At 53.0% G+C, this 113,872-nt stretch carries 117 protein-coding genes (2 of these 117 running past the window's edge); 91 read left to right on the forward strand and 26 right to left on the reverse strand.

Features of this window, described 5'->3' with window-relative positions; genetic code table 11:
* Together RJP21_RS20320 and RJP21_RS20325 are read left to right on the forward strand one after the other, a co-directional pair.
* A protein-coding gene (locus RJP21_RS20320; protein WP_310860932.1) for a M3 family oligoendopeptidase crosses the window boundary here: on the forward strand, positions 1–62 show its final stretch. The gene continues 1,738 nt to the left of window position 1, outside the view; the window shows 62 of its 1,800 coding nt (coding positions 1,739–1,800); its start codon lies beyond the left edge, outside the window; the stop codon is at positions 60–62.
* Positions 63–398: 336 nt separating this feature from the next.
* On the forward strand, positions 399–806 hold the full coding sequence (locus tag RJP21_RS20325; RefSeq protein ID WP_160044228.1) for an O-methyltransferase: 408 nt from the start codon (positions 399–401) through the stop codon (positions 804–806).
* Between the two features lie 153 nt (positions 807–959).
* Here the strand turns inward: RJP21_RS20325 and RJP21_RS20330 are convergent, their stop codons facing one another.
* Both RJP21_RS20330 and RJP21_RS20335 read right to left on the reverse strand, forming a co-directional pair.
* On the reverse strand, positions 960–1,199 hold the full coding sequence (locus tag RJP21_RS20330; protein ID WP_160044229.1) for an alpha/beta-type small acid-soluble spore protein: 240 nt from the start codon (positions 1,197–1,199) through the stop codon (positions 960–962).
* Between the two features lie 250 nt (positions 1,200–1,449).
* Entirely contained in the window at positions 1,450–2,427 is a 978-nt protein-coding gene (locus RJP21_RS20335; RefSeq protein ID WP_310860933.1) for an aldose 1-epimerase, read from the reverse strand.
* A 464-nt stretch (positions 2,428–2,891) separates the two neighbouring features.
* Here RJP21_RS20335 and trpS point away from each other — a divergent pair, with 464 nt between their 5' ends.
* Positions 2,892–3,881, forward strand: coding sequence for a tryptophan--tRNA ligase (gene trpS / locus RJP21_RS20340; RefSeq protein ID WP_310860934.1), 990 nt, complete (start codon positions 2,892–2,894; stop codon positions 3,879–3,881).
* A 9-nt stretch (positions 3,882–3,890) separates the two neighbouring features.
* Here the strand turns inward: trpS and RJP21_RS20345 are convergent, their stop codons facing one another.
* Entirely contained in the window at positions 3,891–4,067 is a 177-nt protein-coding gene (locus RJP21_RS20345; protein ID WP_201452215.1) for a hypothetical protein, read from the reverse strand.
* A gap of 177 nt (positions 4,068–4,244) precedes the next feature.
* Here RJP21_RS20345 and RJP21_RS20350 point away from each other — a divergent pair, with 177 nt between their 5' ends.
* On the forward strand, positions 4,245–4,457 hold the full coding sequence (locus RJP21_RS20350) for an alpha/beta-type small acid-soluble spore protein (protein WP_160044232.1): 213 nt from the start codon (positions 4,245–4,247) through the stop codon (positions 4,455–4,457).
* A 339-nt stretch (positions 4,458–4,796) separates the two neighbouring features.
* On the opposite strand, the gene RJP21_RS20355 is transcribed toward RJP21_RS20350, so the two are convergent.
* Positions 4,797–5,780 (reverse strand): metal-dependent hydrolase, encoded by a 984-nt coding sequence (locus RJP21_RS20355; RefSeq protein ID WP_310860935.1) that lies wholly within the window; start codon positions 5,778–5,780, stop codon positions 4,797–4,799.
* A gap of 305 nt (positions 5,781–6,085) precedes the next feature.
* Between RJP21_RS20355 and cyoE the strand changes: the two genes are divergently transcribed.
* Together cyoE and RJP21_RS20365 are read left to right on the forward strand one after the other, a co-directional pair.
* Positions 6,086–7,021: a heme o synthase gene (gene cyoE / locus RJP21_RS20360; protein ID WP_310860936.1), complete on the forward strand. Its 936-nt coding sequence runs from the start codon at positions 6,086–6,088 to the stop codon at positions 7,019–7,021.
* A 210-nt stretch (positions 7,022–7,231) separates the two neighbouring features.
* Positions 7,232–7,843 carry an SCO family protein gene (locus RJP21_RS20365; RefSeq protein WP_310860937.1) on the forward strand — a complete coding sequence of 204 codons (612 nt, stop codon included), beginning with the start codon at positions 7,232–7,234 and terminating at the stop codon, positions 7,841–7,843.
* 63 nt (positions 7,844–7,906) lie between these two features.
* On the opposite strand, the gene RJP21_RS20370 is transcribed toward RJP21_RS20365, so the two are convergent.
* The gene (locus RJP21_RS20370; protein WP_160044236.1) at positions 7,907–8,257 is read right to left on the reverse strand and encodes a toprim domain-containing protein; all 351 of its coding nucleotides are present in this window, start codon (positions 8,255–8,257) and stop codon (positions 7,907–7,909) included.
* Between the two features lie 461 nt (positions 8,258–8,718).
* Positions 8,719–9,885 carry an MFS transporter gene (locus tag RJP21_RS20375; RefSeq protein WP_310860938.1) on the reverse strand — a complete coding sequence of 389 codons (1,167 nt, stop codon included), beginning with the start codon at positions 9,883–9,885 and terminating at the stop codon, positions 8,719–8,721.
* A gap of 212 nt (positions 9,886–10,097) precedes the next feature.
* Between RJP21_RS20375 and RJP21_RS20380 the strand changes: the two genes are divergently transcribed.
* Together RJP21_RS20380 and RJP21_RS20385 are read left to right on the forward strand one after the other, a co-directional pair.
* Positions 10,098–10,550: a hypothetical protein gene (locus tag RJP21_RS20380; RefSeq protein ID WP_160044238.1), complete on the forward strand. Its 453-nt coding sequence runs from the start codon at positions 10,098–10,100 to the stop codon at positions 10,548–10,550.
* Positions 10,551–10,599: 49 nt separating this feature from the next.
* The gene (locus tag RJP21_RS20385) at positions 10,600–11,754 is read left to right on the forward strand and encodes a transglutaminase domain-containing protein (protein WP_310860939.1); all 1,155 of its coding nucleotides are present in this window, start codon (positions 10,600–10,602) and stop codon (positions 11,752–11,754) included.
* A gap of 121 nt (positions 11,755–11,875) precedes the next feature.
* Here the strand turns inward: RJP21_RS20385 and RJP21_RS20390 are convergent, their stop codons facing one another.
* Both RJP21_RS20390 and RJP21_RS20395 read right to left on the reverse strand, forming a co-directional pair.
* Entirely contained in the window at positions 11,876–12,304 is a 429-nt protein-coding gene (locus RJP21_RS20390; RefSeq protein WP_397386249.1) for an ImmA/IrrE family metallo-endopeptidase, read from the reverse strand.
* Positions 12,305–12,352: 48 nt separating this feature from the next.
* Positions 12,353–12,805, reverse strand: coding sequence for a helix-turn-helix domain-containing protein (locus RJP21_RS20395; RefSeq protein ID WP_310860940.1), 453 nt, complete (start codon positions 12,803–12,805; stop codon positions 12,353–12,355).
* 313 nt (positions 12,806–13,118) lie between these two features.
* On the opposite strand from RJP21_RS20395, the gene RJP21_RS20400 reads away from it, so the two are divergent.
* The 30 genes from RJP21_RS20400 to RJP21_RS20545 all read left to right on the forward strand — a co-directional run bounded on the left by RJP21_RS20400 (position 13,119) and on the right by RJP21_RS20545 (position 41,441).
* Positions 13,119–13,601: an ArpU family phage packaging/lysis transcriptional regulator gene (locus tag RJP21_RS20400; protein ID WP_160044242.1), complete on the forward strand. Its 483-nt coding sequence runs from the start codon at positions 13,119–13,121 to the stop codon at positions 13,599–13,601.
* A gap of 348 nt (positions 13,602–13,949) precedes the next feature.
* Positions 13,950–14,789: a hypothetical protein gene (locus RJP21_RS20405; protein ID WP_310860941.1), complete on the forward strand. Its 840-nt coding sequence runs from the start codon at positions 13,950–13,952 to the stop codon at positions 14,787–14,789.
* A 12-nt stretch (positions 14,790–14,801) separates the two neighbouring features.
* Positions 14,802–15,008 (forward strand): YqzN/YkzM domain-containing protein, encoded by a 207-nt coding sequence (locus RJP21_RS20410; RefSeq protein ID WP_160044244.1) that lies wholly within the window; start codon positions 14,802–14,804, stop codon positions 15,006–15,008.
* A 2-nt stretch (positions 15,009–15,010) separates the two neighbouring features.
* Positions 15,011–16,477 carry a phage tail sheath family protein gene (locus RJP21_RS20415; RefSeq protein WP_310860942.1) on the forward strand — a complete coding sequence of 489 codons (1,467 nt, stop codon included), beginning with the start codon at positions 15,011–15,013 and terminating at the stop codon, positions 16,475–16,477.
* Between the two features lie 86 nt (positions 16,478–16,563).
* Positions 16,564–16,971 carry a phage tail tube protein gene (locus RJP21_RS20420; RefSeq protein ID WP_310860943.1) on the forward strand — a complete coding sequence of 136 codons (408 nt, stop codon included), beginning with the start codon at positions 16,564–16,566 and terminating at the stop codon, positions 16,969–16,971.
* Positions 16,972–17,006: 35 nt separating this feature from the next.
* Entirely contained in the window at positions 17,007–17,441 is a 435-nt protein-coding gene (locus tag RJP21_RS20425; RefSeq protein WP_310860944.1) for a phage tail assembly chaperone, read from the forward strand.
* A 23-nt stretch (positions 17,442–17,464) separates the two neighbouring features.
* Positions 17,465–17,602, forward strand: a complete 138-nt coding sequence (locus tag RJP21_RS20430) for a hypothetical protein (protein ID WP_201452216.1) — start codon at positions 17,465–17,467, stop codon at positions 17,600–17,602.
* A gap of 15 nt (positions 17,603–17,617) precedes the next feature.
* Positions 17,618–19,366, forward strand: a complete 1,749-nt coding sequence (locus tag RJP21_RS20435) for a hypothetical protein (protein WP_310860945.1) — start codon at positions 17,618–17,620, stop codon at positions 19,364–19,366.
* Between the two features lie 60 nt (positions 19,367–19,426).
* Positions 19,427–20,077: a LysM peptidoglycan-binding domain-containing protein gene (locus RJP21_RS20440; protein ID WP_310860946.1), complete on the forward strand. Its 651-nt coding sequence runs from the start codon at positions 19,427–19,429 to the stop codon at positions 20,075–20,077.
* The gene (locus tag RJP21_RS20445) at positions 20,074–21,051 is read left to right on the forward strand and encodes an XkdQ/YqbQ family protein (RefSeq protein ID WP_310860947.1); all 978 of its coding nucleotides are present in this window, start codon (positions 20,074–20,076) and stop codon (positions 21,049–21,051) included. Before RJP21_RS20440 ends, RJP21_RS20445 begins: the two co-directional genes overlap by 4 nt.
* Positions 21,044–21,439 (forward strand): hypothetical protein, encoded by a 396-nt coding sequence (locus RJP21_RS20450; protein ID WP_310860948.1) that lies wholly within the window; start codon positions 21,044–21,046, stop codon positions 21,437–21,439. The genes RJP21_RS20445 and RJP21_RS20450 overlap by 8 nt, the downstream gene beginning before the upstream one ends.
* The gene (locus RJP21_RS20455; protein WP_310860949.1) at positions 21,432–21,887 is read left to right on the forward strand and encodes a DUF2634 domain-containing protein; all 456 of its coding nucleotides are present in this window, start codon (positions 21,432–21,434) and stop codon (positions 21,885–21,887) included. Before RJP21_RS20450 ends, RJP21_RS20455 begins: the two co-directional genes overlap by 8 nt.
* Positions 21,887–23,005, forward strand: a complete 1,119-nt coding sequence (locus RJP21_RS20460; protein WP_310860950.1) for a baseplate J/gp47 family protein — start codon at positions 21,887–21,889, stop codon at positions 23,003–23,005. Before RJP21_RS20455 ends, RJP21_RS20460 begins: the two co-directional genes overlap by 1 nt.
* A complete protein-coding gene (locus RJP21_RS20465) occupies positions 22,998–23,564 on the forward strand; it encodes a YmfQ family protein (RefSeq protein ID WP_310860951.1) in 567 nt (188 codons plus the stop codon). Before RJP21_RS20460 ends, RJP21_RS20465 begins: the two co-directional genes overlap by 8 nt.
* Before the next feature lies 1 nt (position 23,565).
* Complete coding sequence (locus RJP21_RS31480) at positions 23,566–24,942, forward strand: tail fiber protein (RefSeq protein WP_310860952.1); 1,377 nt, start codon at positions 23,566–23,568, stop codon at positions 24,940–24,942.
* A 160-nt stretch (positions 24,943–25,102) separates the two neighbouring features.
* Positions 25,103–25,381 carry a hypothetical protein gene (locus RJP21_RS20475; protein WP_310860953.1) on the forward strand — a complete coding sequence of 93 codons (279 nt, stop codon included), beginning with the start codon at positions 25,103–25,105 and terminating at the stop codon, positions 25,379–25,381.
* Between the two features lie 21 nt (positions 25,382–25,402).
* Positions 25,403–25,687, forward strand: a complete 285-nt coding sequence (locus RJP21_RS20480) for a phage holin family protein (RefSeq protein WP_310860954.1) — start codon at positions 25,403–25,405, stop codon at positions 25,685–25,687.
* 50 nt (positions 25,688–25,737) lie between these two features.
* Positions 25,738–26,454 (forward strand): glycoside hydrolase family 73 protein, encoded by a 717-nt coding sequence (locus RJP21_RS20485; RefSeq protein ID WP_310860955.1) that lies wholly within the window; start codon positions 25,738–25,740, stop codon positions 26,452–26,454.
* Positions 26,455–26,955: 501 nt separating this feature from the next.
* Positions 26,956–28,446: a glycerol kinase GlpK gene (glpK, locus tag RJP21_RS20490; RefSeq protein WP_310860956.1), complete on the forward strand. Its 1,491-nt coding sequence runs from the start codon at positions 26,956–26,958 to the stop codon at positions 28,444–28,446.
* 820 nt (positions 28,447–29,266) lie between these two features.
* Positions 29,267–30,256: an ABC transporter ATP-binding protein gene (locus tag RJP21_RS20495; protein ID WP_310860957.1), complete on the forward strand. Its 990-nt coding sequence runs from the start codon at positions 29,267–29,269 to the stop codon at positions 30,254–30,256.
* Positions 30,253–31,227 (forward strand): ABC transporter ATP-binding protein, encoded by a 975-nt coding sequence (locus RJP21_RS20500; RefSeq protein WP_310860958.1) that lies wholly within the window; start codon positions 30,253–30,255, stop codon positions 31,225–31,227. Before RJP21_RS20495 ends, RJP21_RS20500 begins: the two co-directional genes overlap by 4 nt.
* A 411-nt stretch (positions 31,228–31,638) precedes the next feature.
* A complete protein-coding gene (locus RJP21_RS20505; RefSeq protein ID WP_310860959.1) occupies positions 31,639–33,306 on the forward strand; it encodes an ABC transporter substrate-binding protein in 1,668 nt (555 codons plus the stop codon).
* Positions 33,307–33,323: 17 nt separating this feature from the next.
* On the forward strand, positions 33,324–34,328 hold the full coding sequence (locus RJP21_RS20510) for an ABC transporter permease (protein ID WP_310860960.1): 1,005 nt from the start codon (positions 33,324–33,326) through the stop codon (positions 34,326–34,328).
* A 13-nt stretch (positions 34,329–34,341) separates the two neighbouring features.
* On the forward strand, positions 34,342–35,235 hold the full coding sequence (nikC, locus tag RJP21_RS20515; protein ID WP_310860961.1) for a nickel transporter permease: 894 nt from the start codon (positions 34,342–34,344) through the stop codon (positions 35,233–35,235).
* A gap of 139 nt (positions 35,236–35,374) precedes the next feature.
* The gene (locus RJP21_RS20520) at positions 35,375–35,896 is read left to right on the forward strand and encodes a sigma-70 family RNA polymerase sigma factor (RefSeq protein ID WP_310860962.1); all 522 of its coding nucleotides are present in this window, start codon (positions 35,375–35,377) and stop codon (positions 35,894–35,896) included.
* On the forward strand, positions 35,880–37,061 hold the full coding sequence (locus tag RJP21_RS20525; protein ID WP_310860963.1) for an anti-sigma factor: 1,182 nt from the start codon (positions 35,880–35,882) through the stop codon (positions 37,059–37,061). Before RJP21_RS20520 ends, RJP21_RS20525 begins: the two co-directional genes overlap by 17 nt.
* Before the next feature lie 441 nt (positions 37,062–37,502).
* Complete coding sequence (locus RJP21_RS20530; RefSeq protein WP_310860964.1) at positions 37,503–38,912, forward strand: deoxyguanosinetriphosphate triphosphohydrolase family protein; 1,410 nt, start codon at positions 37,503–37,505, stop codon at positions 38,910–38,912.
* 51 nt (positions 38,913–38,963) lie between these two features.
* Positions 38,964–39,914: an MsnO8 family LLM class oxidoreductase gene (locus RJP21_RS20535; RefSeq protein ID WP_310860965.1), complete on the forward strand. Its 951-nt coding sequence runs from the start codon at positions 38,964–38,966 to the stop codon at positions 39,912–39,914.
* Positions 39,915–39,962: 48 nt separating this feature from the next.
* A complete protein-coding gene (locus tag RJP21_RS20540) occupies positions 39,963–40,958 on the forward strand; it encodes a THUMP domain-containing class I SAM-dependent methyltransferase (RefSeq protein WP_310860966.1) in 996 nt (331 codons plus the stop codon).
* Between the two features lie 63 nt (positions 40,959–41,021).
* Complete coding sequence (locus RJP21_RS20545; RefSeq protein WP_310860967.1) at positions 41,022–41,441, forward strand: GNAT family N-acetyltransferase; 420 nt, start codon at positions 41,022–41,024, stop codon at positions 41,439–41,441.
* 108 nt (positions 41,442–41,549) lie between these two features.
* Here RJP21_RS20545 and RJP21_RS20550 read toward each other — a convergent pair whose 3' ends face one another.
* Positions 41,550–42,521 (reverse strand): D-2-hydroxyacid dehydrogenase, encoded by a 972-nt coding sequence (locus RJP21_RS20550; protein ID WP_310860968.1) that lies wholly within the window; start codon positions 42,519–42,521, stop codon positions 41,550–41,552.
* Positions 42,522–42,751: 230 nt separating this feature from the next.
* Between RJP21_RS20550 and RJP21_RS20555 the strand changes: the two genes are divergently transcribed.
* From RJP21_RS20555 to RJP21_RS20575, 5 genes are all read left to right on the forward strand, one after another.
* Entirely contained in the window at positions 42,752–44,509 is a 1,758-nt protein-coding gene (locus tag RJP21_RS20555) for an ABC transporter ATP-binding protein (protein WP_310860969.1), read from the forward strand.
* Positions 44,510–44,645: 136 nt separating this feature from the next.
* Complete coding sequence (gene thpR / locus RJP21_RS20560) at positions 44,646–45,254, forward strand: RNA 2',3'-cyclic phosphodiesterase (RefSeq protein WP_310860970.1); 609 nt, start codon at positions 44,646–44,648, stop codon at positions 45,252–45,254.
* Between the two features lie 349 nt (positions 45,255–45,603).
* Positions 45,604–46,467, forward strand: coding sequence for a cell wall hydrolase (locus RJP21_RS20565; RefSeq protein ID WP_310860971.1), 864 nt, complete (start codon positions 45,604–45,606; stop codon positions 46,465–46,467).
* Between the two features lie 98 nt (positions 46,468–46,565).
* Positions 46,566–47,249, forward strand: a complete 684-nt coding sequence (locus RJP21_RS20570) for a metal-dependent hydrolase (protein WP_310860972.1) — start codon at positions 46,566–46,568, stop codon at positions 47,247–47,249.
* A 95-nt stretch (positions 47,250–47,344) separates the two neighbouring features.
* Complete coding sequence (locus RJP21_RS20575) at positions 47,345–47,821, forward strand: ferritin-like domain-containing protein (RefSeq protein WP_310860973.1); 477 nt, start codon at positions 47,345–47,347, stop codon at positions 47,819–47,821.
* 189 nt (positions 47,822–48,010) lie between these two features.
* Here RJP21_RS20575 and RJP21_RS20580 read toward each other — a convergent pair whose 3' ends face one another.
* The gene (locus RJP21_RS20580; RefSeq protein WP_310860974.1) at positions 48,011–49,141 is read right to left on the reverse strand and encodes an MGDG synthase family glycosyltransferase; all 1,131 of its coding nucleotides are present in this window, start codon (positions 49,139–49,141) and stop codon (positions 48,011–48,013) included.
* A 238-nt stretch (positions 49,142–49,379) separates the two neighbouring features.
* Between RJP21_RS20580 and RJP21_RS20585 the strand changes: the two genes are divergently transcribed.
* The 4 genes from RJP21_RS20585 (at position 49,380) to gltB (ending at position 58,340) form a co-directional block, all read left to right on the forward strand.
* Entirely contained in the window at positions 49,380–49,985 is a 606-nt protein-coding gene (locus RJP21_RS20585; protein WP_160044275.1) for a TetR/AcrR family transcriptional regulator, read from the forward strand.
* Positions 49,986–50,117: 132 nt separating this feature from the next.
* The gene (locus RJP21_RS20590; RefSeq protein WP_310860975.1) at positions 50,118–52,472 is read left to right on the forward strand and encodes a YhgE/Pip family protein; all 2,355 of its coding nucleotides are present in this window, start codon (positions 50,118–50,120) and stop codon (positions 52,470–52,472) included.
* A 221-nt stretch (positions 52,473–52,693) separates the two neighbouring features.
* Positions 52,694–53,272: a TMEM175 family protein gene (locus tag RJP21_RS20595; RefSeq protein WP_160044327.1), complete on the forward strand. Its 579-nt coding sequence runs from the start codon at positions 52,694–52,696 to the stop codon at positions 53,270–53,272.
* A gap of 469 nt (positions 53,273–53,741) precedes the next feature.
* Positions 53,742–58,340 (forward strand): glutamate synthase large subunit, encoded by a 4,599-nt coding sequence (gene gltB / locus RJP21_RS20600; RefSeq protein ID WP_310860976.1) that lies wholly within the window; start codon positions 53,742–53,744, stop codon positions 58,338–58,340.
* A gap of 643 nt (positions 58,341–58,983) precedes the next feature.
* Here gltB and RJP21_RS20605 read toward each other — a convergent pair.
* Positions 58,984–59,352 carry a helix-turn-helix domain-containing protein gene (locus RJP21_RS20605; RefSeq protein ID WP_160044279.1) on the reverse strand — a complete coding sequence of 123 codons (369 nt, stop codon included), beginning with the start codon at positions 59,350–59,352 and terminating at the stop codon, positions 58,984–58,986.
* 387 nt (positions 59,353–59,739) lie between these two features.
* On the opposite strand from RJP21_RS20605, the gene RJP21_RS20610 reads away from it, so the two are divergent.
* The 5 genes from RJP21_RS20610 to RJP21_RS20630 all read left to right on the forward strand — a co-directional run bounded on the left by RJP21_RS20610 (position 59,740) and on the right by RJP21_RS20630 (position 64,369).
* The gene (locus RJP21_RS20610; protein ID WP_310860977.1) at positions 59,740–60,168 is read left to right on the forward strand and encodes a hypothetical protein; all 429 of its coding nucleotides are present in this window, start codon (positions 59,740–59,742) and stop codon (positions 60,166–60,168) included.
* A 368-nt stretch (positions 60,169–60,536) separates the two neighbouring features.
* Positions 60,537–61,226, forward strand: coding sequence for a sugar transferase (locus RJP21_RS20615; protein ID WP_310860978.1), 690 nt, complete (start codon positions 60,537–60,539; stop codon positions 61,224–61,226).
* A gap of 48 nt (positions 61,227–61,274) precedes the next feature.
* Positions 61,275–62,255 carry an LCP family glycopolymer transferase gene (locus tag RJP21_RS20620; RefSeq protein ID WP_310860979.1) on the forward strand — a complete coding sequence of 327 codons (981 nt, stop codon included), beginning with the start codon at positions 61,275–61,277 and terminating at the stop codon, positions 62,253–62,255.
* A 427-nt stretch (positions 62,256–62,682) separates the two neighbouring features.
* Positions 62,683–63,594, forward strand: a complete 912-nt coding sequence (locus RJP21_RS20625; protein WP_310860980.1) for an ABC transporter ATP-binding protein — start codon at positions 62,683–62,685, stop codon at positions 63,592–63,594.
* Positions 63,587–64,369 carry an ABC transporter permease gene (locus tag RJP21_RS20630; protein ID WP_310860981.1) on the forward strand — a complete coding sequence of 261 codons (783 nt, stop codon included), beginning with the start codon at positions 63,587–63,589 and terminating at the stop codon, positions 64,367–64,369. Before RJP21_RS20625 ends, RJP21_RS20630 begins: the two co-directional genes overlap by 8 nt.
* 128 nt (positions 64,370–64,497) lie before the next feature.
* Here RJP21_RS20630 and RJP21_RS20635 read toward each other — a convergent pair whose 3' ends face one another.
* Positions 64,498–64,920 (reverse strand): bactofilin family protein, encoded by a 423-nt coding sequence (locus RJP21_RS20635; RefSeq protein WP_310860982.1) that lies wholly within the window; start codon positions 64,918–64,920, stop codon positions 64,498–64,500.
* 10 nt (positions 64,921–64,930) lie between these two features.
* Positions 64,931–65,941: a M23 family metallopeptidase gene (locus RJP21_RS20640; protein WP_310860983.1), complete on the reverse strand. Its 1,011-nt coding sequence runs from the start codon at positions 65,939–65,941 to the stop codon at positions 64,931–64,933.
* 204 nt (positions 65,942–66,145) lie between these two features.
* On the opposite strand from RJP21_RS20640, the gene cls reads away from it, so the two are divergent.
* Complete coding sequence (gene cls / locus RJP21_RS20645) at positions 66,146–67,576, forward strand: cardiolipin synthase (RefSeq protein ID WP_310860984.1); 1,431 nt, start codon at positions 66,146–66,148, stop codon at positions 67,574–67,576.
* Between the two features lie 15 nt (positions 67,577–67,591).
* On the opposite strand, the gene RJP21_RS20650 is transcribed toward cls, so the two are convergent.
* A complete protein-coding gene (locus RJP21_RS20650) occupies positions 67,592–67,915 on the reverse strand; it encodes a YnfA family protein (protein ID WP_310860985.1) in 324 nt (107 codons plus the stop codon).
* A gap of 142 nt (positions 67,916–68,057) precedes the next feature.
* On the opposite strand from RJP21_RS20650, the gene RJP21_RS20655 reads away from it, so the two are divergent.
* The gene (locus tag RJP21_RS20655) at positions 68,058–68,981 is read left to right on the forward strand and encodes a YitT family protein (protein WP_310860986.1); all 924 of its coding nucleotides are present in this window, start codon (positions 68,058–68,060) and stop codon (positions 68,979–68,981) included.
* Positions 68,982–69,003: 22 nt separating this feature from the next.
* Here RJP21_RS20655 and ligD read toward each other — a convergent pair whose 3' ends face one another.
* From ligD to ku, 3 genes are all read right to left on the reverse strand, one after another.
* Positions 69,004–69,906, reverse strand: a complete 903-nt coding sequence (gene ligD / locus RJP21_RS20660) for a non-homologous end-joining DNA ligase (protein ID WP_160044290.1) — start codon at positions 69,904–69,906, stop codon at positions 69,004–69,006.
* 232 nt (positions 69,907–70,138) lie between these two features.
* The gene (locus tag RJP21_RS20665; protein ID WP_310860987.1) at positions 70,139–71,080 is read right to left on the reverse strand and encodes an ATP-dependent DNA ligase; all 942 of its coding nucleotides are present in this window, start codon (positions 71,078–71,080) and stop codon (positions 70,139–70,141) included.
* Positions 71,081–71,104: 24 nt separating this feature from the next.
* Positions 71,105–72,022 carry a non-homologous end joining protein Ku gene (ku, locus tag RJP21_RS20670; RefSeq protein ID WP_310860988.1) on the reverse strand — a complete coding sequence of 306 codons (918 nt, stop codon included), beginning with the start codon at positions 72,020–72,022 and terminating at the stop codon, positions 71,105–71,107.
* A gap of 203 nt (positions 72,023–72,225) precedes the next feature.
* Between ku and RJP21_RS20675 the strand changes: the two genes are divergently transcribed.
* The 3 genes from RJP21_RS20675 (at position 72,226) to RJP21_RS20685 (ending at position 74,144) form a co-directional block, all read left to right on the forward strand.
* Positions 72,226–72,519, forward strand: a complete 294-nt coding sequence (locus RJP21_RS20675) for a hypothetical protein (RefSeq protein ID WP_310860989.1) — start codon at positions 72,226–72,228, stop codon at positions 72,517–72,519.
* 65 nt (positions 72,520–72,584) lie between these two features.
* A complete protein-coding gene (locus RJP21_RS20680) occupies positions 72,585–72,767 on the forward strand; it encodes an H-type small acid-soluble spore protein (RefSeq protein ID WP_310860990.1) in 183 nt (60 codons plus the stop codon).
* A 291-nt stretch (positions 72,768–73,058) separates the two neighbouring features.
* Entirely contained in the window at positions 73,059–74,144 is a 1,086-nt protein-coding gene (locus RJP21_RS20685) for an alpha/beta hydrolase family protein (protein ID WP_310860991.1), read from the forward strand.
* Between the two features lie 60 nt (positions 74,145–74,204).
* Here the strand turns inward: RJP21_RS20685 and RJP21_RS20690 are convergent, their stop codons facing one another.
* A complete protein-coding gene (locus RJP21_RS20690) occupies positions 74,205–74,747 on the reverse strand; it encodes a GNAT family N-acetyltransferase (protein ID WP_160044295.1) in 543 nt (180 codons plus the stop codon).
* 258 nt (positions 74,748–75,005) lie between these two features.
* Between RJP21_RS20690 and RJP21_RS20695 the strand changes: the two genes are divergently transcribed.
* The 11 genes from RJP21_RS20695 (at position 75,006) to ssuE (ending at position 85,169) form a co-directional block, all read left to right on the forward strand.
* Complete coding sequence (locus RJP21_RS20695; RefSeq protein WP_310860992.1) at positions 75,006–75,884, forward strand: LysR family transcriptional regulator; 879 nt, start codon at positions 75,006–75,008, stop codon at positions 75,882–75,884.
* 128 nt (positions 75,885–76,012) lie between these two features.
* Positions 76,013–76,855: a transporter substrate-binding domain-containing protein gene (locus tag RJP21_RS20700; RefSeq protein WP_310860993.1), complete on the forward strand. Its 843-nt coding sequence runs from the start codon at positions 76,013–76,015 to the stop codon at positions 76,853–76,855.
* 43 nt (positions 76,856–76,898) lie between these two features.
* On the forward strand, positions 76,899–77,684 hold the full coding sequence (locus RJP21_RS20705) for an amino acid ABC transporter permease (RefSeq protein WP_160044298.1): 786 nt from the start codon (positions 76,899–76,901) through the stop codon (positions 77,682–77,684).
* Entirely contained in the window at positions 77,681–78,391 is a 711-nt protein-coding gene (locus RJP21_RS20710; RefSeq protein ID WP_310860994.1) for an amino acid ABC transporter permease, read from the forward strand. Before RJP21_RS20705 ends, RJP21_RS20710 begins: the two co-directional genes overlap by 4 nt.
* Positions 78,388–79,140, forward strand: a complete 753-nt coding sequence (locus RJP21_RS20715; protein WP_310860995.1) for an amino acid ABC transporter ATP-binding protein — start codon at positions 78,388–78,390, stop codon at positions 79,138–79,140. Before RJP21_RS20710 ends, RJP21_RS20715 begins: the two co-directional genes overlap by 4 nt.
* A 12-nt stretch (positions 79,141–79,152) precedes the next feature.
* Positions 79,153–80,169, forward strand: coding sequence for an LLM class flavin-dependent oxidoreductase (locus tag RJP21_RS20720; RefSeq protein WP_310860996.1), 1,017 nt, complete (start codon positions 79,153–79,155; stop codon positions 80,167–80,169).
* Positions 80,170–80,245: 76 nt separating this feature from the next.
* The gene (locus tag RJP21_RS20725; protein WP_310860997.1) at positions 80,246–81,427 is read left to right on the forward strand and encodes a M20 peptidase aminoacylase family protein; all 1,182 of its coding nucleotides are present in this window, start codon (positions 80,246–80,248) and stop codon (positions 81,425–81,427) included.
* Positions 81,424–82,602, forward strand: a complete 1,179-nt coding sequence (gene solA, locus RJP21_RS20730; RefSeq protein ID WP_310861145.1) for an N-methyl-L-tryptophan oxidase — start codon at positions 81,424–81,426, stop codon at positions 82,600–82,602. Before RJP21_RS20725 ends, solA begins: the two co-directional genes overlap by 4 nt.
* Before the next feature lie 2 nt (positions 82,603–82,604).
* On the forward strand, positions 82,605–83,084 hold the full coding sequence (locus RJP21_RS20735) for a DinB family protein (RefSeq protein ID WP_310860998.1): 480 nt from the start codon (positions 82,605–82,607) through the stop codon (positions 83,082–83,084).
* Positions 83,085–83,140: 56 nt separating this feature from the next.
* Entirely contained in the window at positions 83,141–84,478 is a 1,338-nt protein-coding gene (locus RJP21_RS20740; RefSeq protein WP_310860999.1) for an LLM class flavin-dependent oxidoreductase, read from the forward strand.
* A gap of 118 nt (positions 84,479–84,596) precedes the next feature.
* Entirely contained in the window at positions 84,597–85,169 is a 573-nt protein-coding gene (ssuE, locus tag RJP21_RS20745) for an NADPH-dependent FMN reductase (RefSeq protein WP_310861000.1), read from the forward strand.
* 180 nt (positions 85,170–85,349) lie between these two features.
* Here the strand turns inward: ssuE and RJP21_RS20750 are convergent, their stop codons facing one another.
* A complete protein-coding gene (locus tag RJP21_RS20750) occupies positions 85,350–85,709 on the reverse strand; it encodes a winged helix-turn-helix transcriptional regulator (RefSeq protein WP_310861001.1) in 360 nt (119 codons plus the stop codon).
* Positions 85,710–85,843: 134 nt separating this feature from the next.
* Between RJP21_RS20750 and RJP21_RS20755 the strand changes: the two genes are divergently transcribed.
* The gene (locus RJP21_RS20755; protein ID WP_310861002.1) at positions 85,844–86,476 is read left to right on the forward strand and encodes an FMN-dependent NADH-azoreductase; all 633 of its coding nucleotides are present in this window, start codon (positions 85,844–85,846) and stop codon (positions 86,474–86,476) included.
* Positions 86,477–86,588: 112 nt separating this feature from the next.
* Here the strand turns inward: RJP21_RS20755 and RJP21_RS20760 are convergent, their stop codons facing one another.
* From RJP21_RS20760 to RJP21_RS20775, 4 genes are read right to left on the reverse strand one after another with little or no spacing between them, the layout of a single operon-like run.
* Positions 86,589–86,933 (reverse strand): EamA family transporter, encoded by a 345-nt coding sequence (locus RJP21_RS20760; protein WP_310861003.1) that lies wholly within the window; start codon positions 86,931–86,933, stop codon positions 86,589–86,591.
* Positions 86,917–87,270: a DUF2304 domain-containing protein gene (locus RJP21_RS20765; RefSeq protein WP_310861004.1), complete on the reverse strand. Its 354-nt coding sequence runs from the start codon at positions 87,268–87,270 to the stop codon at positions 86,917–86,919. Before RJP21_RS20765 ends, RJP21_RS20760 begins: the two co-directional genes overlap by 17 nt.
* Before the next feature lie 10 nt (positions 87,271–87,280).
* Entirely contained in the window at positions 87,281–87,973 is a 693-nt protein-coding gene (locus tag RJP21_RS20770; protein ID WP_310861005.1) for a glycosyltransferase family 2 protein, read from the reverse strand.
* Complete coding sequence (locus RJP21_RS20775) at positions 87,939–89,249, reverse strand: ArnT family glycosyltransferase (protein ID WP_310861006.1); 1,311 nt, start codon at positions 89,247–89,249, stop codon at positions 87,939–87,941. The genes RJP21_RS20770 and RJP21_RS20775 overlap by 35 nt, the downstream gene beginning before the upstream one ends.
* A 366-nt stretch (positions 89,250–89,615) precedes the next feature.
* Between RJP21_RS20775 and RJP21_RS20780 the strand changes: the two genes are divergently transcribed.
* A complete protein-coding gene (locus RJP21_RS20780; protein ID WP_310861007.1) occupies positions 89,616–90,449 on the forward strand; it encodes a DUF2785 domain-containing protein in 834 nt (277 codons plus the stop codon).
* Between the two features lie 89 nt (positions 90,450–90,538).
* On the opposite strand, the gene RJP21_RS20785 is transcribed toward RJP21_RS20780, so the two are convergent.
* Positions 90,539–91,276 (reverse strand): alpha/beta fold hydrolase, encoded by a 738-nt coding sequence (locus RJP21_RS20785; RefSeq protein WP_310861008.1) that lies wholly within the window; start codon positions 91,274–91,276, stop codon positions 90,539–90,541.
* A 274-nt stretch (positions 91,277–91,550) separates the two neighbouring features.
* On the opposite strand from RJP21_RS20785, the gene tsaE reads away from it, so the two are divergent.
* Genes tsaE through RJP21_RS20810 form a run of 5 tightly spaced genes read left to right on the forward strand, consistent with a single transcriptional unit; the run spans position 91,551 to position 94,660 of the window.
* Entirely contained in the window at positions 91,551–92,045 is a 495-nt protein-coding gene (gene tsaE / locus RJP21_RS20790) for a tRNA (adenosine(37)-N6)-threonylcarbamoyltransferase complex ATPase subunit type 1 TsaE (protein WP_397386250.1), read from the forward strand.
* Complete coding sequence (gene tsaB, locus RJP21_RS20795) at positions 92,042–92,812, forward strand: tRNA (adenosine(37)-N6)-threonylcarbamoyltransferase complex dimerization subunit type 1 TsaB (protein WP_310861009.1); 771 nt, start codon at positions 92,042–92,044, stop codon at positions 92,810–92,812. Before tsaE ends, tsaB begins: the two co-directional genes overlap by 4 nt.
* Before the next feature lie 20 nt (positions 92,813–92,832).
* Positions 92,833–93,345 carry a ribosomal protein S18-alanine N-acetyltransferase gene (gene rimI / locus RJP21_RS20800; protein WP_310861010.1) on the forward strand — a complete coding sequence of 171 codons (513 nt, stop codon included), beginning with the start codon at positions 92,833–92,835 and terminating at the stop codon, positions 93,343–93,345.
* Positions 93,345–94,391: a tRNA (adenosine(37)-N6)-threonylcarbamoyltransferase complex transferase subunit TsaD gene (gene tsaD, locus RJP21_RS20805; RefSeq protein ID WP_310861011.1), complete on the forward strand. Its 1,047-nt coding sequence runs from the start codon at positions 93,345–93,347 to the stop codon at positions 94,389–94,391. Before rimI ends, tsaD begins: the two co-directional genes overlap by 1 nt.
* Positions 94,373–94,660: a hypothetical protein gene (locus RJP21_RS20810; RefSeq protein WP_310861012.1), complete on the forward strand. Its 288-nt coding sequence runs from the start codon at positions 94,373–94,375 to the stop codon at positions 94,658–94,660. The genes tsaD and RJP21_RS20810 overlap by 19 nt, the downstream gene beginning before the upstream one ends.
* A 430-nt stretch (positions 94,661–95,090) precedes the next feature.
* Here the strand turns inward: RJP21_RS20810 and RJP21_RS20815 are convergent, their stop codons facing one another.
* Entirely contained in the window at positions 95,091–97,040 is a 1,950-nt protein-coding gene (locus RJP21_RS20815; protein WP_310861013.1) for an ABC-F family ATP-binding cassette domain-containing protein, read from the reverse strand.
* A gap of 395 nt (positions 97,041–97,435) precedes the next feature.
* On the opposite strand from RJP21_RS20815, the gene RJP21_RS20820 reads away from it, so the two are divergent.
* The 7 genes from RJP21_RS20820 to groL all read left to right on the forward strand — a co-directional run bounded on the left by RJP21_RS20820 (position 97,436) and on the right by groL (position 102,852).
* The gene (locus tag RJP21_RS20820) at positions 97,436–98,089 is read left to right on the forward strand and encodes a 5-formyltetrahydrofolate cyclo-ligase (protein ID WP_310861147.1); all 654 of its coding nucleotides are present in this window, start codon (positions 97,436–97,438) and stop codon (positions 98,087–98,089) included.
* On the forward strand, positions 98,070–98,543 hold the full coding sequence (gene moaC / locus RJP21_RS20825) for a cyclic pyranopterin monophosphate synthase MoaC (protein WP_310861014.1): 474 nt from the start codon (positions 98,070–98,072) through the stop codon (positions 98,541–98,543). Before RJP21_RS20820 ends, moaC begins: the two co-directional genes overlap by 20 nt.
* A gap of 194 nt (positions 98,544–98,737) precedes the next feature.
* The gene (locus tag RJP21_RS20830; RefSeq protein WP_036709137.1) at positions 98,738–99,223 is read left to right on the forward strand and encodes a MogA/MoaB family molybdenum cofactor biosynthesis protein; all 486 of its coding nucleotides are present in this window, start codon (positions 98,738–98,740) and stop codon (positions 99,221–99,223) included.
* 152 nt (positions 99,224–99,375) lie between these two features.
* Complete coding sequence (locus tag RJP21_RS20835; protein WP_160044330.1) at positions 99,376–99,645, forward strand: twin-arginine translocase TatA/TatE family subunit; 270 nt, start codon at positions 99,376–99,378, stop codon at positions 99,643–99,645.
* Between the two features lie 89 nt (positions 99,646–99,734).
* Positions 99,735–100,508, forward strand: a complete 774-nt coding sequence (gene tatC, locus RJP21_RS20840; protein WP_310861015.1) for a twin-arginine translocase subunit TatC — start codon at positions 99,735–99,737, stop codon at positions 100,506–100,508.
* Between the two features lie 374 nt (positions 100,509–100,882).
* On the forward strand, positions 100,883–101,164 hold the full coding sequence (gene groES, locus RJP21_RS20845; RefSeq protein WP_160044316.1) for a co-chaperone GroES: 282 nt from the start codon (positions 100,883–100,885) through the stop codon (positions 101,162–101,164).
* Between the two features lie 59 nt (positions 101,165–101,223).
* Positions 101,224–102,852: a chaperonin GroEL gene (gene groL / locus RJP21_RS20850; protein ID WP_310861016.1), complete on the forward strand. Its 1,629-nt coding sequence runs from the start codon at positions 101,224–101,226 to the stop codon at positions 102,850–102,852.
* A 176-nt stretch (positions 102,853–103,028) separates the two neighbouring features.
* Here groL and RJP21_RS20855 read toward each other — a convergent pair whose 3' ends face one another.
* Positions 103,029–103,424 (reverse strand): YkvA family protein, encoded by a 396-nt coding sequence (locus RJP21_RS20855; protein WP_310861017.1) that lies wholly within the window; start codon positions 103,422–103,424, stop codon positions 103,029–103,031.
* Between the two features lie 169 nt (positions 103,425–103,593).
* Here RJP21_RS20855 and RJP21_RS20860 point away from each other — a divergent pair, with 169 nt between their 5' ends.
* From RJP21_RS20860 to RJP21_RS20900, 9 genes are all read left to right on the forward strand, one after another.
* Positions 103,594–103,788 (forward strand): YwbE family protein, encoded by a 195-nt coding sequence (locus tag RJP21_RS20860; protein ID WP_310861148.1) that lies wholly within the window; start codon positions 103,594–103,596, stop codon positions 103,786–103,788.
* A 167-nt stretch (positions 103,789–103,955) separates the two neighbouring features.
* Positions 103,956–104,363: an exosporium protein C gene (locus RJP21_RS20865; RefSeq protein WP_310861018.1), complete on the forward strand. Its 408-nt coding sequence runs from the start codon at positions 103,956–103,958 to the stop codon at positions 104,361–104,363.
* 274 nt (positions 104,364–104,637) lie between these two features.
* Positions 104,638–107,889, forward strand: coding sequence for a family 10 glycosylhydrolase (locus RJP21_RS20870; RefSeq protein ID WP_310861019.1), 3,252 nt, complete (start codon positions 104,638–104,640; stop codon positions 107,887–107,889).
* 283 nt (positions 107,890–108,172) lie between these two features.
* A complete protein-coding gene (locus RJP21_RS20875; RefSeq protein WP_310861020.1) occupies positions 108,173–109,123 on the forward strand; it encodes a ring-cleaving dioxygenase in 951 nt (316 codons plus the stop codon).
* A complete protein-coding gene (locus RJP21_RS20880) occupies positions 109,123–109,734 on the forward strand; it encodes a flavin reductase family protein (RefSeq protein ID WP_310861149.1) in 612 nt (203 codons plus the stop codon). The genes RJP21_RS20875 and RJP21_RS20880 overlap by 1 nt, the downstream gene beginning before the upstream one ends.
* 202 nt (positions 109,735–109,936) lie before the next feature.
* Positions 109,937–110,362 carry a VOC family protein gene (locus RJP21_RS20885; protein ID WP_310861021.1) on the forward strand — a complete coding sequence of 142 codons (426 nt, stop codon included), beginning with the start codon at positions 109,937–109,939 and terminating at the stop codon, positions 110,360–110,362.
* 218 nt (positions 110,363–110,580) lie between these two features.
* Positions 110,581–110,856, forward strand: coding sequence for a hypothetical protein (locus RJP21_RS20890; RefSeq protein WP_310861022.1), 276 nt, complete (start codon positions 110,581–110,583; stop codon positions 110,854–110,856).
* A gap of 225 nt (positions 110,857–111,081) precedes the next feature.
* Positions 111,082–111,264 (forward strand): hypothetical protein, encoded by a 183-nt coding sequence (locus tag RJP21_RS20895; RefSeq protein WP_310861023.1) that lies wholly within the window; start codon positions 111,082–111,084, stop codon positions 111,262–111,264.
* A gap of 234 nt (positions 111,265–111,498) precedes the next feature.
* Positions 111,499–113,872, forward strand: the 5' portion of a protein-coding gene (locus RJP21_RS20900) for a discoidin domain-containing protein (RefSeq protein ID WP_310861024.1). 299 nt of this gene lie beyond the right edge of the window; only the first 2,374 of its 2,673 coding nucleotides appear in the window; the start codon lies at positions 111,499–111,501; its stop codon lies off the right edge, out of view.

Below are 113,872 nucleotides of genomic sequence, written 5' to 3' on the forward strand. Positions count from 1 at the left end.
CCTCCGATCTCCTCAAGAAAGACGTCGAAGAATTCATGAGCATGACCGAGTCGCTGGTTTAATTCAGCATGGCTCCGTCTCCGGTTCGCAGCCCTCGCGTCTTTGCCATCTATCCATTTCCCCAGGCATGACCGGATCGACAGGAAATGATAAAACAGGAAAAACCGCCATAAACGGCGGTTTTTCCTGTTTTTTTGCCTATTCGAAAGAACTTCAGGAATTTTGTCACATAAACCAGAAATATATCAGAATTTTGGCTTAAAATGCATCGAAAAAGCGAAAGTAATAGTAATAATTACCCATTTATGTTTGATATTGTTGTCTGTTCCGATAGGCTGCCTTATAATGAGTCATAAGCCCTAATTATTTTGGCGAAAGTTGAAGAGAGGAAGAAGGAAATGATGAAAACTGAGCAATTATCCCTAGCAAGACAACTTGATTTGGTCTTCAAGGAACTTGAGGAAGAGCTTTCGGGCCTATCCTCAGGTACAGTGTTTGTGCAAATACGCAATAACACCATCGGCAAATTCGGGATTCGTCATCATCCGCTGGAGGGAAGAAACGGGGAGCTTCGTTCCGAAGATTCCGGCTTGACTCCGGTCCAATATTCTTCATTCCGAATGATGGCCCTTGAAAGCCTGAAGTACAAACGCCACTGGACCCATGGGGAAATCAGCTACGAATTCGCGGTCCGGCAGGGCTCGATCATCGTCGACGCCATTCTGGAATCGAATTATAACATGGCGAATTTAATGATCCGCTATCCAAGACATACATATTCAGATTCATTGACCGAAGTGTATTAAAATATCGCGGCTGTGCTTACGCAAGCATGCAAAAAAGGCAACCTAATAAGGCTGCCTTTTCTTGCGGACATGCTGGCCGCAGGATCGGCAGGTATGGCTCACGCCTTGCCGCCGACCGACATGATATCACATTATACAAATGCCGAAAGCAGATTATTGACGACCGGAAAGCTGCTGTTCTGCCATTTGTACCAGACGTTTCGTGATGTAGCCTCCCAAAGAACCAGTCTCGCGGGAAGTCATGTTGCCATAATATCCGTCTTGAGGGATTTGAACGCCAAGCTCTTGAGCAGCTTCAAACTTCATTTGTTGAAGAGCTGCGTTTGCTTGAGGAACCACCAGGTTGTTGGAGCGGTTGTTGCGTCCTTGGTTTTGTTGTCCTGCTTGACCCATGTTTGTCACCTCCTTTGAACTTTATGCTGTTATTATGGTTTTAAAATTTGAAAACATGCAGCAAAAGAGAGTGAAAGAGGTGGGAATTTTTAGGGGATCGTTGTTTCGTGCCAAAATAACGCGGAGCGGCAGGACTTTTTGATGAATTTGGCGCATGGCTCCGCTTAAAGCGGGGCATTACGAACCAACCCGAAAAGGCGCCGATTCGACATATCGTCGAACGGCGCCTCTTTGGGTAAAAGTTCGTATGTTAATCCTCGGAAGGGTACACCATATCAAGGTGCAAATCCATCTGGACCGATTGTCCGGGTTCAAGCCGGATCAGTCCCGTCACGTCGGGGCCCGCGTTCAGGTTCGGAGCGTTTGGCAGCCACGTGTACGGCTCGATGCACAAAAATTCGTTCGCTTCGCCTTTGGTGTAAAGGACCCAATGTTTATAATATTGCGGATCGGCCGAATAGGTGAGCCCGTAACCGTCATTGCGCAGCAAGGTCGCAACGGCCGGCTGGCCTTTGCCGATTCTAAAGAGCGTGTCGAAGTTCGTTCCCTGCAGGCTTAAACCTTCATTAAGCTTCTCCAAAGGACCTAAAGGAAGCACTTCGCCGGTCGGCAGCAGATCCTGGTCCAAACCGTAGACGGCGTCCACCGGCAACTGCAGCGTCCATTCTCCGGGTTGTCCGTCCAGCAGGAACCATGTATGGTATCCGATGCCGAAAGGTACGGGGAGATCCCCTAAATGGGTAACCTTGAAATGCTTGGTTAACCGGGCCCCCTGCAAACGCATCGTGACTTCAAGCTTCAGCGGAGCCGGAAACTGCTCCATCCAGTGGGGATCGTCCGCGGTAAGAAATTCGGTGGTCACGGCGCACCCTTCCTCGTCTTCCTCGATATCGCTCACGCGCCAAGGCTGCGTGCGGTGCAGACCGTGGATATGGTTGTCGCCGGCGGTGTTGCGGTCGAATTGATATTCGCGGCCTTCGTATTCGAAATGACCTCCGCGGATTCTTCCCGGCGGAATGAGCATCGGCATACCGAAATGATAGGGTTTTTGCATATAAAATGCCAAATCGTTTTCATCGGGTTTTCTTAAAATCTGTCTGTTCTGGATGTTGTCCCAGATGGAAATCACATTGTTCCCCAGCCACGGCAGCAGCGTGACTTCAAGCTCACGACTGTGAAGGACGTAAGTATCGTAACCATTCCATTGCCCTTTGGTCACTTGTTTCATATCGATGCTCCTTTTCCCACTTTTAATTCGGTTCGCTAGCGATCACTTAAAGATATCATAACAGATTTTGCGACGTTTCGTAAAAAAGAGGTTTGACAATTTGACAAGTTCAGCGATATCATAGGCATTGCATAAAGGCTTTCAATGATTGCAACACGATGACAGGGACAAGTAAGCAAAGACGGCATCTCCTTCAGAAAGCCGGTGGTTGATGCGAACCGGTGGAGCCGATTTTGCCGAATGGACCCTTGAGTGCCGAGTTGAACGGAAGCAATGCTTCCCGCGTAGACCGGCCGGCTAATTCCACGTTAAGGAATCGAAAGGCTGTCAGGGCTACGGTACTTCAATGGTACGCAAAGCTGAAATCCGAGGCAGCAAATAAGGGTGGCACCACGGTCTCACGTCCCTTGCGGACGATGAGGCCTTTTTTTGCATACACATCAACACACTTGGAGGGATATTTCATGAAAAAGGTACTTTCCGGAATCCAGCCGAGCGGCAAGCTGACGCTGGGAAACTATATCGGCGCCATGAAAAACTTCGTGAAGCTGCAAAATGACTATGCCTGCAATTTCATGGTCGTCGACCTGCATGCGATCACCGTACTGCAGGATCCTGCGGCGCTCAGGGAGCAGTCGGAGGCGGTAGCCGCATTGTTCATTGCCGCGGGCATCGATCCGGACAAAGCCAACGTGTACATGCAGTCCCATGTGCCGCCGCACGCGGAGCTGGGATGGATACTGACGACGCTGACGTCCATGGGCGAGCTTGAACGGATGACCCAGTTTAAAGACAAATCGGCCGGAAAAGATTCGGTTGGCGCCGGATTGTTCGTGTACCCGTCGCTTATGGCCGCGGACATTTTGGTTTACAATGCCGATTTGGTGCCGGTTGGCGAAGACCAGAAGCAGCATTTGGAACTGACCCGCGATCTGGCGGGACGGTTTAACCACCGTTTCGGCGAATATTTCACGGTTCCCGAGCCGTACATTCCGGAAGTGGGTGCGCGGATCATGTCCCTGGACGACGCTTCCAAAAAAATGAGCAAAAGCAATCCGAATCCGGGGAGTTACATTGCGCTCCTGGACACGCCGGACGAAATCCGCAAAAAAATCAGCCGCGCCACGACGGATTCCGGCAGAGAAGTCCGCTTCGACCCTGCCGAAAAGCCTGAAATCAGCAATTTGATGAGCATTTACGCCGAATGTTCGGGCATGTCGATCGCCGAGATCCAGAATAAATACGAAGGTCAAATGTACGGCGGATTTAAAAAGGATTTGGCCGAGGCCGTCGTTTCCGTCCTGGAGCCGCTGCAAAAGAAATATTACGATATCCGGGAGTCCGGGGAACTGCACGATATCCTTAAAAAAGGAGCCGACAAAGCGACGGAAACCGCATCGCGCACGCTTTCGGACGTGAAAGAGCGGATGGGCTTCCTAATGCCGAGAAAATAAAGCGAAAGACTACGATTCGTTGGAACGGTTCTTTTTGGCCTTGATCACAAAACCCCAGCCGATGTTGCAGATGGCCAGCACGCCGAGCAAAAGCGCGATCCAGCCGTTATAACTGATCGCAATGGCACAAGCGCCCAAAAGCAGGATGGATGAACAAGCAAACCATAGGGACAAACCTTTACTCATTGTAAAAAACCTCCAGACAAGATATGAATTCTGTTCTGTATAACTCTTAAAGATGGTGACATACTAAGCTTGCAAGCTCGTTACTAACTTGAGGATATTGCAAAATCCACAAGAGCAAAGCTATGTCGGGTTTTGCAAATTCCGAACACATCTGCAGAATAGAAGGGAGATTTTATTATGGGTCAATCTCGTTCTAACAACCTTGTCGTTCCGCAAGCAAGAACAGCTTTGCAGCAAATGAAAATGGAAGCTGCGCGTGAGTTGGGGGTACAAATTCCAGAGGACGGTTACTACGGTAACATGACCTCCCGCGAAACAGGTTCCCTTGGAGGATATATTACCAAACGTCTGATCCAATTGGCCGAACAATCGTTATCCGGCCGTCAATAAACGAATGTGTCCCAAGCCCGAAGCGCTCCAAGCGTTTCGGGCTTTTTACATTAGGCCCCGCAAAGCGCCTGAATATAAGCATCGTCATAGCAGAGCGTCTTTGCAAGGGGGATTTTGCGCGAAACCTCTTACGGTGATTCTCTCGTACCGGACGGCTTTCGTCAAGCCGAACACGGAGGAACAAAAAAGCCGCTTCCATAAAGGGAAGCAGCTTCATTTTTCTACATGAGGAGTTTGCCAAAATCCAAGCAGCGGATATATGGAACGAAACGGTTTAATTATATACGGTACCCGGGAGCGGCCGAAATAGAATTTTGCAACATCCTGACATATTAAATGTTAGCCGGAGTTGATGGATAATCTTTTATCCATTTTTTTGGCGCTCAGCCACCCGACATAGGTGTTGATCGGCTGATATTGCTTATCCATGACCAGCACGGCGACAAAAGGATACTGTTTGCGGTGGCGGTAGCGTACATCCGCCCAGCGGACGACGTAACCCCATGGCAAATTTTCGACTTCGGCAACGGCAAACGAGGTAAAGTAGAGGAAGGCCTGCACGTCCGGATGCTGTCTGGAATGCTCGACTGCCGGATGCTGCTCGGTGCGGGCATGTTTCCGCCATTCGAGCTCCTGCCCGTTCAGTACCCCGATTTCGAAGCTGCCGTCCGATAAAGCCTTGACGACATGCCATTTATTGAAGGTTACGGTCGGGATGACATAATACCGGTCGCCCTCGCGGCGGGAAGGATCGAGGCGTTTCACTTCGGCCGTCTTTCTGAAATGAACGACGGTGCGCCATACATAATACAGAATGGTCAACATATACAGGCCCGTAAACAGCGGCGCCGGCTGCAGCGCTCCCGTGCTCCACAGCAGAACCGCGGCGGCATGGGTCGAAAAAATGAACGGATCGAAAATATGAATGATATTCCAAGAGATCCACCGTTCCGAAAACGGGCGGGCGGCTTGCGTTCCGTACGTATTGAACAAATCGCTGAACACGTGGACGCAAACGGCGATTCCGGTCCAAAGAATGATGTGCCCGGCGGGCACGCTCCTGAACAACATAGCCAAAATCCCGCTGATCAGCGCGGTCCAAATGACGAGAAAAGGAAGCGAATGCGTAATGCCCCTGTGGTTCTTTACGTAAACGGCATTGCCTTTTAAGCGCAAAACCCCGTCGAAATCGGGGGCCTGGGAACCGATGACCGTACCGAGAAGTACAGCGGTGGCAAGCGCGGGGCTTGCGGCTACTGCCGGGTCGACGTAGGCGAGTCCGGCCAAGCTGAGCCCCATCACGAAATGTGTAGCTGTATCCATCTCCATGTCTCCTTCTTGTTGTTCTTATTTACCATTGAAACAAATCCGGAAAATGCATTCCCGTTCAAACGGGCCGTTCCTGTGAGCATTTTGCGAATCCTGCTTCAATCTTCCTTATAATAGTTACTACCCACTTTTGGATGAATATATAAGGGTTTGACCATACTAAATTGTGTCACCGAATTGTCAAAAAGGTGAAAGAATTTGCAGAGGATTGTCAAACACTTTTCCCTTTTGATATGATAAACTTTATAGCGGAGGCATCGATTCCTCCAGAATGACAGAATAAGGAGGATTCTAAAGGCGTGGACAATCATTTAAGTTACCAGGCTCCTTCGGATTCCGCGACCCTTTCCATCAAGCAAACGCCGCCGAATTCATCGGCTACATGGAAAGATTTTATCACACTTACAAAACCCGGGATTATCCGGTCTAATTTAATTGCTGTTTTTGCAGGCTATTGGCTTGCTTCCCAGTGGAACATTCAATTCGGCAAACTGATCCTCACGTTGCTGGGAACCGTACTTGTTATGGCCTCCGCCTGTGTATATAACAATTATTTTGATCGCGAACTCGATATGAAGATGGAACGCACACGAAACCGTACGCTTCCAGCCGGTCGCCTGAAGCCCTCGATTGTACTTTGGTATGCATTTATCCTGGGCGCGCTTGGATTGGCGGATCTTTTTATTTTTTCGGGTGTTTTAGCCGGTATCTTCGGGCTTGTGGGCATGTTTGTGTATGCGATCGTTTATACGATGTGGCTGAAACGTTCTTCGACATGGAGCACGTCGGTGGGCGCCATTTCGGGTGCCATGCCCCCGGTCATCGGATACGTCGCCGTTACGCAAAGCGTCGATCTCGGAGCTTTTCTTCTGTTCGCATTGCTCTTTCTGTGGCAGCCGCCGCATTTCTGGGCGCTCGGAATCCGGCGCGTCGAAGAATACAGAGCTGCGGGTTATCCGCTGCTGCCGGTCGTCAAAGGCATCAAAAGAACGAAAATCCAGATCATTCCGTATCTGGCGCTGCTCGTTCCCATTCCAATCCTGATGTATGTGTTTGGTTATACCGGCATTTATTTCGCGATTATCGGAACGCTGCTTTCGCTTTTCTGGCTGTATCTGAGCCTCAAAGGCTTTTCGGCCAAAGACGACGTTGCGTGGGCCAAAAAATTGTTCATTTTTTCGATCAATTTCTTAACCTTGAGTTTGATCGTCATGATTTTGAATACCGTGCACTAACCAGTATATAGAAGGACAAATCCCATGAATGCATGGGATTTTTTCTGGGGAATCGTCGAACGGCGACAACGAAAAACACATACGCTCCGCCCCGGCGGGGAATGGGTCCGAGATCAGGTAGAAGCTTTCGCAGCCTCTACCTGATTTTACAATAACCGTTTGTTCAGGTTGCCTGCTTGTCGAACGGATCATGGGAGGAAATACTGGAACATGCTGAAACGTTATAAATGGACATGGGTTCTGCTCGCGATCATTGTGATTCTGGCGGGATACCTGATTTATGCCGGCACTGGCATTGGCAAATCCAAGCTGCCGGTGCTTGGGGAAGTGGAGGACTTTTCCTTTGAAAATGTAGACGGCAAGACGGTAACGCGCGACGATACGAAGGGAAAGGTACGGCTCTTTTATTTCTTTTATACCAGTTGTCCGGACGTATGCCCCGTCACCACCTTCCTCCTTTCCCAGACGCAGAAGCAGTTGATTAAAGACGGCAAGTTCGGCAAGGATGCGGAATTCGTTTCGATCTCCTTCGATCCGAAAGTGGATACGAGGGAGAAAATCAAAGAGTTCGGGGATAAGTTTTATGTCGATTATAACGGATGGTATTTCCTGAGGGGAGAAGACCAAAAGATCAGGGATGTCGCCGAAAAATCGTTTAAAATCGCCATCGTAGGCGATAACAAGGATAATTTTGCCCACTCCAACATCATCGCTTTGGTAGACCGCGACAATAAGGTTCGCAAGCTGTATAACGCCAACGATACCGATAACGTCACGGCGGAAGCTTTGGCCAAAGACGTGGAGGAACTGGCTAAGCAATAACATTGTCATAGGAAAGCGCCGATCATTCGCCCTCAAGGCTGAATCGACTGGCGCTTTTTTTCGTCAGGGAATTGGAGGCGGGGCGGGATAAACGATGAATTCCTCCAGTCCCGCTTTTTCGAGCTGGGCGACCAAATATTCGTCCGGCGTTCCCTCGACGCCCGGGTAGCCGCGCCTCGTGTAAATATGACCCGCATCGGGAAACGCGTCGCGGAGGACGCCGCGGATTTTTTTGCCCGAGCTGTCGTTATCCATAAAGAGATACACTTCTTCATCTTTGATTTCTTTGCGCAGCGCTTCGAGTTTGTTGGAATTGAGCGTACCGAAGGTGCATACGATCCGGACCTCCTCCTGAAGCAAGCGGCGCAGCTTGCTGCGGTCGTTTTTGCCTTCGACGATAATATAAATGGCCATGATTTCACCTCGGGTGCAGAGACGTTGGCGTCTCCTATCGAAATTCCCCGGGAAATGTTGAACAAAAGGAAGAATCCCGGTTTCCCTTAGTGTAGCTCTTTTCATTACCGTCATGCAAAAAATAAGACGACCCGGCCTTGGCAGGCAGATCGTCTATTTAAGTGTCGTTAAACTAGCACCAAAAGGCGCGCAAAATGATTACCAGCAAGATAAAGAGCACCAGAACCACGCCAACGTTGCTGCCTACACATGGCGACACGACTGGAGCAACCGCTACTGGAGCAACCGCCGCCGGTGCGACGGGGCCGCAGCCGCAGTGTCCCAAATGATGACCCATACCAAATCACCCCGCTCTCGTTTATGTCGCATGACACAATGTATCTTATGTGGGTATAAGGCATAAGTTTTGTGCGGTGGCCCATCCGCATTTGTTTTAGGTTTTTACCCAAACGGGCAGCCGTTCATGAAGCAGGCGTCTGGTTTGCGTTCGAATACAGCAGGGAACCGGGCTTGCGGCTAATCGGAAGCATCATGAGACCGACCATCAGCAGGATAAAGGCAATAAAATAAGGCGAAACGAAGTCGCGGAGCTGGCCGGCCGCAATCGGTCCGATAAAGGAGCCGATCGACATCGCGATGGACTGGAGCGAAAAGACCCGGCCCAGCTTGCTTCCGCCGCTTAGTTGAATAAACAGCGAGGCCATGGCGGGAAAAATGATCCCCTTGGCCGTTCCCAGGATAAACAAAGCGACATTGAGCGGGATTTTCTGAACGGCCGCGAGGCAGTAGAAGCAAACCGCGAGCAGAAAAAGGCCGCCCAGTACTCGTTTGTATGGAGAATAGCGGTTGAGGAAAAGCATGCTCAGCGTCACCAGCGCGCCGATGCTCATCACCGAAAAAAGAATGCCGGTGGACATGATGCCGTCCATGCCGGTCGCGCGCAGCGGGAGCTCGAAAAAGAGAATCCCCTGCGAGCATGAGATGACAAAAGGCAGAATATATATGCGCCAGGGGACCTGGAATTTCGGGACGGGTGCGGCCGTTCCGTCATCGGCTGGTCCGGAAGGGCGAACCGCTTTTTGCAGCGTACGCGGCAGGCTGAACACGGCCATGATGCCGGTTGCGATCAGCAGCCAGCCGAGGCTTTGAAAGGTAGCGGAATACCCGGCTTTGGCTACGATAAACGCACCCGCGGCAGGCGAAACGACGGAGGCGAGCGTATGCACGACACCGTGGCCGGACATGAACTTGCCCTGCGTCACGTTGTCCGAAGAGAGCGAGGCGAGCAGCGCCAGGCAGGCGGGGGAAAGAAAGGCAAGCACGAACCCGCTGATGGACCTGAGAACAAGCAGCTGCCAAGGGTAATGGACGAAGGATTGCAGCAGCAGCACGATTCCGGCCGACACGAGGCTGAAAATGATGTAGCGCCGGCTGCCATGCCGGTCGATCACAGTTCCCGCGATCAGGTTGCCCGGCAGATGCGTCAAGGCATAAAGGCCCATCATCCAGCCGATAAATACGGGCGCTGCCCCGAGAGATATGGCAAACGGCGTTAAAATGGGGTACTGGGCATGGAGATCGAAAAAAGCGAGAAACAAAAACATGTACAGCCAAATCGCGGTCTTCACCTCGAGCAGCTCCTTTCTTACGGAAGACAAGTCATAATATACCTTTACGCTTGTACGCCCCGTAATAGACCCTTATTTTTCAAGGGCGCGGAGGCCGGAACCAAAAGCGCGTACGGGCATAAGGTCGTGGGCTGACAGGCCATGTTCCGATCATGTATAATAAAAAAGTCTTTATTCTGATATCAAGCTTTAGCTGATGGGAGTGAATGTGAATGAATACGCAGGTATGGTCCGATTTCTTACAGCAAAACTGGCTGATTATCGTTATTGCTCTCATTGTGCTGTTTGTGGTCCTGAATCTGGTAAAGACCATGGTGAAATGGGCGATTGCCGTCATTATCGTCGTGGCGTTGGTGGTGTACAGCGGCGTTTCCCTTGATAAAATCAAGGACGTGGTGAATGACGTCAAGACGGAAACGGTCGACACGCTCAAAAGCGAAGCCACGAATCTCATGATGAAGGAAGCAAAAGAGGCGAAATATACATCGGATACGGCGGGGAACTTTACGATTACGACGCCGAACCTGGAGATGAAAGGCCGGAAGGGGAAGGACAAGGTGGAGGTATCGCTTCGCGGCGTTTCACTCGGGGAGTGGAAGGTCAGCGATACGGTGAAGTCGTTTATCGCCGAATCGAAGAACAACGGAAATGTCACTACGAAATAACAAGGCAGGCTTTTATGCGCCATGACATGCCGTGGAGGGAGGTTGTCTGATGCTGCAATCATGGATTCAAAGTCTGCGGGAATTTAATGCGATTTCGATCTTTTTGCTGGCGGTTATGCTGGTTTCGCTGCTTCAAGGCTGGAGCCGGGGAGCGTCCCGCTCGGCCGGAAGACTCCTCTCCCTGCTGCGGGAGGGAGTTTTTATTTTGGTGGCCTTGGTGCTCTCGGTGCCGTTTACGTTATGGGCATCACCCAAAGTGCAGGAGTGGCTGACGCAATATACGAGCGCGATTCCAAACCGCGATTTAAGCGTCTGGGAGCAGATATACTACACGTTTATGTCATCGATGGCCGATTTTCCGCTGCTGCGGTTTGCCGTACTGTTCATACTCAGCTACAGTATCATCCGCTTGCTGATGCGCTGGCTGACGGTGCTTGTTTTCGGCGGGAAAAACGCTTTGTTTGCCCCTGGCACGCGCCAGTCCGCATCGCTGTTAAGCCGGTTGGCGGGAGCCGTGATCGGCCTGCTGATCGGTGCGGGACGATGCATCGTCGTCGTGGCGCTGCTGTTCGTGTTCGCTTCGCTTTATCCCGACTCTTCTTTTACCCGTTACGTTGAGGCGTCGCCGATTTACCAGGAAGGCGCGAAACGGGTCATTGAGCCGTTATCCGGCAATTTGGTGAAGGACAAGCTGCCGGTATTTACGAAAGCGGTGGAAAAAGAACTCAACGGCATCTTGCAGCGCAAATACGAGGTTATCGACCATGCGATTCCGGACGACATCGATGCGACCGCCGCCGAAATCGTCAAAGGCGCCAAAACCGACGAAGAAAAGGCCAGACGGCTGTATGACTGGGTCGGCACCCGGGTGCAGTACGATTACGGCAAGGTCGACGATTACGAGCAAAAAGGCATTTGGCATGAGCAGACGCCGCAGGATACGTTCGATACGAAAAAAGGGGTGTGCATCGATTACGCCCGCCTCTATGCGATGATGGCCCGCTCGCAAGGACTTCAGGTCCGGGTGGTGACCGGGCAGGGGTATAACGGACAAGGCGGCTACGGCCCGCATGCATGGAACGAAGTGTATTTGAGCGGGCAAAAGAAATGGGTGCCGCTGGATCCGACATGGGCCAAAAGCGGCGACTGGTTTAATCCGCCGAATTTTGCGGCGACGCATATCCGGGACGGCGTATTCTCGTAAGCAGGGGAATCGCCCCAAAAATAAGGAGCTGTACCGTTCAGCCATGAGTGGCGCGGGCAGCTCCTTTTTATGTTTTTTTGCAGCGGTTTCGGCTCGAATCGGATCATGAAAGGGAACGCATTCACTTCAAAGTCATGCCCTCAAGCAGCGGATGCATTTCCGGCGGAATGCCGCTGCGCCTGCAAACATCCAGGGCGGTTTCCTCCTGCCGGACGGTAATCCCGGCGGTCAGCAGCAGGATGGCAAACCGGTTGGCCTGCCGCTCCAGCTTGCCCGGCGCGAAATAAGAGTGCTCCTCCAGGAAAAAGCGGTTAATCCCTTTATGCAGCCGATCATGTCCAAGCTCATGTGCGCAAACGAATCGCTGCCATTCGGGAGAAAGCTGGTTGTGTATGACGATAAACCGCCTTCGCAGCTTGCGGTAATACAGCCCTTTGGTCGATTTGCCAAGGTCGGTATAACGGATATGTATGCCAAGCGCGCGCGCAAGCTCGAAGGGACAGCTTGTTTTGTATTTGCGGGTTAATTTTCGAATGATCTCGTCCACCATGTTCACCTGCTTTGTCGTTTAGTCGAGGGCTGGCAGCGTGTGGAGGAGCTATTTTCCATCCGGCGAATCGCTTTGTTTTTTCTTTCTTTTGTTCATCTGCTTGGCTTCCCAGAACAGTCCGGTAAGAACGTCCTTGATCCGCCGCCGGTCCTCGTCATCCAGTGGAATCCCGTCAAACATCAGCTCGCCGTCCTCTTCCAGCATCTTTTTAAAATCGCGTTTGTCCTTGTACGTTGCCCAATCCGGCGTTGGCGCGGCTTCCTGCGCGAAGCTCCCGTTCGTTCCCTCCAAATATCCCGCCGCCGTCATCAGCTCTCCGTAGGAAGCGCCCATCGCATCGGCGAGCTTGCGGATGGTGGGGGCTTTCGGCACGCCGCGCACGCCGTTTTCCATCCTCGATATTTGCGAGTTGCTGATTCCCGCCGCTTCCGCCAGCTGGTTGATCGACATGCCTTTTTGTTCGCGAAGCTTCCTTAATAGCGTTCCAAATTCGTTTTCCACGGTTATGTCCACTCCTTTGCATCCTTCAGGACGCTGCAAACCTAAAATTGCCGCTTTCGTGCAATCTATTTTGCAGACCTTATCATCGGAACTTGCGTTCCCATCCATACTATAACGTGTTGTTGCCAAAAGGTAAAGAAAAAGGTGGAATTTATACCAAAAGGTATCGACGATAAAGAAATACCGTCCTTTTTCTTCGATTTTGCCGGTTTACGCCTTGTACCAAAAAGTGGTATGTTAACATCATTATACGAACAAAAATACGAACACGCCACAAATTTTTACTATTTTATTAATGAAGGAGTGCATACCTATGGAACAACTTTTGCCGGAACTGGACCGCCGCAAGACGCAAACCGCGATCGAGGCTTTATTTGAAAAATACCGCATTTATAAAACGATAACGTTCGAAGCAAGAGAAGCAAGCATGACGGCGTCATACACCGAACGGTTCCACGGCCCGACGAACGTTACGTCCGACCAGACGGCGCAAATCGCCGTTTACAACGTGGACGTGCCTGCGGCCCGCAGGGCGTATTGCGAAACGATCGAGTCGGTCGTCGACCGGCTTGGGGAACGGGAACGGTTAATCATCCGCGAGCGGTACATGAAGCAGGACGATGTGTTCGATTATAAAGTGTACAATTACATTTTGGATCCGCCGGTCAGCAAGGACACGTATACGAAAATCCGGACCCGGGCGTTTTACAAACTGGCGCTGGCTTTTGCCGATTTGGGACTGCTGAAGCTGGACGGGCTGCAAAAGCGCAAAGCGGTCGCATGCCATGAAAAATGATGTTTCGAAACCACTGGAGTTAACTCGCCGGTGGTTTTTTCATTCGAAAAAATAAGAACATACATTCGTACTTTTTTCATCCGACAGTGCGACTGAATCCGTCCGATTCCCCGTCAGCGCATCCGTTTGAAGGAGGTAAGATAGTATCATCGGAAATGAAATCAAGAGAACAACCGAAGACAAAAACTGTCGAAGTACGAACCGGCCCAAGCGGCCGGTTTTTTCATGGGCGGTTATCTTCTCTTGGATCATTTCCGGTGCGAATAGCTGGCAGAAAGGAGGAGCCGCAATGCAAAAGCAAGCTGAACTTGCAAGCATCGACAGCCTAACGGTGCGGCAGCCCCCGGTATGAGGGCGGCACTCAAGCAGGCGATTGGGGAGATTGTCCCGCTGCTGAAAGATCGGCTGTACGACGTGCAGCCTCCGGCGGACGGAGCCGCGGAGCCGTGCGGCGTGATCGCTTTTGGCGAAGAGATCTGGAAATCGGCCTGGGCGGGATACCGGCAGGTGGTTCGGCTGAAGCTCTATGCCGGCGCTGCCGGCCTGGATCAAGCGGATCAGTGGGCGGAGTCGCTTATCCATGGTCTGCACCGCAAACGCGTGGCGCATCCCGACGAAACGCCGTTTACGCTCTATTTTCTCGGGGCAAGGGAAGCCGAGAGGCTGGAGCCTGCGACAGGCAAAGCGGTACGAACGCTGCGTTTTGCCGTGTACGTTCCGGAAGAAGGATCGAGCGGTTCGGATCCCGGCACGGATGAATGGTTAAGCGCGTTGGCGGGATGGACCGGGAAGCTGTTGGGCGGACCTTGGACGGTATACCGGACGGCATGGCCGCCCGGCCCGGATGACCAAGCCGTGCTGTGGCGGATGGCCGGTTGCGAGACGAAAATGGCGGGAGCTTCGCTTTACGAGGTTCGCAAACATTTCGTAGGGCATATCACGGCGCCCAATCCGGACGATGAACAGCGCGCGGTCGTGTCGATCGTGGAAGGTCTGGGAACCCAGGTGCAGCTGCCCATTAGCACCGACCAGCGCAGGTACATGTCCGTGACGGAAGCATCGGCCGATTTGAACGCGGATGCTTTTTTGGACGGGCAGGTGAAGCTGACGCTGGTGCAGCGGCGGATGCGGCCGGCCGAGGAGGCGGCGCTCATCCGCAGGGTAGAAATTCATCCGATGTTGAAATGAGGTGTTTTGCAAATGGCTGTTAAAAAGACGGCACAAACCGGAAGCGCCGACGGCGCGCCGCGTTACAAGGTTTCGGAGCTGGCGGCCCGCGCCGAAGATTTGTTTGACGTGAAGGAAGAAGTTATGGCGGGCGCTTTTTACGGTGAAAAGGACAAAACGTTTACGGTAGCGGAAGCAAAAGCAAAAATCGAACAATTCATGAAAGCGAAGGTGGATTAATTATGGCAGGCGGAACATGGGAGAACACGAATAAACCGGTATTGCCGGGACTTTATATGAATTTCAAGGCGGCGGCCGCTTCGGCGATCCAAGGCGGCTCCCGCGGCACGGTGCTTGTGCCGGTAAAAGCGAACTGGGGACCGGTGCGCGAATTTGTGGAAATCGGAAGCGAAACGGCCATTGGGCAAGTGTATTCGACGGACGCCGTTGACGGCGCGACGGCTTATCCGGCGCTGTATCTTGCGCTGCTTGGCGGGCCGAAGAAGCTGGTTGCGTACCGTCTCGCCGACGATACGGCGGCGCAGGCAAGCCTGACGTTGCAAAACGCGGATGCGACGCCGCAGGACGTGCTGCAGCTGCAGGCCAAATATCCGGGAAGCCGCGGCAATGGTTTCACCGTAACGGTGCAGCCGGCGCTCGGCGAGCCTAACGCGAAGGAGCTTCGCCTGTACGAGGGCGCCAAACTGCTTGGCACCTATAAAGGAGCCGACGGCACGGCGGCTTCGATCGCCGAACAAATCAACAAGGACGGCGGCAACGTCTGGGTAACGGCCAAAGTGGTTGGACAAGGCGGAACGCCTGCCGACATCAGCGGCGCAGCTTTTACGGGAGGCGCAAGCGGCAACGGCAAGCTGACGAACGCCGATTACATCGCCGTGCAGGAAGCGGCGGAAGGCCAGGATTTCGACGTGCTGGCGCTCGACTACGCCGCCGATATGGCCCTCCTGCAAAGCTTCGCGGCCTGGATCAAACGGATGCGCCGCGAAGGCCGGGGTGTCGTGGCCGTATTCGGCGGATCGGCTGCGGATGATACGGCCAAAGATGCCGTCAAGCTGGCTGCGTCCCGTTCGCTGGCGCTCAATCACGAAGGCATCATCAATGTCGGCACTGGCGTGCGCCTCGCCGGCACCGACTACAGCTCCGCGCAAACGGCGGCTTACGTTGCGGGCCTCATTGCCGGACAGCGGCTGAACCAGTCCGCGACGTATGCGGTGACGCCGTTTGAAGACGTGACCCGCCGCTGGACCCGCTCCGAGCAGGAGGAAGCGGTGAAAAACGGCGTGTTCCTGCTCTTTTTCGACGGCCGTCAGGTCAAAGCGCTGCGCGGGATCAACAGCTTGGTAACCCCTGCGGAAGGCCAGAACAACGCCTGGAAAAAAATCCGCTCCATTCGCGTCATGGATGCGATTAACGCCGATCTTCAGCGCGCCGCGGAGCAATCGTATATCGGCAAAGTGAACAACACCGAGGAAGGCCGTCTGGCGCTGATCGGCGCCGTGAAGGAATATTTGGCCCAGTTGTCCTTAAGCAGCGTCATCGAGCCAAACGGCTACGACGTCATTTTGGACCCTGCATACTACGGCGACAGCGCCGTCAGCAAACCGGAGCCGGATCAGGTGTTCCTGCAGTGGAACGTAAAGCTGACCGACGTAATGGAGCAGCTGTTCGGAACATTTTACGTGCAGTAAGGATTTTTTCAAAAATGCCCGCTGAACGATTCAGCGGCTAAAACCATCATCTCATGAACATTTAAATATCAAGGAGGAAAAAAACTATGTTGGATGCTTCGAGAGTCATTATGGGGACGTATGGCCAGGCCTATATCGATGGGGTGTGGCAGACGCATATTAACAAGCTGGAAGCGAGCGTCGAGGTCGAGAAGAAGGAACTGAACCTGGTCGGCCGGGACTGGAAAGTGCATAAAAACGGCGCCAAAAAAGGCAGCGGCACGATGAGCGGCTATAAAGTCACGTCGGACATGATCCAGCGAGGCTTCTCCAAGTTCGACATCATTTCCAAGCTCGACGATCCGGAATCTTTCGGCCATGAGCGCGTGCGCCTGATTAACTGCATGCCGGACAAAATCCAGCTCGCCAACTGGTCAGCCGGCGAAGAGGTACAGGAAGAGACGCCATTTACGTTCGAAGGTTATGAGTTGGTAGACCCGATCGTCGGCAACTAAGGCAATTTACATTTTGGGATAAAGGAGAATGAAACATGAGCGTGCATGAACAGATGACGGAAGAGCAAATTTTGGACAGCCTGTTTGAGGCTGCGGAAAAATTGCCGGAAGCGACCGTCCGCATCAAACGTTTGGATATGAAAATCGTGCTGCACGGACTGACCTCCAGCAAAGTGGACAGCATCCGCGAGCGCTGCATGATCCGCCGCACCGTGAAAGGTTCGGTGGAAGAAAAGGTGGACAGCGAGACGTTTAACGCCTTGCTTATCGCGGAAGCGACCAGAAAGCTGGAAGTGAAAGGCTTGTCCTTGAGCGGCTGGGGCGATCCGCGGATTACGAGCCGGATGAAGCTGTCCGGCGGGGAGCAGGCGGTGCGCCGCATGCTGCTGGCAGGCGAACTGGACGCCGTCGGCGACAAAGTGCTGGAGCTGTCCGGCTTCGGGGTCGACATCGATGACTTAAAAAACTGATCCACTCCGGGGGAATGACGACGATGCTGTATCATCTGTGGGTACGGCATCACCTTCGTCCCGGAGATTTCTGGCGGCTGCCGCGCGGTGAACGCCTGCTTCTGATCGCTTTTGCCGAAGAAGAGATGGACCGCCTGGCAGCTCAAATTTTGGACCGATGAGGAGGTGACAAATATATGGCTGAAACGATGAATTACCGGATGAACCTGGTCATCGACCCGAAAAACGTCATCAAGGCGAACCGCGAGCTGCGCGCCATGGAGCGTTACTTCGAGCGTATCCAAGGGCGTGTGCTGCGCATTGGCCGCACCCGCATGGCGCCGGAGATCGTGCTGAAGGACCGGGCCTCGAAGGGGCTGGACAACCTGCTGCGCAAGCTGCAGCGGGTGCGGTCGGAAGTGGTAAATGCTTCGGGGACGGTGACGTTGAAGGTAAAACATGAGAAGGCAAAACAAAAGCATGATAACAAGGGAACACAAGAGCAGACCAAAGGCAAAAAAATTGCATTAAAAGCTCCGCCGATGCCGAAGATCGTGTTGGTTTTTCCTGATTTTACGCCGATTGTTCAGGCTATGAATCTTAATTCCTTAGCGTCGACTTTAAATTCTCGACTTCTAGATGCAAACTCGGGGCATCTTTCCGAGTTAGCCAAAGCATTAAGCTCTATCCAAATTGGAGGCGCTTCAGGTGCAAAAGAGGAGGAAAAGCCAAAATCATTCTGGGAGAAGTTTAAGTCGGGTGTAGACTTCACCACAAGTGCGGTATCTACTGTTAAAGGGGTTAAAGATACTAAGAATAGTTGGAAAGATTTAAAAAAGAATTGGGACGATCAAGATCCAATTAGTGGGAACACCAGGCGTGAGAAAGTTACAAATACCGTCAAGAAATTATGGACAAACAAGGGCAAAGTAGTCGACCTTGCCTCATCATTAGCTGACACCCTCGAAGGAGGGACCGGTGTTGCTGATTCCGTCATGGGTTTTTTCTCAGGCGGTGGTTCAAGCTCTGCCAGCAGTGGCATCATTAGCAATACCGCCAACCAAGTTGGCGGAAGCGGATCGGGTGTTCTCGGAAAGATGCTAAAAGGCGGGCTTAAAAGATCTCTGGGGATCGCCTCGGTTGCTATGGATGCAGTAAGCATCGCTAATGCCAAACCGGGAAAAGAGCGTGCCGAAGCCATCGGTTCCGCAGCCGGAGGGACGATTGGCTCAGTACTTGGCGGTGCCGTGGGATCGCTTATCCCCATTCCTGTGGTAGGTACGGCGATTGGTTCGGCCGTCGGAGGTGCGGTTGGAGATTTTGTCGGTGGGAAAATTGGCGGCTTTATAGCCGATAGCGCTCCAAAAATCTCAAACTGGTTTTCCAAAAATATTTTGGGCAAAAAGGATAAGCCAAAAGAGAAAGAGGACGTTTCAAAGAAACCGGATGTCATTACTGCACCTTACAATCCAGAAAAGAAACCTGTACTGCAGAATGCTCCTTACAATCCGAGCAATCCACCGGCAGTGCATACAGCTCCGCTGATTCAGGGTCCGTCCTTACCGCCTTATCCTCCGTCGTTTCCGTACTACCAAAGTTATCATATGGGTATGGGGATGGCTTCGCCACAAAACCCGAACATGGCCGGACCTGGCCCCCGCATGCAGTCTGCAGTGACAAACAACGCTACTTCGGCAGGCGGAAAAATGCCGCAGGTTGTCCAGATCAGTCCGGAGCAAATGACAACATTGTCGGGATTTTTGCGGGACATGAAAACCGAAACAACGACCCAATACAACCTGCCGCCCGGCGCCGTACAAGTCACTGTTCACGAGGAATATCCGGTCGACGTCGAGGGCATTATCCAGCAAGTCGGCCAGCGTTTGCGGGCGGAATTCGCGAAGGCGACGCAAAATCGAAAACCGCAGTCTATGGCGCTTGCTTAAAGCGAGGTTGCAGGGTGGTACACTGGTTAATTTTTTGCTGAAAGGAGGAAGGCGGAAGCAATGGAATTTTTGCTGAGGGACGGCAAAGGAAAAGATTTTCTATTTCCGGTCAATCCGGAAGAGGTTACGATCTCAAGGCAAAAGGGTCTGGATACGGTGAATATTTTGTCATCCGGGGAATTTGATTTTCCGCAGGGGGATAAGGTGAAGGAAATTTCCTTCGCCTCTTTTTTTCCTAAAACATTCGATGAATCCTTTTGCCGGGGAAGCAAGGACGATCTGCCTGATCCGCAGACGGCGATGAATAAGCTGAATGAATTTTTGGCGTTAAAGACGCCATTGCGTTTCATTATTTCGGAAACAGCCGTGAATGTGCCGGTATTTGTGGCTTCGCATAATTCTACGTTTCGCGGTGGAGAACCCGGGGACGTATATTTTGAAATTACGCTCCGGACCTGGAGGGAACTGAAGGTGGTAAAAACGGCTGGCGGCAGCCAGGGAAAGACAGCTACTGCCAACAAAAAGCCGCGCGTCGACCTGAAAGAAAAAAGCAAAACCTACGTCGTTAAACCGGGTGATTCCCTATCCAAAATCGCTAAGTTGGAACTGGGAAACAGCTCGGCGTGGAACAAAATCTATCAGCTGAACAAAAAGGTCATCGGCAGTAACCAGAATGCGATCAAACCCGGACAGAAGCTGGTGCTGCCATGAGCTACAAGGTGATTTTGCAAAACAAATACGATTTGACTCCGCTGGTGGAGGCTATCAATCTGCGGGACTCGCTTGAGCAGGTTGCGTACCAGGGGACGGTTAATATGGTGGTTACACCGGATATGCCGCCCATCTCGCCCGGCATGTCTATTCGGATCAGCGGCGTTCCTTACGGAAAAACAGATTATGTTCCGCTTTTGAACCCCGGCGTGGTATGGGAGGCGGAAACCTCGAATAACGGGATCAAACGGATGACGTTGACTATTTATGACCGTACGATTTATTTGGACAAGTCCGAAGACGAATATCTGTTTCCGGCGAAACAAACCGCATCGCAGCGTTTTAAAAAATATGCTTCCGACTGGAATTTAAAAATCGCAAAGCTGCCGGATACCAAAAAAGAGCTGGGACGTTCCGTATACCGCACGCAGTCGATCTATGCCAGCATGTTCGCCGATCTAAGGGAGACGGCCAAAGCCGGGGGCAAGCTGTACCATCCGCGGATGATTTCATCCGGGCTGGAGTTGTATGAGCTTGGGACCAACCCGGAGGTGTACGTTCTTGAACATGTGACGGATACGACCCAATCCCGGACGTTGGAAGGAGCCGCCACGCAGGTGAAGGTGCTTGCAACGGCCGCCAGCGAATCCGGGCAAGAGGTTCCGTCCAAAGTGATGGCGATCGCCAAGAAGGACATCGACAAATACGGCCAGCTTCAGGCAATAGTTCAGGACGATGAGGTCAAATCGCAAGCAGCGGCGAAAGAGTTGGCCAAAAGCAAACTGCGTGGAATCTCGCAGACGATTTCCGTTAACGCGCCCGACATCAATACGATCCGTGCCGGGGATGCCGTTATGCTGGGCAGCATGAAGCTGATCGTTATTTCGGTCAGCCGTGAGCTGGGGAATCCGGGAAGCATGTCGTTGGAGCTCGGCACCTACGATGACGTGAAAAGGAGGTTTTACCTTGAATAAAGATCCTTACGGCCAGCTGGCGTCAGCGCTTTATTCTTCCGTCGGCAAACACACGAGGCAGGCACTCGGTGGCGTGGGGGCTGTCCTCGGCACGATCACCGGAACGGGGTTGAAGCTGGATGATTTTAAACACGAGTTTCAGGATTTTATGGTCGCGGAGCTGCCGGGCGTGTTGTCTGTTCCAAGTTCTGTCTTGACAGGGACAACGATGCTGGACGAACGATCGGCAGGGGGCAATAAGCAGCAGGAGTCTTTTTCGAATGAAACCGAAATCGAAGACGCTCGTCTTAGCTTGGCCCTAAAGCCTGGTGACCGAGTGCTCGCACTCCGGGTGAATGGAGGGAATGATGTAGTGGTTGTATGCAAGGTGGTGACTGGAAATGGCTAATTTGTTCCCGGAGACGGAGGACATGGTCTGGGAGGACGCGACGGAACCGGAGACGTATGAAGGAAGCGGGGTTGTGTTTGGCCGCAGCTGGAAGTTCGATTTTAAAGCAGGTGAATTTGTCATGTCGCCGACCCGTAAAATGGCCACTGCCGATGAAAAGGAAGCTTGGGTGCTCTGGTGCGAAAAAGCGGTCCGGACGCCTCGTTACCGCCATCTCATCTACTCCCGGGATTATGGCAGCGAGCTGGAGGAACTGATCGGCAGCGGCGGTCGGTCGATTCAGGAAAGCGAAATCCGGCGTATGGTCTCCGAAACGCTGCTCGCGGATGCGCGGACGCAAAGCGTGGACCAGTTTGTTTTTGACTGGGAAGGAGAGACTTGCCGCTTTACCTGCCGGATTACGAATATCCGCGATGAAGAAGCCGTATTGGAAGGGAGTGTGGAATAATGGCGGATTTGCCGCTTTATTTGCAAGATCAAACCGAAGACGAAATTATGCAGCGCATGCTGAACCGGGTGCCCGCGGATATCGATAAATCCGAGGGCTCTTTTATTTGGGACGCACAGGCGCCCGTGGCGTTTATGTTGTCTGAGGCGGCGATTTGGGCGCAGCAAGTGCTGGATCGAGGTTTTGCCCGGACTACATTCGGAGAATATTTGGATATGCGGGCGGAAGAGCATGGGGTAACGCGCCGTCAAGCGGTTGCCGCTACCGGAACGATTAGGTTTAAGGGGACGCCCGGAAAGCAGATCCCTTCCGGAATCGTAGTCGCCACGCCGGCTGACGAAATTTCCGGGGAACCAAGCATCGAATACAAAACGACTGCGGAAGTAACGCTGGACGGCAACGGCGAAGGGATCGCTCAGGTGACAGCGGTTGTGCCTGGCAAAGCCGGCAATGTGCCCGCGGGCGTCATCGAAATCATCTCGGCACCGGTTACCGGCGTAGTGTCGGTGACAAATCCGGAAGCCATCAAAGGCGGCGCGGATGTGGAGTCCGATGAATCTTTGCTGGAGCGCTTTTACACCCGGGTTCGCAACCAGGGGACAAGCGGCAACAAAGCCCAATACATTCAATGGGCGAATGAAGTCGCCGGCGTAGGCGGGGTTCAGGTGAAACCCCTCTGGAAAGGGCCGGGGACGGTCGGCATTTATTTGCTGGATATGGATAAACGTGCCGCAAATCCGGCGATTGTACAGGCAGCCCAAAATTATATTGACCCGACGATGGACGGCCAAGGGGAAGGGCAAGCACCGGCCGGACCGATCGTCACCGTGATGGCGGCAGAGGAGGTTCCCATCAACATCTCCGTTCAGCTAACGCTGGCGGCCGATGCAACGATCGAACAAGTAAAGGAACAGGTAGTGAACGGGGTTACTGCGTATCTTAGACAGCTTGCTTTTGCAGATCCTCTCGTTCGTTATACCCGGATCGCTGCAGTGCTGCTGGATATTCCTCCGATTATCGACTACTCGAATCTTACCGTCAATGGCCAGTCCGATGCCAATATTCAGATCAATCCCGGGCAGGTGGCCGTATTGGGGACGGTGACGCTGAATGGCTGATTTTACGATCACTAGTCCGAGAGGCGCTGAACTTTTTTCCTATTTGCCTGCTTATTACGAATCATCCCGGGTCATGCAGGCTGATATGAATGCCAAAGGAACGGAGATGGATGCCTTATACACGGCGCTGAACGAAACGCTCGATCAATTTTTTGTCCGGACGGCCACATGGGGACTAGATCGATGGGAGTATGAGCTTGGAATCGAAACCGATCGCACTAAACCGATTGAACAGCGGCGTTCCTTAGTAGAATCAAAGCTCCGCGGAGCGGGTAAGTTCTCCGGACGTCTGGTCAAAAACGTTGCGGAAGCCTATGACGGCGGCAAGGTGGATGTCTCTTTCCAACCTGCCGAGTGGGGTTTTACGATCAAATTCGTTGATACGATCGGGATTCCCCCGAATCTGGAGGATCTCAAATCAGTGATCGAAGAAGTTAAGCCCGCGCATCTGGCTGTGAAGTATGAATTCAGTTACCTGCTCATCCGAGACATTGAAGGGATTATGACCCTTAATCAAATGGAATACACGCCTTTATCCAAATTTGCAGGAGGTGCTTAAAATGGCAAGTAACACACCTAATCTTGGTTTGTTGAAAAAAGATCCGGTGGCTGATGGGAATGAGACGTTTAATATTAAAACGATGTTGAATGACAACTGGGATAAAATTGATGAGGCGGTAGGGAACATCAAAGTTCCTGATGCTTCTTTGACGGAGAAGGGGATCGTACAGCTTTCTAGTGCTACAAATAGTACGTCTGAGAATATGGCAGCGACTCCTAAGGCTGTCAAGACGGCTTATGATCATGCTGATACAGTAAAAACTTACGTGGATAATAATTATATAAAAAAGTCTATTCTACTTCCTGATGGGACAGATATGAACACCCTGATGACAGAAGGTGAATATTACTGTCCGGCAAATGTTAACGTAGGAACCTTTAAAAATACACCAGATTGGCAGGCTTGTTACGTGAAAGTTAGTCGGCACGCTGGCATAAATCAAACATGGTATGTATTTAACCCAAACGACAATCGAATTTTTACACGGAACTACTATCCTGAATTAGGGTGGGGGCCTTGGTTGACGATGATCAATAGCTCCGCACCTTGGCAAAAAAGAAAATTGACTGAAGATAACGGACATTGCATCAATGTCAACAATGGCAACGCAAATAACTTAACTTCTACAGGTTTTTATGTAGGAGAGAACATAGCAAACGCTCCGACAACAGCGCCTGGAGCGTGGTGGTATATCGAAGTGCAAGCGATGTCATCAGATTCATGGGTTGTACAAATTGCCAGAGATCTGTTTGTTCAATCCGGATCTTATAGAACGAGAATTATGTACAATGGTTCATGGGGACCTTGGTCTGACGACCTTTTTCAATCTGTCGTTGATGGAAAGACTGGCATAGAGACATCCATCCGCGACAAAGGCGGCATAGTCTCTAAAGCTAGCAGTGTCGCTACATTCCCAGAATTAAATGCAGGTATTGATTCAATTCCAACAATGACATGGAAGTTTATGCAACCTGGACGACATTATATACAACCTAAAGAATTAAGGGATATTATCCAATTCCCCAATTTTTCAAAGTACCTTGTAATTACTGCAACAACTTCAGATGGGCTTACTATTTATCTGAATCAACAAGATGGAGGGGGGTTATATGTCTATCTATTCTTGCAAGATATAGAAAGAAGGAGAATTCAATTAGCGTATACAGGAACAGCAACTGAAGGTGTTATAAACATTATCATAAATCGTATTAATGGGACTGTATCATACTTAAATAGGAATGGGGGGGAGCTTTTTTCTCCGACAATACCAACTGGATTTAGATTTGATAAACCTATTAACCTTGTTATTTTAAATAACGCTGAAGCTGCAACAGCTACTTTTACAAATAGCGACATGAACGTTTATTATGGATAGATATCAAGGTTTATCTTGGTTATTTGTATTGGGTTAGAAGTTAATCAATGAAAGCTGACTGCACAGGGTACAAGACTACATCAAGCGTTCCGGATACGGAGCGCTTTTTTCAATTTCTCCGGAACTCGGAGGCAAATTTATATCTAAGGGGAGGAAAGGGATGGAATGGGGAGCAATTGTGGCATTATTAACCGGAATCAGCGGAACTGTACTTGGATGGCTCGGAAGAGCCCGAACGGTTAAAAAAGATATTGCGCAAGAGGCCGGTGCTGGCGCATCTTTGCACACCGATGTCGAATACATCAAACGCGGGGTCGATGATATTCGGGTAGATATGCGAATGCAGGGTCAGCGGGTTGATGGATTGTCAGAACGCGTGACCCGGGTTGAGGAATCGGCCAAACAAGCACATCGACGGCTTGATCGACTTGAGGAATAGAACATTATAGGAGGAATCGATATGGATTGGAACACCATCTACAACCTGATTGATCCCAAACTCATGATTGTTATCGCCTTATGTTGGGTTATCGGATACATTCTCAAACGGACTCCCCGCATTCCGGACTGGTGCATCGTATACGTTGTTACACTGGCAGCAGTCTTGCTAACCATCTGGCTTCTTGGTTTCGGACCCGAGCCCATTATCCAAGGCATTTTGGCGGGAGCCTTTGCAGTTTACGGGAATCAACTGGTCAAACAAGCCAGAAAAAAGGGAAACGAGGACAAATCGCTTTGGTTTTAACACCCTAATTCAAAATATTCATCAAACCTCATAGGAGGACATTCATCAACATGGACAAAAATAATTTCATTTCTTCCATCGTACCCTGCGCCATTTCCGACATGCGGCGCTGCGGCATTCCGGCCTCCCTGACGATCGCCCAGGCCATTCTGGAATCGAATTGGGGGACAAGCGGGCTGACGCGGCAGGCGAACAATTTGTTCGGCATAAAGGGCAAAGGACCCGCTGGGAGCGTGGAGATGCCTACAACGGAATATGTACAGGGAAAAGCGGTTAAGGTGACGGCAGCGTTTCGGAAGTATAACTCATGGACGGAGTCGATCGCGGATCATTCGAACCTGCTTTTGAACGGGACCCGCGATAACCCTGCGCGATACCACGGCGTCCTGCACGCCGATTACAAAAAAGCGGCCGAGGAGGTCTGGAAAGGCGGTTATGCCACCGATCCCAAATATCCCGCTAAGCTGATCGCCATTATGGAAGAAAACAATCTCCCGCAATACGATAACCAAGCAAATGCCAAAGGAGATAAAGGAATGCAAAACGCAGAGCTTCAGAAACAGCTTCAAGCCATGACCAAAAGGGTAGAGGATATGCAAGAGGAACTCTCTCAATTGAAAGCAAAAGCCAAAATGTCCGCCCCGCCGGTCTGGGCAGAGTCGGCAGTTCAGAAGGCTTTAGCAGCCGGATATATAGATACTCCCGATCAGGGGAGTTATGACTTCTACCGGATGCTTGCCATTTTACAGCGGTTAAAGCTTTTTTAAGATGATGAATACAAAACGCGATCAGGAGGGAATTAATGCGATGCCAAGGGTTATCTCCGATGGACACATGCACATGTGACTTAAGGACAATCCTTGGCTTTATTTTTTTGCAAACCCGAACTTTCCAATGATGGAGGTTCGACCGAAAAACTGGACGGCGAGCGCACCTGAAGGCCTATTTCGGGGCAGAACAGGGTAAAGCGGGGAAGATTCGCTGGTCGGTCACAAAAACGGACGGGTTCTTCCGTTACAAAATTACGATCGATGACGATCAATGGGAATTCAGCGGAACAGACTCGTTCAAAACCTCCCGAAAATGTCATTATACTGAGATTTTAAAAATACCCCTTCAAAACCACCCCGTTTTCGAATAGCATAAGTAGTAGGAAGCCATCCAACACTGGCAAAACTCACAATAAGTCCGTACTTGCACAATTTATCTTACTTTCACAATAAAGCGTTTACAAAATATCCAACATGCCAACGAAACGGGGGAAAACGATGGAAACATACATATTGTCATTGGATCAGGGGACGACGAGCTCGCGGGCGATTTTGTTCAATAAAGCGGGCGAAATCGTTCATATCGCGCAAAAGGAGATTACGCAGCATTTTCCCCAGCCCGGCTGGGTGGAGCATAACGCCAACGAAATTTGGGGGTCGATTCTGTCGGTCATCGCGTCGGTACTGTCGGAATCGGGAGTGAAGCCGGAGCAGATCGAAGGCATCGGCATCACCAACCAGCGGGAAACGACCGTGGTATGGGATAAGGAAACGGAAGAGCCCGTGTACAATGCAATCGTATGGCAATCGCGGCAGACGGGCGACATATGCGAGGAACTGAAAGCTAAGGGATACAACGATATGATCCGGGAAAAAACCGGGCTGCTCATCGACCCTTATTTTTCGGGAACCAAGGTCAAGTGGATTCTCGACCATGTGGAAGGCGCCCGTGAAAAAGCCGAGCAAGGCAAGCTCCTGTTCGGCACGATCGACTCCTGGCTGATCTGGAAGTTTACCGGGGGCAAACGGCATGTCACCGACTATTCCAACGCCTCCCGCACGCTGATGTACAACATCCACGAATTAAAATGGGACGATGAGCTGCTGGAAATTCTCGGCGTGCCAACCTCCATGCTGCCCGAGGTTCGTCCGTCCTCCGAAGTTTACGGGCATACGGTGAAACACCACTTTTTCGGGGAAGAGATACCGATTGCCGGGGCGGCCGGCGACCAGCAGGCGGCTTTGTTCGGGCAGGCGTGTTTTGACGAAGGGATGGCGAAAAATACGTACGGCACCGGCTGCTTTATGCTCAAACATACCGGCGAAACCGCGGTTCGCTCTGAGCAAGGGCTGCTGACTACCATCGCCTGGGGCATTAACGGACGCGTGGAATATGCGCTGGAAGGCAGCATTTTTGTGGCGGGATCGGCGGTGCAGTGGCTGCGGGACGGCATGCGGATGCTCAAAGATTCCAAAGAAAGCGAAAATTACGCGGATCGGGTCGAAAGCACGGAAGGCGTTTATGTCGTGCCTGCGTTCGTCGGCCTCGGTACGCCATATTGGGACAGCGACGTGCGCGGAGCGGTGTTCGGCTTGACCCGCGGCACGACAAAAGAGCATTTTATCCGGGCGGTGCTCGAGTCGCTCGCTTACCAGACCCGGGATGTGATCTCGGCGATGGAGGGAGATTCCGGCATCGAGCTGCGGACGCTGCGCGTGGACGGCGGAGCCGTGCACAACAACTTCCTGATGCAGTTCCAAAGCGACCTGCTTGGCGTGCCGGTGGAACGGCCGGTCATCAACGAAACGACGGCGCTCGGCGCGGCTTATTTGGCCGGACTTGCGGTCGGCTATTGGAAAAGCCAAGAGGAAATATCCGCAATGTGGGCCAAGGAGCGCCAATTCGAGCCTGCGATGGGAGAAGAGGAACGCGACAAGTTGTATGCCGGATGGAAAAAAGCGGTCCACGCCGCCATGGCATTCAAATAGAAGGATTGCAGGTGAGTCTTGAGCATCGATCGGGGTTGTTCCGTCCTGAAAAAAAACTCATCCTCACGGTCTTGTTGGCTAATAAGAATCTACCTGTACCTGGTATCCAGAAGGAGAGCCCCGTAAACGGCGGGCTCTTTTTGCTTTCAGAATCCTGCGATTTCAGCATAAGGAAGGGACACACATAGCTTAACTTGATTTTTAACCCGGCCGATTACTCCGTCGGCTCCCGGCCCGATATAATTCAGCTGCTTGCCAAGGAATATGTGCTCCTGCAATTTCGTACAGGCTACCGGGGCAAGGGGGGCGGCCGGGAGTACTTCTATATTATGTAATATTCTTCTTGAAACTTTCTAACTGTTATATTAAAATTTGCAATATATAACATTTATATGTAAACCGATGTACTCTGAAGTTTATCAACGACTCCATTCACATCTATCCTTCTAAGCACTATTTACTTCGACAAACATTGAAGCTCAGATTTACTTCTATGACTTCACTTCCTACCATGCAAACCATGCAAACTTATTTTCTGTTGCATCGCTGACGCTCCCCACTCATGCTGACGATATCCACCTTAAGATGAACACCACGATGATTTCTCTCGAAATTTAAACGCTATAATTTTCGAGGAACCAAGTTGTCCAGGAAAATACTTAGGATAAACCAAGCTGAAAGCGTTTTAGAACTTGGTCCGAAGCGTTTGAGATATGACATCGGGAGTAATCATCCGGAGGGGAAATTCTCAACTCCATTTGACCGTCGTTCAATTGCTCATTTCCAGGAATCCATTAAAAGAGCATAAAGGAGTTTTTGCATGGACAAACCCATACTTGAAATCAAGGATCTAAGAACGCATTTTTTTACGGACCGCGGGGAGATTCCGGCAGTCGACGGCGTCGATCTGCATGTGAATCCGGGTGAAGTGCTTGGCGTTGTCGGCGAATCGGGCTGCGGCAAAAGCGTAACGTCGCTGTCGGTGCTGAAGCTGGTACCGAGTCCGCCGGGCAAAATCGTAAGCGGATCGATTCTGTTCAAAGGTCAGGATATCACGGCGATGAATGAGCGGGAGATGCGCAAAATACGCGGCAACTGCATCTCGATGATTTTCCAGGAACCGATGACGTCGCTGAATCCGCTGTTTACGGTGGGGCATCAGATTGTGGAGACCATCCGGGAACACAGGAAGATCAGCAAAAAGGAAGCAAAGGCCTTGGCGCTTGAAATGCTGAAGAAGGTGGGAATTGCCAGGGCGGAGTCGATTATCGACGAGTATCCCCATCAGTTGTCCGGCGGCATGAGGCAGAGAGTCATGATTGCGATGTCGATCACCTGTAATCCCGATGTGTTAATTGCCGATGAGCCGACAACGGCGCTTGATGTGACCATCCAGGCGCAGATTTTGGATTTGATCCGGCGGTTGAACGAAGAGCGGGGAATGGCCGTCATGATGATTACGCATGATCTTGGCGTGGTTGCGGAAATGTGCCACCGGGTTGCGGTGATGTATGCAGGCAAGGTGGTGGAAGAGGGGAGCGTGCGCGACATTTTCAAAAAGCCTCTTCATCCTTACACGCAGGGGTTAATCCAATCCGTACCGCGGATGAACGAAACCAGGGCGCGTTTGTATTCGATTCCGGGCAATGTTCCGATCCTCAGCAAAAATATGCAGGGCTGCCGCTTTGCCGATCGTTGTCCGAGCGTCATGCCGAAATGCTTGGAAGCGCTGCCAGGTTTGGTCGAACAGGAGTCCGGGCATCGCTGCAGATGCTGGCTGCATGAAAACCGACAGGAGGATGCCGTATGAGTGAACCTTTGCTTGAGGTGGAGCATCTGAAAAAATATTTTCCGATCCGGAAAGGTCTGTGGAACAAAACGGTGGGGCATGTGAAAGCCGTGGACGACATATCGTTTTCCGTCCGGCGTGGCGAGACGTTTGGGCTGGTGGGCGAATCCGGCTGCGGCAAGTCGACGACGGGCCGTTCTATTTTGCGTCTGATCGAGCCAAGCGGCGGCAAGGTTCGTTTCGAAGGCCGGGAAATTACGGAGCTGTCCTCGGAGGAAATGAGGAAACAGCGGAGGGATATGCAGATCGTATTTCAGGATCCGTTCTCTTCGCTTGATCCGCGCCACTCCGTACAGCGCATTTTGGAAGAACCGCTGATCGTGCACGGGATTTCAAACCGCAAAGAGCGGCAGCAGCGGATCGCCAAGCTGATTGAAGTCGTGGGGCTGACCCGGACGCATCTGCATCGTTACCCTCATCAGTTCTCGGGAGGACAGCGGCAGCGGATCGGAATTGCCCGGGCGCTGGCGCTTCAGCCCAAGCTGATTGTGGCGGACGAGCCGGTATCGGCGCTGGACGTATCTATCCAGTCTCAGGTCATTAATTTGCTGCAGGATCTGCAAGCCGAATATAAGCTGACTTATATTTTTATCGCTCATGATCTGAGCGTGGTCAAGCATATTTGCGACCGCGTGGCGGTGATGTACCTCGGAAGAATCGTTGAAATTGCGGATAAGCAGCTTCTATACGATTCGCCGCAGCATCCTTACACCCAGGCTTTGCTGTCGGCCGTGCCGGAACCGGATCCGGATGTGAAGAAGGAGCGGATTATTTTGCAGGGGGAAGTGCCGAGCCCAGCCAATGCGCCGGTGGGCTGCGCTTTTCATACGAGATGTCCGAAGGCGATGAAAATCTGCAGCGAGGTTCGCCCTCAGCTTCTCGATACCGGGAACGGGCATCTGACGGCATGTCATTTGTACGCAACTTCGTGACAACATGCCAAAGGGCCCGAGCGACATTTTCGGTTCCATGCGGCTTAGGCCGCTTGAAGGCTTTGCCAAGGCAGTTCCCTGCCTGGGATCAGCAAAGTCCCGCATATAAACATTTATCCGTGATGAAGAGAGGCTCAACTCTGAAATTAGTGCTTAAAAAGAAGCAGAAGGAGCGGAGGAGACGGAATCGATCTGAAGAAGCGGAAGCGTTCGCCTAAAAGCTTTCCGTAGGAAAGCTAGCATCGGAAGCATACGCTTTGTCACCGAATTTCGACCAATGAAAAATATATTCATAGAAATTTGGAGACAACAGCGATCGGAAGAACGATCCGGATTCGCAGCGACCCAATCGCATCAATGAAGCACTAATTTCAGTTCCGTATTGAGCCGCAAAAGAGAGGGGAAAAAACGATGAAGAAATGGACAAGCGTTTTCCTGGCATTGACGATGGTTCTTGTATTTGCGCTTGCGGGATGCGGCGGCAAGAGTGACGGAAATCAGGCATCCGAAACGCCCAAAACAACGGACAACACCGAGAAAAAAGAAGACCCGAAACCGGAGGATAAAAAAACGCAGGATACGCTCGTATTCGGGCGCGGCGGAGACTCCGCATCACTGGACCCGGCCATCGTAACCGACGGCGAGTCGCTGAAAATCGGACATCAGATCTTCGATTCGCTGCTGCAGTATAAGGAAGGGACAACCGAGGTGGAGCCGTCGCTGGCCGAAAGCTGGGAGGTGTCCCCGGACGGTCTGAAGTATACGTTCAAGCTGCGCCAAGGTGTGAAATTCCATGACGGCACGGACTTTAATGCGGATGCCGTCGTATTCAACTTTAAGCGCTGGACCGATCCGAAAAGCGAATTCAAATTCGAAGGCGATTCCTTCGATTACTATGATTCCCAGTTTGGTCCGGATGGCTCCCGCGTCATTAAGGATGTCAAAGCGATTGATGCGAATACCGTAGAATTTACGCTGGCAAATCCGCAAGCCCCGTTCCTGCAAAATCTCGCCATGACCTCCTTTGGCATCGCCAGTCCGACGGCGATCAAGGAGAAAAAAGAGAATTTTAAAAGCGAGCCTGTGGGTACGGGACCATTCGTATTCAAAGAGTGGAAGCGGAACGATTCCATTACCCTCGAGAAAAATCCGAACTACTGGAAGCCGGGACTGCCGAAGCTGAATAAAGTCATCGTACGGTCCATCCCCGATAACACCGCGCGCTTTAATGCGCTGCAAAACGGGGAAATCGACATTATGGAAGATTTGAACCCGGATGATTTGTCCGCCCTTGAAAGCAAAAGCGAACTGCAAAAAATCGACCGCCCGCCTTTTAACCTCGCTTATCTTGGTTTCAACCTGAAGAAAAAACCTTTTGACAACGTGAAGGTCCGAGAGGCGCTGAGCCACGCGGTTAACAAGCAGGGCATTATCGACGCGTTTTTTGCCGGACAAGCCACTCCGGCCGTAAACCCGATGCCTCCTACGCTTTGGGGGTATAACGATAGCATTCAGGATTATGACTACAACTTGGATACCGCTAAAAAGCTGCTGGCTGAGGCGGGTTATCCGAACGGACTGCCGGATCCAGTTAACTTCTATGCGCTACCTGTATCCCGTCCTTATATGCCGGATGGCAAAAAGGTAGCGGAAGCGATCCAGGCCGATTTTGAGAAAATCGGTGTGAAAGTGAACATCCAATCTCCGGAGTGGGCAACGTATCTGGATGATACAAAAGCAGGTGTTAAAGACGATATTTACATGATGGGCTGGAATGGAGATAACGGCGACCCGGACAACTTCCTGTACACCTTGCTTGATAAGGATGCTATTCCGGGCAACAACCGCAGTTACTACGCAAACGAAGACCTTCACAAGATTTTGATCGAAGCCCAGAAGGAAGTCAACCAAGACAAACGCATAGAGCTGTACAAACAAGCGCAGGAAATCATCAAAAAAGATATTCCATGGATTCCGCTTGTGTATGCGACGCAAGTTTTGGCGGCAAAATCCAACTTGAAAGGATATGTACCGTCTCCAACCGGAACGGAGTACTACAGCAGCATTTACTTTGAATAACCGGCGGGTGATTTATTTTGAATTCATATATTCTGAAACGCCTGTTGATTCTGATTCCGGTGCTGATTGGCATGACCATCATTGTATTCTCCATTATTCATGCCATTCCGGGTGATCCGGCGGATACGATCCTTGGTGATAAAGCTACCGAACAATCCAAAGAGGCGCTGCGGGAGCAGCTTGGACTGAATAAGCCCTGGCTGCAGCAGTATTTTACGTACTTGGGAGATTTGGTGCAAGGAGACCTCGGAAAATCGATCAAAACCAAGCAGCCGATTATGAAAGAGATTTTGCCGTATCTTGCCGCCACGCTTGAATTGACGATTGCGAGCATGCTGTTCGCCACATTTGTTGGCATCAACGCGGGGATTATCAGTGCCTGGCGGCAAAATTCCTGGTTTGATTACATTCTGATGATCATCGCCCTAATCGGTGTTTCCATGCCAATATTCTGGCTTGGTCTGATGGAGCAGTGGATATTCTCGATCAAGCTGCATTGGCTGCCGTCGATCGGTCGAATGGACCAGCGCGATCCGGTGGAAGCCGTTACAAACCTCTATGTTATTGATGCCATGATCGCCGGTCGTTGGGATCAGCTGTGGACCGTTATGAAACATCTGGTGCTGCCAAGCATTGCGCTCGGAACGATTCCAATGGCGGTCATCGCCCGAATGACACGCTCCAGCATGCTGGAGGTGATGAAATCCGATTATGTCCGCACAGCCAAAGCCAAAGGTTTGTCCCAATTTTTTGTCGTATACAAACATGCGCTCAAAAACGCCTCGATCCCGGTGCTTACCGTTATCGGCTTACAGACAGGTTCATTGCTGGGCGGTGCCGTATTGACCGAAACCATTTTCGCTTGGCCCGGGGTGGGGCGGTATATTTTCGATGCGATCGGCTCCCGCGATTATCCGGTCATTCAAAGCGGCATCCTGATTATCGCTCTCCTGTTTATTATCATTAATCTAATTGTGGATCTGTTGTATGCTTTGATTGATCCGCGTATCCAATACAAATAGGGGGGGAGAAACAATGGCGGAAATTACCGTAAACCCAAATGCTGCTGTTCCAGCTATGGAGGAAGTGCCGGGCCCCTGGCGTGATGCGTGGAGAGCGTTCCGCAAAAATAAAACCGCGGTGATCGGTCTCTGTATCATCCTTTTATTTATTATCATCGCCTTGATCGCACCGCTGGTCGCTCCCTTCGATTATAAGGAACAGCAGCTGATGGACCGTCTGAAGGCGCCATCCTCCACGCATTGGTTCGGGACGGATGATTTGGGACGCGACTTGTTCACCCGGGTGTTGTACGGTGCGCGAATCTCGTTATGGGTCGGTTTTTTCTCGGTGGTCGGCTCCGTCGTAGCGGGGACGGCACTGGGAATTCTCGCAGGGTACTTCGGCAAATGGGCGGATATGATCATCTCGCGGCTCTTCGATATTTTGCTGGCGTTTCCGAGCATTTTGCTCGCGATTGCCATTGTGGCGATTCTTGGTCCTTCGCTGCAAAATGCGTTGTACTCCATTGCCATCGTCAACATTCCAACCTACGGCCGGCTGGTAAGGGCGAAGGTGCTCAGCTTGAAGAACGAGGAGTATATTACTTCAGCCAAAGCTATCGGCATGAAAAACATGCGGATTCTGTTCAGCCATATTTTGCCGAACAGCTTAACGCCTATTATCGTGCAAGGTACGCTGGGGATCGCAACGGCGATCATCGAAGCGGCGGCGCTCGGATTTTTGGGGCTGGGCGCCCAGCCTCCGGAGCCGGAATGGGGGAAAATGCTGTCCGACTCCCGCCAGTTTATCCAGAAGGCGCCGTGGACGGTTGTATTTCCAGGCGTTTCGATCATGCTGACGGTGCTTGGGTTTAACCTGCTCGGCGACGGCCTGCGCGATGTGCTTGATCCGAGAATGAAAAATTAATAAAAGCAGGCAAGCGGCTTTTCCCTCGTTACGAGGCGGAGGGGCCGCTTTTTTTGCGTTCCATTCGCGTTCTCGGAAATTTTAGGAAAAATGTTGTAACTATCCCCTGCTTGAAACGTGTTTATATTGAGGGGATGACATGATAAAGCGCAGCACGCTCGAAAGCGTGTACCGAACCTATATGCCGGACGTATACCGGTATTTGCGTTCCCTATGCGGGGACGATGCCGCCGCGGAAGACTTGGTGCAGGAGACATTTTACCGCGCCTATTTGCATCTGGAAAATTACAAGGATGAGAAGGTAAAGCCGTGGCTTTTTCGTGTAGCTTACAACGCTTTTGTCGATATGAAGCGCAAAGAAAGCCGGAGCATCGCCTCTTCGGACGCGTGGTTTCACCGGTTGCCGGACGACGACAGGAAAGGGCCGGAATCGATGCTGCTGCGCCAAGAGAGCCATGACCGATTAACGGAATGGATCTTGAAGCTGCCAGAGATGCAAAAGCAGGCTTTGATTTTGGCGGATCTGCATCAATTTTCGTACCGGGAAGGCGCGGAGATTATGGGGATTACGCTGTCCCATTTTAAAATTTTGCTGTTTCGGGCGCGGCAGCAGCTGAGGAAAACCCGGGAAAGGGAGGAGCAGGATGAGCGGCGATTTTAAGCAAAAACTTCGGGATTACAAGGACGGAAAGCTGTCCGAAGAGGAACGGACGGAGCTGGAGCGGGAACTCGAGAAAATGGAGGCGTACCAATCCTTCCTCGATGAGATGATGGATGGGGAGGATCGGTTCGGACAAAAGGCTTGTCCTGAAGAGTCCGAAGCCGAGAAGAAAAAATATAAACGCGAAGCCAGGCTGCTGAGAAAAGGAAAATGGAAGGCTCGGATCGGCACCGCGTTTACGTTGATCGGATTTTTTATCGGGTTTACCATCTTATGTTCCATTGGAACGGCCATTTTTTATCAGGCGGGGGATCCGGGGTATGAAGAAATCAACCGTGACGTCGTGAAGTCTGCCTTTGCGGTTGGATATCCGAACGTGGTCGTTCAACCCAGCAGCAACGCCGGGTCTTATTTTAATATGAAAATCAGCGGGAAAATGATCAAACGCGTTGGAGACGAACATATGGAGGTTGGAGATTTTACAGCGAACTACTGGTTTGAATGGTTACGGTTGAATCACGTTGAATGGAAAGACATGTTCTCCGCCTCCAAAGGTTATTTTCAGTTTCCGGGTTACCAAGGCTCAGACAGCTCCTCTGAATGGAAACGGCTGGAGAAGCTGCCCGAAGGAACGGTGGCCGAAGCTTACGTTTCTTATAAAAAGCTGTATTCGACCGACGACTTTTTGAAAAGGTTCGAGGGCAAGCCATATGATCCGCTATGGTTTGCCGTGGACAACGGGGACTCCAATATAAAGCGCGATTACGGACTTGTCATAAGCCCGGTCGGTTTTCCGGCGATTCCGGTGTGGCACCCGGGGGACGGAAAAGTGACCGAAGGCCCCAAACGCAAAGTCGGATGGTTTGTCACCATGCGTTCATCTTCAACCTCTTATCCCCCGATCGATACGTACGGTTCCGGTCCACTACGGGAAGAGAATTTCATCAAGTCGCTGCACATTCTGAACAGGCATAAAAAAGCGGCCGCGAGCCTCGTTCCCTTCGTCGATTTTAAAGAAACGCTGGACTACATCGAGAAAAACGGGGTTAAAATCTACGGTGCCGTCGTCACCGGACCGACCAAAGAAATTCTAAAACTGAAGGAAGATCCGGAAGTATCCGCCATCCGCATCGGGGAGGTTGCGCTGTGGAACTGGCGGGAATAGACTGCGGCGTATTTGAATTTGAGGTTAATCCGTTGCGGTGTCCAACATTTGCGTCGGCAAGGTGCCGACTGGCGCCTGGCAGAAACCAAGGGGCATATCCATTAAACGAGTCTATAAAAAACAACGCCGGAAACTCGATGGTCGGATCCTTGAAGTTGACTGTAACAGGCGAAAAAAAGATTTCGATTTGCTTTACCGTCCTTATCAGACATGGCAAACTGAGGGGCGGTTAATTTTTGCTTGCAGCCCGATATATGTTTAACCAAACCCAATCAGCTTCCATTTTGAGACCTGCACTCCCAACCTCCTATCTAATAAGCCGGCGGACTGGAAACAATGGATGAAAGAGGCACCACGCGCTGCCAAAATTTCGAAGTACGCCGGAGACGGAAATGACTTATAATGAGAAAAATAAAAAAACGGAGTAGGGAGTGCCGTAGGATGAATATCAAAGACAAAAGAGAACACCGTCAGTATCCAGAGCAAACGCGGGCCGATGCATCGAGGGCCACGTTTGAGCGGGATTATTCGCGGCTGATCCATTCGCCGACGTTTCGCCGCCTGCAGGGGAAATCGCAGGTGTTCGGGGCCGGAACCGGCGATTATTACCGCACGCGCCTGACGCATTCGCTTGAAGTGGCGCAAATCGCGCGCGAGGCTGCGAAAAGCCTCGTTCGGGCCTATCCGGAAGTTTCGGAGGAACAGGCTGACAACCCCGGACTTGTCATCGATCCGGAGGTGGTGGAATGCGCGGCGATCGCGCATGATTTCGGGCATCCGCCGTTCGGGCACAAGGGCGAAGAGGTGCTGGACGGCATTTTGGAGCAGCTGATCAAGGATAAAACGAAAGAAGCGGTCGAAGGACTGTACATGAATTCCGAGCAAATCCAGGACGTGCGGACACGCATGCGGCATAAATACGAACATTTTGAAGGGAACTCGCATAATTTCCGGCTGATCATGTTCCTGGAAAAACGCGAAAACGTGGACGGCTTGAATTTGTCCGACGCCGTGCTGCTTGGCATCAACAAATATCCGTTTCCGGGCACGGTGAACAAAAAGGGCTTGTACAAGCATGAATGGAGCTACATTTCAGAGATCCGCAAGGATTGGGGGATTCCGGCAGGCAAAAGAACGCTGGAATCGCAGCTGATGGACCTATGCGACGACATCGCGTATTCCGCCCATGACCTGGAGGACGGCATCAAAGCGGGCAAAATTGAAGTGCATGAGCATTTTTTGTATGACCCGTACATTATCCGGCTGATCATCGAAAAAATCATGACGCTGGAGGATACCTTCTGGCAGGGCTGGGACGCGGACCGCATCCGGCTGAAAGTCGAAGAGGTCATGGCCGCTTTTCTTAACGTGTGGAAAGAGAAGCTGCCGTATTGCGAGCATGATTTTTCCCGGGCGCGGCGCGAGGTCAAGGCTTTTTGGGTGAGCCATTTTGTCGGCAGCCTGGGCGTCATTCCGGACGGGGATTGGAAAAAGGTCACCTTCGTGAAAGAGCGGGAGGAAGATTTGGATATGCTTCGGACCGTCAGCGTGCTGAAGAGCTTTGCGTGGGTGACGATGATCCGCGACCTGCGCGTGCAGCGCCTGCAAAAACGGAGCGAATGGATGATCAAACGGCTGTGGGATGCGTTCCTCGATCCGGTCGCGTCCAAATCCATCATTCCTTCCGACTGGCTGCAGCGGTTCGAACGAGATCAGGCAAGCCCAAACCCGATCTGGACCTGGGAGCATATGGTGATCGACTATATCGCGGGCATGACGGACGCGTTTGCCGAAAAGATATATAATGAATTGTACGGACTGAAGGTCGGGTCCATTTACGATCTCGACTAAACCTTAAGCGAGAAGAGATGAGACGAGAAGCAGCAAGTGGAGGGGAGAATCGTGGAGAATACGGGGTTTATTTTAAGCGTATTGGATTTGGTGCCCAAAATAGGGGAAGCGTCTTATGAGCAAGCCCTACAGGAGGCAGCGGCGTTGGCCGCGTCTGCAGAAAAATGGGGTTATAAACGTTATTGGGTGGCCGAACATCATGATCTGAAGGATTTGGCTTGCGCGTCGCCGGAGGTGCTGCTGGCCCACATCGGGGCCAAAACAAGCCGCATCCGCCTTGGCACGGGCGCCTTGCTGCTGCCCCATTACAGCCCGCTGAAGGTGGCGGAAAGCTTCCGCCTGTTGGCCGCGTTGTATCCGGGACGGGTGGACCTCGGGATCGGACGGGCCCCCGGCGGGTCAGCACACGCCTCGATGGCGCTTAGCGGCAATTTTCTGCAAAACGTAGCGGATATGCCCAAAAAGCTGCGCGCTTTGATCCAGCTCCTCGAGGACCGGTATATGTATGAGGACCGGCCGGTTCAAGCCCGGCCCCTGCCCTCGGTGCAGCCGGATCTGTGGATGCTGGGGACGAACAGCAAAAGCGCGGGTTTTGCCGCCGAATACGGGACAGGGTATGTTTTCGGGCAGTTTATGAGCGAGCGGGACGGGGCCGAAGTGCTGCAAACGTACCGCGACCATTTTAAACCGTCCGCGCTGCTGGACAAGCCGCGTTTGATGCTGGCGATCGGGGTCATTTGCGCCAAGACGGAGGAGAAGGCCAAAGAGCTGCTGGAGGACGCGAAGCTGCCGGGACCCGAACGGGCGGTGGAGCAGGAAGCGCAGGAGGAGCGTCGGGAACCGCTGAAACGGTTGGTATTGGGCACGCCTGAACAGGTGCGGGAACAGCTCGCCCTGATCGCCGAGTCTGCGGGATGCTCGGAGTTTCTTATCTTTTGTCCCGTTCAGGATTACAGGAAACGGCTGGAGTCTTATAAGCTGCTGGCTTCCTGTTGTTTGTAAAGAAAAGACTGGGGCAACGTCCGGGAAAGGTATTGGTTATCGATTGTTATGAGTGAAATCCATGAACAGATTCAACAAGCGCTGGCCGACGGCCGTCCGCTTTATTTATACGCGTATGCCAGCCATGAAACGGAAGCCGGGTTGTGCGGCATGGAGCTGAAGGCGCTGTTTGGCGGGGCCGTGGAATATAAAACGGAGTCGCTGCTGCTCAGCAGCCGCAAGATCGATCCGGATCGCAGCCCGTTTTTATCACTGCGTATCGATATCGACGCATGCGGGGAATCCGCTGAAGCAATCGCGGAGCTTGCGGACTCAAGGGATTGGGTGAAGGGCGGAGAGACGTTTAAGGTTACGTATATCAAATCGGGTGATCCTTACAGCTATGAGGAGCAAAGGGAGCTGGAGAGGCTTGTCGGGAGCCGGATTCGAGGCAAGGCCGACATGAAAAATCCGGATTTGACGCTCGCGCTGACCGCTTTGCATGGAACTTGGCTGCTTGGCAGCATTCGCGCTCCGAAGCGGGCCTGGCACGCCCATATCCACAAACCGCAAAATTATTCCACCGGCCTTAGCGCGGCCGTCGCCAGGGCGCTGGTGAACATCGCCGCGCCCGAAACGGAAGGCATCCGACTGCTTGATCCCTGCTGCGGCATGGGGAACGTCCTGATTGAAGCGCTGTCCATGGGAATCGACGTCCGGGGAAGGGACATCAATCCCCTTGCCGTTCGCGGCGCCAAAACGAACCTGAAGCATTACGGGTATCCCGAAACGCTGGTTACCCTTGGGGATATGAACGAACTGGAAGGGCATTACGATGCCGCGGTATTGGACATGCCGTACAATCTATGTTCGGTGCTTCCGGAAGAGGAACAACGGAGGATGCTGGCGAGCCTGCGCCGTTTGGCGCCCCGCGCGGTGATCGTAACGACGGAAGTAGACGTGCGGGTTCGGGTCGAAGAAGCGGGTTACCGGATCGTCGATGAATGCCAGGTAAGGAAAGGGAGCTTCGTGCGGCAGGCGTGGCTTTGCGAAGGGGTTTTATAACATTTGCGGAAACGGAAAGCTTTTGGCTCGAGAAGTGAATATACCGGAAAGAAGGCATGAAACATGAGAATCAGGCCTGCCTTGGCAATGGACTATCCCGAATTAAGACGGATTTATCTCGTTTCCCGCCGCCAAAGTTTCGTATGGGAAAACGAACATGAAATGTCGTTGGAAGACTTCGATAGGGACACGGTCGACGAGTATATCCTGTTGGCGGAGGCGGAGAGCCGGATCGTGGGTTTTGCGTCATTATATTTGCCGGAGGATTTCATCCATCTTTTATTTGTCGATCCGGGTTTTTCAGGTATAGGCGCCGGCAGCAAGCTGCTCCAGGCGGCCGTTGAAAAAATGAACAAACCGCTCACGTTAAAATGCGTGTCCGCAAATCATAAAGCCTTGAAATTTTACGAAAAAAACGGCTGGAAGAAGGTAGTCGAAGAAGCCGGGCCAAGCGGGAAGTATTGGCTTATGTCGTACGAATAAGCTTTTGATTTTTCAACCCAAATAAAAAACGCCCCTTATGGGACATCGGGTTCCAAACGGATTTCCGATGCCCTGTTACGGGGTGTTTTCGTTTCGGCTCCGGCGATTTTAATACATCCGCCCGTAATCCACCAGATTGCGCGGCGGTTGTTGCCCTTGGACATAAGCCTTCAGGTTGTCCGCAAAAATGTCGATGACGCGTTCGGCATAACGGTCATTGCTGCCCGCGACATGCGGGGTGATGATGACCTGCTCCATCTCCCACAGCGGATGTTCCGCCGGAAGCGGCTCTTCTTCGAAAACGTCGAGGCCCGCGCCGCTCAACCGGCCGCTGTTCAGGGCATCGATCAACGATGCCGTATCCACCGTAGGCCCGCGTCCCACGTTGATGAAATAAGCCCCTTCTTTGGCAGCGTTCCAAGCCGCGGCGTTAAACATATGGCGGGTTTCGGCCGTCAGCGGGAGGATGTTCACGATATAGTCGCCTTGTCCAAGCGCCTCATGGAGGTTGTCCATCGTGAACATCCGGTCCACGTGCGGCTCGGGCTTGTCCGAACGCCGGACGCCGATGACCCGCATGCCGAAGGCTTTGGCCAAACGGGCCGTTTCCCGGCCGATTTCGCCTACGCCGACGATGACCAGCGTTTTGCCGCTGATTTCGCCCAACGTGCCGAGACCGGGAACGGCGAGGTCGGATTTCCACTCTTTTTTCAGTTGATGGCGGACCGCCATATGCAGCTGGCGCGAAAACGAGAGCATCATGCCGATAATGCTTTCCGAGATCGGAATCGCATGCACGCCGCTGGCGCTCGTGAGCAGAACGCCCTTGTCCCGAAGGCGCTCCAAAGGGAGCGTATCCACGCCCGCCGACCAGGTTTGCACCCATTTCAGCTTGCTGTTTTCCCGAAGGGCTTCCTCGGCGATCGTTTTCGACCATCCAAGGATCACTTCCGCGTTTTGGATCTGCTCCGCGCTGACGTCCTTTTTATTTTTTACGATCAAATCAAAGCCTGGCGCCGCTTGTCCGATTTGACCGATTTGATCCTGCGTCAAGGAATGAAGACATACGATCGATTTCATGGTTTGGCCTCCTCCGTCTGTCGTTTGCTCGTTTATCGATGTTTTTAGGATACCAGATTGCGGCGGGCGGTGAAAAGGTAACCGGGCATTTTTATCCGAACTGCGATTGGATCGCAAACGATCCTTAATGACGCCGTACACACCTTTTTTCAAAAAATCGGGCCTCCTTTTCCGTTCGGTACGCTATAATCAGATTACGAAATATAGAATTTGGAGGCTGGAATAACGTTATGATGCAAAATGCAGCAGGACAGGCTTCGGGCGCTCAGCCCGGCCTCATTCGAAGGTTTATGTCGTATTACCGCCCGCATAAACGGCTGTTTATGGTCGATTTCGGCTGCGCGGTGGTTGCGGGTTTGCTGGAGCTCGGATTTCCGGTCGCCGTCCAGTGGGTTGTGGACAAGCTGCTTCCGGACGGGGCATGGGGAACGATCATCGCCGCGGGATGCGGCTTGCTCGCCTTGTATTTGATCAGCATGGGGCTGCAGTTCATCGTCAGCTACTGGGGGCATAAGCTCGGGATCAACATCGAATCGGACATGCGCCAGCAGGCGTTTAACCATGTGCAGAAGCTGTCCTTTAAATTTTTCGACAACACGAAAACAGGCCACTTGATGTCGCGCATGACCAACGACTTGTTCGATATCGGAGAGATGGCCCACCATGGGCCGGAGGATATGTTTATTGCCGTCATGACCTTTGTCGGCGCGTTTGCGATCATGTGGACGGTCAATTGGCAGCTTGCTTTGATCACGTTCGTCATTATGCCGGTCATCGTATGGATGATCGTTTATTTTAACCAGAAGCTGAACCATGCCTCCTCGGAAATGTTCCGCAACATCGCGGAGCTGAATGCCGGCGTGGAGGACAGCGTCTCGGGCATCCGGGTCGTCAAATCGTTCGGCAACGAGGAATACGAAATCGCGCGCTTCCGCGAAAGCAATGCCGCGTTCCGATTGGCGAAACTTCGTTCATACCTGGCCATGTCGTTCAGCGTCTCGGGCATGTACATGCTGACAAGGCTCATTTCGCTGATCGTGCTCGTTTGCGGCGCCTGGTTTGCCTACCAGAACAAACTGACGTACGGGGAACTTGTCGCGTTTTTGCTGTACGTCAACATTTTCTTGAAGCCGATCGACAAAATCAACGCCTTGATGGAAATCTACCCGAAAGGGATGGCGGGCTTCAAACGTTTCTGCCAGTTGATGGATACGGACCCGGACATCAAGGATCAGCCGGATGCGGTCGAAGTTGTTCAGCTGCGCGGAAACATCGAATTCCGCAACGTTTCTTTCGGCTACGAAGACCAGCGGCGGATTTTGGAAGGAATCGACCTGAATATTACGGCCGGAGAAACGGTGGCGCTCGTCGGGCCGTCGGGTGCCGGGAAGTCGACGCTGTGCAGCCTGATCCCGCGTTTTTACGAGGTGGATGAAGGAAGCATCACGATTGACGGCATCGACATCCGCGAAATGACGCAGCGTTCGCTTCGCTCGCAAATCGGCATGGTGCAGCAGGACGTGTTTCTGTTCAGCGGGACGATCCGCGAAAACATCCTTTACGGCAACCTGAACGCCAGTGAAGCCGAATTGATGGATGCGGTGCAAAAAGCCCATTTGGAGTCGCTCGTGGCCTCGCTGCCGGACGGGCTGGATACGGTCATCGGGGAACGGGGGCTGAAGCTGTCGGGCGGACAGCGGCAGCGGCTGGCGATCGCAAGGATGTTTTTGAAGAATCCTCCGATCCTCATTTTGGATGAAGCGACGTCGGCGCTCGACACCGAAACGGAAGCGATCATCCAGGAGGCGCTGGAGGTTTTGGCGGTGAACCGGACGACGCTGGTCATCGCGCACCGGCTTGCGACCATCCGAAATGCCGACCGGATCATCGTCGTCACGGAGGACGGCATTGCCGAACAAGGGCGGCACGAGGAGCTGCTCCAAATCGGCGGCGTCTACGCAAGGCTGCATCAGGCGCAGTTCGGGTAACGGCAAGAGGATATCCTGAGAGCATTTGGGGCTTTTGGGATATCCTCTTTGTTTTAGTGGAAGCAGGGTATTTTGGATATGCTAAAAACGACGCTATTATATAGTAGTAAAAATTTTTGAAGGGAGCGAATACTGCATGGATATTGAAAATAAAGAGCGGCCGCTGCGGCTGTTTATCGCGGTCAGATTGTCGGATGAATTGAAAACGGTGCTGGAGCGTTGGCGGGAATCCCATCAACATTTGTTTCCTTTCAAAAAATGGACGCATAGGGAGGATTATCATATTACGGTGCAATTTTTAGGGGATGTCGAACCGGAGCGCGTGCCGGAAATCGCAGCAAAATTGCAGGAGGTCTCCCGCCAGTTTACACCATTTGAACTTGGTTTTGGAAAAGCGGGCGTGTTCGGTACAGATGCTTCTCCCAGGGTATTTTGGGCTGGAGTAATTGACTACACGAACGGGCTTGCAAAGCTGCAGGAAAAGGTGACCGACGCCATGGAATCGTTTGGTTTCGCGAAGGAGTCGAGGCCTTACCGTCCACATGTTACAATTGCCCGAAAATACGCGGGGGACCGGGAGTTTCGGCTCGCTTCCGTCCCGCCTTTTCTGCCGCAAACAGCGCCCTTCGAACAAGCGGAAGGGAAGGTTTCATGGATCGTCGACGAGTTTGTACTTTTTTCCACACATTTGCACGAAAAGCCAATGTATGAGATACTAGAATCCTTCCGAATGAAAGATTCATAGTTTCGACATTCCGGGCGTTATTTAGCATACATGGATTTTGCCGGACATCCGGGGAGGGTGTTTCGGCCAAATCCGCATTCTAAAAAAATCCTGCACATAAAACAATAGCTTGTTCCCTTAGCCGTATCTGTGAAACCGTAAAATGTGCCGTCACGAAGCAGTCTGTGTTGTAAAGATGTATCAAACGAATTTTTCCGTTTCTCGTATTCGCGGATGCAGCAAATCACTGAAAATAAGCTCAGGTTTTCAAAACCTCTATTTTCGGTTACATGAGAAATATGCAAAACGGTTGTTTTCGCATGTTTTGAAAGTTAAAAGGGAATGTGCCGGGAGTAGTGGGAGGAAAAACATGTACACTTTAAGACAAAACCGCTGGATGGCTTTGCTGATCGGAGTTCTTCTGGTGTGTTTCTCTGCGATTTGTTTGCTTCTTCAAAACGAGCTGGCGGAAAAATTGCAGCATAAAACCAACATGGGTCTGAATCGTTTCGGTTCGGTCAATTTGAGCGTGAGCGAAACGGCGGCAAAAACGGAGCATATACAGAGCGCGTCAAGCAAGACGCATTTCCAAATGCCTTTGCGTTTGCAAAATGTAAATAATTTCAAACTATGGAAAAGTAAAACGAAAGTTGCTTTTGTTGGACAGCTTCCTTCGATACCGCCTAAAGCGGAAACGGTGCTTGCGCGCGGGCAGTTGCACGCGAACACGAAACCGAAGGCAGTCCAAGTTGAGGCTTCTCACCGGCAAAAGCAGAATCTTCAGCTGACTCCCCCAAAAACATTATTCTTCAGCCGGACCAAGCTGCTGAGTCCGTCGGAACAGGCCCAAGCGACCTGGCAGTACAACGTGACCGCTGAAGATGTGCTTCTGCTGCAAAAAATCGTCATGGCAGAAGCGGAAGGCGAACCGTACCAAGGCAAAATCGCTGTCGCGAACGTTGTCTTGAACCGGCTACGGTCAGCCAATTTTCCCAATACGATTAAAAAGGTCATTTATCAAAAACATCAGTTCAGTCCCGTGGCGAACGGACGGTTTGACCGCGTGAAGCCGAACAAGGACTGTATCCGTGCGGTCAATGAGGCGTTGAACGGCAAAAAGGCGGTAACGGATGACACGTATTTCTTCCTGTCGCTGAAGCTGGCGCAAGACCTGACCATTCATCATACCCGCACATACGAGAAGCGCATCGGCAACCATACTTTTTACAAATAAATCCCAATTCGATATGATAGAGAGAGATTGTACGGGTGATTGCCGTTCAATCCGGAAAATCATGTCTTGGCGATCAATTGTAGGAGGTGCCGACGTTTATGAAAATTACGTATTACGGTCATTCATGCGTGCTTGTGGAGGCGGAAGGGAAAAGGATCATTATCGACCCGTTCCTGACGGGAAATCCGGTTGCGACCGTTTCGCCGAAGGATATTCGCGTGGACGCGGTGTTGTTGACGCACGGCCACGGAGACCATTTTGGAGACTGCATCGAAATCGCAAAAGCAAATGCATGCCCGATCGTTGCCGTCTACGAATTGGCGGAGTACTGCAAAAGCCAGGGGGCCGAAGCGTACGGCATGAACATTGGCGGCAGTCATGTTTTTGACGGCTTCAAGGTCAAATTTACGCTGGCATTTCACAGTTCCTCGCTTGCGGTGGGTGATTCCTGGATTTACATGGGCGAACCCGGCGGCATTTTGCTGACGATCGGGGGCAAAACATTTTTCCATGCGGGCGATACCGGATTGTTTGGGGACATGCGCCTGATCGGGGAGATGAACGACATCGACGCGGCGGCGCTTCCGATCGGGGACTCGTTGACCATGGGGCCCGAGGATGCGCTTGTGGCGGCGGAATGGCTGCGCGCGGCGCACGTGCTTCCGGTGCATTATAATACGTTTGAAGGCATTCGGCAGGATGTTTCGTCGTTCTGCGACCGTTTAGGCGAAAAGGGCATCCAGGGCCATCCGCTGAAGCCGGGCGAAAGCTTTGAAATCTAACCGGGGCAGCGGCGCGCTCATCTGACGAACACCTCGCGTCTTTCCGGGCATATACTGACACGGAAGTTAGCCTATAGGAAAGGCGGGAGCTCCCGATGATGGACCGGACACCCGGAAGCGGCCCGATCGCCGTTCACGACCTGCAGCATCTCATTCAGGCCGAATATCGTTCGATGATTTACGCCCAGCGCATGGTGCAGCTTGCGCCTCCGGAGCATCGAACGTATTTCAGCCGGCATGCAGAGATGAAGCGGAGGGAACGCCTTGCGGTTTGGGCAGGGTGGTATTACCGGTTGACGGCCTGTTATCCGGTGTTCAGCAAAGTCGAGCCGCCCAAGGATTACGCGGCAGGGCTTCGCGCTTCGATTGCGGATAGCCTTGACGCCGCCGATACGTATGCCTGGCTGCTGGACCGCGCCGATGAGCCGCAGCTCCAATGGCTGTTGCAGCGTGCCTTGAACGGGGAGACCCGCTGGTCTGTCCGGCTTCAATCGTTGTACTCCGGTTTATGGATGGAGGGCGGCGATTTTGCGGCAAGCAAAGGGCGGATCGGCGTCATCCGCAAAACGTAAGCGGCGTTTGGAGGTACAGCCTTTCGCGTTAATCCGGCGGGAGGAACGCCATGGTTTAAACCGTGCGCGTAAAATGAACCTTATCGCCATCATAAAACAGCTCTCTCCAAAAAGTATGGAGAGAGCTGTTTTTGCGTCCGAACTTACGGGAGACATCCCCTATGTAATCTGTGCCCAAGCCTGCTTGCTTTATGACGATGTGTTCTGCTTCAGCCAGGCAAGCACCTGCTGCGCGCAATAAAACGGCTCTTTGCCGGGTCCGGATGCGGCGGACGATTTCAGCCGGTTTTCTTCCACCTGCCGATACTCCTCCGTCAGGCGGAGGCGCCAACGGCGCAGCACCTTAGGGGAAATCATTTCCGCGCTGCCCAGCTCCACGAAATATTGGCCGTTTTCCTCTTCCTGGCCGGGGATCGCTTCGTAAAAAAGCATCGGTATGCCTTTGGCCAGCCCTTCCGTACACGTCATGCCTCCTGGCTTCGTAATGAGCAGATCGGAGACGTCCATCCATTGGTCGATATGTTTCGTATACCCGAGTAGGCGGATATGCGGGTGATCGAGCTCCGGGCTGCTTTTCATCTTCTGCAGCAGCTTTTCGTTGCTTCCGGTGCAAAAAACCAGTTGAATGTCATCCGCCCACGACAGCAGCATGTGTATCATCTCTTTGTTAAAAGAAACGCCCCAGCCTCCGCTCATGATCAGCACCGTTGGCATCGGCTTCAGCCCCAGTTCTTGCCGCAGCCGCCCCTTGTCCCCGTGTTCCCAAAAACTCGGATGCACGGGAATGCCCGTCACCTGAACCGAATCGGCGGCGACGCCCCGGCGCAGGAGCAGGTCCCGGACTTTCGGCGTCGAGACGAGGTACTGGTTCACCTCTTTGTTCACCCATGTGGCATGGACGTCATAGTCCGTGATCAGCGTAATCAGCGGGACGTGGATCCCTTGCCGTTTGAGGCGGGAGACCACCGCATTCGGGAAAGGATGCGTGCAAACGATCAAATCCGGTCGCAGCTGCTTCATCACCCGGGCCGCCTGCGTGTAAAAAATCCGGTGCAGCGCAAGCTTGGCGAGCCGGTTCAGCGATTTATCGTATTGTTTGCGGTAGAGCATCCCGACCAGCCTGGGGCTGCTGCTGACCGTTTTACGGTATGCCGAGAGGATGAAGGGGCCCATCTTGGGATTCAAAAAATTGCCGAGCTCTATGACGCGGCATTGCAGTCGGGGGTCGAGCTTCTTCATCCCGGCCGCCAGCGCGAAGGCTGCTTGCGTGTGACCCGTGCCGAAACCTTCGGACAACAGCAGCACTCTCTTTTTCCGCATGTTTTCACCCACTTTTCCTTCCTCTATCTTACAGGAGGCCATCGCAAAAATCCATAAAAGCCATGGATCGCCGGAGAAGCTATAATTCGCATGAAAGTTTGAAGAAAAAACAAAATGTTGATGGTAAGGGTTGCCAAATGGCGCGCTCCGTGATAAAGTAGGAAATGACCAATTGACCGAAATGGAAATTCAGTCAGAAATCATGAACGACCATTCCCCACAGAAAGGGGGCGAGGGTATGTCTGCGGTAGATCGCCGAAAGCAAATCCTTCGAGCGGCAGCCCGATCTTTTGCTTTGTTTGGATATAAGGCGACGACGATGGACCAAGTGGCCAAAATCGCGAATGTCGGAAAAGGAACGATCTATACATTTTTTTCGAACAAAGAAGACCTGTTTGACGAAATTTTGTATAAGGTCATATTGGAAATGAAAATGCTGGCCGAGAGCCGGATCGACAGAAACAGCACCTTTTTCGAAAACCTGTTCAGCGTCCTTGACGCTTTGCTGGAGTTCCGGGACGAACACGAGCTGTTCATCAAGCTTTCGCAGGAAGTGCGGGACGTCGGAACGCTTAAAGCAAAAGAAGGTCTTGCCACGCTGGAGCGCGTCATTTTGGATTACCTGGAGCGGGAGATCGCCATGGCTTTGGAGCGAAAAGAAATCTGCTCATGCGATCCGCAAGTGGCGGCCTTTGTCATGTTCAAGCTGTACATTGCGCTTGCTTCCGATTTTAAGTACGTTCGCGAACCTCTCAGTCAGGTGGAAATCCATCATTATATCCGGATGTTTTTGGCGGATGGCCTCGCGAACCCAAACGCAAGACCGGTCAACATACCAAATTAAGCATGCTTCCCCGCAAGCTGTCTGAACGGACGGCGGCGCAGAGGAAGTTTTTATTGGTCATTGATTGACCAATTGATTAAAACGGTCAATTGGTTTTAAAGATGAAATAAAGGTCTAAGGAGAGAAACAAAGATGAGGTCATTATCAGTGTTTTTGAAAGATATGGCTGCGACGGTGCGCAACCGTAAACTGCTCATTTCGATGATCGCCGTCATTTGCATTCCGGTCATGTATGCGGGTTTGTTTCTGGGAGCTTTCTGGGATCCGTACGGCAAAATGGACCAGCTCCCCGTAGCGGTCGTCAATAACGACGCCGGCGCAAAATACGGGGACGACGAGCTGCGGATCGGCGAAGAACTTGTTCAGGAATTGAAGAAGGGCAACGATTTTGGATGGAAGTTCGTCAGCCATGGCGAAGCGGAAAAAGGGATGGAGGAGAACCGTTATTACATGACGATCGTCATCCCCGAGGACTTTTCCTCCAAGGCCGCGACGGTCATGGACGAATATCCGCAGCCTTCGGAGATCATTTTCGAGCCGAACGAAGGGTTTAACTTTCTGGCATCCCAAATCGGGGGGACGGCCGTAAAAGAAATCAGGTCGAAAGTTTCCGAAAAAGTAACGGAGGCTTACTCCAAAAGCTTGTTCCAGCAAATCACCAAAGTAGCCGACGGGCTCGGGGAAGCCGGCAACGGCGCTTCCGAATTGTCCGACGGGGCTGTAAAACTGGATGAAGGCGCGGCCAAGCTGAAAGAAAACATGAGCAAAATGGTCGCGGGCGCCGTGAAGCTTCAGGAAGGCATCCGGCCGCTGGAAGACGGCGCGGGAGATTTGCAGAAGGGCGCAACGAGCTTGAAAGAAGGCTCGCAGCAGCTTTCCGGAGGGCTTGAGCAGCTGGCCTCGGCGCATAAGCAGTTGGAAAACGGCGTGTCGGCATCGCATCAAGGCGCCGTTCAGCTAAAAGAAGGGCTTCAAGCCTCCGAAGCCGGCAGTGCGCAGCTTCAGGCCGGACTGCAAAGCGCCGTGGACGGCAGCGGCAAACTTCAAACAGGACTGGCGTCGACGCTTACCGGCAGCGGCAAGCTGAAGGATGGCTTGAAGCAATCGGAGGCCGGCAGCGCCAAACTGGCGGAAAGCATGAAAACGGCCGAAGCCGGGGGAGCCAAAGTCGCGGCTGGCGCGCAAAGCGTAGCGCAAGGACTTCAGCAGCTGGCTCAAGGAAGCCCCGAGCTGGCCCAGAACCCGGCTTTCCAAAAGCTGATGGCAGCCAGCCAGGCGGTGGCCAAAGGCACCGAGGAGCTCCATCAAGGGCAAAAGCAATTGAGCGAAGGCGTATCCCAATTGCATCAATCGCAGCAGCAGCTCGCCAGCGGAGCGGGCGGCCTGCATGACGGGCTGCAGCAGCTTTCGGGCGGCGCGGCGCAGCTCGGCCAAGGCGCGGAACAGCTGACGGCCGGAATGGATCAGCTTCATCAAGGGCAAAAGCAGCTTCTTCAAGGCGCGACGCAGCTGGAACAAGGGCAATCCAAGCTCGAAGCCGGCATGAAGCAGTTTGGCGCGAAGCTTGGCGAAGCGGCGGGCGGCAGCAAGCAGCTTGCAAGCGGCGCCGCGCAAATCGCCGACGGCTCCGGCAAGCTGAAAGGCGGCATGAGCCAATTGGGCGGCGGCGTAGCGGCTATTGCCGACGGCTCCAAACAGCTGGATGACGGCGCGGGTCAATTGACGGAAGGGCTGGGCAAACTGAAGGACGGTTCCGGGGAACTGGCCTCTAAGCTGAACGAAGCGGCGGAGAAAAGCAGCGAAGTGAAAGCGGGGGACGAGAACTTTAAAATGTTCGCCGAACCTGTGCAAATTCAAGAGAAAAAGTTCTCTAAAGTTCCGAACTACGGAACGGGATTCTCGCCGTATTTTCTGTCCCTCGGATTGTTTGTCGGGGCGCTGATTTCGACCATCGTCATTCCGATGAGGGACAGTGCGGTGCTCGGCGCTTCCGGTTTCAACCGGTTCATCAGCCGGACGTTGTCCTTCGTCTTGATGAGCATGCTGCAATCCTTGCTGGCGGCCCTCATCATTCTTTACGGGTTAAAGCTTGACGTGCAGAACGTACCTCTGTTCTACATGTTCACGTTTGTGACGAGCCTGTCCTTTATGTTCATGATCCAGGCCATCGTGACCTGGTTGGATCAGCCGGGACGTTTTGTCGTCATCGTTCTGCTGATCTTCCAATTGACCACCAGCGCAGGCACGTTCCCGCTGGAGCTTATTCCGGACTGGATGAAAGTCCTCAATCCGCTCCTGCCTATGACGTACAGCGTGATCGGCTTCAAAGCGGTCGTATCCACCGGGGATTTCGCGGTGATGTGGCGGCAAACGGCCGTACTCGGCGCCGTGGGCATCGTCTTCCTCGGCCTGACGCTGGCCTACTTCTTGATCAAATCGCATAAAAGCATCCTCGATCAGCAGCAGTCGCCTTCCGTTTCGGCATAGGCTAACGGAGGCATGAAAAAAGGGTCGTTCCCAAAGTTTCATTCTGGGAACGACCCTTTTACCTTCCGGCATTACGTTGAATCATCACTCAGATGGCGCGGATTTATTTTGCCACATGGTGAAAATAATCCCGTTTTGCTTGACAATATGAAGGGGATCATGCAATTTTACTGATATCGGATATTGAATAGAGCGCGAGAAGCGGGAAATGGGGAAACACTCTGAAAGCAAATCGCATGGAAGCATTTAGCGATGGCGTGCTAGCCATTATTATTACCATTATGGTTCTGGAATTCAAAGTGCCGGAGGGCCATGACTGGCATGCGTTGGTCGGGCTTGGCCCGAAAATTCTCAGCTACATTTTTAGTTTCGTGTATATCGGCATCTACTGGAACAATCACCATCATTTGCTGCATATGGTCCGAACGATGAACGGCCGGTTGATGTGGCTGAACCTGCTGCTTCTCTTCTGGCTGTCCCTGGTGCCCTTTACGACGGCTTGGATGGGGGAAAGCCAATTTGCAGCTACGCCAACGGCGCTGTACGGTATTATTTTAATGGTAGCGGCGTTTTCGTACTGGCTGCTTCAGCGCGCCATTTTGAAACAGCATTCCGGCGATTCCTCATTCGTCGTCACGATGGGCAAAGACTGGAAGGGAAAATTATCTCCCTTGTTCTACTTGACCGCAGTCTTGACCGCCTATGTGAGTCCATGGCTGTCGGGCGTCTTTTTCGTGCTTGTCGCCGTGATCTGGTTCGTGCCGGATCAGCGGATCGAGCGTGCTTTGGGAAGCCGCTGACAAAACTCTCCGAATCTCGCGTGCAGGCGGGCTCGGGGAGTTTTTTCTTATCCGGGACGATATAGACTCCCTATTTATAATAGAAAAGAGCTGTGGCGCTGAATCTTTTCCAAGGAATCGTAAATAATCAAGGAAAATTCAGGATGAATTTTGCATTATTATTCGGTAAAACTACTTTTTAATCAGAAAACGCTTTAATGCGGCGCTGCAAATCATTATTTATCGGGCTCATAAAAACTTTGAATTGCGCTGGTTTTGGCGCAGTGATAAAATAAAAAAACCAATTCTTGCTGAATAAATATCAATACCTTTCCCCATAGCAACAAGGTTGTCCGCTGTTGTAAGTTACCCCATTCCCCAATCATAGTCACTGTTTTGTTCTGTAGCCAATGATCGTCTCGATGTGGTGTTGTTTGCTGTACCCGAAATGAAGTCATTATTCATTCTGAAGAAAGAAAGGTTGCTTTCCATGAGACATACGGTACTTCCCCCTAAACAGGGACTCTACGATCCGCAGTTTGAAAAAGACGCCTGCGGCATGGGGTTTGTCGCTCACATCAAGGGCAGGGCTTCCCATGAAATCGTCGCCCAGGCGCTGACGATGCTGGAAAACATGGAGCATCGGGGCGGTCAGGGCAGCGAACCGAATTCCGGTGACGGAGCCGGAATCATGCTGCAAATACCGCATCGTTTTTTTGCCGAAGAAGCGCAAAAAAACGGTTTCGAGCTTCCGGAGCCCGGGCAATACGGGGCCGGCATGCTGTTTCTTTCCCATGATGAAGCCGTTCGTGAGGCTCATGAGAGCCGGCTGATTCAGATCATTAAAGAGGAAGGGCAGACATTCCTCGGTTTCCGCGACGTGCCGACCTATGACGAAATGCTCGGCAAATCGGCCAAAGAAGCCAAGCCGTACGTACGCCAGGTGTTCATCGGCCGCAGCGCCGACCTGAAAGAGGATTTGGATTTCGAGCGCAAGCTGTACATCATCCGCAGACGCGCCGAGCGGGCGATCCGATACGGCGGCACGCCTGAAGGGGAAACCTTCTACATTTCCAGCTTATCCTGCCGGAAAATCGTATATAAAGGCATGCTGACGACCGCTCAGGTCGGCCAATTTTACCTCGACCTGCAAAACGAATCGGTCGAAACGGCGATTGCGCTCGTTCACTCCCGTTTCAGCACCAACACGTTCCCGAGCTGGGAGCGCGCGCATCCGTACCGTTTCATGATCCACAACGGCGAAATCAACACGCTGCGCGGCAACGTGAACTGGATGCACGCCCGCCAATCGTTGTTCAAAAGCGAGCTTTTCGGCGGCGATCTGGACAAGGTAAAGCCGATCATCAATCCGGACGGTTCGGATACGGCGATGTTCGACAATACGTTCGAATTCTTGTATCTAAGCGGCCGTTCCCTGCCGCATGTGGCGATGATGATGGTGCCCGAACCTTGGAACAACCATGAAACGATGGACGAAACGAAAAAAGCGTTTTACGAATACCACAGCACCTTGATGGAGCCGTGGGACGGCCCGGCGGCGATGGCATTTACGGACGGCGTGCAAATCGGCGCGATCCTCGACCGGAACGGCCTGAGACCTTCCCGATATTACGTGACCAAAGACGACTTGATCGTCTTGTCCTCCGAAGCGGGGGTTCTCGACATCGCCCCGGAAAATGTGCTGTACAAAGACCGGCTGCGTCCGGGCAGAATGCTGCTTGTCGACACGAAGGAAGGGCGCATCGTGTCCGACGAGGAAGTCAAAGCGCAAATCGCTGCCGAACAGCCTTACCGTCAGTGGCTCGACGAGCATTTGATCAACCTCGATGAGCTTCCGGACGCGCCGGAGCTGCCGAATCCGAAACATGACAACGTGACGCAGCTGCAGCTGGCATTCGGCTATACGTTCGAAGAGCTGCGCAAAGTGCTGGAGCCGATGGCGGCCACCGGCATGGAGGCGCTCGCCTCGATGGGCTACGACGCCCCGCTGGCCGTGCTGTCCGACAAGCCGCAGCGTTTGTACAATTATTTCAAGCAAATGTTCGCGCAGGTGACGAACCCGCCGATCGACGCGATCCGCGAGGAAATCATTACGTCGACCGCGACGACGATCGGACCGGAACGCAACCTGCTTCATCCGGAGCCGGAAAGCTGCCGGCAGATCCGTCTGGATACGCCGATCCTTTCCAACGAGGATTTCGCGAAAATCCGCCATGTGCACCGTCCCGGCTTCAAGTCGATGACGATTCCGATCTTTTTTACGGCGGCGGACGGAGCCGAAGGTTTGCGCCAGGCGCTTGACGGGCTTTGCGAAGCGGCGGACCGCGTCATCGCCAAAGGCCATAACATCCTGATCCTCTCGGATCGGGGCGTAGACGCCGAAAATGCAGCGATCCCGGCCTTGCTGGCCGTATCCTGCCTGCATCATCATCTGATCCGGCAGGAAACGCGCACGAAGGTGAGCATCCTGCTCGAATCCGCCGAACCGCGCGAAGTGCATCATTATGCGCTCCTGCTCGGCTACGGCGTCAGCGCGGTCAACCCGTACCTCGCCTTCGAAACGCTTGACGACATGATCCGCCAAGGGCTGCTGCGCGGCGTAACGCATGAAAAAGCCGTCAAAAACTACATTAAAGCGGCGACGAAAAGCGTCGTAAAAATATTGTCCAAAATGGGCATTTCCACGATCCAGTCCTACCGCGGCGCACAAATCTTCGAAGCGGTCGGATTAAAAGAGGAATTCGTGGAGAAATACTTTACCAATACCCCGTCCCGCATCGGCGGCATCGGTCTGGAAGAAGTGGCGGCCGAAGCGCTCGCCCATCACAACCGCGCCTTTACGGATAAGGACGGCAACGATAAGGTGCTGGACTCCGGCGGCGAATACCAATGGCGCAAAGACGGGGAAGAGCATCTGTTTAATCCGCAAACGATCCACCTGCTGCAGCAGGCCGTGCGCACCGGCGATTACCGGGTGTATAAAAAATACGCCAAACTGGTGCAGGGCGAAAACGAGCAGCGGATGACCATCCGCTCCCTGCTGAAGCTGAAGCCGGTCGGACCTTCGGTGCCGCTGGAAGAGGTGGAGCCGGTCGAGTCCATCATGCGCCGCTTCAAAACCGGGGCGATGTCCTTCGGTTCCATCAGCAAGGAAGCGCATGAAAGCTTGGCGATCGCCATGAACCGGATCGGCGGCAAAAGCAATACCGGCGAAGGCGGGGAGGATCCCGCGCGTTATATTCCGGATGCCAACGGCGATTCCCGCCGCAGCGCCATCAAGCAGGTGGCGTCGGGCCGGTTCGGCGTAACGTCGCACTATCTGGTCAACGCCGACGAAATCCAGATCAAAATGGCGCAGGGCGCCAAGCCTGGCGAAGGCGGGCAGCTGCCAGGACGCAAGGTATATCCATGGGTAGCCGAAGTGCGCGGATCCACGCCGGGCGTCGGTCTGATCTCGCCGCCGCCGCATCACGATATCTATTCGATCGAAGATTTGGCGGAACTGATCTACGATTTGAAGAACGCCAACCCGAGAGCAAACATTAACGTCAAGCTCGTATCCGAAGTGGGCGTCGGCACGATCGCCGCGGGCGTTGCCAAAGGCAGAGCCGACATCATTTTGGTGAGCGGGTATGACGGCGGCACGGGCGCGTCGCCGCAAAGCTCGATCCGCCATGCCGGCATGCCTTGGGAGCTGGGGCTGGCCGAAACGCATCAGACGCTGATCCTGAACAACCTGCGCGACCGCGTTGTGCTGGAGACGGACGGCAAAATGCTGAACGGGCGCGATTTGGCCGTCGCCGCGCTGCTCGGGGCTGAGGAATACGGCTTCTCGACCGCGCCGCTCATCGCGCTTGGCTGCATTATGATGCGCGTATGCCAAATGGATACGTGTCCGGTCGGCGTCGCCACGCAAAATCCGGAACTGCGCAAGCATTTTATGGGCGATCCGGCGCATGTCGTCAACTTCATGAGATTCGTGGCCGAAGATCTGCGCGAACTCATGGCTGAGCTCGGGTTCCGTACCGTTCAGGAAATGATCGGCCGGACCGACTGCCTCGATACCGAAGCGGCGAGCGACCACTGGAAACGGAGCGGCATCGATTTGTCGGCGCTGCTGTACACGCCGGAAATTCCGGAAAACAGCACGCGTTACAACAGCAAAAAGCAAAATCACGGCTTGGAGGAAACGCTGGATATGCGCGAGCTGCTCGCTCTCGCTGAGCCGGCGCTCGAAACCGGCACAGCTGTTCAAGGAACGCTTCCGATCACGAACGTGGACCGGGCCGTCGGCACGATTCTGGGCAGTGAAGTGACGCGGAAATACGGAGCGGCGGGCCTTCCGGAGGATACGATTTCGTTCACGTTTACGGGCACGGCCGGCCAGAGCTTCGGGGCGTTTGTTCCGAAAGGCATGACCTTGACGGTCGTGGGCGATGCCAACGACTATACGGGCAAAGGACTTTCCGGCGGCAAGCTGATCGTGAAGCCGTCCGCCAAAGCGACCTTTAAAGCCGAAGAAAATATCATTATCGGCAACACCGCCTTTTACGGGGCGACCGGCGGAGAGGCGTACATCAACGGGATTGCCGGCGAACGTTTTGCCGTCCGCAACTCGGGGGCTTCGGTCGTCGTGGAAGGCGTGGGCGACCATGGATGCGAATATATGACGGGCGGGCGCGTGGTTGTGCTCGGCGGCACGGGACGCAACTTTGCGGCCGGTATGTCCGGCGGCATCGCCTACGTCTACGATCCGGAGAATACCTTCATCCAGCGCTGCAACCTGGAAATGGTGCTGCTGGAGCGGGTTGAGGAAGCCGAGGAAGAGGAAGAATTGAAGCGGCTGATTCAGAAGCACGTAACCTACACCGGCAGCGCCGCGGGGCAAAATGTGCTGGAAAACTGGAATCAATGCCTGCAGCAATTCGTGCGGGTCATTCCGAAAGATTACAAACGAATGACGCAGCATATCCGCAAGGTGCAGGAAAAAGGCCTGACCGGCGAAGCGGCGCTTATGGCGGCATTCGAAGCCAACATGCGCGAGCTTGCCAGAACCGGCAGTCAATAAGTCATAATATTTTCATGAACATGTAGGCTTGGCCATCACCGGGTCTGTGATTTTGGCCCCGAAAGGGGACAGAGATCGCAGACCCATTTTTTTCGACAAAAATAGAACTGTATTTCCGAGACAAACTCTCCATCAGACGACAGCATCATGACCGGAGTTGGGATATAATAAAAAAGTCCTATCCTCTGTGGTCATTGCGACCTTCCTATCGAGGATAAGACGATGATCTGATCTTATAGCGAACAAATCGATGAGTGGAGCGAGGGTATCTTCGATGAGAGATGAGAAGGAGTTTGGTAGCGAAACACGGACCGATGGCGAGCACCCGGCACAGATCCGTTTGGATATCCTTAAAGTGCTGGAGCAATGCGGGATACACCCCGACAACTGGCATCATTACTGTAAGCAGCAGAATCGTTTGGTAAGATCGGATTCCATCCGGTTCAATCAATCCGGTTAACGTCGCCTGCAGCTCCCCGGGTCCGTGACTCCATCAGCCATATCGTTCAAAACGTTGGATCTGCCTATTTGTCGTACAGAATCATGAAAAACGATTATAGAATCCCTCATCCATTACCTTTTAAAACGCATACATTCTATAATCTTGAAAACCTCAGCGGCCGGCGCTGAGGTCTTTTTCCGTTTATTTCATGGCGCGTTCCATCCGAACGAAAGCGATGAAACGTTTGGCTTCATCTTCCGTAAGGCTGCGGCCGTCGACGGTCAAATTAAAGCGCTCCAGCAAATCGGCATCGGAAAGCTCCAATTGATCCACAAACTCCCGAACTTCGGGGTCCATCACCAACTTCGGCTGGTTCGTGCGGCCGATCAAATAATCGATAGACACCTCGAACTTGTCGGCAAGCTTGGTCAATATTTCAAAATCAGGTTTGCGGCGGTTCTTTTCATAATGGGAGAGTGCGGCTCTCGTAATGCCAATCGATTGGGCTAATTCCTCTTGAGTCCATCCTCTTTGATCCCGCAATTCTGCGATGCGATTCTCGTGATTCATGAATTAACCTCCTCTGATTGCCTACAAAATGCTGAATCCAAGCAACATAAAGTATCAAATATCTCCATTTAAATATGGATTGCCGGTGCTGCCGGCTCATGTTCCTATGTTTATCGGCATGCATGTATGCATAAAAAAATCGTCGACCGAGCGCGACTTTTCGCGGATGAAAAGGCAGCATCAAGCATTATGATCGCAATTTTCCCGCTTTTGCCGCTGCTCTCTTTTCATTGATTTTCAATGGAAAAAGGGATTGACTAGTTACAAAATGTATCGTAAAGTAAAACTTGTGATTGATACTAAATGTATCCATATGGAAACGAAATGTATCATTATGAAGTGTAGTTCGAAATTATTATTTTTATACCGCAAGGCAGGGACGGTGCCATGAATATATTAACGGCGCACGGCATACATCTTCAAATGCATGTATCCATTCATCAAATCGCTGAAACTCCCGTCGTCTTGAACCGGTCCCGCCCGGTCGTATTATGGGAAGTGGAATCCCGGACCCTCGTGTTTATCAGCGATTTGGACTTTCCGCTTCTGCCGGAAATACGGCTTTGCTTCGACATTGCCTGCGAAGGGAAGCCGATCTGCCGAACGTACGGCAAGCTTCTCTGGAAAGAGGACAGCCTGTCGGATGCAAGGCTTTACGGTGTCCTTCTGGATCCCGATGAGCACGGGGAGGTGAACATGGCGAAACAAATCACCCGCACCGTCACGGGCGGCAGAGTCCGGCTGCAAAACTATGAACATTACACAGATTTCCTGGACAATAAGGGAAGCGGCCAAATCTTTGATGTGTTTACATGAGGATTTTGCAAAAATCCAAAAAGCGACTTCCAATTAGCAATATATAAAGCGAAACAGTTTGATTCGTCTATATATTGTACCCTGGAGCGGCAGGAATCGAATTTTTCAAAATCCTGACATAGAAATGCTGCATGAAAGCGAAAGAAAAAATCCGCGTTTCGCGGAAAAAAGTATGAATGGGATAAAGTCATTTTACTATATTTATCAAAGCGCTGCATAGTGCTTTTGCCCGAAAACCCCCAATTAAATAAGCGAGGGATGGATCTTGAAGCGTATCATATATTTCGAACGAAACCATACCGTGATGGATAAAGCCACGTTTCCCCTAACCACTCTTCTGTCCGATGCCGCAGGCCGATAGGTCCTTCATGAATCAAATCAATCCGTTAAAAAACACGTTGGAAACCGGTCGTCAGTTCGATGTCATTCCGTTATTCGAAATAAAGAACAGAAATTGGTTTTGGTTCGTGAAACGAATGCAGGATATCGTCTTATCCCTTCTCGGGCTTATTTTGCTGTCTCCGCTTTTGCTGATGGTAGCACTGATGATCAAGGCGGAGAGCCCGAAAGGAGCCGTCATTTTCGCCCAGACCCGCGTCGGAAAAAACGGGAAGCTGTTCAAAATGTACAAATTCCGCTCGATGGTTGCGGATGCCGAGGCGATGCTCGGGGATTTGATGGACAAAAACGAAATCAGCGGCGCGATGTTTAAAATCAAAAACGATCCGAGAGTTACCCGTATCGGGCGTTTGATTCGCAAGACCAGCCTGGATGAGCTGCCGCAGCTTGTCAACGTGCTGAAGGGGGACATGAGCCTGGTCGGACCCAGACCCCCGCTGCCGAGGGAAGTAGCCGATTATACCTCCTACGACATGATGAGGCTGCTCGTTGTGCCCGGCTGCACCGGATTATGGCAGATCAGCGGCAGAAACCACGTCGGGTTCCGGGAAATGGTGGAACTTGATCTGGAGTACATAAGGAATCAATCCTTTATAAAAGATATCGTCATTTTGTGCAAAACCGTAAAGGTGCTGTTCGGAGCAAACAATGCCTATTAATGAACCAAAGGCGGGGCGACATTCGCGTGAAAGGAGGGGCTTTGATCGATGAAAAAATGGGTTCTCATCCTCTCTTCCGTGTCGATCGTCGCCGTTTTGGGGATCGCCGGGTATGCCGCGCACCTCTATCAATCGGTCAAAACGACCGCGCATAAAATCTATGAAAGCAGGGACGGACAGATCGAGCCGATGCCGGTCGGCAAGGAAGGAAGAGGTATTCGTAGCGCCGTCGCAGGGGCGAAATCCGCCGAACCGGCCGTTACCCCCCAGACCAAGACGGCTCCCTTCGACCTGAAGGATAAGAAGCCGTTTACCGTGCTTGTGCTGGGCGTCGATCAGCGCGAGAACGATCGGGGAAGATCGGACGCGATGATTTTTTTGACGGTCAACCCGGCCAAGCAGAGCATCCTCATGTTTAACATTCCGCGGGATACGCGGACGGAAATCGTCGGCCACGGCACCGTGGACAAAATCAACCACGCTTACGCTTTTGGCGGCGTCAACATGTCGGTGAAGACGGTGGAACGTTTACTCGATTATCCGGTGAACTACTACGTAAAGGTCAACATGGAAGGGTTCGCCCGGATCATTGACTCGCTTGGCGGCGTCGATGTCGACAATCCTTTTGCTTTCTATTATGAAGGCCATCAGTTTGACAAAGGCGAGCTGCATTTAAACGGGGAAGAAGCTTTGCTGTATTCGAGAATGCGGTATGACGATCCGCGCGGCGATATGGGAAGAAACGCAAGGCAGCGCCAGATATTGCAGCAGGTCATCAAAAATTCGCTGAACATCGCCACCGTAACCAAAATCGAATCGCTGCTGGACGAAGTGGCGGACAGCGTCAAAACCGACATTACGTTTGAGGATATGAAAACCTTTTTGACCGACTACAGAACGGATCTGAAAAAAATCGACCAGGTGGAAATCGGCGGCCAGGGGCAGCGGATCAAAGGCATTTGGTACTACCTGGTGAGCGATAAGGAAAGAAGCCGGATTCATCAATTGATCAAGGCGCATTTGGAGTAAGCCGAACCGACGACCGGGATACGTCAATCCCGGCGTTTTTTTGTTTTTGGCGTAAGCGGCTTGACAGCAGGCAGCGATTGAGGTAGATTTCTGGTAATGATACATTTTGTAACTTTAACGTTTTAAAGTTGATACAATTGATTTTGGAGGCAATTCGTCGGGTAAATGTGGACTAGAGACCCAAGGAGAGGAAGGCGGTTCCATTGAAAAATCTGCAGTACGTCTATTGCTTGTGCTGTGAGAGTATCGTACCGGCATCGGGCACCATGGTTGTTTTCCGGACCGGATATTACCGGAGTACGATTCCTTTGGGCTGCTGTGAACATTGTCATTGCCAGGGGGAAAAAGAGAATAATTACCAGTATATGGGGCATCTGCGTCACGGATGTGTTAAAATGGGGGGATAACCTACGAAGGAGTGAAGCGAATGCAGCTTGAACCGGTAGTTCGGCTGGAGGGGGTAACCAAGCGGGTTTCCTCCAGAACGCTGGTCGAAAACGTTACGCTCGACATTCCGCCCGGCCAGGTATACGGATTTTTGGGACCCAACGGCGCCGGGAAAACTACGACCATTCGGATGATGGTTGGTTTGACCTCCATCAGTCAAGGAGATATCAAAATATGCGGTTACAGCATTAAGGAGCATTTCGAGAAGGCTGTCGCCAACGTGGGAGCCATCGTTGAAAACCCGGAGATGTACAAGTTTTTGTCGGGATACCAAAATTTGCGCCATTTCGCGCGCATGATGAAGGGGATTACCGATGAACGAATCGAAGAGGTGGTCCGTCTCGTCGGCCTCGGCAACCGGATCCACGACAAGGTGCGAACGTATTCGCTGGGGATGCGGCAGCGTCTAGGGGTGGCCCAGGCGATACTGCACCGGCCGAAGCTGCTCATTTTGGACGAGCCTACCAATGGCCTTGACCCGCAAGGAATCCGGGAGCTTCGCGATTATTTGCGCCACCTGTGCAGGGAGGAAGGGACGACCGTATTCGTCTCCAGCCATCTGCTGTCGGAAATGGAGCTGATGTGCGACAGCGTGGCCATCATCCAAAACGGGCGGCTGATCGATGTCAGATCGCTTAAAAACGGCGGCGACAGCGGAGCGGAAGCGGCGGAAACGGGATTTACGGTAGATGACCCGGAGCAGGCGGCAGCGGTTCTGCAAGGCGGCACCGTGCAGGGAAACCTCGTCACCCTAAGGCTGACCCGCGATCAGATTCCCGAGGTGAACGCCCGGCTGGTTCAAGCGGGCATCAAGGTGTACGGCATACAAGCCGTGACCCGGTCGCTGGAAGATCAGTTCCTGGAAATGACGGGAGGCGATCCGATTGGGTAACTTTTTCAGCCTTGTACGAAATGAAAACATGAAAATTTACCGGCGCGCCCGGACATGGGTCATGCTGGCCATTTTGGCGTTCTGCAATGTGATCCTGCCGATTCTTTTTTACATGGTCGATTCGGGCGGGCAAACCTCGCTTTGGGACAGCGTGATTTTGACCGTTTCGTTTACGTTTTATCTGTGCACGATTTTTTCGGTCATCGTCGCGGCGGATTCGGTCGCAGGGGAATTTTCCTGGGGGACGATCAAGCTGCTGCTGATCCGGCCGTGGAGCCGGTCCAAAATTTTGCTGTCCAAGTACATTTCGGTGATCCTGTTCAGCCTGCTTTGCACGCTGCTGCTTGCCGCGGTCGCGGTTTTGGCTTCAAGCGTCCTGTTCGGAAGCGGTGGGGAAAGCAACCTGATCGGACCGGATAAGAGCGGGCTTGTGTTTACGTTCCAATATCTCCTTTGCGATTACGTCAATTTGTTCATGACGGTGGCGATTGCGTTTATGATTTCGACCGTGTTCCGTGCCGGGGGCCTGTCCATCGGGCTGGCGCTGTTCATCATGTTCGCCAAGGGCATTTTTGCACGCTTGTTCAGCCCGGAACGTTACGAATGGGCGAAATACCTTTTGTTTACGCACATGGACCTTTCGGATTACCTGAAGTCGGATGTGGGACCGGGCGGGGTAACCCTTGGTTTTTCCCTGGCGGTGCTTGCCGCATATTATATTCTCTTTATGGCCGTTTCTTGGTACGTCTTCCACAAAAGGGACGTCGCCGCATAACAATCGAAAAGCCCGGCTTCAGCTGCGTGTGTTCATAAGCACACCCCGCTGCGGCGGGCTTTTTTTAATGATGGAAAATGACGTATAAGTTTCAAGCATGTGGAGTTGATGCCGCGGCTCCGATGCCTTCAGCCCGCTTCCGACTCCAAAAGGTGTACCCCGCCTGCGCCCGCGGTATCCTGACGCTCGTCCTGCTTCGGTTCCATTTTGCTGGAACCGTTAAGAATTCCGCCTTCGGCGATGACAAGGGAGGAAGCGGCGAGCACGTTGCCGAACATTTGGCCGGTCGAAGTGATCGTCAGCCTGCCTTCCGCTTGCACGTCTCCATACACTTTTCCGGCAATGACGACTTCCCTTGCGCTGATGTCGGACCTGGCCTCGGCGTGCTCGCCGACGGTGACGCAGGCGGTGCTTTCGATGACGCCGTTGAATTTCCCTTCGATGCGCACGTTGGCCTGGCAGGCCAGGGCGCCTTCAACCTCGGTGCCTCTCCCGATCAGCGAATCGGTGGGCGCGGCATTTTTTTTGGACGATTTCGATCTGCTCAACATAAAACCCTCCTTAATTGAACTCGGAACTTTCCGGACGGATGTACGGGAGCGGATTAACCGGTTTATCCTGTTTGACGACCTGGAAGTGCAGATGGGGGCCGGTACTGCGGCCCGTCGAGCCGAGAAGGGCGATTTTGTCGCCTTTGTCGACCGATTCGCCTTCTTTGACCAGAACTTTGCTGAGGTGCATGTACCAGGTCTGCAGCCCGTTCGGGTGTTCGATCACGACATACCTGCCGCGCGCGCCGCTTTGGTCGGCGGTGGTCACCTTTCCCGCACCCGCGGCGTAGACAGGCCCGCCGTTGTCCCCGGCGATGTCGATCCCGGCATGGAAGGCGGCTTTGCCCGTGAAGGGATCGGTCCGGTAGCCGAAGCTCGACGTCATCACACGGGACTCGGTCGGCCATAACGTCGGATTGCCCGCGATCAGCCGCTGCGTTTCCTGTGCCTTTTGCAGCGTATCGGGGACCGTGCTTTCCATCGTTTTCAGCAGCTCCTGAATTTCCTGAAAGTCGTCTTTCGTCTCCTGGGCCAGATCCAGCATCTCATTATCGTGCACGGCAATAAACTCGCCCCCGATATGCTGCGAAGCATCCCAGGACAGGGAAGACGCTTTATCCGCGGAATCGCCCGTAACCATGCCGGTGCCGTGTTTTTCGATAAACTGCTGAAGCTGCTGCTCCAATTCGTCCACGCGCTGCATCTTAAGCTGCATATCTTTGGCCTGCGTCGACAGCTTGATGATTTCGTTTTGCAGCCGTTCGATGGATTGCTCGCGGTTGTTCACCGAGCTTTGAAGCTGGAGGCTCTTTGCATTTTCCAGGGAAACCTTCTGCTCCAATTGGGAAATGACCTGCGAGGAGTGGGCTTGCAGGGCAAGGATGAGACCGGACAATGAGAGAACTGCGGCGGCGGGCACGGCCATCAACAGCGGCTTGGACAGATGGATCTGCTTCACCGAATGCTGGGCGTCCCGCATTACCAGGAGTGTCATACGTCGGTTGGCGGATGCACTTTTCATGGCAGCTCCTTTCCGTATCGTCATGATACTTGTCTTATAATCTATGTATTCGGGAGAGGCGCCAAACATGTCTAAAATGTTACCTTTTTCCTCTTGCCCGCCCGGTCGCCATGGGGCCGCGTTTTTGAATAAAGAGGGTTCGGTTTGGTCAATGATGGATAAGTAACCGATTCAAGCGCAGGTTTTGGGGAAGGAGGAAGTTCTATGGTATGGTTGCTGCTCGTATTTATCGTTTTTATTTTTCAAATGGCGACGATCCTGCTGCTGGAGTTCCGCAATCCTTCCAAAACGGTTGCCTGGATGTTCATCTTATTTTGCTGCCCGATGATCGGTTTCGTCGTTTATTATTTCGTGGCTCGCGATTACAAGGCCCGCAAACAGCTGCGAACCCGGGGCTCGCAATTGTTCAGGCAAATCCGGGCGTTGATTTGGAGCAGGGCCGTTACGGTTAAAGATATCGAAGAGATGCATAATCCCGAATTCCGGCATCAGGAGCGGCTGTTCAATTTGCTGTCACGCCTGTCGGAGAGTCCGATTACGGGCTGCAACAGAAGCCGGGTGCTGACCGATGGCGAAGCAACGTTCGGCGCGATGCTGAAGGCGATGGAAGCCGCAAAATACCACATCCATATCGAGTTTTATATTTTCAGGCATGATGAGATCGGAACGCGATTCCAGGAGATCATGATCCGGAAAGCGAAGGAAGGCGTCAAAGTGCGGTTCATGTGCGACGGTCTGGGCAGCTGCAAGCTGAAGCGGGAATTCGTGGACAAGCTGAAGGAAGCGGGAGTGGAGTTTTATTTGTTCCTTCCGCCGCTGCTCGCCTTTCTGGACCGGCGCATTAACTACCGGAACCACCGGAAAATCATCGTGGTGGACGGCGTCAAAGGATTCGTGGGCGGCATCAACGTCGGGGACGATTATTTGGGCAAATACCCGAAAATGGGCTATTGGAGGGATACGCATCTGGAGATCGAAGGGGACGCCGTTTATTTTTTGCAAAACGTGTTTCTGAACGACTGGCAGCTTGCTTCCGGGGAGAAAATCGCCGACCCCGCGCTGTTTCCGGAGCATCATTGCGGCGGGGACGAGCAAATCCAAATCGTCAGCAGCGGTCCGGACCAAGCGTGGAACGCGATTCAGGAGTTTTGTTTTACGGCCATTTCCGTTGCGAAAAAAAGAATCTGGATCGCCTCGCCGTATTTCATTCCGGATCCGGGCATTTACGAAGGGCTGAAAACCGCCGCCGTCAGCGGCGTCGATGTGCGGATCATGATTCCGTGGAGAGCCGACTCCAGGCTGGTGCATCTGGCTTCGCTGTCCTACGTGGAGGAGCTGCTGCTCGCAGGCGTCCGTTTTTTTCAATACCAAAAAGGCTTCATCCATGCCAAAGTGCTGATCGTCGACGATTTGCTGGCATCGGTCGGCACCGCCAATATGGACATGCGCAGCTTTTTTTGCAATTTCGAGCTGACCGCGGCGCTGTATGAGCAGTCGGCCATCGACAGGCTCACGGTTGATTTTGAGAAGGATATGAAGGTATGCCGGGAAATGACGAAAAGGGAGTTTCAGTGCAGACCCTTCCTGCATAAAAAAGCGGAGATGTTGTGCCGCATACTATCCCCGCTTCTATAATGCCCCATTCGCCTTTCAGGAGCGGGGAGCCCACAGGATCACGGATACGCCGACCAAGCAAAGCGCCGCTCCGATCCAATCATAGAGATCCGGGGCGTTTTTGTCGATGCCCCAGCCCCAGAGCAGGGCAAGGATGATAAAGACGCCTCCGTATGCGGCGTACACGCGCCCGAAGGAAGGGAAGTGCTGCAGCGTCGGAATGATGCCGTACAATATGAGCACGGCCGCGCCGACAAGCCCGTACCACCAAGGTTTGGATTCCCGGATCCAAAGCCATACCAGATAACCTCCGCCGATTTCCGCCAGTCCGGCTGCCAGAAACAAAAATAGTGATCTCATGACAGAAAATCTCCCATTCACGTTAATACTTAGCTTAAAACTATGATATAATATATAAGAAGAATATTCATGAAAAACTCGACGGGGGAGCGTTCGGTTTTATTCATAATCATACCAAATTGATAAGAATCGGGGGAATTCGATGGCTGGAACTTCTAACACCCAAACCGCGGAACACGCCAAAATTCCGCATGGAAAGCAGCAACCGTTAAACGCACCGACTTCTAAACTCAAGGTTTTATCCCGGATCATAGTCATGCTCATCGGGGCCGGGCTGGTCTCGGTCGCGCTTGAAATTTTTCTCGTCAACAACAACATTATCGATGGCGGAATTACCGGCATCTCCATTATGTTGTCCCACCTCTTTCATTTGCCGCTTGGCATCTTTCTGACGTTACTCAATCTTCCTTTCCTGTTTCTGGGTTATAAGCAAATCGGCAAAACCTTTGCGTTTTCAACGCTGGCAGCCGTTCTCGTCATGTCGGTCGGCACCGCTTTGCTTGCGCCCGTCAAGCCGATTACTTTCGATCCGCTGCTTGCCGCCATCTTCGGCGGGGTGATTCTCGGAGCCGGCGTAGGCCTTGTTATCCGTGCAGGGGGTTCGACGGACGGCAGTGAAATCGTCGCGATCCTCATCAACAAAAAAACGCCGTTTTCCGTCGGCGAGATCATCATGTTCATCAACGTGTTTATTCTGACGAGCGCGGGTTTCGTGTTCGGCTGGAACAACGCCATGTACTCGCTGATCGCCTATTTCATCGCCTTTAAAGTGATTGATATCACCAACGAAGGCATCGACCAATCGAAATCGGTATGGATCATAAGCGACAAATACAAAGAGATTGGCGATGCGCTGACCCAACGCCTTGGCCGCGGCGTAACTTACCTTGAGGGCGAAGGAGCCTACTCCGGGGACAGTAAAAAGGTCATTTTCGTCGTCATTACCCGCCTTGAGGAAGCCAAGCTCAAGTCCATCGTCGGGGATTGGGACCCGGACGCCTTTCTTGCGGTTGGTAATATCCATGACGTTAAGGGCGGCAGGTTCAAGAAAAAAGATATCCATTAGCGGCATTCAGAAGCCCGGAAGTTTATCTTCCGGGCTTTGTTGCGTTCAGATGGCGGAGAACCTGCTCCACCGGCTGCGGCGGAAGGGCGGCGATGAGATCGCCGGTTTCCTGCAGCCGCTCTTCGATGTTCAGCAGGTGGAAATCGAGCGGCGACACGTTGCTGTCGACCTCTTCCCAATAAAGCGGCGTGGATACGGTCGCGCCGGGACGTGCGCGCGGAGTGTACGGAGCGGCAAGCGTTTTGCCGTGATAATGCTGCAAATAATCGAAATAAATTTTGTCTTCGCGGTTTTTTTTCAGCCGCTCCAATGTAAACAAGTCCGGATGTTTTTCCGTGACGAACCGGCCGACGAAATGGCCGATGACCCGGAGCTCGTCGAAAGTGATGCCTTGATTGATCGGCACGATAATCTGGATGCCGGTGGCGCCGGAGGTTTTGGGCACGGAAGCAAGTCCCAGCGAGTTCAGCACTTTGCCGACGATGGAGGCGGCCTCCATAATCCTCGGTTCCTCCTCGAGCGACGGGTCCAGGTCGATCATCCATTCGCAGGGAAGGGCGCTCCCCGCATAATGAAGGGAAGGATGGAATTCCAAGGCGGCCAGGTTGCCAAGCCAGAGCAGCTCGGGTAGCCCATTTAGCAAAATGTAATGGATACCGTCCTGCTCGGCTGTTTTTACGAAGTCCGGGAGCGGATCGGGGGCGTTTTTTTGGTAAAAAAATTCGCCGGGAACGCCGTGAGGATAACGGATCGTCGTCAGCAGCCGATTTCGGCAGTAACGCAGCAGATAAGGAGCCAGCGCCGCCAACTTTTGCAAATACATCGCTTTGGTGATGCCCATCTCGGGCCAGAGCGGCTTGTCCGGGTTCGTGATGGGAATGTCATGGCCTTCAATGTTGATGGAGCCTTTAATCGTTCGCGGCATGGGTGTACCTCCGTAAAAAGTTTGTTGCCGGGTGTCCCTTTGAACCGCCCGATTGTTATACGTGTAGAAACCAACGCCCGGGAAAAGAGGTGTCCTTTGAAACGATGAATGAGGACTGAAGTAAGAGAATAGCTTACGACAAAGGTAAGACAGCGATTCATGTGGTGTTTTCCACGGAACGTTTTCTTCCTGCGCCATGACGACGGTATTTCGCCGAAGATTTCATCGCCTCTTACTGATCCAGCCTGCAGTCTTCGGGCGCGGCGTCAACAAAAGCCTGGATGCTCGGCTGCCGCAGCGTTCCGTAAGCCGTCCATTCCAAAAAATTGACTTTGACGACCCACTCGGGGCGGATCCATACCGCCCCTTTGTGGCGTTCAGGCAGGTTGGCAAAGGGGCGCTCTTTCAGCGTCATGCCGGCTGCTTCCTCCGTGATTCTCCGCCAATCCGCTACGCCCAGCTTTCCGGTTCCCGCGTGGCCGATGTAAATCAACCGCCCCTCGTCATCGTAAAGCCCGAGGAGCAGCGCGTTGACGATCCGGTCGCGGTACGTGACGCCCGCAACGACGGCGTTCAGGTCCATAATATTTTTCAGCTTTTGCCACCGCTTGTCTTTGCCGTCGACGGCATACGCGCTGTTTAAGTCTTTGACCACGATGCCTTCGAGCCGGTGCTGCCGCGAGATGTCGCGAAGCAGGGGGAGATCGGCGTAGCTTGGCACCGGCTGGACATGGGGGCCCGGAATCAGCATCTCTTCGAGCAAAGCCTGCCGCTCGCGCAGCGGCTGCGACGTCACCCATTCCCCGTTGCAGTACAAGATGTCAAAGACCATGTACACGATCGGAATTTGCCCTACCCGGGCGCGGATCTGCTGCTCCTGGCGAAGGCCGTCCCGTTTCATCACCTGATGAAACGACGGCACGCCGCCCACCAAAGCGATAATCTCTCCATCCAGAATGACCGATTCCGCCTTGCAGTAAACGGATGTATCCCATAGCTCGGGGTATTGGCGCGTGCGGTTGTTTCCTTTGCGGTTGATCAACTCGGTTTCCACACCGTCGTTGTATACGAGCATGCGCACGCCGTCCCATTTGATCTGGGCGATCCATTTGTCCCCGGAAGGAAGAACGTCGGTCATGATCGGTTCGAACGGCTTTACCGGGGCGAACTTCATCTTTTTTCCTCCATGTTGTTTCGATTACGATACCGTTTCGTTTTTCTTTGCCGTTTTGCGCCGTTTCGGTTTGGGTCCTTCGGCCCCTGCGGCTTGTTTGTCTTCCGCGGCCGCCGTTTTGGTTTTGGCTTTGGCCGGTTTTTTGGCCTTGCCGGGATCGGTCGGCGTGATGGACGGCTTGGCCGCCTCGATGCTGGCTTGCAGGGCGGCCATCAGGTCGATGACGTTCGTTTCCTGCTTGGCCGGCGCAATCTTGATTTCTTCGCCCGTGACTTTATGCTCGATGAGTTCAAGCAGGCGGGCACGGTAATCATCCGTGTATTTTTCCGGATCGAAAGGCGTCGAAAGCTGGTCGATCAGCATTTGGGCCATGCCAAGCTCCTTTTCGTTGACGGTGATGTTTTCAGGCAAATTCGGCACCTGCGAAACGGGGCGGATTTCATCGGGATAAAACATCGTTTCGATCGCTAGGCAGTTCTCCAGCACCCGAATGGCGGCCAAACTGCTTTTGGAACGGATGGAAATTTTGGCGATGCCGATTTTTCCGCTCTGGTGCATCGCTTCCTTCAGCAGCTGATAGGCGTTGCCTCCCGCTTGGTCCGGGGCAAGGTAATACGTTTTTTGAAAATAGATCGGGTCGATTTCGGACAAATCCACAAAGTCCAAAATGGCGATGTTTTTATTCGCCTGCTCGGCGATTTGTTCCAGCTCGTCCTTTTCGAACAAAACGAACTTGCCTTTTTCGTATTCGTAGCCTTTGGAAATTTCCTCCCACTCCACCTCTTTTTCGCAGACCGGACATTTGCGGACATAGGACAGCGGGCTGCCGCATTCCTTATGCACGTACCTCATCGAAATGTCCTTGTCTTCCGTCGCCGAAAACATTTTGACGGGTACGTGAACCAGTCCGAAGCTGATGGCTCCTTTCCAAACCGTATGCATGATCGTCACCTCTCCTTTATTATTTTCATTCCATGGTTGTACAGCGTTCTTCGTTCCTTATAGTATGGGTATTTTTAGCCGAATCTATGACATCGCGGATGAAAGAAAAGGAGAAGTTTTAACCGTAAATTACATGCTTTTTCATGAACGGGGCATAGTAAGGGGAGCGCAATCCATTTTTACGTTTCAGGAGGCAGCAGATAATGCGTGAACATGAGGATGAGTCCCGGCGCCGCGATTCGGCGGCTACCGGCCGTTACGACGAAGAGTCCCGCAAATTGGAGTCGGCCAGCTATACGCAAAGCAGCAATGACGTGGATTGGGAACGGATGACGTCGAAGGATCCGGAGGTAACCCATGAAACCCACATGTTCGACATCGACCGGATGGTGAACGAGGGCCTCGGCGGCGGCAATATTACGGCGGATAACGGGTATATCGGCGACAGCACGACAGACGCGATGGTTCCCGAGGTCCGTTCCGACGAAGACGCATAAATGCGTTTTTCCTATTGGCATGAGCATGGATTTCAATTTCAATCATCGAAAGGATGGAACGAAAAATGGACGTCAAGCGTGCCATGGAAATTTACACCGACAAAGAGCACACGTTCGAAGTAAAGCTGGAAGGACAGCCGGTATGGATTGAAAACGTCGACGAGGTAAACAGCATGGCGACGGTGCAGGTCGGAGCCCGCCCGACCAACACGCAAACCGTTAAAGTGGAGCGTTTGCAGGAAAGTTAAAGGCAGGAAGCAAAGAAGCCCGAGTGTCCCTTGAGCAGGGAATTCGGGTTTTTTGCGTGCTCCAAAATGGCGGCGGGAGCTTTACGGTTCGTTTCAGGCATTTGATAGGATCGGCTTCAATTTCATAGTTTAATAGATGCCGGCGAAGGATTGTCATTGATCCGGCCAAAAGCTTCTGATAAAATCTACCCGATTAAAGCCTTAAAGCAAGCCGAAAACTTCGATCAGCGGGCATCAGGGAATACGAGAGGCTGGATAAGAGACTTAGGTTCCGGAAAGGTGCTGAAGCTGATGATGTCTGGAAACGATATACCAAAGGTTCAGAGCAAAGAAGGCGACGCCGGCAGATGGAACCCGGATCCGTATTTGAACCGGCTGGCCGAAGAGGCGGGAGCCGACATGGCCTTTCGTCCGGGAGCGGATTGGCCGGGCTGGAGGGAAGGGCTGAAAGAGCGGGTCACTTCTCTTTTGGGCGGTTTTCCCGAGCGCGCGGCTGCGCTTGACCCTGTCGTGTTGGAACGGACGACGCTTGACGACCATATTCGCGAGCGGATTGAAATCACGACTTATGAAGGGCTGCGCATGCCGATCTACGTGCTGCTTCCACTGGATGCAGAATCCAACCCTAGGCCTGTCGTCATGGCCTTGCACGGCCACGGCTACGGCAGCCGGGAAATCGTCGGCCTGGAGCCGGACGGCTCGGAACGGAGCGGGCCGCCGGGCTTGCACAAGGATTTTGCGCTGGAGCTTGCAAGACGCGGATTCGTGGTCGCGGCCCCGGAGCTTCTCGGCTTTGGCGACCGCAGGCTGGCGGAGGATCTGGAGGGCGACCCGAAAAAAAGCTCCTGCCATCTTCTTGCCCTGCATCTGCTGATGTCCGGCCGGACGCTTGCCGGGTATCGCGTCTATGAAACGATGCGGTCGATCGATTACATGCAGACAAGGACGGAAGCAGACCCGGATCGGATCGGGTGCATGGGCATATCCGGGGGAGGTCTCGTCGCTTCGTTTGCGTCCGCATTGGATGATCGGATCGGCGCTGCGGTCGTGAGCGGATACGCCAATACGTTCGAGGACAGCATTTTGACCCGAAGCCACTGCATCGACAATTACGTCCCCGGCATCATGCGGGAGGCGCGGATGGCCGACGTGATCGGCTTGATTGCGCCGAGGGCGCTCCTGCTGGAAGCGGGAAGCGAAGACCGCGTGTTCCCGCTCGAAGGAGCGAAACGCGCTTACGCTGCGCTTGAACAAATCTATGAAGCGGCCGGGGCCAAGGATCGGCTGGAAGCGGACTTTTTTGCCGGAGGGCATGAAATTAGCGGCCGCATCGCCTATGGCTGGCTTGCGCGGCAGCTTGGAGCCGCCGAAAAGTAATCGTCGATTAAAGGAGATGCCGTCATCGCCGGGCGGCTATCTCCTTTTTTTCTCGTTGCCCTATACCACCCGATCCAGCAGGGAGGTCGAATGCAAGTCGAGCCGGTAGCCTTTCACGAGCGTCTCCCCGTTCCGAATATCCGTTTCGTAAGCCCGTTTAAAACCCAAGCGTTCATACAGCTGAATGGCGGAAGCCATCATGTCCGAGGTATGCAAATGAAGGGCCGAAGCGTCAAGCAAAACCGCTCTGTGCGCGGCTTCGCGGATCAGAAGCGTGGCGATCCCGCGTCCGCGGTAAGCGGGCGAAACGGCCAACAGCCGAATGATCGGCGACTCAATGCCCAATTCGGGTTTGCCGTAGGCTGCCTCCGAAGATAAAAACAATTGAGCGCTGCCGACGATTTCGCCGTCAAGCACGGCAACGAGCCGTGCATACGGACCGTTGCCGTAAACGGAGTTTCGGATCGAATCCCGGTATTCCTCCCAGCGGGGCTGCGGAAGATCGAAAGCGTATTGCTGGTAAGCTTCGAGCATGACCTGCGCGATTTTTTTTCGCTCCGATTCCTTTGCGTCGCGGATGATGATTTCTGGTGCTGCCGTCATAAGAATCACTCCCTCTTCTTTGTTGATCAGTATAACGCCAAAATCCGAGTAAACATATATGAAATAACAAATTTCAATGTTCTTATTAAAAAAATCAATGGTACGGGTTGGGGTGAAGTTTCGATGTTCAACCTTCATATAAGGATTGACAATAAAATTCCAACTCCCTAAGATAAGAATAATTTATGGAAATGCTGCTGTTATAAAACCATGTAAGTTTATGTGAATAATAAGTAATTGCAATTGGAGGTGGACTTTTTGAATATTGAAAATATCGAAGCCTTTGTCTACATCAATCACTACGGCAGTTTCAACAAGGCGGCGGACGTCCTTTTTTTGTCGCAGCCTACCGTGACCGCACGGATTCAGTCGCTGGAGCGCGAGCTGGACTGCAAGCTTTTTGACCGGTTCGGAAAACAGATCCATCTCACGGATAAAGGCAAGCAGTTTCTCCCCTACGCCCAGCAAATCCTTCAGACGTATCAAAAAGGCAAACACCAACTCCACTCCAAACGGATCGTGCCCAATGAATTGCGGATCGGGTGCACCGTGTCGGTATCCAATTACTTGATGCCTTATCTGTTAACGCAGCTGAGCGAAAGGTTTGCGGACATCAAATTCAAAATAACGACGGCCACGACGGATGAGCTTGCCGGCAAGCTGGCTTCGGGAGAGCTGGATTTGGCCTTTGTGCGCAAGCTGATGAATCCCGCCTTTCAGTCCTATTCCTTTTTCGAGGACCCGATCCGTTTGTACGTCTATAAGGAACACCCGCTTGCGACAGCAGGAAGGGCATCGATCCGGGACATCCGGCATGAAAAGCTGATCTTTTTCGAATGCGGCTCGCTTGACTGGCTGCGGATCCACCGCGTGTTCGAAAGCTTGGAGCAGCCCCCGGGCATCGTGTATCAGGTCGACAATTCCGAAACGGCCAAGAAGCTTGTGCTGCGCAGGGCCGGAATTTGCTTCCTGCCCGGGCTGTGCGTTCAGCAGGAGGTCGAAGCCGGGCTGCTCGTGCCCGTGGACATTACCGAAACGGCCGGAATCGCCTTGCAAACGAACCTGATCACGTTAACCGGCGAGCATACGGAATTTGCGGAAGCGCTTCTGGAATGGGGCGGTCGCCCATCGGATTAAGGATTTGCATCGTTGAATAGAAAAACTCTATTAGACGCGTGCGGCAAATCGCGGTAAAGTTAGTGTCAACCAATTCATACTAAACAGATTGGAATTTAATAAATTGGATGAAAAAAGGGGATGAGATCATGCGAAAAACATGGACATTGGCCGCTTTGCTGCTGCTTGCGGGGGTGATGGCCGGTTGCGGGAACGGTGCCGGGAAAACGGCGGATCCGGCGAAGGAAGGCACCGCCAACGCCTCTTCGGGGGCGGTCAAAAAAATCGTCGTCGGCACCGGAACGAATTTTCCGAAAGTGTGCTTTATCGACGAAAACGGCAAGCTGACCGGCTTTGACGTCGAACTGGTCAGGGAAATCGATAAGCGATTGCCGCAATACGAGTTCGAACTGCAAACCCAGGAATTCGCCAACCTCCTCCTCAGCCTGGAGACGAAAAAAATAGATTTTGTCGCGCACGAGATGGAAAAAAATCCGGAGCGCGAGCAAAAATATCTGTTCAACAAAGAACCTTACGCCCACTGGAGAAACAAAATCATCGTAGCCAAAGACAATGACTCCATCCATTCGCTGGACGATTTGAAAGGCAAAAAAGTGCTGACCGGGGCGACAAGCGCCGAGGCGCAAATTTTGGAGAACTACAACAAGAAAAACAACAACGCGATCAACATCGTGTATCAAAGCGGAGCCGCGCGGGATTCGGTAAGCCAGATCACCAGCGGACGCGTCGAAGCGACGGTCGGCGCCGATTTCTCGCTGCCGCTGATCGACCCGCAGGGCAAGCTGAAGACGACCGGGGACGATTTGTCCGAAGCCGACATTCTTTTCGTATTCCGCAAAGATGATCCGGAGTCGCAGAAGCTGGCCGACGACATTGACGGCGCCATCAAGGAATTGAAGACGGACGGCACGTTAGGCAAACTCAGCAAGCAGTGGCTGGGCGACGACTTTACGGCCGATTCCAAGAAATAAGCCGCGCAGCGAATCGAACAAATCGTAAGGGAGGAGGGGACTCATGGGAGCGCCGTTTGATTACACGTATATTTTCGGGTATTTTCCAAAGCTGCTGTCGACGCTGGGCATCACCCTGCTGATCGTGGCAGGTTCGCTTCTGGCGGGGATCGTCGTCTCGTTCCTCATCGCCCTTCCCCGCCTGTACCGGATTCCGGTGCTGAACGGCCTCGCCAGGGTATACGTCTCCTTTTTCCGCGGGACGCCGATCTTGATCCAGCTGTTCCTGTTTTATTACGGCCTTCCCGAAATGCTGAAGCTGGTTCATATCGACATGTCCAAAGCTCCGGTGCTCGTATTCGTCATTTTGACTTACGGCCTTCATACCGGCGCATTTATGTCCGAAACGATCCGGGCTTCGGTGACGGCGGTGGACCGGGGACAGGTGGAGGCGGCGTATGCCGTCGGGATGAAGGGGTATCAGGCGTTCAGCCGGATCGTGCTTCCGCAGGCGCTGGCGATTGCGGTTCCGGTGTTTTCGAACCTTGTCATCGCGCTGCTCAAGGACACCTCGCTGGCGTTCACTTTGGGGGTAATGGAAATGACGGGCAAAGCGGAGACGCTGGGCGCGCTGACGCAGCATTTTGTCGAAGCCTACATTTCGCTTGCACTGATTTATCTGGCCGTCAGCCTGACGCTGGAGAAGCTGCTGCGGATCGCGGAGCGCCGTTTGCTGCGGCATGAGCTGCCCGATCCTGCGGGGCAAAGACGGTTCCGGCTGCAAAGGAAACGCGGTTACCGGCGGCTGATCGCCGACATCGGTTCGGGCAAAGGAGGAGCGGAAGCATGAAAATCGATCCTTCATTCATTTGGACGGCTTTTACCCAACTGCTGCCGTCGATTCCCACGACGCTGGCGATTACGGCCGTATCCGTTTCATGCGGATTTATTATCGGCCTGATCGCCGCGCTGCTTCGGATCTACAAAATCCCCGTCCTGGGGCAAATCGCATCCGGTTACGTGACATTTATCCGGGGAACCCCGATGCTCACCCATCTGCTGCTGATCTACTTCGGGTTGCCGATGCTGCTGGACGCCGTGTCCGTACGGTTCGGGTGGGGATTCAAATCGACCTCCATCCCGATGATCGGCTTTGCTTTCATTTCCTTTTCGATTACGGCGGGGGCCTACATGTCGGAAGTGATCCGCTCCGGACTGCTTGCCGTGAGCAGGGGGCAATTGGAAGCGGCCTACTCGATCGGGATGACGACGCCGCAGGCGCTGCGGCGGATCATCTTTCCGCAAGCCCTTGGGGCGAGCCTGCCGAATTTGTCCAATTCGGTCATCGGGATGCTGCACGGCTCCACGCTTGCTTTTGCCGTATCCGTGGTGGAAATCAACGCGAAGGCGCAAATCGTCGCATCGACCAATTGGAAGTTTTTCGAGGCGTATTTGGCGGCGGCCGTCATCTTCTGGGGACTGACGCTTTTGATCGAAAGGCTGACCACGGTCATCGAGAAACGGATCAATCTATACAATCGGGGGGGAGTAGCATGATTAAGCTGGCCCATATCGCCAAGTCTTTCGGGCGCCATCAGGTGTTGAAGGACATCAATCTGACCGTGCAAAAAGGCGAGGTGGTCGTCATTCTCGGCCCCAGCGGCTCCGGGAAAACGACGCTCCTGCGCTGCGTGAACGCCCTGGAGAAGCCAAATGACGGCGAGATCAGGATCGGCGAGTACACCTTCGACTGCAAGCGTGCCGGCAAAAAAGACGTCTATCGGCTCCGCCAAAAATCGGCGATGGTGTTTCAGCAATACAATCTGTTCAAACATAAAACCGCGCTCGAAAACGTGATGGAAGGCCTTGTCATCGTCAAAAAGCTGCCGAAAGAAGAAGCGAAAGCCCGCAGCATCGCGGTGTTGGAAAAGGTAGGGCTCGGCGGCAAGCTGGATGCTTATCCGAGCCAGCTTTCCGGGGGACAACAGCAGCGCGTGGGGATCGCACGGGCGCTGGCGCTCGAACCCGAAGTCATCCTGTTCGACGAACCGACATCGGCCCTCGATCCGGAGCTTGTCGGCGAAGTGCTGGCGGTCATCCGGAAAATTGCAAAGGAAGGCATCACGATGATCGTCGTCACGCACGAGATGGGGTTTGCCAGGGATGTGGCGAATCACGTGGTGTTTATGGACGGGGGCGTCATCGTCGAGGAGGGCACCCCGTCGGAGCTTTTCAACCATCCCAAAGAGGAGCGGACGAAACAATTCCTGAAACGGATCACTCCGGAATTGAACTATAGCATTTAGGAGGACAAAACAATGGCGATTACGATAAGCGTTCTCGATCAAAGCCCGATTTACCCGGGGGAAACGGGGGCCGAAGCCTTGGCTCGCACGGTATTGCTGGCGCAGACATCGGAGAGGCTCGGATTCCGGCGTTTCTGGGTGTCGGAGCATCATGATTCCGATCAGTTGGCGGGCTCTTCCCCGGAGGTGCTGATCTCCTATCTGCTGGCCAAAACGGACCGCATCCGCATCGGATCGGGCGGCGTCATGCTGCAGCATTACAGCCCGTACAAGGTGGCCGAAAATTTCAACGTGCTGTCCTCCCTGGCGCCGGGGCGCGTCGATCTCGGCATCGGGCGGGCGCCGGGCGGTTTGCCCCGCAGCACGCAGGCGCTGCAGCGCGGAAATGCCGATGCCGCATCGTTGACGGAGAAAATCGTCGAGCTGGGCGGGTATGTGCACAACCGCCTCGCTCCGGACCATCCTTTGATCGGGCTGAAGGCTTCTCCGCTGCCGGAGCAGCCTCCTGAAATATATGTGCTGGGCGCCAGCGTCGGCAGTGCGGAAATCGCTGCAAGCCTTGGTTTGCCGTACGTGTTCTCCTTGTTTATCAACGGGGACGAGAATGTTGCACTTGAGGCAGTCCGGACATACCGGGAGGGATTTAACGCCGAGCGCGGCGCGCAGCCGCAGGCGATCATTGCGCTTGCGGTGGCCGTGGCCGATACGGAGGAGGAAGCGGAGAGCCTCGTCTCTTCCCAGAAGCTGGTGAAAATTCACCTCGCCAGCGGCAAAACGCTTACGCTCGGCACCCGCGAGCAAGCGGAAGAATTCGGCCGGCAGGCAAACGAAGAATATACGATCGAAGAGCAGGAGCCGTTCATTACCAAAGGCACAAAGGCCTCCGTAAGAGAGAAGCTCGAGGCGCTTCAACGGTCATCCGGCGTGGATGAGTTCATTGTGACAAGCAATATCGCCCCGTTCGAAAAGCGGCTCCGGTCGTTCGAACTGCTGAGCGAGGCGCTGAACGAGGCCGTGGCGGAGGTGTAAAGGGCACGCACAACACGTCCGGAATCACCTGCATAAACGGTTTCAATGGATCTGCATTCTACAGGAGGTGGGGAAGATGACAGGCCACAAACTGGAGCCGGTGCCCGAAACCGGCTATGACAAATTCATAAGTATACGCCGCCATTTGCACCGGTATCCGGAGCTGTCGAACGAAGAGTTCGAAACGACGAATTCGATCCGGACATGGCTTGCGGAAGCGGATATCCGGATCCTGGACTACCCTCTGGCGACAGGCGTCGTGGCCGAAGTCGGAGGACAAAAGCCCGGACCTCTCATCGCGCTGCGGGCGGATATCGACGCGCTGCCGGTTCGGGAGGAGACGGGGCTGCCCTTCGCATCCGCGATTCCCGGCAAAATGCATGCCTGCGGGCATGATTTCCACACTGCAGTGTTGATCGGGACGGCGTATGCCTTGAAAGAAAAGGAAAACGAGCTGCGGGGAACGGTCAGGCTGATTTTTCAGCCTGCCGAGGAAAAGGCAAAGGGAGCCAAGCAGGTGGTCGACAGCGGCGCGCTTGAAGGAGTGCAGGCCATTTTCGGAATGCATAACAAGCCGGATTTGCCGGTCGGAACCGTCGGCATCAAAAGCGGGCCGCTCATGGCCGCCGCCGACGGCTTTACCGTCAAAATCGAAGGAAAAGGCTCCCACGCGGCGGTTCCGGAAGCCGGGCTTGATCCGATCGTTACGGCCGCCCATGTCATTACGGCGCTCCAGTCCATCGTGAGCCGGAACGTCAGCGCCCTGCAGAGCGCAGTGATCAGCGTGTCCAAGCTTCACAGCGGAACGTCCTGGAACGTGATCCCGGATCAAGCGGTGCTGGAAGGAACGATCCGGACGTTCGACGAGTCGGTGCGCGGGCAGGTGCTGGAGCGTTTCGGCCGGGTGGTCGAAGGCGTCACTGCGGCTCTGGGCGCGAGTGCCGGCGTACGCTGGATTGAAGGTCCGCCCCCGGTAAACAACGACGAAGCGCTGGCGAGGCTGGGCATCGAAGCTGCGGCCGCGGCCGGACTCCATGCCGTAGAGCCTTCGCCGTCGCCGGCAGGCGAAGATTTTGCCGTATATCAGCGGAAAATTCCGGGATTGTTCGTATTTATGGGGACGGCGGGGACGCAGGAGTGGCATCATCCGGGTTTTACGCTTGATGAAGCCGCGATTCCGGTCAGCATCCGTTTCTTTACGGAACTGGCCGAACGCGCTTTGGAACGGCTTCGTCCCACCGGAGGTGAACGGCGATAGCAACGATCAAAAGCTACGATGTCATCATCGTCGGAGCGGGTTCCATGGGCATGAGCGCCGGATATCATCTCGCCAGGCGGGGCGTGCGGACGCTGTTGATCGACGCCTTCGACCCGCCGCACCGCGAAGGCAGCCATCATGGGGAACCGCGGCTGATCCGCCATGCCTACGGCGGCCACCCGGTGTATACGGAGCTTGCCGTTCGTGCCCATCGGCTGTGGAATGAGCTTGAGGATCAGGTCGAAACCCAACTGCTGGTGCAGTCCGGCGTGTTGAATATCGCCGACCCGGATCTGCATTCCTTTCAAGGCCGCCTGGCGGAAGCCGCCAAACATAATGTTCCTGCGATCAAGCTGGATGCGGACGAAATCCGCAAGCGCTGGCCAGGTTTTACGATCCCGGATCATTTCGAGGCGATGTATGAGCCCGCGGCAGGGTACCTCCGCAGCGAAGCGTGCGTTGATGCCTATAAAAGGCTGACGTTAGCCTACGGAGCCGAGCTGCTGACGCATTCCGCCGTTTCCGGCATCACGGCCCGAAGAGGCAGCGTGGTGGTCCATACCCGGAACGGCAAATTTCACGGAGCCAAAGCCATTTTGACCGCAGGGGCATGGTTCGGCACATTGGCGCCGTTTGTTTCGATTCCCGTGAAGGCCGTGCGCAAGGCGGTCGGCTGGTTCGAAACCGCGGGATCGGACTACAGGGCCGGGAGATTCCCGGGATTTACGCTGCATACGCAGGAGGGCGGATTTTACGGTTTCCCCGATATCGGCGGGGAAGGGCTGAAAATCGGGCGTCACGACACCGGGCGGGAATGGAAGCCCGGCGAGCCTTTTCCTCCTTTCGGAAGCCTCCCGGAAGACGAAGCCGATTTGCGCGTTGCGCTCGGGAAATATGTGCCCGGAGCATCCGGGCGTCTCTTGCAAGGCGCGGTCTGCAAATACGAGCTTTCGCCGGATGAGGGGTTCATCATCGACCGGCACCCCCATTATCCGCATATTGTGGTCGCCGGGGGATTTTCCGGACACGGATTTAAGTTTTCGAGCGCCGTCGGCGAAATATGCGCGCAGCTGGCGATGGACGAGGAGCCGCCATATGACCTTGATCCGTTCGCGCTTTCGCGTTTTGCCGGGCAGGCGGAGCCTGCGGCAAGCTTAGCACAAGGAGGAGAATGAACATGAGTGGAATCGATTTGGATGCTTTTATCCATACGCATAGCCAATTGCTGGCCGAAGTTCGGGATTTGAGCGAGCAGCAGGCGAAATGGAAGCCCGCCCCGCAAATCTGGAGCGTGCAGGAAGTCGTTTCGCATCTGGTTGATCACAGCTTCGTCATTTCGTTCCGCATCCGGGACATTTTGGCCGGAACGGCTGCGCGGCTGCCGGCTTTTGATCAGGATGCCTGGGTGAGCGGCCAACGCTCGAACGAAGGGCGGTTGTCCGATATTTTGGATGCTTTTCAGGCGATTTTGGAGTATAACAGCCTGTTGATCGGACGTTTAAGTGAGGAAGAGCTGGAGAAATCCGGAATCAATTTTAAAGGGGAACCCGTCAGCGTCAAGGCCATCGTCCAAGGTTTTATCCGCCATGTTCACGGCCATCTTGGGCAAATCGAGCGGATCAAGCAGGCGTCGGCTATGGCACTTGGAAATGCATAAGGATCACTTAGCTTCCGGTTCCGTATAAGGACATTTTCGAAAAGGAGGAAAAAATCATGGCAAAGCAAAAACGATTGAAGCTGGGGGCGCTTTTGCACGGCGTCGGCGGAGGCACGTCGCTCTGGAGGCATCCGGACGTCGACGCGGGGGCGAGCGTTAATTTCGAGCTGTACAAAAGCTGGGTCCGCAAGGCGGAAGAGGGCAAGCTGGACCTGATTTTTATCGCGGACGGCTTATACATTACCGAAAAATCGATTCCCCACTTTCTGAACCGATTCGAGCCGATCACCCTCCTGAGCGCGCTTGCGGCCGTCAGCACGAATATCGGGCTTGTCGGCACGTTGTCGACATCGTACAGCGAGCCGTTTACGGTGGCGCGCCAGTTCGGGTCGCTCGACGTCATCAGCGGCGGCCGGGCGGGCTGGAACGTGGTTACGTCCCCGCTGGAAGGGTCCGCGCTGAATTACGGCAAAAAGGAACATCCGGAGCATGACAAACGTTACCGGATTGCCACGGAGTTTCTGGAAGTCGCGCGGGGGCTGTGGGATTCCTGGGAAGACGACGCGTTCGTGCGGAACAAGGAAACGGGAGTATTCTTCGACCGGGACAAAATGCATGAATTGAACCATGAAGGCGAGTTTTTCTCCGTCAAAGGACCGCTGAATATCGCCCGCTCCAAGCAAGGGGGCCCGGTCATCTTCCAGGCAGGCGCATCGGAGGTCGGCAAAAACTATGCCGCGAAGGAAGCGGACGCCATCTTTTCGGGAGCCGAGAATTTGGAGGAGGCGCTGCGGTTTGCGCAGGACGTTAAAGCCCGCGCCGCAGCCTTCGGCCGGAACCCGGACGACGTGCTGATTTTCCCCGGCATCGGCCCGATTATCGGCCGCACGGAAGAAGAGGCGGAACGCAAATATCAAGAGGTGGCGGGCCTCGTGACGATCGAAAATGCGCTTGATTACCTGGGGCGGTTTTTCGAGCATCACGACTTTTCGCAATATCCGCTGGATGAGCCGTTTCCGGAGCTTGGGGACCTCGGCAAAAACAGTTTTCAGAGCGGCACGGACAAAATCAAAAGGGATGCCAAGGAAAAAGGGCTCACGCTCCGGCAGGTGGCGCTTCAATCCGCGACGCCGCGCGGCAACTTCATCGGAACCGCGGAGCAGGTGGCCGACCGCATTCAGGCATGGTTCGAGGCGGGAGCTGCCGACGGGTTTATGATCACGTCCGCCGTGCCGCGCGGGCTGGAAGATTTCGTGGATCAGGTGGTTCCGATCCTGCAGGAGCGGGGATTGTTCAGAACCGAATACGAAAGCGATACGCTCCGGGGCAATCTCGGACTTCGGGTGCCGGAAAACCGGTATACGAAAGCCGGGGCGGAAGCCGTACGCTCCTGATGAAGTATGAGTCATGAAGCAGCCAAAACGTTACCGGCATTCCGCGGATGCATCCGCGGCACGGACAGCTAGCTTCGCTTTAAAGCGAAGCTGGCGTTCAACCCAAAGGAGGATAAAGATGACAAAAATCGCTTTGATTGCAGGAAGCCCGTCAAACGGATCGCGGTTATTCGGCTTGGTCGGATATGCCGCGGACCGGCTGGCGCTGGCCGGCTTTGACGTCGATTTGATTTCCGCCGCCGACCTTCCGGCAGAGGATCTGCTCCGCGCCGATTTTGGCAGCGCTGCGATTCGGCAGGCGCTTGCTTCCGTGGAGCAGGCGGACGCCGTCATTATCGCCAGCCCCGTCTTTAAAGCTTCCTATTCGGGCGCGTTGAAAACCATTTTGGACCTCCTGCCGCAAAAAGGTTTTCAGGGCAAGGTTGTTCTGCCGCTTTTCATCGGCGGCACGATCGCCCACCTGCTGGCCGTCGACTATGCGCTGAAGCCGGTCGTGGCCGCGCTTGGAGGAACGAATATACTGGGCGGCGTGTTTGCCGTCGACGGGTGGATCACCCGCACGGAACACGGAGGATATGAACTGACCGAGCAGCTGAAGGAACGTCTGGATGCCGCCATCGGCGATCTGGTTCACGAGCTGGAGCAATATGCCGCCGCTTCGGACCGGAACAAGCAGGGGCAGGCGGTGTAAGGTAAACAGCCCGGCTCTGACCGGCAGCCCGGTGCAGGTTATCGGGAAGAATTTGAATGATGATGAAGCTTTCGCCATCAGGGGTTGTCGTTTCATAATCGAATAATGACATGCCTCGCAATCACTTTCGTTAGATTTTGTGACTCGGTGCAGACAGAAACGGACTAGCGTAGTCGAACGCTAGTCCGTTTCTGTTTGTTCATTTTGCGCCTTTTTGAGCTGTTTTCGCTTGACATGGGCCGCTCCCCATTGATGCAAGGATTCCAAAATCGGGGACAGGCTCTTGCCGTATTCCGTGATGGAGTACTCCACTTTCGGTGGGATTTGCGGATAGATGACTCGTTTAACGATCTCTTCCTCCTCCAATTCGCGCAGATGGAGCGTAAGCATCCTTTGCGTGATATCGGGCAGCAATCTTCTTAGCTCATTGAACCGCAAAGGTTTGCCTTGAAGCAAATGATAAAGGATCATCGGCTTCCATTTGCCGACGATCGAATCCAGCGCCGCAACGAATTGACATTGGCCAGGGTTCTTTTGCATACGTCCGCCTCTCTTACAGTACCTTTTTTGATACTATACCACATTATTGTGCGTACTTCATTAAACAAAATATATATTATATGATCAATGTAGAAAGTGTATTTATTTTAATTACAGAAGGGAAGTTTTCATTCATGGCAACCGTACTGTATATCACCGCACATCCTCTGGATTCCCAGTCGTCTTATAGTCTCGCGGTAGGGGAAGAATTTATAGAAGCTTATCGTCAAGCCAATCCAACCGACGAAGTGATTCATTTGGATCTGTACCAAGAGGATATTCCGCAAATCGATGCCGATGTTTTACGTGGTTGGGGAAAGGTTCGGTCCGGTTCTTCTTTCGATCAACTGTCTGATGCGGAGAAATCAAAAGTAGACCGTCTTGAGGAGATTCTGAATCAATTCGTGGCAGCCGATAAGTACGTTTTTGTCTCCCCGATGTGGAATTTTACGGTCCCGCCGGTTTTGAAAGCATATACGGATGCAACTTCCATTCCGGGAAAAACTTTCAAATATACCAAAAATGGCCCTGTAGGTCTGCTGCCCGGCAAAAAAGCCTTGCACATTCAAGCCAGCGGTTCCGAGTATTCGGAAGGCCCCCTTGCATCGCTCGAAATGGGATACAGCTATCTTAAGAAGATTCTGCATTTCTATGGGATTCAATCGATTGAGGCGATATTTGTTGAAGGAACGGCATCATCAGAGAAAGCTCCGGCTATTAAAGAAAAAGCAATCGCACATGCAAAGGAAGTCGCCAAACGTTTTTAATAGAGGTGCAGTATCATCATCCACAAGAACAAATCCCCCGGAAGTGAAGGAGACCCGCAATTTGCGGGTCTTCAGGCATTTTTCTTGCGACGATCGAATGATGCGCGGAATTTTATTTTACGATTAAATACGCCCCCAATAGAATAACGGCGACTCCGGCTATTTTGGTCATACTGATCGTTTCGTGAAAAAGAAAATAAGCGGGAACCAAGGCCAATATATAAGCGAGGCTTTGCAGCGGGTAAGCGATACTGAGCGGGAGCCGCGACAAGACGGCAAACCATAGGAGAGTCGCCAGTCCGTATAGGCCAAGCCCGCACCATATATGAACCGAGGCAATAAGCTTCTCCCAGTGAAGACCGCCGCTATTCTGCAGGCCGAGCTTGAACAGGATTTGTCCGAACACGAGCAAGATGATGTTGCACAGCAATAACAAGTAGCTAATGACGACGTTCATGAAGCTTCGGATCCTCTCCTTTTAGAATCGTGATTTCTTGCGTCAAACGCAGCACCTGCCGGCTCAGCTTGGTAATGACAAGGGTCAAGTGAAGGATGAACACGAAACAAAACAGCAGCCCGAACAGAAAAAGCAGCGCCGGAGCATATTCGATATGCAGCCACCACGCGATCTTTTCCATGCCTTTGACATTCATCGAAAGGACGAGCAGCAGAATCCCCATCAAAATCCACAGCAGTGAATATTGCTCCTTCAGCTTGCGACGTCTGACCAGCTCCAAAACCGTCAATAAGAAGACCAATGAAAACAAGATCGACAGCAAATAAACATTCATCATGACAATGACTTCACCTCGGGGACCGAACGGCGCTGACGAGGACCGATAACGTTACCTTCACCATGTAATAGGCCGATTTCACGGGCGTAATCGAAGATTTTCCGGTCTCTCTTTGGCGCATTTCAGCTTTGATCTCAACGAGCCTGCATTTCCGGCGGGCAAGATAAACGATGGACTCCACCTCTGGATAATCGATCGGGTAGTAGTCCGCATAAAGCTCGATCACCTTTCGTCCCGCGGCCCTGAAGCCGCTTGTCGTATCGGTAAACCGCTGCCCCGTGACCAGGCTGACAAGCATGGAAAAAAAACGGATGCCCACTTTCCGCATCAAGGAAGACCGGTAAGCCGTCCGTTCCAGAAAACGGGAGCCGATCACAAGATCGTTTTCCCGGACCATATCCAAAAGCTTCGGCAAATCGGCCGCATTATGCTGCCCGTCGGCATCCATTTGAACGGCAACGTCATAGCCGTGATCGCGGGCATAGATGTAACCGGTTTGCATGCCGCCGCCGATTCCGACGTTAAAAGGCATGCTGAGTACCTTTGCCCCGGCATTGCCGGCGACTTCCGCCGTTTGATCCGTCGAACCGTCGTTGATGACTAAAATATCCGCGGCCGGCATTTGGCTTTGGATTTCACCGATGACGCGACGGATGCTGAGTTCCTCATTAAAGGCCGGTATGATAACCAGTACTTTTAGCATCGTGCCCTACCTCCCGAGTATGCGTTTTGACTTTTTGAAGGATGGCAAGTGCCTGATCAACGGCAAAACCCGCAAACAGCGCGAAAAAAATAAACATTGGATAACCGTATCTCGACATCGCCACGAACGGGAGATGGATGCCGGTAAAATAAACGATGGCAAGCAGCACCGGCAGCAGCGGTTTTCCGATTTTGCGGATGAATGCCCATACCATCCCGATGAGCCCTCCGCAAACGAGGATGTCCTGAACCGCCCAAACGAACGACTTTTTGATCGAGAAAATGTCGTGCAAATAAAACGGAACCATATAAAGCGAATAAAACCTCCCGATCGTGTAGTGATACATATACTTCAGCGGCTCGTGGACCAATCCGTATTTCAAAATGTCCAACCCTTTGGCAATCGCTTCCCCGTCAGATCCCGCAAAAATGGTTTGAGGGTCATACTGCGGAAATGCGGCAAAAAACCCGGGAGGAGGAAGCTGGTATTTGATACGGGTTCCGAGCAGGAACGGACTGCCGGCCGAACTCGTAAACAAAATGAAATCGCCGAACGTCACGGCATTCCGTATCCACCATGGAACCAGCAGCGCGATGTATGCAGCCAAAATGGCGAACGTAAAGCGAACGATTTCCTTGAAGGAATAACGGTAAACCAGCCACAAAAACAACATCATGCACGGAAATAAGGAAGCCTGCGGTTTAAAATAAGCAGCGGCTCCCGTCCATAATCCGACAACGACGTACCATAGCGTTTTTTTGGAATGAAGCGCCGCAATCATTGAGCATAAAAGCATCAGGATAATGATGCGGTAAACACCCTCGGTCAGCACGGAACCGGACGTAAAATAATCAGGAAGATACACCGCGGCAATCAGCGCCGTAATGACGCCAACCCGATGGTTGAAGGTATGTCTCGCAACGGCATAAACGGGAAAAATGCATAAAGCCTGCAGCAAGCATTGAAAAACTCTAAAAGCCGTTACGCCGTTCTGATCTCCGAAAATCGCCATCCATCCGCTCAGGATGAGGGGCAGGCCTGGCATAATAAACGCCGACGGTGCGTTGCCGGAGTTATACACAAGCATCCCTTCATGCAGCAGCACTTTCGCGCTGTGGATATACTTCACGTCGTCATTGTTCAGTTTGACCGGATCCCCCAGCAAGAGGCGGTCGCCGTGAACGAGCACGACAATAAGCGACAAAATCAAAACCATCGATGAGACGATAAGCAAAAAACGCCTTGTTGCAGGTTCTTTCATGTAAGCGACAAACAAAACTGTTACCCCCATTTGAAATGATGACATCGCCGGCTGTGGCCGAATTGTTCCGAATACGATTTTGCTGCATTAAAAACCCAATCGTTCTACGATACAATATAAAGACGAATATCGAAGAGATTTCGTTTAAAAATCTTGAAAATGCATGCCTCCTAGATTTTGACAAAATTCTTCATTGTATATAACAACATGCAAACGAGAAATTGGATTCCATTATGGAAAAGTTGCTGGCTCAGTGTTTGTAGGTATCATCAACGAATCAATTTTTGAAATCCCAAGGAATAAAGAATGTTAGAATATTTGGTAATGGATTGAGAGAAACAAACGGTATAACCTCAAACGATGAAGGTGGGAGAATGGGAGATGGGCTCGGAAACGTTATTGAAAAAAGAACTCTTGCGCCTGCGGCCGAAAGGGGAGGGGAGCAACCCGGATTGCCCGCAGCCGGAGGCTTTCATCCCCGAGATGTTAAGGCACATAGGAAGCACCGATCCGGAGCTGAGGGATGATTTGATCTACGGAACGATCTGCCGGTGGACGAAGCAGGGGAAAATTGCCCCGGCAGCGATGCGCACGCTTTTACGGACCGCAATGGATGACAACCATCTTTTTTACGGAATTGGGGAAAAGGGGACGGATTCCGTGTTTACCCGTTCTTTTTCGGCCCTTATTCTACCCGTTGCCGTTTACATGCATAAGCAAAATCCTTTTCTATCGGAAGACGAGCTGCACGACATGAAAACGAAAATCATTCGATATTTGGCCTTGGAAGAGGATTTGCGGGGATATGTGGAGGGGAAAGGCTGGGCCCATGCCGCTGCGCACGCTGCGGACGGGCTGGAGTCGTTGGCGGGATTGCAATCGATGACAGGCACGGATTTGATGGGGATGCTGGATGCGATCCGCAATAAAGTTTGTATCGGCAGTTACCTGTATATGAACGATGAGGATGAACGTTTTGCAAATGCAGCCGCAGCCGTATTCATGCGCGAAATCGTGGCGGACGATGATATCGCAGGCTGGATTCACCAGATGGCCGATGTCCCTCCGGGCGGCAGTATGACGGAGAGCGAGACGTTGCGGGCCAACACGAAGCTCTTTTTGCGGAGCCTATATTTCAAAATGCTCAAAGAACAGCGATTGCTAAAGTTTGTGCCCTACTTATTGGAACGATTGAACGCAAGGAACAACTATTAATATGAAAAAACATATGTCGCTAACTTCTTTTACCTTTTGGCAGCGAGATCCGCGTCTTGCGGCGATGGCATCGGAGCTGCCGGATTATTTCAGGACCGTGGAAGCTCGTCCAAGAACCGAAGAAGAATAGCGGACAGCTGATCAGGCTGACTCAACATAGGCAGATGTCCCGTAGGCAGAGTGGTCGTTTGGCAGCCGGGAAGGTTCCGGATCATCCGGTCCTGCAGCTTCGTCGGGAGCTCTTGATCTTGGTCAAGCCTCACGTAAAGCGCTGGAATTCCGGCAGGCCGATGGGCATGAATTTTATCGGTATAGATGCGCAGGGGCTCCGGCGTAAATTGCTTTGCGATTTCTGCCGCCTGCTCCGCCGGAAGACCGCTGCACAAACCTTGACGAATCGCCTGCTCCGGCGGCATCGTTCCGAACGCGCGCATCAAAGTTCTCATAAGGATTCGTTTGGCCAGCGGAAATACGGAAAGAAAGGAGCCGCCGTCCGAAGGGATCGCCGCTCCTACGGCCGCCAACCCGGCCACCTGAGGCCGGCGCTCCTCGGCAATCCGCAAAGCGGGGACGCCCCCGAGCGAATGGGCGACGAGGATAAATCGCTTTACTCCCCAATGATCGATCTGGTCGTTGATTTCCGCTATGTAGTCATGAAGCGACAGCTTTTTTCTTATATCGTCTTCGGTTTGGCGAAACGGAAAATCGATCGACAAGCAGGGAACCGGAAGCCGATCGATGACCTGATTCCAGATGCTGCCGTTTAATCCGGCGCCGTGAATGAATACAAATCCGGTTTGAGAGCCCGGGTTATCGAATTTTTGCATAAAAAATCCTCCTAAGTACATTGTGTTGGGACACCAGCGAGAGATTGCCAAAACTTTGGCTTATTCGTCGAATCCGGTTTTTTCGCTGCTAAAACTTGCCTGGCAGTCCTTTGTTCTCATTATATGACTGCTTCCCTGACAAAACCGGTCAGTGAAGTTCGGATGGAGTAGAAAGACGAATGCGGTCCCGTCCGTTCTTGCGGCAGCGGATGCAGACCGATATAATTAAGGACAAGTTCATGTAAGGAATTGAAACCGAAGGTGGGTCAACGTATTGGAACAGATTCAGAACGTGAAACCGTTTGTGTATACCTCTCTTCGTCCGGAGGATACCGAGAGGTTGGCGGCATGGCTGGCGAAAACGGCCGTTCCCGGAACGGTGATCGGTTTGGACGGGGATTTGGGAGCGGGGAAGACCGCTTTTTCGCAATTTTTTGCCAAGCATTTGGGCGTGAAGGGGGTCGTCAACAGCCCGACCTTTACGATCATTAAAGAATACGAAGGGCGCCTGCCTTTCTACCATATGGACGTATACCGGGTATCGTTGGAAGAAGCGGAGGACCTGGGGCTGGACGAATATTTTTACGGCAGTGGGGTAAGCCTCGTGGAATGGTCGCAGATCGTGCGCGAATTGCTGCCCGAGCGGCATTTGCATCTGTATATCGAAACGACCGGCGAAACGGCGCGGAAAATTACGGTTCAAGGCTTTGGGGAGCCATATGAAGCATGGTGCGAAAGCCTGAAACAGAATGGAGTCTTTACAGAATGAATCAACCACAATCACAGCCGCTGAAGCGGTTTTTGGCGTTGGACACGTCGACGGCATGCCTTGCTTTGGCGGTGATGGAAAACGATAAAGTGCTGCATGCGATCAAAGCTGCGGGAGAACGCAACCATTCGGTTCACCTGCTGCCGCTCATTCAAAAGGGGCTGGCGGAAGCCGGGGTGGCCGCTTCGGGGATCGACGGAATCGCCGTAGGCATCGGGCCGGGTTCTTATACAGGGACGCGCATTGCGGTCACGGCCGCCAAAACGTTGGCCTGGGCTTGGAACGTTCCCGTCGCGGGAATCTCCAGCCTGCATGCCCTTGCATGGAGCGGCCTCGTCACGGCGACAGGCGCAGACCGGGGAGAGAACTGGGTGATTCCGCTAATGGACGCCCGGCGCGGACAAGCCTACACCGCATGGTTCCGCGCCAAAGGCGGAGACATGCCGGTTCGGCTCAAAGAAGATGCCATCCGCCTGATGGAAGACTGGGCGGATGAAATCGGCAGGGCATGGAAAGACATGCCGGCAGAGGAACGGCCGGACGGCGTCTGGTTTGTCGGGGACGCCGGAAAACATGAAGCCGCCATCGAACGTTTGCGCGACGTCATGGGGGATCGGCTTCATACCGCCGCATGCGATATGGAAGGGGAACCGGTAGGCCGTTTGGGGGCAGACCGGCTGATGCAAGGAACGACGGACAACGTGCACGCTCTCGTGCCGAATTATACGCAGCTGGCGGAAGCTGAGAAGCTCCTGCGGAAGCCGTGAAGGGAGTATGTCGAGTAGTCATGGAGCAGGAGTTGTTTCCGAATGAAGAAGGTTTGTCCTTTCGCCAAATGGCGCTGAACGACATTCCGGACGTCATGGTGATCGAGCACGAATCGTTTACGCTCCCCTGGACGGAGGAAGCGTTCCGAAACGAGCTGACCCAGAACCATTTTGCGCGGTATATGATCATGCAATATTTGGGCCAGCCCGTAGGTTATGCCGGCATGTGGACGGTCATCGACGAAGCGCATGTGACGAACATCGCCGTTCTCCGGGCATACCGCGGGCGCAAATGGGGGGAACGTTTGCTGCGCGAGCTGATGAAAACCGCGTCGGATCTGGGGATGCGGCGAATGACCCTCGAAGTCAGAGTGTCGAATGAAGTGGCGCAGAATTTATATCGCAAACTGGGATTTAAGCCTGCAGGGCTCCGCAAAGGTTATTATTCGGACAACCAGGAAGACGCCCTGATCATGTGGGCGGAGTTGCCCGAGCGCGGCGGCGCGTGGGAAGTTGGGAAGGAAGCGAACTGATGAGTGAATATCATAACGAGCATGAATCCTGCTTAATATTGGCGGTGGAGACAAGCTGCGACGAGACCTCCGTGGCCGTCGTGAAGGACGGAAAGGAGGTTCTCAGCAATCTGATCGCAAGCCAGGTCGAAACCCATAAAGCTTTTGGCGGCGTCGTGCCGGAGGTGGCTTCGCGGAAACATGTCGAAAACATTACGCTGATGCTGGAAGAGGCGGTGCGCAAAGCCGGCATAAGCCTTCAGGATCTGTCGGCCATCGCCGTCACGCAGGGACCGGGGCTGGTCGGAGCCCTTCTGGTCGGCGTCGTTGCCGCGACCAGCCTGGCGATGGCGCTGAACAAGCCGCTGATCGGCACCCATCATATAGCCGGACATATTTACGCCAACCGCCTCGTGGCGGACATGGAATATCCGTGCATGGCGCTGGTCGTTTCGGGAGGGCACACCGAGCTTGTGTTCATGAAGTCCGAAGGGCATTTTGAGGTCATCGGACGCACCCGCGACGATGCCGTCGGCGAGGCTTACGACAAAGTCGCCCGGGCGATCGGTTATCCGTATCCCGGGGGGCCTCACGTGGACCGTCTTGCCCTGGAGGCGGAGGAAGCGGTGGAACTTCCGCGGGTATGGCTCGAATCCGAGTCGTACGACTTCAGTTTCAGCGGCCTGAAATCGGCGGTGCTGAATGTCGTGAACCAGCGCAAAATGCGTGGGGAGCCTATCATGGAAAGCGCCATCGCCCGCGGATTCCAGGAATCGGTCGTTGAGGTGCTGGTCACGAAGGCGATTCGGGCCGTGAGAGCCTACAATGCCAAACAGCTGCTGCTTTGCGGCGGCGTCGCCGCAAACCGCGGGCTGCGGAGGGAGCTGGAGCGGCAGTGCCGCGAGGAAGGCATCGAGCTCATCATTCCGCCGTTCGAATATTGCACCGACAATGCGGCCATGATTGGCGCAGCTGCATATTTGAAGTGGAAAAAGCGGCAGTTCGCTGGTCTGGATCTAAGGGCCATGCCGCAATTCTCGCTGGAAGAGTGGTCGGGCCAGGAATAATCATCGTCAGCGATGATCAGCTGCTGCAGATGGCGGGCCGGTCGCTCGGCCGTCCGGCTCAGGCGTATCAGCTCTGCGATGTCCAGGTCGTAGCCGGCAGCGTTTCGCACCGGATGGCGGCGGTCACGGTCGAACGCAATGGAAAGACCTGCCGCGGCACGGCCGTCCATCATGACATCGTCATGGCCGCGGGCCTGGCCTATGTGGCTGCCTGCAACAGCGCGGTGCAGTCGGCAGCGGATGAAGACCGGCAGCAAGCAGCGATATAATGAAGCAGTTCAAAGCCCGTGCTTGACTTCAAGCGCGGGCTTTTCTTTTTCCTACAGCATTCGACAAAGTTTTTGTCAAGTTGTGGACAAGGTTATCCACATATTCGAGGAAATTTGTGTACAAACTCGCGATGCTGGTGAAAACCGTCGATTTAAAAGCGTTTTGAAAACGTGGATAGGATTTTCAATTGTAGCATGGAAAACCTGTGGATAATGTGGACAAATTGGTGGATAAAAGTGGATATTTGATCAGGAGGATGAATTTAATCAATAAAAAATGGCCCCAAGGGCCATTTTTTAAACAAAGTTATGCACTTTTTATGTGGATAAGCATGTGTATAAGAGGATGGGTGCCAAAATAAAAAAGTTTTGTGAATTTGACAAATTTCTTTTTGTTGATCTCGAAGTCCTGAACCGTTAGTCCTGCATGTTATTCGGCGGCAAGCATCTCCCATTCGGCAAAAGCTTCATCCAGCTCTTTTTTCTTGGCCTCTTGATCCTGCTGGTGTTTTTGGAGCGCGATGTAATCCTGGTACACCTCGGGTTTCGTCATCTCGGCCTCCAGCCCCGAAATTTCGGATTCAAGCTGCTGGATCCGTTCCTCGAGCGCCGCGATTTTGCGCTGCCGGTTCCGTTCCTCGCGTTTGGCCTGCTTGTCGGCTTCGAACGAATGGACGCCGGATTTGGCTTCGGGTTCGGCAGCATTCTCCTGTTTTTGCGTCCGGGGGCCTGCAGCTTCCAGCGCCTCTTGGGACAATTCCTCAAGTTCCTGCTTTTTGGCTGTATAATCGTCATAATTCCCCAGGAAATGTTCCACCCCTTGCGGGTGCAGCTCGATGATCCGTTCGGCCATCTTGTTCAGGAAATACCGGTCGTGCGAAATGAACAGCAGCGTGCCTTCGTAATCGATGAGGGCCGACTCCAGCACCTCTTTGCTGAACAGATCCAAATGGTTTGTCGGTTCGTCGAGGATAAGCATGTTGGCTTCGAGCAGCATCAGCTTGGCCAGCGCAACCCGCGCTTTTTCGCCGCCGCTGAGCGAAGCGACTTTTTTCAGGACGTCCTCGCCGCTGAAGAGAAAGTTGCCGAGTACGGTCCGGATGCGGGCTTCCTCCATATGCGGATAGTGGCTCCAAAGCTCCTCAAGCACCGTATTGGACGGGTTCAGGTTTGTCTGTTCCTGGTCGTAATAACCGATTTTCACTTTGGTTCCCCACTGGATCGTGCCCGCCGCCGGGCGTTCGCTTCCGGTCAGGCATTTGAGCAGCGTCGATTTGCCGATGCCGTTCGGGCCGATCAACGCGACGGTTTCACCGCGGTGCAGATCGAACGAGACGTTCTCGAAGAGACGATGCGGCGGCGTAAAGGAGACGGCAAGGTCTTTGACCTGAAGCACGTCTTTGCCCGACATATATTCGACGTCGAAGGAAAAGCTGGCTTTTTTCAAATCGCCGAGCGGTTTGTCCAGCCGCTCTATTTTTTCGAGCGCTTTTCGCCGGCTCTGGGCCCGTTTGGTGGTCGATGCCCGGACGATGTTTTTTTGAATAAACTCCTCCATGCGCGCGATTTCATCCTGCTGCTTCTCGTATTGCTTCATGGCCGATTCGTATTCGGCCGCCTTCAAATCGATATAACGGCTGTAGTTGCCGGTGTAACGCTTCGATTGATGCCGTTCGATTTCCACGATGGACGTCACAAGCCGGTCGAGGAAATAACGGTCATGCGATACGACGAGCAAAGCGCCGGAATAGGAGCGCAAATAATCCTCGAGCCACGTCAGCGTGGCGATGTCCAGATGGTTGGTCGGTTCGTCCAGCATGAGCAGGTCCGGCGCCTGAAGCAGGATCCGCGCAAGCGCAAGACGCGTTTTTTGCCCGCCGCTCAAGGTCGAGATTTTGGTGTCCGGCGCAAAACCTCCGAAACCCATGCCGTGCAATACGGACCGGATGCGCGTTTCCATTTCGTACCCGCCATGGTCCTTGAACCAGTCGGATCGCGCAGCATAACGATCAAGAAGCTCCTGATATTTTTTCGGTTGTTCCATCAGGGCAGGATCGGCAATCTGTTCTTCCATGAGCCGGAGCTCTTTTTCCGTTTCGGTCAAATGGGCGAACACGTTCATCATTTCTTCCCAAATGTTGCGGTCCGATTGCAGTCCGCTGTTTTGGGCAAGATAACCGATGGTTGTTTCCTTCGCTTTGAAAATTTGTCCCCCGTCATAGGACATTTCGCCGGCAAGGATTTGAAGCAGCGTCGATTTGCCGGCGCCGTTGACGCCGACCAGCCCCACGCGATCCCTTTCCTGAATCTGCAAATTGATTCCATCGAGTACGGGCTCCACGCCGTACAATTTTTTGATTCCACTTGCTTGAAGCAGCATAAGCTGTAAACCTCCGTCTATATGCGATCTATTGCTTGTTTGCTTGGATGTTGCTCCCGCCTTGAACGCGATCTGCTTTGAATGCATTGCGTCCGCGGGCGTTTTTTTCGAATTGCTTCATATAATAAACAGTTTACATGAAATATGAAGAATTCGCGACATGGGGGAAGGACTTCGGGGTTACCTTGGCGAAAATGGAGCAACAGTGGTAAACTAAGAGCAAAATGAACGCAAAATGGATCAAACGGTTGAACCGGATGCCGGAGGCTGATCGAAAGCGGTGTGCGATTTTACGCGGATGGCGACGGCACAGGTTGAGCATTTTGCGGCACTGAAAATTGAAATGCAATTGCAAACAACTGAAAAATAGGATAAAAGGAAGGCGGCTGTTGGACGTGGTGAACGGGGAAAACGGCGCGATGGGGCAGCAGAAGACCCGGCTCCGCTCACGTATGTCCGGGATTCGCGGCGGCATTCCGCAGGATCGGCATCGAAGCATGTCGGCACAGGCCTGCATCCATGCCGCCGCTTGGCTGATGAAAGAGCAGATCCGAAGCATGCTCATTTACGTGCCTTTCCGCAGCGAGCTGGATACGAGACCGCTTGTCGAGGAGGCATGGCGGGCAGGCATTGAGGTCTACGTGCCGCGATGCTTTCAGGAAAACCGTTCCATGACGCTCCATCGGCTGAAGCGCTGGGACGAGCTGCAGTCCGGGGCCTACGGCATCATGGAGCCCGATCCTCTGCATTCTCCGGCTGAACCGGATGCCTTCGTGCCCGGGGCGGTCATTATGCCGGGATTGGCTTTTGACATGCATGGCGGAAGACTGGGTTACGGGGGCGGTTATTATGATCGGCTGCATGAACGCTTTTCGGCGAAAGGCGGCAAATGGAGCAAGCGGCCAAAATGGGCCGGCATCGGGTTTGGCGAGCAGGTGGTCGAACGGGTTCCGATGGAACGAACGGATGCGCGTCTTCAGGTTCTAATCACGGAACAAGGCGTACATGAAATGAACGGGGAGGCTGAAGATGGAACTGACGCATTTTAACGAACAGGGCAGAGCCAAAATGGTCGATGTTTCGGACAAGGAGGTTACGAGCAGAACGGCGGTTGCGCAAACCGCGGTGAAGATGGCGCCGGAGACGCTTGCCCGGATCAAGGAAGGCAAAATCGGCAAAGGCGACGTGCTTGCGGTCGCTTCCGTCGCCGGCGTGATGGCCGCCAAAAAAACGTCCGACTGGATACCGATGTGCCATCCGCTGCCGCTGACGGGCATCGATATCCATTTTTCCGACAACGGCATCGATGAATTATATATAGAAGGAACCGTCAAAACGACCGGGAAGACCGGCGTCGAAATGGAAGCCCTGACGGCGGTATCCGCCGCGGCCTTGACCGTCTACGATATGTGCAAGGCGCTGCAAAAGGATATGGTGATCGGGCCGACGCAGCTGAAATCCAAAACCGGCGGGAAAAGCGGCGATTATAAGCTCGAACCTTAGGAAGTTCGGCGGCCCCTGACCCGTCCAATGCCGGAACGTTGTTCGATGAACCGGGCCGCCGCCGGCAAGCTCCGGGGTTATGGAATATTCACTTTTGGGGTCCCCGCAAAATACCTGAACGGGCTGCAATGCCAAAGCCTATTTTTGTGCGAATTTTAGAAACATAATAGATGAGCAGGAGGAGGGGTGATCTTATGGTGTGGAAAACAGCGATCTTGACGGCAAGCGACAAAGGATCAAGAGGTGAGCGTGAAGATACAAGCGCCCAGGTCATCCGGGAGCTGGTGGAGGAGGAACTCGGCGGGGAGATTGTGGAGTACCGCATCGTCCCTGACGAACAGGATGAGATTATCGCATCGCTCATTGAACTCACGGATTATTTTCAGGCGGATTTGGTACTGACGACCGGAGGGACGGAGCTGGCGATCAGAGACGTCACCCCGGAAGCGACAAGAAGGGTCATCGAACGTGAAGTGCCGGGGATGGCGGAAGCGATGAGAGCGACCGTCATGCAGAAAAACCGCGCGGCGATGTTGTTCAGAGGTATTGTCGGCATCCGCGGCCGGACGCTGATCGTCAACTTGCCGGGAACGCCGAAAGGCGTGCACGAAAACCTGGCGGCGATTATGGACCAGCTTCCGGAGGCGCTGCTGATGGTGACGGGGCAATTCCGGCAGTAAGCCGGGGCCGGGCGCTCTATTCCAAAATTGTTCACACTTATTTGATATTGTTGCGATTTGAGTTATGGTATGATGTCTTTGTGGCAAAATTATGTCCAATTTTGACGTTGTTAGCTTTATGGATATAGGACAGAGAGGAGAATTTCGATATGCTGAGCAGTATTGGCGTACCTGGAATTATATTGCTGGTGATTTTGGCCTTGCTGTTGTTCGGGCCGAACAAGCTTCCCGAGCTCGGACGCGCGGTAGGACGCACCTTCCGGGAATTCAAGGACGGTGCCCGCGATATCATTGCCGAGGATGACGAATCTTCCCGCAAAAACGAACAAGCCAAACCGCTGGCTGCCGCTTCTAGCGAGGCGCAAGCCGATGCAACCGTAACTTCCCAAAGCACAGCAGACAACAAACGTCTTCCCGAATAGGTTTTAGGAAAGAGGACTTTGGAATCCCTTCCATCCGGGGAGGGATTTTGTTTTGTCCGCAGGCGCTAAGAAGAGAGGACGGTGACCGTATGTCTGATAAACAGGTGGAAATGTCGATTGTCGAACATCTCGGGGAGCTGCGCAGGCGGATCATATACATTTTGGCGGTTCTGCTGCTTGGCCTTGTCATCGGCCTTGTCTGCGCCAATCCCATCTACAAATATTTGATCAGCGTGGACTCGGCGAAGGATTTTCAGCTTCATGCGTTTGCATTTTGGGACGGCATCGGCATGTACATGAAAATCGCCATGGTCGTCGCGCTTGTCCTGACCATCCCGTTTACAGCCTACCAGGTGTGGGCGTTTGTCAGCCCGGGGCTTCGGGAGATCGAGCGCAAAGCGGCGCTGCGGTACGTTCCGTACGTGTTTATATTGTTCCTGCTCGGCATCGCCTTTGGATATTACGTGGTGTTCCCGATGGCGCTGGGCTTTACGACGACAATCACCAAAAACATGGGATTAACCGAAACGTACGGCATTTCCCAATATTTCAATTTCATGTTTACCCTGGTCGTGCCGATTGCGCTGCTCTTTGAGCTGCCGCTTATCGTCATGTTTTTGACCAAGCTGAGGATTTTGAATCCGCGGAGGCTGCGGAAGATGCGGAAGGTGTCTTATTTTGCGCTGGTGTTCATCGCCGTGGTCATTACGCCGCCGGACTTCATCTCGGATTTTCTGGTGACGATTCCGCTGCTCCTGCTGTACGAGTTCAGCGTGTATTTGTCGTCGGTGGTGTACCGGAAGCAGCTTGCGGCCGACGAGGCGATCGAAGCGCGGTACAAGCAGGCGGAAGATTCGGAATAATCATAACTTTTGAAACAGAAAGGGCGTTCTTCTCCGACGGGGGAAGCAGGCTCTTTTTTTGTTGCCGGAATCTTTGGAAACAGACCTGAAATTTTCGGAACGGCGCTTTCGTTTTGCAGGCATATTTTCAAATGGGGTGGATAGAATGATGGAGTATGGGCGAAAGGCGCTCGGACCCGTCAAGGACAAGCCTGGCGGCAGCCGTTTGAAAAAGTGCGGATTTCTTTGAAAAATGAATCCAGAGGACTTGAAATCTGAGCTCAAGTTGAGTATCATAAAAGTGGTTGTTAGCACTAGACCCTGTCGAGTGCTAATACATACCGACAACAACGCCGTTACAGAAACACAACATATTAACAAGGAGGCTATTTTTCATGATCAAACCTTTAGGTGACCGCGTATTGGTAGAACCGATCGCACAAGAGGAAACGACTTCATTCGGGATTGTCCTTCCGGACGCTGCAAAAGAAAAGCCGCAAGAAGGCAAAATTATCGCTGTTGGCGGCGGAGCAGTTAAAGACGGAGTTCGCGTTCCTTTGGAAGTAAAAGAAGGCGACCGCGTCCTGTTCTCCAAATATGCCGGAACAGAAATCAAATACGAAGGTAAAGAATATCTGATTATGAAAGAAAGCGACATTCATGCAATCGTAGGCTAACGGCCTGAACATAGCATTAACGAAATACAACAATATATTTGTGGGAGGTTTTTATCAACATGGCAAAAGATATCCGTTTCAGTGAAGACGCGCGCCGCGCGATGCTGCGTGGGGTAGACGCTTTGGCGAATGCCGTAAAAGTGACGCTTGGACCTAAAGGCCGCAACGTCGTTCTCGAGAAAAAATTCGGAAGCCCGCTCATCACCAATGACGGCGTGACGATCGCAAAAGAAATCGAACTGGAAGACGCTTTTGAAAACATGGGCGCTCAGCTCGTTAAAGAAGTAGCTACCAAAACAAACGACGTTGCCGGTGACGGTACAACGACTGCAACGGTTCTGGCTCAAGCGATGATCCGCGAAGGCCTGAAAAACGTAACGGCAGGCGCTAACCCAATGGTCGTTCGCAAAGGTATCGACAAAGCGGTCAAAGCGGCTGTAGCCGAACTGAAAAACATTGCAACTCCTGTTAACGACAACCAAAAAATCGCCCAAGTCGCCGCAATCTCCGCTGCCGACGAAGAAGTAGGCCAACTGATCGCCGAAGCAATGGAAAAAGTGGGCAACGACGGCGTTATCACCGTCGAAGAATCCCGCGGATTCAACACGGAAATGGAAGTCGTGGAAGGCATGCAGTTCGACCGCGGTTATGTATCTCCATACATGATCACCGACACGGACAAAATGGAAGCCGTTCTGGACAATCCATACATCCTGATCACGGACAAAAAGATCTCCACGACCCAAGAAATTTTGCCGTTGCTTGAAAAAATCGTTCAACAAGGCAGACCGCTTGTCATCATCGCCGAAGACATCGAAGGCGAAGCTCAAGCGATGCTCGTCCTGAACAAACTGCGCGGAACGTTCAACGCCGTTGCCGTAAAAGCTCCTGGCTTCGGCGACCGTCGCGAAGCGATGCTGCAGGATATCGCTGCCCTGACCGGCGGCCAAGTGATCACCGAAAAACTCGGTCTCGACCTGAAGAGCGCTTCGATCGAGCAGCTGGGTAACGCACGTCAAGTGCGCGTAACGAAAGAAAACACGACGATCGTGGACGGAAGCGGCGACAAAGCCGACATCACGGCTCGCGTGAACCAAATCCGTGCGCAGCTGGAAGAAACGACTTCCGAGTTCGACAAAGAAAAACTGCAAGAACGTCTGGCTAAATTGGCTGGCGGCGTAGCGGTCATCAAAGTCGGCGCTGCAACCGAAACCGAATTGAAAGAGCGCAAACTGCGCATCGAAGACGCCCTGAACGCAACCCGCGCTGCGGTTGAAGAAGGTATCGTTTCCGGTGGCGGTACGGCTCTCGTGAACGTATACAACGCTGTTGCTGCCGTTGAAGTTTCCGGCGACGAAAAAACCGGCGTGAACATCGTGCTCCGCGCTCTGGAAGAGCCAATCCGCACGATCGCCGCTAACGCCGGCCAAGAAGGTTCCGTCATCGTGGAACGCCTGAAAAACGAAAAAGTGGGCGTAGGTTACAACGCCGCTACCGACGAGTGGGTAAACATGTTCGAAGCCGGTATCGTCGACCCTGCGAAAGTAACGCGTTCCGCTCTGCAAAACGCAGCTTCCGTAGCGGCTATGTTCTTGACTACTGAAGCGGTTATCGCTGATAAGCCTGAACCAGCTGCACCAGCTGCTCCTGACATGGGCGGCATGGGCGGAATGGGCGGCATGATGTAATAAAAGGCCCCAAAAGCCTGTAATATCAGTGTTTTAAAGGCTCCCGAAAGGGAGCCTTTTCTCATTTTTTAAGGTCTGTAAACGTTTTTTTGTCATCGGGATACTGAATAAGCGATTTGAGCCTTTCAAAGAATAACGTATGAATCTTTGAAAAGCAGAATTCTTTTGATAAAAAATTACTGAAGCAAACCGACGATAAGGATGCCTGTCCAAACGGCCAGCAGGATCCATACCAATACAAACAAAATTGCGGCAGCGTAATGTTTAGGCTTTCCGTTTTTCCTCATTTCTTCAGCCTTTTCCCTGTTTTCTTCAATGATATGGGGTGGGATCAAGCGTAACGCCAGCGTGATGCCGAGGGGAACGATAACCAAATCATCGAGATACCCTAAAATCGGGATGAAATCCGGAATCAGGTCAATCGGACTGAAAGCGTAAGCGACGACGCAAACGGCAAACGCTTTGGCATACCAAGGCACTCGGGCATCTTTGTAAGACAAATAAAGCACGTATATGTTTTGTTTTATCGTTTTGGCGTAGTTTTTGAGTTGTTGCAGGATCGACGGATTCATATCAATTTCTCCTTCATGGTCATTTCTTATCATTAATGAAACTTCTTTTTCTTTGTCCACCAGTGTTTATCGAGAGCCGTAACTGCGGCTGCATTTGTGATATGATAAAAGGGAATGTTATGCATGTTAGATTAGACAGAAAAAGGCAGTGATATTCGTGGAACCACATATGATCCGGGCCAACATCCAACCGGGAATGACGGTAGAAATCGTGAAAAAAGAAGACCAACGCACCGGCAAGCGCACGCAAGGCATCGTTCAAAGATTGCTGACCAACTCGCCCAATCATCCGAGAGGCATCAAAGTAAGGCTGACCGACGGCACGGTGGGGCGTGTGCAGGTCATTTTGAAACAGCAGGTTTAAGAAACAATTCTCCGATGACGGAGAGACCGTTTAAACACTCAGCATTTATATCGATGAATCCGGACTCTATCAAAAAATGATATAAATGCAGCGGTGATCTTGTCCATACCGATTCTATCACTCCGACATAGAATGAACTATCTTTCAAGAAGGAGTTGATAGAAACAATGGCACAGCAATTAATCGCTTATAACGCAAGCGTGCCGACGCCGGTTACGGACGGGGCGGCCATTCCGATTCCGATTACTCCCGCGGGAGTGGGGATTGCCTCGTTCAGATTAACCGTCCCCGGCGTTCCGAATTTCGTCGATTTGAAAGGGCTGGTTGGCATCCGCGGTGACGCGGGAACCGGAAGCGTCCTGCTTCGAATCTTTCGGGACAACAATGTCATTTACTACTCACGCCAGGGCTTTGAAGCCAATTTTGAGAAGTACTACTCCATTCCGGTTCAGTTCACCGATGCAAACGTAACTCCAGGCGTTCACGATTACACGTTATCCATCGAAAACTTGACGCCGGGCACGAGCGCAACGGTCATCGGACCGATCGTATTCAGCGGTTTTATTACGACGTAATCCAATCCTGAATGCAAATGCACCTTTTAAAGGCCGCCCTAAGCAGCGTTATCGCCGCTATGGGGCGGCTTTTATGCGCTTTTTTTGCTATATCATCGGCATGGTTTTCCGAAAAAACGCGAAAAATGGTAAATTAAATTTTTGTAGTAAAATTTTATGATGCATTATATAATTAAAACATATTTTCACAATGAAAGGAGGTCGAATAGTCCGTAAGATTCCGGCGCTGTGGTCTCGCAAGAAAACTTTATTTATGGGAGGAGAAAAAGCAGGGATGAACCACCAGGGAGCTTGGTTGGGCAGAAGTCTTCGCGGCATGCTCATAATAAGTTTAATTGTAAGCGCATTCATAACATGTGTGCCCGTTTCCATTTACGGCGCATCGGCAGAGGAGGATACTAACGGAAACCCGGCCATCGAAGCGAATAACACCGGGGAAGCCGGCGTGGAGGGACAAACAGTTGACGCAAAAAACGTAGAAGCGGCACGTCTGGAAATTTCGCCAAACCCGATCACGCTTGAGGCGAATACGTCGCTTACCCTCACAGCGAAGGGGTATGGCACGGACCAAAGCGAAGTCGATGTTCCGCAGTCGGAGGTCGGTTGGAGCATTAAATCGGAAAGCACGCCCGGAATCGGAACGTTGAACGGCGCGACGCTGACGGCAGGGGATCAGTCGGCTTCCGGCGTCATCGAAGCGGTGTACAACGGTCTGACCGCGGAAGTTGAAGTGAATGTCGTGGCTCCGGCGGCGATGGCGGCTGCGGGCACCGAATGGTCCAGGGTATTTGAAGATTTTGAAAACATCGATGACGTGAGGGTCACTTCCGTGAGGGCGAATTCCGCGGTGCTCGACCAGGTTCAGCGTCCTTTCCCCGTCAAATACGGCCTTTCGGCAGGCAGGCTGAAATACGATTTTACCAATAATGACGGAACATCCGCGGCTTACATACGATTTAAAAATCCCGACGGAAAAGACGGCCGCGATCTTCCAGGCAAGCCGAAAAAAATCGGCTTTTGGGTGTATGGCGAAGATAAGCAGCACTGGATCCGCGGACAGGTGCAGGACAGCTTGGGCAAGCAGTTTACGCTTGATTTTACCAACAGCAGCGATGTGTTGAACGGCTGGCGGTATGTAGCTGCCGATGTGCCCGATGGGTCCGAGCCGCTGAAACTCAACTATATTTATTTGGTGGAGACCGGCACAAAAAGCGCAGGCACGCTTTATGTCGACCAAGTCAGCGTCGTTTATGAGAACACCAATATATTTGGTGTTGAATGGTCAGGGGTCAAACCGCTGAAGATCGGAGATACAGCGCAAGCCGGCGTTCTGGTCACCCGAAAAGGTGACGTTGATCCGAAGCCTGCGGAAAGCGGCAGCGTCACGTTCGCAAGCAGTGACGAGTCGGTGGCGACGGTGGACGCAAATGGTCTGATTCATGCGCTTGCTGCCGGGGAAACCGATCTGACAGCCACATATCAAAATAAATACCGCGCCGTATACCGGCTGGCCGTATCCCAGAATCCGGTCGTGCCGGACCGGCTTTTGATTGAGGGACCGCTATCGCTCGTTCTGACCGAAACCGCCAACTTGAAGGCTTTTGCCGTCTATGGCGGAGGAGAGCCGGTCGACGTGTCGGCGGAAGCCGTGTTTGAAATCGAGCCCGGCAGCGGCATCGCTGAGATCGCGGGGCGGCAGATTCGGGCATTACAGGTAGGTGAAACGACAGTGACGGCCAAATATGAAGGACATGAAGCAAGCTATAAGGTTCAGGTGAAAGCCGGAGAACTGAAAAGCATCGAAATCGGAAACGTATTTTCCGTAATTATCGGCGAAAAGGCGCCTGCAGCGAAAGTGTACGGTGACTACAAGGTCGAAGGCAAAAAGGAAATTACAACAGGCATCACATTTGGCAGCACGAATGAAAAGGTAGCGGCCATCGATCCGGCGACAGGCCAAATCACCGCCAAGGCGCCGGGAACGACAACGATTACGGCCGAAGTGGAAGGCAAAAAGGCGCAGCAGCTCCTTGTCGTGACGAATCCGGCCGCACACCCGAAACGGGAACTGCGCGGCGCATGGATTTCGACGGTAGAGAACATCGACTGGCCGACGAAAAACGTGTTTGATCCCGCGCAGCAAAGAAAGGATTTCGTGAAGCTGCTGGACGAATTGAAAAATACGGGGATTAACGCGGTGTTCGTGCAGGTTAGACCGACAAGCGACTCCTTTTTCCCGTCCGATTATTTCCCATGGTCGCATTGGTTGACGGGGGAACAGGGCAAAGCCCCGAGCGACGGGTACGATCCGCTCAAATTTATGATCGAAGAAGCGCATAAACGGAATCTCGAATTCCATGCGTGGATCAATCCGTACCGGATCAGCATGCATGACAATCCCGATTTGCTCGCGGCGAACCATCCGGCGCGCGTGCATCCGGACTGGGTCGTTAAAAACGGCGGTAAAATGTACTTTAACCCCGCGATTCCGGAGGCTCAGCAATACATCATTAACGGAGTCAAAGAAATCGTCCAAAAATACGACGTCGACGGCATCCATATGGACGATTACTTCTATCCGTATCCGGGAAGCGAGCCTTTTGACGACGCCAAGCAGTACAACGACTATAAAGCAGGCGGAGGCACCAAGTCATTGGGCGATTGGCGCAGAGACAACGTCAACGCCATCGTCGAAGGATTGAATGCGACCATCAAGAGCACCAAGCCTTACGTCAAATTCGGCATCAGCCCGTTCGGCATCTGGCGCAACAAAGCGACGGACCCGACCGGATCGGAAACAAACGGCCTGCAAAATTACGATGATCTGTATGCCGACACGAGAACATGGATGAAAAACGGCTGGGTGGATTACCTGGCGCCGCAAATTTATTGGCATTTCGGCAACCCGGCGGCAGCCTACGAGAAGTTGATCGATTGGTGGACCAAAGAAATCAACGGACAAAACGACAACTCCGGCAAACATCCTGTTCAGCTATATATCGGCCAGGCGGCTTATCGTGTGGGCGAAAGCAACTGGATGAATCCCGACCAGCTTCCTGCCCAACTGAGATACAATAACGACCAGGGCCTAAATGTATCGGGCAATATTCTATTCAGCACATCGGATGTGCTTCGCAATCCACTGGGGGTCAGGGACGAGATCGCATCGATGTATTCGCGTCCCGCGCTGGTTCCCGTCATGCCGTGGCTGCCGGACGAAACGCCGGCTGCACCGAAGCTGCTCAATGTCAAAGGAAAGAAAGGTACGATTGAAGTCGATTGGAAGGACAATGAGAAACAGAAACCGGCTTATTACGCGGTATACCGCATCAGCGGCAAAGGTTCCATCAATCCGAACGATACCTCGCAGCTGATCGCGACCGTTCGAAGAGTGGACGGAGTGAAACAAACATTTACGGATTACAGCGCCGTACCGGGTCAGGAGTACACCTATGCCGTCTCGGCGGTAAGCAGATTGCACAATGAAAGCGGGCTGAGCAACACGGTCTCCGGCCACGTGAAATAAGGCGGATGAATCCGGGAACGGGCGTTGCCCGGGAATTCGCAAATAATGGATCCGTGAAATCGGCGGGAGCATCAATAAGCTCCGGCCGATTTTTTTATGACGTAAATTGGCGAAGTACAATGACCCATATTTTTTATTCTTTGCGGGTTCACCTATTGACAGCTAACTTAATTTGTAATATCTTTACATTAAGATAAATGATTTGGATTAAATACTGCAGAAGGACATATACACCAATATATCTCGATATTAAGAATATTAAACATTAGAGGAGCTGAGAATAATGAACATGAAAACCGCAGGCATTCACCACATTACCGCATTTGTAAGGGATCCGCAGAAAACGGTCGATTTTTACGCAGGCGTACTTGGGCTTCGTTTGGTGAAACAAACGGTCAACTTTGATGCGCCGGAGGTGTACCACCTGTATTTGGGAGACGAACAAGGAACCCCGGGCACGATCATCACGTTTTTTCCGTGGCCTAGATCGCGTCAAGGACGCGTGGGCGGCGGTCAGGTCGGAGTAACGACGTTTGCGGTTCATAAGGGGGCGCTTGCTTTTTGGGAAAACAGATTGGCGGCTTTTGACATCCCGTTCGAAAAAACGTCGAGATTTTCGGAGACGTATCTTGCCTTCCGCGACGGGGACGGTCTGCAGCTTGAAATCGTGGAACGGGAAGCAGGTCCATTAAGCACGTGGAGCTTCGGCGGCATTCCTGCGGAGCGGGCGATTAAAGGTTTTGGCGGCGCGGTATTGTACAGCATGGAGCCCGGGCGGACGGCCCACCTGCTTCAGCAGGTGATGGGCCTGGAAAGAATCGGCCAGGAGGGAGCATACATCCGGTTCAGATCGTTTGGGGAGCTTGGCAACACCGTCGATGTTGTCGCGAACCCGGTGGAGCGGGGAACAGGCGGAGCAGGAACGGTGCATCATATCGCCTGGCGCGCGAAGGATGACCGTGAGCATGCATTATGGAGAGAGCATATGCTGGAGCATGGCTTTCAGACGACGCCGATCGTCGACCGCCAATATTTTCACGCCCTTTATTTTCGCGAGGAAGGCGGCATCCAGTTTGAAATCGCGACCGATCCGCCGGGCTTTGCGCGCGATGAAGAACCTGCCCGTTTGGGAGAAAAGCTGATGCTGCCCGAATGGTTCGAACCGCGCCGGGAAGAAATCGAAGCCAAGCTGACGCCGTTTGAAGTCCGGGAGCCGGAGGTGCCGCGCCGATGATGAAGTCCATCGATCCGCTGAACCAAAGCGAACGCGACAATTACAAGCTGCTGACCGGAAGCATCATCCCGAGACCGGTCGCTTGGGTAACTACACTGGCCGAAAACGGGAAAATCAATGCAGCGCCGTTCAGTTATTTCAACATTGTGACGGCGGATCCGCCCATGATTTCCGTGTCGGTTCAGCGAAAACAAGGCTCGCGGAAAGATACGTCCAGAAATGCGGTACGGGAAGGCGAGTTTGTCGTGCATATCGGGGACGAACTTTCGGTAGAAAAGCTGAACATAACTGCGGCCAGCCTGCCGCCGGATGAAAGTGAGCTGGAGCATGCCGGGCTGACGCCTGTTCCGAGCGACAACGTGCGCGTTCCGGGCATTGCCGAAGCGAAAATACGCATGGAATGCGTCCTTGAACAGGCGATACCGCTGGGAGGGACGCCGGATTCCCCGGCGGCGGATTTGCTGATCGGGCGCGTCGTCCGCTTTCATATCGATGAGTCCTTGCTGGATCAAGGCCGCATTCTGGCGGAGGCGCTAAAGCCGGTCAGCCGGCTGGCCGGCAGCCATTACGCCAAACTGGGAGAAACTTTTTCCTTGGAGCGGCCGAATTAAATTGAAGGGGGGGCGTTTCGGCTTACGGGGGTCGGCCTAAGAAAACGCAGGCAAAAGTCCACACCGAAAGACTGAAAGACCGAAAGAACCCGTTATTTTTTGAAATGCTTGTTTGTTCGCCTTATCTGCGTTCAAAAAACAGGTTATACTGAAAAAGGAAACTTGTACTAAAAACGAATCATGATAAGGGAGGACAAGTTACATGAGCTTGAAAGTCGCGCCGTATATCGTATTGGATGGAAACTGCGCCGAAGCGGTGGCATTTTATGAAAAGGTGCTGGGAGCAAACAACTTGGGGGTCCAACGTTTTGGCGATAAGCCGGACCTTGGCCATCCGATGCCGGATGAAGCGAAAGACCGCGTCCTGCATGCGGCACTCGAATTCGACGGCCAGATGCTTCTGTTTTCCGACACGTTTCCGGGGAATCCTTACAAGCAAGGCGATCAATTGACCATTGCCCTCATGACGAAGGATTTGGAGCGCTTGAGATCGATTTATAACGCACTTTCCGACGGCGGACAAGTTCACATGGAGCTGCAGGAAACGTTCTGGAGCCCGTCCTATGGCATGGTTCGCGACAAATTCGGCATTACCTGGCAGCTTAGCGGGGAAGCATCCGAAGGATAAAAACATGAAGAGGGCCGGCCCAGCCGGTCCTTTTTTCGATTGGACCTTTTTTATAAGGATCTCGCTAAGGATCCGGTTAAAACTTTACTTTTGGAGCAAGGGATGTCTTTGCATTGTCCGATCATAATCGAGGTGGGAAACGCACAAATGCCTGCAACCTTTTTTGGTCTGAACTGTCTTATATTCAAAAGCTTTTTTAGGGAAGGGAACGAAAGTCCATGAAGGCCAAATGGTTGGTTTCGTTGATCCTGTTCGTTGTGCTGGCAGTCGGCTGCAGCCATCCTAACCGTTTCCAAGTCGAGGGCAGGATCGAAAGCGTCGATGCCGAAAAGAACGTCCTCCACGTAAGCGGCTTTGAAGTAAAAGTAAAAAACGTAGAGGGATACCGGGTCGGGGATCACATCAAAGCCGTTTTGGAAAGCCCTTATGCCGACAAGGATGTGTACGATCCTGCCAGGACCAAAACCGTAAGCGTAGAAAAGGGTTCCCCGTGATGAAGTTTTCGGGAGGACCTACCCGGAAGTTCACATGACCCGCGGAGCTGCTGCACGGCGAATAAACCAGTTCCATTCTTAGAATCTTATATGTGGGAAGTTATCCTTTTGAAGGAACGGACGATTTTAAAGTAAACCGCCAGGGCTCAGGAACAGAGGCAAAGCCTGCCGGAGAATCGCATAAATTGGCGTCAATATAATTCATTGTTTACGAAGGGACGAAACATGTTGATATTGAACCTCATGCTGGCCATGGCTGTCTCATTCGGTACGGCTTCGGAAGTCGAGGAACCGGCCGATGTTAGCAAAATCAAATCCCACACCGACTTTAAACTGCTTTTGCCAAGCGGGAAACCTGCCAGCGATTGGAAGATGGAAGTGAAGTGGCCCTTATCCGCTCAGGTTTAATGAACCGATTCGAAATGTGAGATTGCATTATTTTGATAATAGGGGAGAATTCATGCTTGGCATCGAGCAGCATAAGGCTATTTTCCTTAACAAAACACAAGCCCACCGATAAAAAAGACATGTCCTTTCATATCTGTGCAAGTTAAAATGTAAGCGATTTCAAATATAGGATTTTGCGGAGAACTTCGGTACACTTTTGCAAAATCCTCATTTAAGAGAGGTGGGATTTTATTGATGGGCTCGATGAAAAAGCTTGGTTTCGGTTTCCTGGTCCTGCTGCTGATGCTTCCGGCCATGTCCGGCGGGAAGGAGAAAGCGTCGGCGGCCGCCGGTTCAGGCACCAACCTGGCACTTGGCAAAAGCGCGCAGGCCAGCTCCGGCAAAGCAAGCAACGCCGTGGACGGCGATCCTTCGACCGTCTGGCAGCCGCTGGCCGCGGACCGCGGGGACGATATGAACGTCTGGATTTCGATCGATCTCGGCGCCAAGGAAACCTTCAACAAAGTCATGATGCATCTCAACCGGGCGGATAATTTGAAAGATTATGAAATCCTCTACTCCGACGACAACGGCAGCTGGAATCAAGCTTACAGCAAAAATAAAGATTTGACCGCTACGGAGGCAGCGATGTTCGACGATGTAACAGCAAGATATATCAAGATTAATCTTAATTTGAGCAAAGATTTAAATGTACAGCTATCCGAGCTTGAGGTGTATAACAGCACGGAAGCGCCGGCTCCCGCCGGCTTGAAAAGGATTTATTTCACGGACGCAAGCGGAAAGGAGTACCCGAACAATGCCGAGATTCGCTTGAATAAAGGCGAGAAAGGCATGCTTGTCCTGAAGGGCGAGCTCGATTCCGGTCAAGAAGTGGATCTGACGCCTTACGCCAAGACGTTTGCAGCCACGACGCAGGATGTGAGCATCGATCCTTCGGGAGCGTTTACGGCCAACCAGGTCGGAGCGGCGCTTGTTCACGGCGTGGTGCAGACGACGAAGGAGCTGAAAACAAACGATTTTTGGATCGTGGTCGACGATCCGAACGTGTTTTTGGATGAAAAATACGTGATGAACTCCAAGCTGATCCACCAACATATCCAAAGCGAAATCGGCCAGCCGGCTCTGATTGAGCCGAAGGATGTTTATCCTTCCGTGTCGACCGTCTCCAACGTGGCCGGCACGCTGAGCGGCGAGCTGATTTACGGCGGCAAGGTCATTGCCAAGCTGGACCCGGTTGCCGTGGCGAAAGGGGAAGCCAAACAGTGGACGCCGGAGGGGACCGCGGATCAGAAAGGCCAGTATGAAATCCGGCTGACGATGGAGCAAGCAGGCAAACCGCCGGTGTACGACTCCTTCTACTTTACGGTATGGGATAAAAAGAGCATTCCAAAAGACCAGAGCCAAATCGCATTTCTTGGCGATGACGGCAAACTGGTGTACGTGAGCGATTACCGGGGCAATCAGATCCTCGATTTCTCGAACGTCGGCTACATGGGCGGCGGCGTGAAAATCCCGGACGTCAAGGTCAAAGCGACGGTCAAGCCGGGGGACGGGGACGACACGGCCCGCATTCAGGCAGCCATCGACGAGGTGTCCCGATTGCCGGTCGGCAAGGACGGTTTCCGGGGAGCGGTTTTGCTCAAAAAAGGGAAATACGAGGTCGGCGGCACGCTAAAAATTAATGCGAGCGGCGTCGTGCTTCGGGGTGAAGGACAGGATGACAAAGGGACGCTCATCTATGGCACGGGCGCGAATCCGCGCAACCTGATCGAAATCGGGGAAAATACCGGTCTCAGCATCGACAACGGCTCGATGAGAACGATTACCGATCTGTACGTGCCATCCGGTTCACGGACCTTCCGCGTTGATGATGCCAGCGGCTATAAGGTCGGAGATACGGTCGTGGTGCGTCGGGTCGGGGACAAAAACTGGATACATGAAATCGGCATGGATTACATTTACAACCGTCCGGGCGGCACGGTAACCCAGTGGTCGCCGTTTAATCTCGATTTTGACCGCGTCATCACGGCGATCAACGGCAACGCTATCACGGTGGATGCGCCTATCGCCAATGCCATCGAACAAAAATGGGGCGGCGGGCAAATGTTCAAATACACCGACAGCGCCCGGATCGAGCAGGTCGGCGTGGAGAATATGCGCGCGGACAGCGATTTCGATCCAAGCATCATGGATACGGTCATGGACAATGACACTACGGACCCGTATTATGCCGATGAAAAACACGCGGAACGTTTTGTTGTTTTCAACAGCGTCAAAAACGGCTGGGTGCGCGACGTGACAGGTTACCATCTGTCGTATTCGCTTGTTCAGATGAGCCGCAACTCCAAATGGATTACGGTGCAGGACAGCAAAATGTACGACATGGTCAGCATCATTACCGGCGGCCGCCGTTATGTGATCCATCAGATGGGGCAGCTGAATTTTGCGCAGCGGATTTATACCGAGACGGCGCGGCATGCGTTTGTCGTGGACAGCCGGGTACAGGGGCCGAACGTATTCCTGGACGGCAAGGCGGTTAAAAACTACAACACGAGCGAACCACATCACCGCTGGTCGGTCGGCGGCCTGTTCGACAACATCGATGCGC

The organism is Paenibacillus sp. VCA1, assembly GCF_031583795.1.
Classification (GTDB): domain Bacteria; phylum Bacillota; class Bacilli; order Paenibacillales; family Paenibacillaceae; genus Paenibacillus_AQ; species Paenibacillus_AQ albilobatus.

Bases quoted from the DNA above. Each gene is read 5' to 3' on its own strand.
- tsaB (WP_310861009.1), top strand. From the start codon at position 92,042: ATGAATCAACCACAATCACAGCCGCTGAAGCGGTTTTTGGCGTTGGAC.
- RJP21_RS20750 (WP_310861001.1), bottom strand. From the start codon at position 85,709: ATGCAAAAGAACCCTGGCCAATGTCAATTCGTTGCGGCGCTGGATTCG.
- RJP21_RS20370 (WP_160044236.1), bottom strand. From the start codon at position 8,257: ATGGCCATTTATATTATCGTCGAAGGCAAAAACGACCGCAGCAAGCTG.
- RJP21_RS20675 (WP_310860989.1), top strand. From the start codon at position 72,226: ATGCGTGAACATGAGGATGAGTCCCGGCGCCGCGATTCGGCGGCTACC.
- RJP21_RS20545 (WP_310860967.1), top strand. From the start codon at position 41,022: ATGAGAATCAGGCCTGCCTTGGCAATGGACTATCCCGAATTAAGACGG.
- RJP21_RS31480 (WP_310860952.1), top strand. From the start codon at position 23,566: ATGGCAAGTAACACACCTAATCTTGGTTTGTTGAAAAAAGATCCGGTG.
- RJP21_RS20865 (WP_310861018.1), top strand. From the start codon at position 103,956: ATGGCACAGCAATTAATCGCTTATAACGCAAGCGTGCCGACGCCGGTT.
- RJP21_RS20335 (WP_310860933.1), bottom strand. From the start codon at position 2,427: ATGAAACAAGTGACCAAAGGGCAATGGAATGGTTACGATACTTACGTC.
- RJP21_RS20430 (WP_201452216.1), top strand. From the start codon at position 17,465: ATGCTGTATCATCTGTGGGTACGGCATCACCTTCGTCCCGGAGATTTC.
- RJP21_RS20550 (WP_310860968.1), bottom strand. From the start codon at position 42,521: ATGAAATCGATCGTATGTCTTCATTCCTTGACGCAGGATCAAATCGGT.
- thpR (WP_310860970.1), top strand. From the start codon at position 44,646: ATGGATATTGAAAATAAAGAGCGGCCGCTGCGGCTGTTTATCGCGGTC.
- moaC (WP_310861014.1), top strand. From the start codon at position 98,070: ATGGAACTGACGCATTTTAACGAACAGGGCAGAGCCAAAATGGTCGAT.
- RJP21_RS20780 (WP_310861007.1), top strand. From the start codon at position 89,616: ATGGGCTCGGAAACGTTATTGAAAAAAGAACTCTTGCGCCTGCGGCCG.
- glpK (WP_310860956.1), top strand. From the start codon at position 26,956: ATGGAAACATACATATTGTCATTGGATCAGGGGACGACGAGCTCGCGG.
- RJP21_RS20710 (WP_310860994.1), top strand. From the start codon at position 77,681: ATGAAAATCGATCCTTCATTCATTTGGACGGCTTTTACCCAACTGCTG.
- RJP21_RS20385 (WP_310860939.1), top strand. From the start codon at position 10,600: ATGCTGCAATCATGGATTCAAAGTCTGCGGGAATTTAATGCGATTTCG.
- RJP21_RS20880 (WP_310861149.1), top strand. From the start codon at position 109,123: ATGAAGTCCATCGATCCGCTGAACCAAAGCGAACGCGACAATTACAAG.
- RJP21_RS20700 (WP_310860993.1), top strand. From the start codon at position 76,013: ATGCGAAAAACATGGACATTGGCCGCTTTGCTGCTGCTTGCGGGGGTG.
- RJP21_RS20765 (WP_310861004.1), bottom strand. From the start codon at position 87,270: ATGATGAATGTTTATTTGCTGTCGATCTTGTTTTCATTGGTCTTCTTA.
- cls (WP_310860984.1), top strand. From the start codon at position 66,146: ATGGTATGGTTGCTGCTCGTATTTATCGTTTTTATTTTTCAAATGGCG.
- RJP21_RS20540 (WP_310860966.1), top strand. From the start codon at position 39,963: ATGAGTGAAATCCATGAACAGATTCAACAAGCGCTGGCCGACGGCCGT.
- RJP21_RS20615 (WP_310860978.1), top strand. From the start codon at position 60,537: ATGAATCAAATCAATCCGTTAAAAAACACGTTGGAAACCGGTCGTCAG.
- RJP21_RS20565 (WP_310860971.1), top strand. From the start codon at position 45,604: ATGTACACTTTAAGACAAAACCGCTGGATGGCTTTGCTGATCGGAGTT.
- nikC (WP_310860961.1), top strand. From the start codon at position 34,342: ATGGCGGAAATTACCGTAAACCCAAATGCTGCTGTTCCAGCTATGGAG.
- RJP21_RS20735 (WP_310860998.1), top strand. From the start codon at position 82,605: ATGAGTGGAATCGATTTGGATGCTTTTATCCATACGCATAGCCAATTG.
- RJP21_RS20415 (WP_310860942.1), top strand. From the start codon at position 15,011: ATGGCAGGCGGAACATGGGAGAACACGAATAAACCGGTATTGCCGGGA.
- RJP21_RS20890 (WP_310861022.1), top strand. From the start codon at position 110,581: ATGAAGGCCAAATGGTTGGTTTCGTTGATCCTGTTCGTTGTGCTGGCA.
- RJP21_RS20830 (WP_036709137.1), top strand. From the start codon at position 98,738: ATGGTGTGGAAAACAGCGATCTTGACGGCAAGCGACAAAGGATCAAGA.
- RJP21_RS20640 (WP_310860983.1), bottom strand. From the start codon at position 65,941: ATGAAAAGTGCATCCGCCAACCGACGTATGACACTCCTGGTAATGCGG.
- RJP21_RS20585 (WP_160044275.1), top strand. From the start codon at position 49,380: ATGTCTGCGGTAGATCGCCGAAAGCAAATCCTTCGAGCGGCAGCCCGA.
- RJP21_RS20400 (WP_160044242.1), top strand. From the start codon at position 13,119: ATGGAACAACTTTTGCCGGAACTGGACCGCCGCAAGACGCAAACCGCG.
- RJP21_RS20485 (WP_310860955.1), top strand. From the start codon at position 25,738: ATGGACAAAAATAATTTCATTTCTTCCATCGTACCCTGCGCCATTTCC.
- RJP21_RS20380 (WP_160044238.1), top strand. From the start codon at position 10,098: ATGAATACGCAGGTATGGTCCGATTTCTTACAGCAAAACTGGCTGATT.
- RJP21_RS20610 (WP_310860977.1), top strand. From the start codon at position 59,740: ATGAATATATTAACGGCGCACGGCATACATCTTCAAATGCATGTATCC.
- RJP21_RS20505 (WP_310860959.1), top strand. From the start codon at position 31,639: ATGAAGAAATGGACAAGCGTTTTCCTGGCATTGACGATGGTTCTTGTA.
- RJP21_RS20635 (WP_310860982.1), bottom strand. From the start codon at position 64,920: ATGTTGAGCAGATCGAAATCGTCCAAAAAAAATGCCGCGCCCACCGAT.
- RJP21_RS20855 (WP_310861017.1), bottom strand. From the start codon at position 103,424: ATGAATCCGTCGATCCTGCAACAACTCAAAAACTACGCCAAAACGATA.
- tatC (WP_310861015.1), top strand. From the start codon at position 99,735: ATGTCTGATAAACAGGTGGAAATGTCGATTGTCGAACATCTCGGGGAG.
- RJP21_RS20480 (WP_310860954.1), top strand. From the start codon at position 25,403: ATGGATTGGAACACCATCTACAACCTGATTGATCCCAAACTCATGATT.
- RJP21_RS20345 (WP_201452215.1), bottom strand. From the start codon at position 4,067: ATGAGTAAAGGTTTGTCCCTATGGTTTGCTTGTTCATCCATCCTGCTT.
- RJP21_RS20620 (WP_310860979.1), top strand. From the start codon at position 61,275: ATGAAAAAATGGGTTCTCATCCTCTCTTCCGTGTCGATCGTCGCCGTT.
- RJP21_RS20870 (WP_310861019.1), top strand. From the start codon at position 104,638: ATGAACCACCAGGGAGCTTGGTTGGGCAGAAGTCTTCGCGGCATGCTC.
- RJP21_RS20760 (WP_310861003.1), bottom strand. From the start codon at position 86,933: ATGAACGTCGTCATTAGCTACTTGTTATTGCTGTGCAACATCATCTTG.
- RJP21_RS20725 (WP_310860997.1), top strand. From the start codon at position 80,246: ATGACAGGCCACAAACTGGAGCCGGTGCCCGAAACCGGCTATGACAAA.
- RJP21_RS20665 (WP_310860987.1), bottom strand. From the start codon at position 71,080: ATGAAGTTCGCCCCGGTAAAGCCGTTCGAACCGATCATGACCGACGTT.
- RJP21_RS20435 (WP_310860945.1), top strand. From the start codon at position 17,618: ATGGCTGAAACGATGAATTACCGGATGAACCTGGTCATCGACCCGAAA.
- RJP21_RS20690 (WP_160044295.1), bottom strand. From the start codon at position 74,747: ATGACGGCAGCACCAGAAATCATCATCCGCGACGCAAAGGAATCGGAG.
- tsaD (WP_310861011.1), top strand. From the start codon at position 93,345: ATGAGTGAATATCATAACGAGCATGAATCCTGCTTAATATTGGCGGTG.
- RJP21_RS20685 (WP_310860991.1), top strand. From the start codon at position 73,059: ATGATGTCTGGAAACGATATACCAAAGGTTCAGAGCAAAGAAGGCGAC.
- RJP21_RS20350 (WP_160044232.1), top strand. From the start codon at position 4,245: ATGGGTCAATCTCGTTCTAACAACCTTGTCGTTCCGCAAGCAAGAACA.
- RJP21_RS20445 (WP_310860947.1), top strand. From the start codon at position 20,074: ATGAGCTACAAGGTGATTTTGCAAAACAAATACGATTTGACTCCGCTG.
- RJP21_RS20475 (WP_310860953.1), top strand. From the start codon at position 25,103: ATGGAATGGGGAGCAATTGTGGCATTATTAACCGGAATCAGCGGAACT.
- RJP21_RS20525 (WP_310860963.1), top strand. From the start codon at position 35,880: ATGAGCGGCGATTTTAAGCAAAAACTTCGGGATTACAAGGACGGAAAG.
- RJP21_RS20770 (WP_310861005.1), bottom strand. From the start codon at position 87,973: ATGCTAAAAGTACTGGTTATCATACCGGCCTTTAATGAGGAACTCAGC.
- RJP21_RS20530 (WP_310860964.1), top strand. From the start codon at position 37,503: ATGAATATCAAAGACAAAAGAGAACACCGTCAGTATCCAGAGCAAACG.
- RJP21_RS20570 (WP_310860972.1), top strand. From the start codon at position 46,566: ATGAAAATTACGTATTACGGTCATTCATGCGTGCTTGTGGAGGCGGAA.
- RJP21_RS20625 (WP_310860980.1), top strand. From the start codon at position 62,683: ATGCAGCTTGAACCGGTAGTTCGGCTGGAGGGGGTAACCAAGCGGGTT.
- RJP21_RS20885 (WP_310861021.1), top strand. From the start codon at position 109,937: ATGAGCTTGAAAGTCGCGCCGTATATCGTATTGGATGGAAACTGCGCC.
- ligD (WP_160044290.1), bottom strand. From the start codon at position 69,906: ATGCCGCGAACGATTAAAGGCTCCATCAACATTGAAGGCCATGACATT.
- RJP21_RS20440 (WP_310860946.1), top strand. From the start codon at position 19,427: ATGGAATTTTTGCTGAGGGACGGCAAAGGAAAAGATTTTCTATTTCCG.
- RJP21_RS20330 (WP_160044229.1), bottom strand. From the start codon at position 1,199: ATGGGTCAAGCAGGACAACAAAACCAAGGACGCAACAACCGCTCCAAC.
- RJP21_RS20895 (WP_310861023.1), top strand. From the start codon at position 111,082: ATGTTGATATTGAACCTCATGCTGGCCATGGCTGTCTCATTCGGTACG.
- RJP21_RS20420 (WP_310860943.1), top strand. From the start codon at position 16,564: ATGTTGGATGCTTCGAGAGTCATTATGGGGACGTATGGCCAGGCCTAT.
- RJP21_RS20365 (WP_310860937.1), top strand. From the start codon at position 7,232: ATGCTGAAACGTTATAAATGGACATGGGTTCTGCTCGCGATCATTGTG.
- ku (WP_310860988.1), bottom strand. From the start codon at position 72,022: ATGCATACGGTTTGGAAAGGAGCCATCAGCTTCGGACTGGTTCACGTA.
- RJP21_RS20355 (WP_310860935.1), bottom strand. From the start codon at position 5,780: ATGGATACAGCTACACATTTCGTGATGGGGCTCAGCTTGGCCGGACTC.
- RJP21_RS20465 (WP_310860951.1), top strand. From the start codon at position 22,998: ATGGCTGATTTTACGATCACTAGTCCGAGAGGCGCTGAACTTTTTTCC.
- RJP21_RS20605 (WP_160044279.1), bottom strand. From the start codon at position 59,352: ATGAATCACGAGAATCGCATCGCAGAATTGCGGGATCAAAGAGGATGG.
- RJP21_RS20325 (WP_160044228.1), top strand. From the start codon at position 399: ATGATGAAAACTGAGCAATTATCCCTAGCAAGACAACTTGATTTGGTC.
- groL (WP_310861016.1), top strand. From the start codon at position 101,224: ATGGCAAAAGATATCCGTTTCAGTGAAGACGCGCGCCGCGCGATGCTG.
- RJP21_RS20715 (WP_310860995.1), top strand. From the start codon at position 78,388: ATGATTAAGCTGGCCCATATCGCCAAGTCTTTCGGGCGCCATCAGGTG.
- trpS (WP_310860934.1), top strand. From the start codon at position 2,892: ATGAAAAAGGTACTTTCCGGAATCCAGCCGAGCGGCAAGCTGACGCTG.
- RJP21_RS20705 (WP_160044298.1), top strand. From the start codon at position 76,899: ATGGGAGCGCCGTTTGATTACACGTATATTTTCGGGTATTTTCCAAAG.
- RJP21_RS20655 (WP_310860986.1), top strand. From the start codon at position 68,058: ATGGCTGGAACTTCTAACACCCAAACCGCGGAACACGCCAAAATTCCG.
- RJP21_RS20495 (WP_310860957.1), top strand. From the start codon at position 29,267: ATGGACAAACCCATACTTGAAATCAAGGATCTAAGAACGCATTTTTTT.
- RJP21_RS20575 (WP_310860973.1), top strand. From the start codon at position 47,345: ATGATGGACCGGACACCCGGAAGCGGCCCGATCGCCGTTCACGACCTG.
- RJP21_RS20680 (WP_310860990.1), top strand. From the start codon at position 72,585: ATGGACGTCAAGCGTGCCATGGAAATTTACACCGACAAAGAGCACACG.
- rimI (WP_310861010.1), top strand. From the start codon at position 92,833: ATGGAGCAGGAGTTGTTTCCGAATGAAGAAGGTTTGTCCTTTCGCCAA.
- RJP21_RS20650 (WP_310860985.1), bottom strand. From the start codon at position 67,915: ATGAGATCACTATTTTTGTTTCTGGCAGCCGGACTGGCGGAAATCGGC.
- ssuE (WP_310861000.1), top strand. From the start codon at position 84,597: ATGACAAAAATCGCTTTGATTGCAGGAAGCCCGTCAAACGGATCGCGG.
- RJP21_RS20720 (WP_310860996.1), top strand. From the start codon at position 79,153: ATGGCGATTACGATAAGCGTTCTCGATCAAAGCCCGATTTACCCGGGG.
- groES (WP_160044316.1), top strand. From the start codon at position 100,883: ATGATCAAACCTTTAGGTGACCGCGTATTGGTAGAACCGATCGCACAA.
- RJP21_RS20815 (WP_310861013.1), bottom strand. From the start codon at position 97,040: ATGCTGCTTCAAGCAAGTGGAATCAAAAAATTGTACGGCGTGGAGCCC.
- RJP21_RS20425 (WP_310860944.1), top strand. From the start codon at position 17,007: ATGAGCGTGCATGAACAGATGACGGAAGAGCAAATTTTGGACAGCCTG.
- RJP21_RS20460 (WP_310860950.1), top strand. From the start codon at position 21,887: ATGGCGGATTTGCCGCTTTATTTGCAAGATCAAACCGAAGACGAAATT.
- RJP21_RS20860 (WP_310861148.1), top strand. From the start codon at position 103,594: ATGATCCGGGCCAACATCCAACCGGGAATGACGGTAGAAATCGTGAAA.
- RJP21_RS20405 (WP_310860941.1), top strand. From the start codon at position 13,950: ATGAGGGCGGCACTCAAGCAGGCGATTGGGGAGATTGTCCCGCTGCTG.
- gltB (WP_310860976.1), top strand. From the start codon at position 53,742: ATGAGACATACGGTACTTCCCCCTAAACAGGGACTCTACGATCCGCAG.
- RJP21_RS20555 (WP_310860969.1), top strand. From the start codon at position 42,752: ATGATGCAAAATGCAGCAGGACAGGCTTCGGGCGCTCAGCCCGGCCTC.
- RJP21_RS20410 (WP_160044244.1), top strand. From the start codon at position 14,802: ATGGCTGTTAAAAAGACGGCACAAACCGGAAGCGCCGACGGCGCGCCG.
- RJP21_RS20520 (WP_310860962.1), top strand. From the start codon at position 35,375: ATGATAAAGCGCAGCACGCTCGAAAGCGTGTACCGAACCTATATGCCG.
- RJP21_RS20755 (WP_310861002.1), top strand. From the start codon at position 85,844: ATGGCAACCGTACTGTATATCACCGCACATCCTCTGGATTCCCAGTCG.
- RJP21_RS20455 (WP_310860949.1), top strand. From the start codon at position 21,432: ATGGCTAATTTGTTCCCGGAGACGGAGGACATGGTCTGGGAGGACGCG.
- RJP21_RS20390 (WP_397386249.1), bottom strand. From the start codon at position 12,304: ATGGTGGACGAGATCATTCGAAAATTAACCCGCAAATACAAAACAAGC.
- RJP21_RS20500 (WP_310860958.1), top strand. From the start codon at position 30,253: ATGAGTGAACCTTTGCTTGAGGTGGAGCATCTGAAAAAATATTTTCCG.
- RJP21_RS20740 (WP_310860999.1), top strand. From the start codon at position 83,141: ATGGCAAAGCAAAAACGATTGAAGCTGGGGGCGCTTTTGCACGGCGTC.
- RJP21_RS20580 (WP_310860974.1), bottom strand. From the start codon at position 49,141: ATGCGGAAAAAGAGAGTGCTGCTGTTGTCCGAAGGTTTCGGCACGGGT.
- RJP21_RS20590 (WP_310860975.1), top strand. From the start codon at position 50,118: ATGAGGTCATTATCAGTGTTTTTGAAAGATATGGCTGCGACGGTGCGC.
- RJP21_RS20875 (WP_310861020.1), top strand. From the start codon at position 108,173: ATGAACATGAAAACCGCAGGCATTCACCACATTACCGCATTTGTAAGG.
- RJP21_RS20785 (WP_310861008.1), bottom strand. From the start codon at position 91,276: ATGCAAAAATTCGATAACCCGGGCTCTCAAACCGGATTTGTATTCATT.